Annotated in this window: 93 protein-coding genes and 1 tRNA gene; 43 read left to right on the top strand and 51 right to left on the bottom strand. The window is 63.4% G+C overall.

The window, feature by feature from the left end; all coding sequences use genetic code 11:
- Window positions 1-170: 170 nt before the first annotated feature.
- The 4 genes from guaB (at window position 171) to ACE026_RS17510 (ending at window position 7,824) form a co-directional block, all read left to right on the top strand.
- Complete coding sequence (gene guaB, locus ACE026_RS17495; RefSeq protein ID WP_026069766.1) at window positions 171-1,628, top strand: IMP dehydrogenase; 1,458 nt, start codon at window positions 171-173, stop codon at window positions 1,626-1,628.
- Window positions 1,629-1,739: 111 nt separating this feature from the next.
- Complete coding sequence (gene guaA, locus ACE026_RS17500; protein ID WP_282263967.1) at window positions 1,740-3,305, top strand: glutamine-hydrolyzing GMP synthase; 1,566 nt, start codon at window positions 1,740-1,742, stop codon at window positions 3,303-3,305.
- Between the two features lie 302 nt (window positions 3,306-3,607).
- Window positions 3,608-5,176 carry a Fic family protein gene (locus tag ACE026_RS17505; protein ID WP_486040070.1) on the top strand — a complete coding sequence of 523 codons (1,569 nt, stop codon included), beginning with the start codon at window positions 3,608-3,610 and terminating at the stop codon, window positions 5,174-5,176.
- A 182-nt stretch (window positions 5,177-5,358) separates the two neighbouring features.
- Window positions 5,359-7,824, top strand: coding sequence for a M20/M25/M40 family metallo-hydrolase (locus ACE026_RS17510; protein ID WP_486040071.1), 2,466 nt, complete (start codon window positions 5,359-5,361; stop codon window positions 7,822-7,824).
- Window positions 7,825-7,988: 164 nt separating this feature from the next.
- Here the strand turns inward: ACE026_RS17510 and lpdA are convergent, their stop codons facing one another.
- The 4 genes from lpdA to ACE026_RS17530 are packed head-to-tail and all read right to left on the bottom strand — an operon-like array spanning window position 7,989 to window position 13,044.
- The gene (lpdA, locus tag ACE026_RS17515) at window positions 7,989-9,395 is read right to left on the bottom strand and encodes a dihydrolipoyl dehydrogenase (RefSeq protein ID WP_486040072.1); all 1,407 of its coding nucleotides are present in this window, start codon (window positions 9,393-9,395) and stop codon (window positions 7,989-7,991) included.
- Window positions 9,396-9,398: 3 nt separating this feature from the next.
- A complete protein-coding gene (locus tag ACE026_RS17520; RefSeq protein WP_486040073.1) occupies window positions 9,399-10,742 on the bottom strand; it encodes a dihydrolipoamide acetyltransferase family protein in 1,344 nt (447 codons plus the stop codon).
- Window positions 10,743-10,745: 3 nt separating this feature from the next.
- Entirely contained in the window at window positions 10,746-11,789 is a 1,044-nt protein-coding gene (locus ACE026_RS17525) for an alpha-ketoacid dehydrogenase subunit beta (protein ID WP_070427218.1), read from the bottom strand.
- 4 nt (window positions 11,790-11,793) lie between these two features.
- Entirely contained in the window at window positions 11,794-13,044 is a 1,251-nt protein-coding gene (locus ACE026_RS17530; RefSeq protein WP_486040074.1) for a thiamine pyrophosphate-dependent enzyme, read from the bottom strand.
- A gap of 262 nt (window positions 13,045-13,306) precedes the next feature.
- On the opposite strand from ACE026_RS17530, the gene ACE026_RS17535 reads away from it, so the two are divergent.
- Window positions 13,307-14,218 (top strand): LysR substrate-binding domain-containing protein, encoded by a 912-nt coding sequence (locus tag ACE026_RS17535; protein WP_121036607.1) that lies wholly within the window; start codon window positions 13,307-13,309, stop codon window positions 14,216-14,218.
- Here ACE026_RS17535 and ACE026_RS17540 read toward each other — a convergent pair.
- The 8 genes from ACE026_RS17540 to ACE026_RS17575 all read right to left on the bottom strand — a co-directional run bounded on the left by ACE026_RS17540 (window position 14,188) and on the right by ACE026_RS17575 (window position 26,557).
- Window positions 14,188-15,384, bottom strand: a complete 1,197-nt coding sequence (locus tag ACE026_RS17540) for a YkvI family membrane protein (RefSeq protein ID WP_486040075.1) — start codon at window positions 15,382-15,384, stop codon at window positions 14,188-14,190. The two genes, ACE026_RS17535 and ACE026_RS17540, sit on opposite strands and share 31 nt — an antisense overlap.
- On the bottom strand, window positions 15,381-16,385 hold the full coding sequence (bla, locus tag ACE026_RS17545; protein WP_486040076.1) for a class A beta-lactamase: 1,005 nt from the start codon (window positions 16,383-16,385) through the stop codon (window positions 15,381-15,383). The genes ACE026_RS17540 and bla overlap by 4 nt, the downstream gene beginning before the upstream one ends.
- Window positions 16,382-17,425, bottom strand: a complete 1,044-nt coding sequence (locus tag ACE026_RS17550) for an N-acetyltransferase DgcN family protein (RefSeq protein ID WP_486040077.1) — start codon at window positions 17,423-17,425, stop codon at window positions 16,382-16,384. The genes bla and ACE026_RS17550 overlap by 4 nt, the downstream gene beginning before the upstream one ends.
- 192 nt (window positions 17,426-17,617) lie before the next feature.
- Window positions 17,618-19,825 (bottom strand): TonB-dependent receptor, encoded by a 2,208-nt coding sequence (locus ACE026_RS17555; RefSeq protein WP_486040078.1) that lies wholly within the window; start codon window positions 19,823-19,825, stop codon window positions 17,618-17,620.
- Window positions 19,826-20,302: 477 nt separating this feature from the next.
- Window positions 20,303-21,634, bottom strand: a complete 1,332-nt coding sequence (locus tag ACE026_RS17560; RefSeq protein ID WP_486040079.1) for a peptide MFS transporter — start codon at window positions 21,632-21,634, stop codon at window positions 20,303-20,305.
- A gap of 19 nt (window positions 21,635-21,653) precedes the next feature.
- Entirely contained in the window at window positions 21,654-23,654 is a 2,001-nt protein-coding gene (locus ACE026_RS17565) for a serine hydrolase domain-containing protein (RefSeq protein ID WP_486040080.1), read from the bottom strand.
- On the bottom strand, window positions 23,651-24,649 hold the full coding sequence (locus tag ACE026_RS17570) for a dipeptide epimerase (protein WP_486040082.1): 999 nt from the start codon (window positions 24,647-24,649) through the stop codon (window positions 23,651-23,653). The genes ACE026_RS17565 and ACE026_RS17570 overlap by 4 nt, the downstream gene beginning before the upstream one ends.
- 33 nt (window positions 24,650-24,682) lie before the next feature.
- Window positions 24,683-26,557 carry a serine hydrolase domain-containing protein gene (locus ACE026_RS17575; RefSeq protein WP_486040084.1) on the bottom strand — a complete coding sequence of 625 codons (1,875 nt, stop codon included), beginning with the start codon at window positions 26,555-26,557 and terminating at the stop codon, window positions 24,683-24,685.
- Window positions 26,558-26,946: 389 nt separating this feature from the next.
- Between ACE026_RS17575 and ACE026_RS17580 the strand changes: the two genes are divergently transcribed.
- Window positions 26,947-27,582: a helix-turn-helix domain-containing protein gene (locus tag ACE026_RS17580; protein ID WP_486040086.1), complete on the top strand. Its 636-nt coding sequence runs from the start codon at window positions 26,947-26,949 to the stop codon at window positions 27,580-27,582.
- Between the two features lie 90 nt (window positions 27,583-27,672).
- On the opposite strand, the gene ACE026_RS17585 is transcribed toward ACE026_RS17580, so the two are convergent.
- Window positions 27,673-28,134: an SRPBCC family protein gene (locus tag ACE026_RS17585; protein WP_486040088.1), complete on the bottom strand. Its 462-nt coding sequence runs from the start codon at window positions 28,132-28,134 to the stop codon at window positions 27,673-27,675.
- A 2-nt stretch (window positions 28,135-28,136) separates the two neighbouring features.
- Window positions 28,137-28,451, bottom strand: coding sequence for an ArsR/SmtB family transcription factor (locus ACE026_RS17590; RefSeq protein ID WP_486040090.1), 315 nt, complete (start codon window positions 28,449-28,451; stop codon window positions 28,137-28,139).
- Between the two features lie 13 nt (window positions 28,452-28,464).
- On the opposite strand from ACE026_RS17590, the gene ACE026_RS17595 reads away from it, so the two are divergent.
- Window positions 28,465-28,917: a TetR family transcriptional regulator C-terminal domain-containing protein gene (locus tag ACE026_RS17595; RefSeq protein ID WP_486040411.1), complete on the top strand. Its 453-nt coding sequence runs from the start codon at window positions 28,465-28,467 to the stop codon at window positions 28,915-28,917.
- Window positions 28,918-29,078: 161 nt separating this feature from the next.
- Here ACE026_RS17595 and ACE026_RS17600 read toward each other — a convergent pair whose 3' ends face one another.
- From ACE026_RS17600 to ACE026_RS17615, 4 genes are all read right to left on the bottom strand, one after another.
- The gene (locus ACE026_RS17600) at window positions 29,079-32,198 is read right to left on the bottom strand and encodes a galactose-binding domain-containing protein (RefSeq protein WP_486040092.1); all 3,120 of its coding nucleotides are present in this window, start codon (window positions 32,196-32,198) and stop codon (window positions 29,079-29,081) included.
- Window positions 32,199-32,363: 165 nt separating this feature from the next.
- Window positions 32,364-33,257, bottom strand: a complete 894-nt coding sequence (locus ACE026_RS17605; RefSeq protein WP_486040094.1) for an SDR family NAD(P)-dependent oxidoreductase — start codon at window positions 33,255-33,257, stop codon at window positions 32,364-32,366.
- A 44-nt stretch (window positions 33,258-33,301) separates the two neighbouring features.
- Window positions 33,302-33,832: a hypothetical protein gene (locus tag ACE026_RS17610; RefSeq protein ID WP_486040095.1), complete on the bottom strand. Its 531-nt coding sequence runs from the start codon at window positions 33,830-33,832 to the stop codon at window positions 33,302-33,304.
- A gap of 10 nt (window positions 33,833-33,842) precedes the next feature.
- Entirely contained in the window at window positions 33,843-34,580 is a 738-nt protein-coding gene (locus ACE026_RS17615; protein WP_486040096.1) for an SDR family oxidoreductase, read from the bottom strand.
- A 113-nt stretch (window positions 34,581-34,693) separates the two neighbouring features.
- Between ACE026_RS17615 and ACE026_RS17620 the strand changes: the two genes are divergently transcribed.
- Together ACE026_RS17620 and ACE026_RS17625 are read left to right on the top strand one after the other, a co-directional pair.
- Window positions 34,694-35,599 carry a LysR family transcriptional regulator gene (locus ACE026_RS17620; RefSeq protein ID WP_486040098.1) on the top strand — a complete coding sequence of 302 codons (906 nt, stop codon included), beginning with the start codon at window positions 34,694-34,696 and terminating at the stop codon, window positions 35,597-35,599.
- Window positions 35,600-35,828: 229 nt separating this feature from the next.
- Window positions 35,829-36,026 carry a hypothetical protein gene (locus tag ACE026_RS17625; protein WP_486040100.1) on the top strand — a complete coding sequence of 66 codons (198 nt, stop codon included), beginning with the start codon at window positions 35,829-35,831 and terminating at the stop codon, window positions 36,024-36,026.
- Window positions 36,027-36,035: 9 nt separating this feature from the next.
- Here the strand turns inward: ACE026_RS17625 and ACE026_RS17630 are convergent, their stop codons facing one another.
- Both ACE026_RS17630 and ACE026_RS17635 read right to left on the bottom strand, forming a co-directional pair.
- On the bottom strand, window positions 36,036-37,343 hold the full coding sequence (locus tag ACE026_RS17630) for a type II toxin-antitoxin system HipA family toxin (RefSeq protein WP_486040102.1): 1,308 nt from the start codon (window positions 37,341-37,343) through the stop codon (window positions 36,036-36,038).
- Window positions 37,340-37,690, bottom strand: coding sequence for a helix-turn-helix domain-containing protein (locus tag ACE026_RS17635; RefSeq protein ID WP_486040103.1), 351 nt, complete (start codon window positions 37,688-37,690; stop codon window positions 37,340-37,342). Before ACE026_RS17635 ends, ACE026_RS17630 begins: the two co-directional genes overlap by 4 nt.
- Before the next feature lie 233 nt (window positions 37,691-37,923).
- Between ACE026_RS17635 and ACE026_RS17640 the strand changes: the two genes are divergently transcribed.
- Window positions 37,924-39,090 (top strand): nucleotide sugar dehydrogenase, encoded by a 1,167-nt coding sequence (locus tag ACE026_RS17640; RefSeq protein ID WP_486040105.1) that lies wholly within the window; start codon window positions 37,924-37,926, stop codon window positions 39,088-39,090.
- A gap of 10 nt (window positions 39,091-39,100) precedes the next feature.
- Here ACE026_RS17640 and ACE026_RS17645 read toward each other — a convergent pair whose 3' ends face one another.
- The 7 genes from ACE026_RS17645 to amaB are packed head-to-tail and all read right to left on the bottom strand — an operon-like array spanning window position 39,101 to window position 45,562.
- On the bottom strand, window positions 39,101-39,988 hold the full coding sequence (locus tag ACE026_RS17645; RefSeq protein ID WP_313212681.1) for a DMT family transporter: 888 nt from the start codon (window positions 39,986-39,988) through the stop codon (window positions 39,101-39,103).
- Window positions 39,989-40,020: 32 nt separating this feature from the next.
- Complete coding sequence (gene murB / locus ACE026_RS17650; RefSeq protein ID WP_486040106.1) at window positions 40,021-41,070, bottom strand: UDP-N-acetylmuramate dehydrogenase; 1,050 nt, start codon at window positions 41,068-41,070, stop codon at window positions 40,021-40,023.
- On the bottom strand, window positions 41,067-42,122 hold the full coding sequence (locus ACE026_RS17655) for a quinone-dependent dihydroorotate dehydrogenase (RefSeq protein WP_486040108.1): 1,056 nt from the start codon (window positions 42,120-42,122) through the stop codon (window positions 41,067-41,069). The genes murB and ACE026_RS17655 overlap by 4 nt, the downstream gene beginning before the upstream one ends.
- A gap of 9 nt (window positions 42,123-42,131) precedes the next feature.
- Window positions 42,132-42,902 carry a class I SAM-dependent methyltransferase gene (locus ACE026_RS17660; RefSeq protein WP_486040109.1) on the bottom strand — a complete coding sequence of 257 codons (771 nt, stop codon included), beginning with the start codon at window positions 42,900-42,902 and terminating at the stop codon, window positions 42,132-42,134.
- A 7-nt stretch (window positions 42,903-42,909) separates the two neighbouring features.
- Window positions 42,910-43,194: a DUF4190 domain-containing protein gene (locus tag ACE026_RS17665; protein WP_121036624.1), complete on the bottom strand. Its 285-nt coding sequence runs from the start codon at window positions 43,192-43,194 to the stop codon at window positions 42,910-42,912.
- 50 nt (window positions 43,195-43,244) lie between these two features.
- Window positions 43,245-44,030, bottom strand: a complete 786-nt coding sequence (locus tag ACE026_RS17670) for an SDR family NAD(P)-dependent oxidoreductase (RefSeq protein WP_486040111.1) — start codon at window positions 44,028-44,030, stop codon at window positions 43,245-43,247.
- Entirely contained in the window at window positions 44,030-45,562 is a 1,533-nt protein-coding gene (gene amaB, locus ACE026_RS17675; protein WP_486040112.1) for an L-piperidine-6-carboxylate dehydrogenase, read from the bottom strand. Before amaB ends, ACE026_RS17670 begins: the two co-directional genes overlap by 1 nt.
- 323 nt (window positions 45,563-45,885) lie before the next feature.
- Between amaB and ACE026_RS17680 the strand changes: the two genes are divergently transcribed.
- The 5 genes from ACE026_RS17680 to ACE026_RS17700 all read left to right on the top strand — a co-directional run bounded on the left by ACE026_RS17680 (window position 45,886) and on the right by ACE026_RS17700 (window position 53,015).
- Window positions 45,886-47,358, top strand: coding sequence for an undecaprenyl-phosphate glucose phosphotransferase (locus ACE026_RS17680; RefSeq protein ID WP_486040114.1), 1,473 nt, complete (start codon window positions 45,886-45,888; stop codon window positions 47,356-47,358).
- Window positions 47,359-47,564: 206 nt separating this feature from the next.
- A complete protein-coding gene (locus ACE026_RS17685) occupies window positions 47,565-47,999 on the top strand; it encodes a low molecular weight protein-tyrosine-phosphatase (protein ID WP_486040116.1) in 435 nt (144 codons plus the stop codon).
- A 50-nt stretch (window positions 48,000-48,049) separates the two neighbouring features.
- Complete coding sequence (locus ACE026_RS17690) at window positions 48,050-50,260, top strand: polysaccharide biosynthesis tyrosine autokinase (protein WP_486040118.1); 2,211 nt, start codon at window positions 48,050-48,052, stop codon at window positions 50,258-50,260.
- Window positions 50,261-50,479: 219 nt separating this feature from the next.
- A complete protein-coding gene (locus ACE026_RS17695; RefSeq protein ID WP_486040119.1) occupies window positions 50,480-51,760 on the top strand; it encodes a hypothetical protein in 1,281 nt (426 codons plus the stop codon).
- 286 nt (window positions 51,761-52,046) lie between these two features.
- Window positions 52,047-53,015 carry a hypothetical protein gene (locus ACE026_RS17700; protein ID WP_486040120.1) on the top strand — a complete coding sequence of 323 codons (969 nt, stop codon included), beginning with the start codon at window positions 52,047-52,049 and terminating at the stop codon, window positions 53,013-53,015.
- A gap of 323 nt (window positions 53,016-53,338) precedes the next feature.
- Here the strand turns inward: ACE026_RS17700 and ACE026_RS17705 are convergent, their stop codons facing one another.
- From ACE026_RS17705 to ACE026_RS17745, 9 genes are all read right to left on the bottom strand, one after another.
- Window positions 53,339-54,256, bottom strand: a complete 918-nt coding sequence (locus ACE026_RS17705) for an ATP-grasp fold amidoligase family protein (protein ID WP_486040122.1) — start codon at window positions 54,254-54,256, stop codon at window positions 53,339-53,341.
- A 111-nt stretch (window positions 54,257-54,367) separates the two neighbouring features.
- Window positions 54,368-55,489 carry a DUF1972 domain-containing protein gene (locus ACE026_RS17710; RefSeq protein WP_486040124.1) on the bottom strand — a complete coding sequence of 374 codons (1,122 nt, stop codon included), beginning with the start codon at window positions 55,487-55,489 and terminating at the stop codon, window positions 54,368-54,370.
- Entirely contained in the window at window positions 55,486-56,571 is a 1,086-nt protein-coding gene (locus ACE026_RS17715) for a glycosyltransferase (RefSeq protein WP_486040125.1), read from the bottom strand. Before ACE026_RS17715 ends, ACE026_RS17710 begins: the two co-directional genes overlap by 4 nt.
- Window positions 56,572-56,623: 52 nt before the next feature.
- Window positions 56,624-58,807, bottom strand: coding sequence for a YjbH domain-containing protein (locus tag ACE026_RS17720; RefSeq protein WP_486040127.1), 2,184 nt, complete (start codon window positions 58,805-58,807; stop codon window positions 56,624-56,626).
- Entirely contained in the window at window positions 58,804-59,583 is a 780-nt protein-coding gene (locus ACE026_RS17725; protein WP_486040128.1) for a capsule biosynthesis GfcC family protein, read from the bottom strand. Before ACE026_RS17725 ends, ACE026_RS17720 begins: the two co-directional genes overlap by 4 nt.
- Window positions 59,580-60,218 (bottom strand): YjbF family lipoprotein, encoded by a 639-nt coding sequence (locus ACE026_RS17730; RefSeq protein WP_486040130.1) that lies wholly within the window; start codon window positions 60,216-60,218, stop codon window positions 59,580-59,582. The genes ACE026_RS17725 and ACE026_RS17730 overlap by 4 nt, the downstream gene beginning before the upstream one ends.
- 64 nt (window positions 60,219-60,282) lie before the next feature.
- The gene (locus ACE026_RS17735) at window positions 60,283-61,389 is read right to left on the bottom strand and encodes a polysaccharide biosynthesis/export family protein (RefSeq protein ID WP_486040131.1); all 1,107 of its coding nucleotides are present in this window, start codon (window positions 61,387-61,389) and stop codon (window positions 60,283-60,285) included.
- 91 nt (window positions 61,390-61,480) lie between these two features.
- The gene (locus tag ACE026_RS17740; protein ID WP_486040133.1) at window positions 61,481-61,819 is read right to left on the bottom strand and encodes a hypothetical protein; all 339 of its coding nucleotides are present in this window, start codon (window positions 61,817-61,819) and stop codon (window positions 61,481-61,483) included.
- A gap of 117 nt (window positions 61,820-61,936) precedes the next feature.
- Window positions 61,937-62,539, bottom strand: coding sequence for a phosphatase PAP2 family protein (locus tag ACE026_RS17745; protein ID WP_486040134.1), 603 nt, complete (start codon window positions 62,537-62,539; stop codon window positions 61,937-61,939).
- Between the two features lie 124 nt (window positions 62,540-62,663).
- On the opposite strand from ACE026_RS17745, the gene ACE026_RS17750 reads away from it, so the two are divergent.
- From ACE026_RS17750 to ACE026_RS17760, 3 genes are all read left to right on the top strand, one after another.
- Window positions 62,664-62,740 (top strand) — tRNA-Arg (locus tag ACE026_RS17750).
- Between the two features lie 252 nt (window positions 62,741-62,992).
- Window positions 62,993-64,153, top strand: coding sequence for an AAA family ATPase (locus ACE026_RS17755; RefSeq protein WP_486040135.1), 1,161 nt, complete (start codon window positions 62,993-62,995; stop codon window positions 64,151-64,153).
- On the top strand, window positions 64,107-66,335 hold the full coding sequence (locus ACE026_RS17760; protein ID WP_486040136.1) for a S8 family peptidase: 2,229 nt from the start codon (window positions 64,107-64,109) through the stop codon (window positions 66,333-66,335). Before ACE026_RS17755 ends, ACE026_RS17760 begins: the two co-directional genes overlap by 47 nt.
- A 106-nt stretch (window positions 66,336-66,441) precedes the next feature.
- On the opposite strand, the gene ACE026_RS17765 is transcribed toward ACE026_RS17760, so the two are convergent.
- From ACE026_RS17765 to ACE026_RS17825, 13 genes are read right to left on the bottom strand one after another with little or no spacing between them, the layout of a single operon-like run.
- On the bottom strand, window positions 66,442-67,272 hold the full coding sequence (locus tag ACE026_RS17765; RefSeq protein ID WP_486040137.1) for a tyrosine-type recombinase/integrase: 831 nt from the start codon (window positions 67,270-67,272) through the stop codon (window positions 66,442-66,444).
- A 17-nt stretch (window positions 67,273-67,289) separates the two neighbouring features.
- Window positions 67,290-67,625, bottom strand: coding sequence for a hypothetical protein (locus ACE026_RS17770; RefSeq protein ID WP_462082499.1), 336 nt, complete (start codon window positions 67,623-67,625; stop codon window positions 67,290-67,292).
- Window positions 67,612-67,938 carry a hypothetical protein gene (locus ACE026_RS17775; RefSeq protein ID WP_486040138.1) on the bottom strand — a complete coding sequence of 109 codons (327 nt, stop codon included), beginning with the start codon at window positions 67,936-67,938 and terminating at the stop codon, window positions 67,612-67,614. The genes ACE026_RS17770 and ACE026_RS17775 overlap by 14 nt, the downstream gene beginning before the upstream one ends.
- The gene (locus ACE026_RS17780) at window positions 67,935-68,120 is read right to left on the bottom strand and encodes a hypothetical protein (protein WP_486040139.1); all 186 of its coding nucleotides are present in this window, start codon (window positions 68,118-68,120) and stop codon (window positions 67,935-67,937) included. Before ACE026_RS17780 ends, ACE026_RS17775 begins: the two co-directional genes overlap by 4 nt.
- A complete protein-coding gene (locus ACE026_RS17785; protein WP_486040140.1) occupies window positions 68,117-69,085 on the bottom strand; it encodes a DNA cytosine methyltransferase in 969 nt (322 codons plus the stop codon). The genes ACE026_RS17780 and ACE026_RS17785 overlap by 4 nt, the downstream gene beginning before the upstream one ends.
- Window positions 69,078-69,335, bottom strand: coding sequence for a hypothetical protein (locus ACE026_RS17790; protein ID WP_486040141.1), 258 nt, complete (start codon window positions 69,333-69,335; stop codon window positions 69,078-69,080). The genes ACE026_RS17785 and ACE026_RS17790 overlap by 8 nt, the downstream gene beginning before the upstream one ends.
- Entirely contained in the window at window positions 69,328-69,993 is a 666-nt protein-coding gene (locus ACE026_RS17795) for a hypothetical protein (RefSeq protein ID WP_486040142.1), read from the bottom strand. The genes ACE026_RS17790 and ACE026_RS17795 overlap by 8 nt, the downstream gene beginning before the upstream one ends.
- Entirely contained in the window at window positions 69,990-70,529 is a 540-nt protein-coding gene (locus tag ACE026_RS17800) for a hypothetical protein (RefSeq protein WP_486040144.1), read from the bottom strand. The genes ACE026_RS17795 and ACE026_RS17800 overlap by 4 nt, the downstream gene beginning before the upstream one ends.
- Window positions 70,522-70,704 carry a hypothetical protein gene (locus ACE026_RS17805; RefSeq protein WP_346481277.1) on the bottom strand — a complete coding sequence of 61 codons (183 nt, stop codon included), beginning with the start codon at window positions 70,702-70,704 and terminating at the stop codon, window positions 70,522-70,524. The genes ACE026_RS17800 and ACE026_RS17805 overlap by 8 nt, the downstream gene beginning before the upstream one ends.
- The gene (locus ACE026_RS17810) at window positions 70,692-70,826 is read right to left on the bottom strand and encodes a hypothetical protein (protein WP_465163835.1); all 135 of its coding nucleotides are present in this window, start codon (window positions 70,824-70,826) and stop codon (window positions 70,692-70,694) included. The genes ACE026_RS17805 and ACE026_RS17810 overlap by 13 nt, the downstream gene beginning before the upstream one ends.
- Window positions 70,823-71,011: a hypothetical protein gene (locus ACE026_RS17815; protein WP_354274249.1), complete on the bottom strand. Its 189-nt coding sequence runs from the start codon at window positions 71,009-71,011 to the stop codon at window positions 70,823-70,825. The genes ACE026_RS17810 and ACE026_RS17815 overlap by 4 nt, the downstream gene beginning before the upstream one ends.
- Window positions 71,008-71,343 carry a hypothetical protein gene (locus ACE026_RS17820; protein ID WP_486040145.1) on the bottom strand — a complete coding sequence of 112 codons (336 nt, stop codon included), beginning with the start codon at window positions 71,341-71,343 and terminating at the stop codon, window positions 71,008-71,010. Before ACE026_RS17820 ends, ACE026_RS17815 begins: the two co-directional genes overlap by 4 nt.
- Window positions 71,340-71,537, bottom strand: a complete 198-nt coding sequence (locus ACE026_RS17825; protein WP_486040146.1) for a hypothetical protein — start codon at window positions 71,535-71,537, stop codon at window positions 71,340-71,342. Before ACE026_RS17825 ends, ACE026_RS17820 begins: the two co-directional genes overlap by 4 nt.
- Before the next feature lie 171 nt (window positions 71,538-71,708).
- Between ACE026_RS17825 and ACE026_RS17830 the strand changes: the two genes are divergently transcribed.
- Entirely contained in the window at window positions 71,709-72,134 is a 426-nt protein-coding gene (locus ACE026_RS17830; protein WP_486040147.1) for a hypothetical protein, read from the top strand.
- Window positions 72,135-72,152: 18 nt separating this feature from the next.
- Here the strand turns inward: ACE026_RS17830 and ACE026_RS17835 are convergent, their stop codons facing one another.
- Window positions 72,153-72,836 (bottom strand): S24 family peptidase, encoded by a 684-nt coding sequence (locus tag ACE026_RS17835; RefSeq protein WP_486040148.1) that lies wholly within the window; start codon window positions 72,834-72,836, stop codon window positions 72,153-72,155.
- Window positions 72,837-72,913: 77 nt separating this feature from the next.
- On the opposite strand from ACE026_RS17835, the gene ACE026_RS17840 reads away from it, so the two are divergent.
- From ACE026_RS17840 to ACE026_RS17905, 14 genes are all read left to right on the top strand, one after another.
- Window positions 72,914-73,396, top strand: a complete 483-nt coding sequence (locus ACE026_RS17840; protein WP_486040149.1) for a hypothetical protein — start codon at window positions 72,914-72,916, stop codon at window positions 73,394-73,396.
- A 109-nt stretch (window positions 73,397-73,505) separates the two neighbouring features.
- Window positions 73,506-74,036, top strand: a complete 531-nt coding sequence (locus ACE026_RS17845) for a phage regulatory CII family protein (protein WP_486040150.1) — start codon at window positions 73,506-73,508, stop codon at window positions 74,034-74,036.
- Window positions 74,033-74,344: a winged helix-turn-helix domain-containing protein gene (locus ACE026_RS17850; RefSeq protein WP_486040151.1), complete on the top strand. Its 312-nt coding sequence runs from the start codon at window positions 74,033-74,035 to the stop codon at window positions 74,342-74,344. The genes ACE026_RS17845 and ACE026_RS17850 overlap by 4 nt, the downstream gene beginning before the upstream one ends.
- Before the next feature lie 66 nt (window positions 74,345-74,410).
- On the top strand, window positions 74,411-74,755 hold the full coding sequence (locus ACE026_RS17855) for a hypothetical protein (protein WP_486040152.1): 345 nt from the start codon (window positions 74,411-74,413) through the stop codon (window positions 74,753-74,755).
- 31 nt (window positions 74,756-74,786) lie between these two features.
- Complete coding sequence (locus ACE026_RS17860) at window positions 74,787-75,668, top strand: helix-turn-helix domain-containing protein (protein ID WP_486040153.1); 882 nt, start codon at window positions 74,787-74,789, stop codon at window positions 75,666-75,668.
- Window positions 75,604-76,236 (top strand): hypothetical protein, encoded by a 633-nt coding sequence (locus tag ACE026_RS17865; protein ID WP_486040155.1) that lies wholly within the window; start codon window positions 75,604-75,606, stop codon window positions 76,234-76,236. Before ACE026_RS17860 ends, ACE026_RS17865 begins: the two co-directional genes overlap by 65 nt.
- Window positions 76,236-76,445, top strand: a complete 210-nt coding sequence (locus ACE026_RS17870) for a hypothetical protein (RefSeq protein WP_486040156.1) — start codon at window positions 76,236-76,238, stop codon at window positions 76,443-76,445. The genes ACE026_RS17865 and ACE026_RS17870 overlap by 1 nt, the downstream gene beginning before the upstream one ends.
- Complete coding sequence (locus ACE026_RS17875; protein ID WP_486040157.1) at window positions 76,445-76,813, top strand: Ref family recombination enhancement nuclease; 369 nt, start codon at window positions 76,445-76,447, stop codon at window positions 76,811-76,813. The genes ACE026_RS17870 and ACE026_RS17875 overlap by 1 nt, the downstream gene beginning before the upstream one ends.
- A complete protein-coding gene (locus tag ACE026_RS17880) occupies window positions 76,810-77,280 on the top strand; it encodes a hypothetical protein (RefSeq protein WP_486040158.1) in 471 nt (156 codons plus the stop codon). The genes ACE026_RS17875 and ACE026_RS17880 overlap by 4 nt, the downstream gene beginning before the upstream one ends.
- A 49-nt stretch (window positions 77,281-77,329) precedes the next feature.
- Window positions 77,330-77,533: a hypothetical protein gene (locus ACE026_RS17885; protein ID WP_486040159.1), complete on the top strand. Its 204-nt coding sequence runs from the start codon at window positions 77,330-77,332 to the stop codon at window positions 77,531-77,533.
- Entirely contained in the window at window positions 77,517-78,221 is a 705-nt protein-coding gene (locus ACE026_RS17890) for a hypothetical protein (RefSeq protein ID WP_486040160.1), read from the top strand. Before ACE026_RS17885 ends, ACE026_RS17890 begins: the two co-directional genes overlap by 17 nt.
- A gap of 157 nt (window positions 78,222-78,378) precedes the next feature.
- Complete coding sequence (locus ACE026_RS17895) at window positions 78,379-78,555, top strand: hypothetical protein (RefSeq protein ID WP_486040161.1); 177 nt, start codon at window positions 78,379-78,381, stop codon at window positions 78,553-78,555.
- A 183-nt stretch (window positions 78,556-78,738) separates the two neighbouring features.
- Complete coding sequence (locus tag ACE026_RS17900; RefSeq protein WP_319624126.1) at window positions 78,739-78,945, top strand: hypothetical protein; 207 nt, start codon at window positions 78,739-78,741, stop codon at window positions 78,943-78,945.
- The gene (locus tag ACE026_RS17905) at window positions 78,942-79,481 is read left to right on the top strand and encodes a lysozyme (RefSeq protein ID WP_486040162.1); all 540 of its coding nucleotides are present in this window, start codon (window positions 78,942-78,944) and stop codon (window positions 79,479-79,481) included. Before ACE026_RS17900 ends, ACE026_RS17905 begins: the two co-directional genes overlap by 4 nt.
- A gap of 74 nt (window positions 79,482-79,555) precedes the next feature.
- On the opposite strand, the gene ACE026_RS17910 is transcribed toward ACE026_RS17905, so the two are convergent.
- Window positions 79,556-79,858 carry a hypothetical protein gene (locus ACE026_RS17910; protein WP_486040164.1) on the bottom strand — a complete coding sequence of 101 codons (303 nt, stop codon included), beginning with the start codon at window positions 79,856-79,858 and terminating at the stop codon, window positions 79,556-79,558.
- A 144-nt stretch (window positions 79,859-80,002) separates the two neighbouring features.
- On the opposite strand from ACE026_RS17910, the gene ACE026_RS17915 reads away from it, so the two are divergent.
- The 10 genes from ACE026_RS17915 to ACE026_RS17960 all read left to right on the top strand — a co-directional run bounded on the left by ACE026_RS17915 (window position 80,003) and on the right by ACE026_RS17960 (window position 86,710).
- Window positions 80,003-80,293, top strand: coding sequence for a hypothetical protein (locus tag ACE026_RS17915; RefSeq protein WP_462082524.1), 291 nt, complete (start codon window positions 80,003-80,005; stop codon window positions 80,291-80,293).
- A gap of 53 nt (window positions 80,294-80,346) precedes the next feature.
- The gene (locus ACE026_RS17920; RefSeq protein WP_486040166.1) at window positions 80,347-80,646 is read left to right on the top strand and encodes a DUF1064 domain-containing protein; all 300 of its coding nucleotides are present in this window, start codon (window positions 80,347-80,349) and stop codon (window positions 80,644-80,646) included.
- The gene (locus tag ACE026_RS17925; protein WP_486040168.1) at window positions 80,646-80,861 is read left to right on the top strand and encodes a hypothetical protein; all 216 of its coding nucleotides are present in this window, start codon (window positions 80,646-80,648) and stop codon (window positions 80,859-80,861) included. Before ACE026_RS17920 ends, ACE026_RS17925 begins: the two co-directional genes overlap by 1 nt.
- A gap of 122 nt (window positions 80,862-80,983) precedes the next feature.
- A complete protein-coding gene (locus ACE026_RS17930) occupies window positions 80,984-81,247 on the top strand; it encodes an HNH endonuclease signature motif containing protein (protein WP_261997332.1) in 264 nt (87 codons plus the stop codon).
- A gap of 75 nt (window positions 81,248-81,322) precedes the next feature.
- Window positions 81,323-81,703 (top strand): hypothetical protein, encoded by a 381-nt coding sequence (locus ACE026_RS17935; RefSeq protein ID WP_421680550.1) that lies wholly within the window; start codon window positions 81,323-81,325, stop codon window positions 81,701-81,703.
- A 3-nt stretch (window positions 81,704-81,706) separates the two neighbouring features.
- A complete protein-coding gene (locus tag ACE026_RS17940; RefSeq protein ID WP_421680549.1) occupies window positions 81,707-83,383 on the top strand; it encodes a terminase large subunit in 1,677 nt (558 codons plus the stop codon).
- Window positions 83,383-83,631, top strand: a complete 249-nt coding sequence (locus ACE026_RS17945; protein ID WP_486040171.1) for a hypothetical protein — start codon at window positions 83,383-83,385, stop codon at window positions 83,629-83,631. The genes ACE026_RS17940 and ACE026_RS17945 overlap by 1 nt, the downstream gene beginning before the upstream one ends.
- Entirely contained in the window at window positions 83,631-84,836 is a 1,206-nt protein-coding gene (locus tag ACE026_RS17950) for a phage portal protein (protein ID WP_486040173.1), read from the top strand. The genes ACE026_RS17945 and ACE026_RS17950 overlap by 1 nt, the downstream gene beginning before the upstream one ends.
- 42 nt (window positions 84,837-84,878) lie before the next feature.
- Complete coding sequence (locus ACE026_RS17955; protein ID WP_421680546.1) at window positions 84,879-85,523, top strand: HK97 family phage prohead protease; 645 nt, start codon at window positions 84,879-84,881, stop codon at window positions 85,521-85,523.
- Window positions 85,523-86,710, top strand: coding sequence for a phage major capsid protein (locus ACE026_RS17960; RefSeq protein ID WP_486040175.1), 1,188 nt, complete (start codon window positions 85,523-85,525; stop codon window positions 86,708-86,710). The genes ACE026_RS17955 and ACE026_RS17960 overlap by 1 nt, the downstream gene beginning before the upstream one ends.
- The last annotated feature ends 21 nt before the right edge of the window (window positions 86,711-86,731 follow it).

Consider the following 86,731-nt stretch of genomic DNA (forward strand, 5'->3'; position numbering starts at 1 on the left):
CCCCCCCCCCCCCCCCCCACTACCGCTGGTTGGCTTTGGCGGATTCATCGGTCGCCTGCCACCGTCCTGAACCGGCGTTTGCCCACGCGACACAGCGTCGCATCCGCCCCCTGCCAAAGACGCCCGAATCAGGGTAAAATGTCGCGCTTCCCCACATCTCGGGTATGCCGATGCTGCGCATCCAGGCTGAAGCTCTCACCTACGACGACGTCTCCCTCGTCCCCGCTCATTCCATCATCCTGCCCAAGGATGTCAGTCTGGAAACGCGCCTGACGCGCGACCTGCGGCTGAAGCTTCCGATCCTCTCGGCTGCCATGGATACCGTCACCGAAGCCCGCCTGGCCATCGCCATGGCCCAGCTCGGCGGCATGGGCATCATCCACAAGAATCTGAGCGTCGAGCAGCAGGCTGCCGAAGTCGCCAAGGTCAAGAAGTTCGAGGCCGGCGTCATCCGCGACCCGATCACCGTCGGCCCGGAAACCACCATCCGCGACGTGCTGGCCCTGACCCAGGCGCGCAACATCTCCGGCGTGCCGGTGGTGGACGGCGGCGGCCAGCTGGTCGGCATCGTCACCCACCGTGACATGCGATTTGAGACCGAGCTGGACGATCCGGTCCGCCACATCATGACCAAGAAAGATCGCTTGATCACGGTCAAGGAAGGCGCGGCCTCCGATGAAGTGCTGCAGTTGCTGCACCGCAACCGCATCGAGAAGATCCTGGTCGTCAACGATGATTTCGCCCTGCGCGGCCTGATCACCGTCAAGGACATCCAGAAGAACACCGATTACCCCAACGCCGCCAAGGACACCGCCACCCGCCTGCTGGTCGGCGCGGCCGTCGGCGTCGGTGGTGATACCGACCGCCGGGTCGAGGCGCTGGTCGCCGCCGGGGTGGACGTGCTGGTGGTGGACACCGCGCACGGCCACTCGCAGGGCGTGCTGGACCGCGTCAGCTGGGTCAAGAAGCACTTCCCGCAGGTGCAGGTCGTCGGTGGCAACATCTGCACCGGTGAAGCCGCACTGGCGCTGCTGGACAGCGGCGCGGACGCGGTCAAGGTCGGCATCGGCCCGGGCTCGATCTGCACCACGCGCGTCGTCGCCGGTGTCGGCGTGCCGCAGATCACCGCGATCGACCTCGTCGCCGAGGCGCTGCAGGATCGCATCCCGCTGATCGCGGATGGTGGCATCCGTTACTCCGGCGATATCGGCAAGGCGCTCGCCGCCGGTGCCTCCACCATCATGATCGGTGGCCTGCTGGCCGGTACCGAAGAATCGCCCGGCGAAACCGAGCTGTTCCAGGGCCGCTCCTACAAGAGCTACCGCGGCATGGGCTCGCTGGCCGCGATGGAAAAGGGGTCCAAGGACCGCTACTTCCAGGACGCCTCCAGCGCCGACAAGCTGGTGCCCGAAGGCATCGAAGGCCGCGTGCCGTATCGCGGCCCGGTCGGCGGCATCATCCACCAGCTGATGGGCGGCCTGCGCGCCACCATGGGCTACGTGGGCTGCGGCACCGTCGAAGACATGCGCAGCAAGCCGAAGTTCGTCAAGATCAGCGGCGCCGGCCAACGTGAGAGCCACGTCCACGACGTGCAGATCACCAAAGAGCCGCCGAACTACCGCGCCTGATGCGGCATGAGCAAAGAGGAACGAGGAAGCTGATTCCCGTTCCTCTTTCTCTATAGGCCGCCGGTTTTCGTATTCGTTTCCTGTTTTCTTTCCTGCATTGCCCAGGGCGCCATGACCAACATCCATAACGACAAGATCCTCATTCTCGATTTCGGTGCTCAGTACACCCAGCTGATCGCGCGCCGCATCCGCGAGCTCGGCGTGTACTGCGAAATCTGGGCGTGGGACCACAACCCGGCCGATATCGCCGCGTTCGGCGCCAAGGGCATCATCCTGTCCGGCGGCCCGGAATCGACCACGCTGCCGGGCGCGCCCGCCGCACCGCAGGAAGTGTTCGACAGCGGCCTGCCGATCTTCGGCATCTGCTACGGCATGCAGACCCTGGCCGCCCAGCTCGGTGGTGCCACCGAAGCGGCCGACCAGCGTGAGTTCGGCCATGCCGAAGTCAACGTCGTCGCCCCGGATGCGCTGTTCAAGGGTCTGAGCGACCACGGCGGCGAGCCGAAATTGAATGTCTGGATGAGCCACGGCGACCACGTCTCCGTCGCGCCCCCGGGCTTCACCGTCACCGCCGTGACCGATCGCATCCCGGTGGCCGCGATGGCCAACGAAGAAAAGCGCTGGTACGGCGTGCAGTTCCACCCGGAAGTCACCCACACCCTGCAGGGCCAGGCGCTGCTGCGCCGCTTCGTGGTGGATGTGTGCGGCTGCGAAACCCTGTGGACCGCCGCCAACATCATCGACGACCAGATCGCCCGCGTGCGCGAACTGGTGGGCGATGACGAAGTGATCCTGGGCTTGTCCGGCGGCGTCGATTCGTCTGTCGTGGCCGCGCTGCTGCACAAGGCGATCGGCGACAAGCTGACCTGCGTGTTCGTCGATACCGGCCTGCTGCGCTGGCAGGAAGGCGACCAGGTGATGGCGATGTTCGCCGAGCACATGGGCGTCAAGGTGATCCGCGTGAATGCCGCGGACCGCTATTTCAGCAAGCTCGAAGGCGTCAGCGATCCGGAAGCCAAGCGCAAGATCATCGGCAACCTGTTCGTGGACATCTTCGATGAAGAATCCACCAAGCTGAAGAACGCCAAGTGGCTGGCACAGGGCACCATCTATCCCGACGTGATCGAGTCGGCCGGCAGCAAGACCGGCAAGGCCCATGTGATCAAGAGCCACCACAACGTGGGCGGCCTGCCCGAGCACATGAAGCTGGGCCTGGTCGAGCCACTGCGTGAGCTGTTCAAGGACGAAGTGCGTCGCCTCGGCGTCGAACTCGGCCTGCCGCGCAGCATGGTCTACCGCCACCCGTTCCCGGGCCCGGGCCTGGGCGTGCGCATCCTCGGCGAAGTGAAGCGTGAGTACGCCGAACTGCTGGCCAAGGCCGATGCGATCTTCATCGACGAACTGCGCAAGGCCGATCTGTACGACAAGACCAGCCAGGCGTTTGCGGTGTTCCTGCCGGTGAAGTCGGTGGGCGTGGTCGGTGATGCGCGTGCGTATGAATGGGTGATCGCGCTGCGTGCGGTGGAGACCATCGATTTCATGACGGCGCATTGGGCGCACCTGCCGTATGACTTCCTGGGTACGGTGAGTAACCGGATCATCAATGAGTTGCGGGGGGTTTCAAGGGTTGTCTATGACATCTCGGGGAAGCCGCCGGCGACTATTGAGTGGGAATGAGTTGAAAGAACGAGGGCGCCGAGAGGCGCCCTTGTTGTATGCGGCCGTGCAGAGGAAGCGCGGTAGGAGATCACTCCAGTGTGCTGGCGATCAAGTCTGGCGCACACCTCAGGGTGGAATGCTCGCTTGCGGCCTTGACGGCGGGGACGTCTTGCGGGAAGCTCTTCCCGTATGAGATTTAATCGTTTTTGCGCAAATTACAGCAAATCTAATTGATTTTATTCATCCATAATCGATATTCGACAGGATGCTGCCTTAGGCGCAATGCATTCTGACGGCGGCTTGCACGGGGGATCCTTCACATGACGGACCTGCTCGCAGATCCCATCGGCGCCACCTGGCTGGCCCAGGCCTATGGCGTGCGGCCAATGGGGCGGTTGCCTGTGATGAGCCAGGTGGGGGGGCGGCGGGCAACCCAGGTTACTGATGGGTTCCGCTTGGAAACCTATACGGAGCCCATGCGGCCAGCGCTTGAACCTGCGGCGCACCTGCAGTTCCATCTTCGGCATGAAGTTCCCCATCTTGAATTCCTGGCCCGCCTCTTCGCGCGGACGGGTCCCGGGTTCGTACAGGCGTGGGTCGCCGCCGAGCCCACCGGTCAGTACGCACGCCGTGCCGCATTTCTTTATGAGTGGCTGGTCGGGGAGTCGCTGGCGGTGCCTGAGCGGCTGGGTGGCAACTATGTCGATGTCCTTGACGGTCAGAAAGTTGTCGTAGCAAGCCGCGATCGCGTTACCAAGGTGCAGCGCTGGCGCGTGAACGACAACATGCCGGGCACGCCCGCCTTCTGCCCCATTGTCGTCAAGACTGCCGCTGTGGATGCGGCCGCCGCGTTGAACGTGACCGCCCTGTTCGATGAGCTGACAGATGAATTCGGCGAAGACCTGCTGCTGCGGGCAGCAGTCTGGATGACGTTGCGCGAGAGTAAGGCCAGCTTCGCCATTGAGGGTGAGGGCGACCGGGTGGGGCGAGTGCAGCGTTTCGCCGATGTCATGGCGCGTCGAACGGGGCAAGGCGAGGTGCCTTTGAGTGACGCGGCGCTGGCTGAACTGCAGCGGGAGATCCTTGGTGATCGGACGACAATCACGCATTTCGGGCTGCGCCAGTCGCCCGTGTTTGTCGGCGAAACGGTGCGCTATCAAGAAGTGGTGCATTACATTGCGCCTTCAGCCGACACGATAGGCGCAATGCTCGACGGGCTGCGTACGTTTCTCGACAGGACCGAGGGTCAATCGCCAGTGATGCGCAGTGCGGTGGCCGCGTTCGGGTTCGTGTACATCCACCCACTCGCCGACGGTAATGGCCGCGTGCATCGGTTCCTGGTCAATGATGTTCTCCGTCGCGACGGTGTCATCCCGGACACTGTGATTCTGCCGATCTCGGCGGTCATTACCGACGATGCCGGCGAGCGACGTGGCTATGACCGCGTATTGGACCACGTGTCCAAACCGCTGATGCAGGCGGTCCGCGAGCATGTCACCTTCGAGTCCACGCAAACCCGCTATCCAGATGGCGTGGTGTCAAACATCGCCTTTGATGCAGACGATGAGGCCAAGCCACTGTGGCGCTATCCCGACCTCGGACCGCACGTGATCTTCCTCGCCAATATCCTTCGCCGGACGTTGACCGAGCAGATGCCCGAGCAGTCACGCTATCTGCGTAGTCATGCGCGCGCACGCGCAGCGTTGAAAGAGGTTGTTGAGATGCCCGATCAGCAGGCGGATCGGGTGCTGCGCTCGATCGATCAGAACCGGGGTGAGTTGAGCAACGTACTCGCCAAGGAAATGCCGGTGCTTGCTCAAACGGGGGTGTGGGATGAGATTGTTGCGGTCGTCTCCGAGGCGTTCAAGGAGCCGCATGCGGGCCGTTGAAGATCGGCTGGGGGGCGGGTGCTTGCGCAATGCAGGTCAGTGGGTTCGCTGATCGGAAAACTGTTTGACAGATCGGAAATGCCCTTGTAATCCTGCGTAGGTCATCCTTGCTGGATTCCCGCCGTGCTCGTTATCCCGCTCCTCTGCAGCTTGGCGAATGATCTCAGCCGCAAGGTGCGCGCATGAGCGCGCTCCGGTCATCTCGCGGCGCCGCACGATACACGCTGCCACTGCTGCTCCTCGGCATCGTCATCGCCGCGTGGTCGGCTTGGAGCGCCCAGAAGACCCCGCCCGCACAGCCCGCCAGCATCGCCACCGCCGAGTTCTCGGCCGCACGCGCAATGCAGCACCTGAGCTGGATCGCGGCCGAGCCGCATCCCACCGGCTCAGCGGCCGCGGCAAGGGTTCGCGACCAACTGGTAAACCACCTGCAGCAGGCCGGACTGCAGGTGGCCGTGCACCGCGGGCACGCAGCCGCCGAGTACGGTTCGGGCGACGGACGTGGTGTGCGCGCGGCCAATGTCGAGAACGTGGTCGCGGTACTGCCGGGCCGCGATCGCAGCCTGCCGGCGGTGCTGCTGATGGCGCACTACGACACCGTTCCGCATTCGCCCGGCGCGGCCGACGATGGCCTTGGCGTGGCGGTGATGCTGGAGATCTCCCGTGCGCTGCAGAGCGATGCGCGGCAGCGTGACGTGGTGTTCCTGTTCACCGATGCGGAGGAAGCCGGCCTGCTCGGCGCGCGTGCGTTCTTCGCGTCGCATCCGCTGTCGTCGCGTGTCGGCACGGTCATCAATCTGGAAGCACGCGGCAGCAGTGGCCGTGCGGTGCTGTTCGAAACCGGGCCGGGCAACGCGGCGCTGCTGGGCACGTTCGCCAAACTCGCGCCGCAGCCGCTGGGCAACTCGCTGACCGGTTTCGTCTACCGCTACATGCCCAACGGCACCGACTTCACCGTGCCGGCGCAGAAGGGCATTCCGGGGCTCAATTTCGCGATCATCGGCAGCCAGATCGACTACCACGCCGCGACCGCGAGCGTGGCGAACCTCGACCCGGGCAGCGTGCAGCACATGGGCGCGCAGGTGCTGCCTATGGTGCGCAAGCTGGCGACCTCGGCGACGCTGCCGACCTCCACCCAGGATGCGATCTACAGCGATCTTCCCGGCGGTTGGATGATCAGCGTGCCGACGTGGTCGGGCTGGTGCGTGCTGGCGTTTGGGCTGCTGGTCCTTGTCGTGGTCGCGCGCCGGGCCACGTTCAATCAGGGCGGCTGGCGGGGCATGGTCAGTGGCGTGGCCTGGTGGCCGTTGGCGCTGCTGTCGGTGGCGCTGGCGGTGCGTGTGTCCTACCGGTTGCTGGGCGGCGGCGATGCCACGCTGGTGAACAACCGTGACCTGCTGGCGGCGTTTTCCAAGCTGGCGGCAGGCGAGGGGCTGTTGGCAATCGGCGTGGTGCTGGCGCTGGGCGCATTGACGCGGTGCAGGGCGGCGCGTAAGCAAGCGGCCGTGCTCGCCGTGCTGGCGGGCGCATGCGCCTCGCTGCGGGGTGGGTTCGACGCCCTAGGGTTGGGGTTGGGTGTGGTGGTGGCGCTGCTGGCCTGGACCAGTGCAGGGACCGCTGTGCGCGGGGAAAGCACTCGGCTGGGTGCCTTGCTGGTGGCCTGGATCATCGGCGCGGTCGTGCAGGTGCTCGCGCCGGAGCTGGCACCGTTGCTGCTGTGGCCGCTGCTGGCGGTGGCCGCGGTGGTCTGGCTGCTGCCGGCGCACGCGCCGCTGACCGCGTTGCGTGTCCTTGCCGCGGCAGTCATCACCGGATTCGCCTTGGCCCATGTCTTCCACTTCGCGCTGCAGCTGTTCGAGGCGATCGGCTTCGGTACGCCGGAAGTATTGGCGTTGCCGTTCGCGTGGCTCGCCATGTTGCTGTTGCCGTGGGTGCGCGTGGCCGATGGCGGACGCTGGCTTGCCATCGCCGCGTTCGTCACGCTGTTGTCTGCCGCAGGAGTACTGGCCGCTGCGTCGCTCACCCAGGCGGACCGCACGCGCTATCCCGAACTGTCCCAGGCGCTGTTCGTCGCCGATCCGGACAACCAGCAGTACCACCGCGTCAGTCCATTGTCGCAGCTGTCCGATTGGAGTCGCGGCGCATTGCGGGTAGGGCAGGGTGAGCCTGCCCGTCTGCCGATTCCGGCGTTGGATTGGGCAGGTGTCTGGGCGACGAAGGCCGACGCCATCGCGGTGCCGGAGCGGGTTCGCTTCGAGCCGTCGTTCGATGCCGCCACCGGTCAATCGGTGCTGCGCGTGCTGGCACCCGCAGGCGCGCGCGAACTCCGTGTAGGGCTGAAGAGCGGGGCGGTGGTACGCAATGTGCAGTTGCAGGGGGAAGCGGTGCCACTGTTGGACGAGGCGGACCGCTGGTCGCGTCTGCGCTGGCAGGCACCGGGCCCGGACGGGATCGAATTGCGGTGGCCAGCGGAGGGCGGTCCGGTCGAGGTGCAGGCCGCGGCGGGAATCGATGGCTGGCCGAAGGATGCGGCGCCATTGCCTGCGCGGTCTGCGCACATCGTGCCGTGGTCGACCTCGGACATGACCTGGATTCTTGGCGCGACGCGCGTGAGCCGGGAGGGCGGCGCGCACCAGGGTGGGCGCTGACGCCCGACGGGATGGAGGGCGGGTGGCCCCTCCGTCACGGCCAGCCTCCACTGCTGCCCGTTGCGATCTACCAGAACCGATGCAAACAAACGGCCCGCAATGCGGGCCGTTTGTTTTGTTGCCATCTAAGGTATACGAGCATGGCTCGGACCTACAGACCTGCCTCAGATATGCAACGCATGCCCCAACGCACGCAGCGCCGCTTCCTGCACCGCCTCACCCAGCGTCGGGTGAGGATGGATCGTGCCGGCGATATCTTCCAGCGTGGCGCCCATCTCGATCGACTGCACGAAGGCGATCGACAGTTCCGAGACCTGCACGCCCACGGCCTGCCAGCCGAGGATGCGGTGGGCGCTGCTGCGCGCGACCACGCGCACGAAGCCATCGGTGGATTCCAGCGACATCGCACGGCCATTGGCCGCGAACGGGAACAGCGCGACCTTGGTCTCGATGCCCTGTGCCTTGGCTTCGTCCGGCGACAGCCCGACCACCACGATTTCCGGATCCGTGAAGCACACCGCCGGAATCGCGGCCGGCACGAAGTGGCGCTTCTTGCCGCTGACGATCTCGGCCACCAGTTCGCCCTGCGCCATCGCGCGGTGCGCGAGCATCGGCTCACCGGCGACATCGCCGATCGCCCACACGTTGCGCATCGAGGTCTTGCACTGGTCGTCGATCTTGATCGCCTTGCCGGTCAGATCCAGCTGCAGCGATTCGAGATTGAAGCCGTCGGTCTTCGGACGGCGACCGACCGCGACCAGGATCTGGTCGGCGTCCAGCGCGATTTCGTTCCCGTCCTTGTCACGCACGCGCAGCTGGCCATTGTCGGCCAGGCCCAGCACGCTATGGCCGGTCAGCAGCTTCACGCCGGACTTCTCCAGGTGCGTGGCTACTGGCTTGGTCAGCTCGGCGTCGTAGGCCGGCAGGATGCGTTCCTGGGCCTCGACCACGGTGACTTCGCAGCCCAGCTTGCGGTACACCGTGCCCAGCTCCAGGCCGATGTAACCGCCACCGACGACGATCAGCTGCTTGGGCAGCGAGGTCGGCGAAAGCGCTTCGGTGGAGGAGATGACCTTGCCGCCGAACGGCAGGAACGGCAGTTCCACCGGCACCGAGCCGGTAGCCAGCAGCAGGTGCTCGCAGCTGATGCGCAGCGTGCCGCCGTCTTCGGCGGCACCGGCGATCTCCACGGTCTTGCCGTCGACGATCGTGGCCCAGCCTTTGATCAGCTGCGCGCCGTTCTTCTTCAGCAGCGCACTGACGCCGCCGGTCAGCTTCTTGACGATGCCGGCCTTCCACGCCACGGTCTTGGCCAGGTCCAGCGACGGTGCCTGCACGCTGATGCCCAGCGGCGAGGTGCCCGCCGCATAGGCGGTGACCTTGGCGAATTCCTCGGCGGCATGGATCAGCGCCTTGGACGGAATGCAGCCGATGTTGAGGCAGGTGCCACCCGGATTGACGCCCTCGACCACGATGGTCTTGACGCCGAGCTGGCCGGCGCGGATGCCGGCGATGTAACCGCCGGGGCCGCCGCCGATGATCAGCAACTGGGTTTGAAGGGTATTGGACATCGCTTACTCCACGAACAGCAGGGCCGGGGTTTCCAGGCGGGTACGGATGGCCTGCACGAACTCGGCCGCATCCATGCCATCGACGATGCGATGGTCGAACGAAGACGACAGATTCATCAGCTTGCGCGCCACCACCTGGCCCTCGCGGAACATCGGGCGTTCGATGATGCGGTTCACACCGACGATCGCCACTTCCGGATGGTTGATGATCGGGGTCGACACCACACCACCTACCGCACCGAGGCTGCTGATGGTGATGGTCGAGCCGGATAACTCCTCACGGGTCGCCTTGCCCACGCGCACGGCGTTGGCCAGGCGCGCGATTTCGGTGGCGGTCTGCCACAGGTCCAGCGACTCGGCATGGGCGACCACCGGCACCGACAGGCCGACTTCGCTCTGGGTCGCGATGCCCAGCTGCACACCCTCGTAGCGGGTCACGATGTTGGCCTGGTCATCGAAGCGGGCGTTCATCTGCGGGAAGTCGCGTGCGGCCAGCACCACCGCGCGTGCCAGCAGCGGCAGCAGGGTCAGCTTGCCGCGCTCCTTGGCCCAACGCTCGTTGAGCTTGGCGCGCAGGGCCTCCACTTCCGTGACGTCGATTTCTTCCACATAGGTGATGTGGGGAATGGTCGTCCAGGACTGCTGCATCTTCTGCGCGATCTTGCGACGCAGGCCGATGATCGGCACCTGCTGCTCGCCGGTACGGCGTGCGTAGCTGCTGCCACCGGCACTGCCGCCGACCGGCTGCGCCTTGCCACCGGCGGCGGCGTAGGCATCCAGATCGGCCTGCAGGATGCGACCGCCCGGGCCGGTAGCCGGCACGTAGCGCAGCTCGACACCCAGGTCCCAAGCGCGGCGGCGCACGGCCGGCGAGGCCAGGGGAGCTTCACCGGCGTTGAGCACGCCGTTGGTCACCGCGCCACGCGCGTCCTGCTTGGCGGCGCAGGCGGGTGCGGAGGCAGCGGCGGCCTTGGCGGACGCCGCGGCTGGTGCAGCCTCGGCGGCGGCCGCAGGTACAGCAGCAGGCGCAGCCGCCTTGGGCGCAGCAACCGGTTCGGCCGGCGCGACAGCGGCCGGTGCACTGGCGGCGCTGGCATTGCCGGCGCCTTCCACTTCCAGGCGGATCAGCTCGCTGCCGACGGCCATCATCTGGCCGGGCTTGCCGCCCAGCGAGACCACGGTGCCTGACACGGGCGAGGGGATCTCGACCATGGCCTTGTCGGTCATGACCTCGGCCACGACCTGGTCTTCGGCGACCGGGCCACCGACCTCGACCTTCCAGGTGATCAGTTCGACTTCGGCGATACCTTCACCGATGTCCGGCATCTTGATGACGTGATGTCCCATGGTTCAGTCCTCCAGCACGCGCTGCATTGCATCGATGACCCGGGACGGACCCGGGAAGTAGTCCCATTCCTGCGCGTGCGGATACGGGGTGTCCCAGCCGGTAACGCGTTCCACCGGTGCCTGCAGGTGGTAGAAGCAATGCTCCTGCACCAGCGCGACCAGTTCGGCGCCGAAGCCGCAGGTGCGGGTGGCTTCGTGCAGCACGATGCAGCGGCCGGTCTTCTTGACCGAGTTGACGATGGCGTCCAGGTCCAGCGGCCACAGGCTGCGAAGGTCGATCACTTCGGCATCGATCCCGGCATCTTCAGCGGCGGCCTTGGCCACCCACACGGTGGTGCCGTAGGTGATGATCGTCAGTGCCTTGCCTTCGCGGGCGATGGCGGCCTTGTCCAGCGGCACGTTGTAGTAGCCCTCCGGCACCAGATTGTCCGGGTACTTGGACCACGCGGTGACCGGGCGGTCGTGGTGACCGTCGAACGGGCCGTTGTACAGGCGCTTGGGCTCCAGGAAGATCACCGGATCGTCGTTCTCGATCGAGGCGATCAGCAGGCCCTTGGCGTCGTACGGGTTGGACGGCATGACGGTGCGCAGGCCGGTGGCGTGGGCGAAGATCGCCTCCGGGCTCTGGCTGTGGGTCTGGCCACCGTAGATGCCACCGCCGCACGGGGTGCGGAACACCAGCGAGGAGGTGAAGCTGCCGCCGGAGCGATAGCGCATGCGCGCCGCTTCGGAGACGATCTGGTCGTAGGCCGGGTAGATGTAATCGGCGAACTGGATCTCGGCGACCGGGCGCAGGCCGTAAGCGGCCATGCCGATCGCCGCGCCGGCGATGCCGTTCTCGGAAATCGGCGCATCGAACACGCGCTGCTTGCCGTACTTGGTCTGCAGGCCGTCGGTGCAGCGGAACACGCCGCCGAAGTAGCCCACGTCCTGGCCGAAGACCACCACGTTGTCGTCGCGTTCCAGCATCACGTCCATCGCCGAGCGCAGCGCCTGGATCATGGTCATCGGCGTGCCGCCGGTGTTGTTCTGTTCAATCCCGCTCATGTGTTCAGACTCCCAACTGCTGACGCTGGCGACGGAGGTGTTCGGGCATGTCCTTGTAGACGTCTTCGAACATGAGGGCCGCGCCGGGACGGTTGTCGCTGCCGAGCAACCCATGGGTTTCGGCTTCCTTGAGGGCACGCAGGACCTCGGCATCCAGTTCGGTGCGCAGTTCGTCGTGCTGCTGCTCGCTCCACAGGCCGCGCTTGATCAGGTGCTGCTTCAGGCGGTCGATCGGATCGCCGAGCGGGAAGTGCTGGGCATCATCGGCCGGGCGGTACTTGGAGGGATCATCCGAGGTCGAATGCGGGCCGGCTCGGTAGGTCACCCACTCGATCAGGGTCGGGCCCAGGTTGCTGCGGGCGCGTTCGGCGGCCCAGCGCGAGGCGGCGTACACGGCCAGCAGATCGTTGCCGTCCACACGCAGCGACGGAATGCCGTAGCCCACGCCGCGTGCGGCGAAGGTGGTGTTCTCACCGCCGGCGATGGCCTGGAAGGTGGAGATCGCCCACTGGTTGTTGACCACGTTGAGCACGACCGGTGCGCGGTACACGTGCGCGAAGGTCAGCGCGGCGTGGAAGTCGCCTTCGGCGGTCGCGCCATCACCCACCCATGCGGTGGCGATGCGGGTGTCGCCCTTGATCGCCGAGGCCATCGCCCAGCCCACCGCCTGGATGTACTGGGTGGTCAGGTTGCCGGAGATCGAGAAGAAGCCGTAATCCTTGTACGAATACATGATCGGCAGCTGGCGGCCCTTCAGCGGGTCGGCCGCGTTGGACAGCACCTGGCAGATCATGTCGACCAGCGAGACTTCCTTGGTGACCAGGATGCCCTGCTGGCGGTAGGTCGGGAACTGCATGTCGTCATCGCGCAGCGCCAGGGTCTGGCCGACCGCGATGGCTTCCTCACCCAGGCACTGGATGTAGAAGGAGGTCTTCTTCTGGCGCTGGGCGATCAGCATGCGGGCGTCATAGGCGCGCGTCTTGAGCATGGCGTGCATGGCACGCAGCAGCACCGCGTCGTCGATGTCGGCGGCCCACGGGCCCACGGCGTCGCCGTTGTCATCCAGCACGCGGATCAACTGGCCGGGCAGCGGTGCGGTCTGGCTGGCGCTCACATCCACGGGCGGTTTGTCGACCGCGCCGGCGGGGCTCAGCTTCAGATAGGAAAAGTCGGTGGCCTCGCCGGGACGGGCGCTGGGCTCGGGCACGTGCAAACGCAACGGTTCACGCGTGGCGGGGATCTGGGGTGATGACATGTCAGGGGCCTCGCTGGGCTTGGGTCATGGAGCTACAGGCATACCGCAGGCGGGGGGCAACGGTAATGGCGATGTTGGCGCGCCGACATCCGGTCAGGATCTCGTCGCGAAGCGGGTAAGGGCCAGCGCTTGCAAGGCGGCTGGGGCCATGGCGCATTGCACCCAGTGTGAAGTCTAGAGGCACAGCGGCTTATCGTAAATTTGTTTAATTGCGTATGAGGTATTGTTTATTCAGATATCCTCATTCCGCGGGAGCCCGTGCATGCAAATCCCAGCCAACATGACCCTGCGCCAGCTGCGGTACTTTGCCGAAGCGGCCGAGTTGGGGCAGTTTTCGCAGGCTGCGCGCAAGCTGCACGTTTCCCAGTCGGTCATCACCACCGCGGTTGCCCAGCTGGAAGCATCGCTGGGGCTGAAGCTGTTCGACCGCATGCCGCACGGTGTGGGGCTGACCGCGGAGGGGCACCGCTTCCACCAGCATGTGCGGCACATCCTGGATACGCTGCAGGACGCGCTCAGCGAGCCGATGTTCCTGGCCAACACGCTGCCGGGCCGGGTGAGGATCGGCGCCTCCTACACGGTGCTGGGCTACTTCCTGCCGAGCCTGCTGGCGCGCTTCAAGCGCTCCTACCCGCAGGTGGAAGTGGATCTGGTCGACATGGACCGCGCCGCGATCGAACAGGGCGTCAGCAGCGGTGAGCTCGATTTCGGCCTGTGCATCATTTCCAACATGGCCGAGCCCTACGTGCTGCGGCGCCAGGTGCTGATCCGCTCGCGCCGCCAGCTGTGGCTGGCCGAGTCGCATCCACTGCTGCAACTGCCGGTGATCAGCCCGGCCGACGTGGAGCCGTATCCGTACATCATGCTGATGGTGGACGAAGGGCAGGAGTCGGCGATGCGCTACTGGCGCTCGGTCGGGCGCGAACCCAACGTGGTGTTCCGCACCTCGTCGCTGGAAGCGCTGCGCGGCATGGTCGCCTACGGCTTCGGGGTCAGCATCCTGTCGGACATGGTCTATCGGCCGTGGTCGCTGGAGGGGCGCCGGATCGACGTACGCACCCTCACCGATGCGGTACCGCCGATGGAAGTCGGCCTGGTCTGGCGCCCGGACGAAGACCTGTCCGCGCCGGCACGCGCACTGCATCAGTTCCTGGTCTTCGCCTGTGGCGGATGAGCGCCGATGGCGTCGGCCAGCGCAGCGCGCGGATCGGGCAGCTCGCCCGCCGGCGCAGTGAACGCCTGCCCGCGGCGTGTCCAGATCTGCCACGCCGAGTACGCCAGCAACGGCACCACATACGTGGCCAGGATGGCGTAGGCCAGCAGCCGGTAGCCCTTCGCGATCAGTGCGACCAGGCCGATGCCATCGGCGAGGAACACGGCCATCAGCAGCACCGCGGCGATGATTGCCACGCGCATGCCGCGGCTGGGTGCGGCGCCGGTGCGTTCTTTCCAGTTGACGCTGATGCGGCCGTCCACCGAGGCCATCAGGGTGACGCCGGTTTCGACCAGGGCCACCATGATCATCAGGCGGAACAACAGCTGGAACCACGGCAGGCCGAGCTGGCCGAGCATCAGGTCCGATGGCAGCGGCGCGTCGGCGATGTCCGGCAGGAACGCGATCATGCAGACGTAGAACACGATCGCCGGCAGGATCGCCAACGGGCCGGCCAGGGCGCCTGCGATCACCGCATCGCGCCGGCACAGCAGGTGGCGCACCACCAGCAGGATCGAGACCGCCGCGAACATGTTGTAACCGGCGTAGGTCACGCCGTTGAGCACCCAGTCCTTGCCCAGTTCATGGGTGTTGGAGAGCTGTGCCATGGCGCCGCCGCCGAAACGGTACAGGATCAGGCACGCGGCAATGGCGTAGACCAGATACATGAAGGCCGACATCAACTTGAACATGCGCTCGACGGCGTTGGTGCCGGCCTGCACCACGCCGGTGATGATCGCCACCAGCAGCAGGGTGCCCACGATCCGTGGCCAGCCGAACATGGTCGCGGCCAGTTCGCCGGCGGCGGCGCCGAACACGGCCAGCACCACCACGATCAGTGCCAGGTAGGCCACCTCGAAGGTCCACCAGCCACGGCCGAGCAGATGCCGGAAGAAGGTGCGGTAGTCGTTGGCACGGATCGCCCGTGCCAACAGGAACGTCAGGATGCAGATCACGCTCCAGATCAGCATCGACAACACCATCGCCGCCAGGCCGCCCCAGGGGCCCGATGGCAGGAAAAACTCCGCCAGCTCACGGCCGGTGGCGTAGCCGCCACCGATCACGGCCGACTTGAACGCCAGACCGGGCAACAGATACCGCTGGAACCGGCTGGCGGCGGCGGTCACTTGCGGGCGGCCGTGGGCTGCAGCAGGTAGAAGTCGCGCACGGTGCGGGCGATCTCGGCGATCACACGCTCACGTTCGCTGCGCGGGGCATTGCTGGCTTTGACGAACACGGAAATCGCAAACTGGCTGCCATCGGGCAGGGTGACCACGCCCACATCGTTGACGGTGCCGGCCACGGTGCCGCTCTTGTCGGCCACCTTGGTGCCCGGCGGCAGGCTGCCCCGCAGGCGTGCACTGCAGGTCCGGCAACGTTCCATGATCTGCACCAGCACCTCGGTGCTGGCCGGGCTCAGCGCCTTGCCGGTGAACAGCCTGGTCAACAGGGTCGACATCGCACGCGGCGTGGAGGTGTCGCGCGGATCCTTGTCGAAGGCTTCGTTGCCGGCTTTGGTGCGCTTGACGACCTCGGGATCGAGGGTGAGTTCGGCGACGCGTTCCTTGGTCAGCGGCTCATCGCCGAGGCCGAAGATGTCGCTCAGCAGCTGGCGGGTGTTGCGATCCAGACGCTGGCCTTCGATGCCCTGTGCGCGCAGCCAGGCGGTGACCGCGGCCGGTCCGCCGGCCTGCGCCACCAGCACGTCGGTGGCGGTGTTGTCGCTCTGGGTCAGCATCACTTCCAGCAGGTTGTGCACCGACAGGCTCACACCGTCATGGATGAAGCGATCGGCGATCACTTCCGAATCGACGTAGAACGATTTCGGCACCGGCACCATCGTGGTCAACGCCAGCTCGCCGGCGTCGACCTTGGTCAGGATCACCGCCGCGACCGCGACCTTGAACGTGCTGGCCATCGGGAATGCTTCGTCGGGATTCAGATGGACCTGCTCGCCCTTGCCATCCAGGCGCCACGCCGAGACACCGACCTTGCCGTCGATCAGGGTGGCCAGGCGCGCGACTTCGGTTTCCACCGGGCTGGTCTTGCTGGCGCTGAACGCGGCGAGCGGGCTCAGGCCCAGCAATGCGGCAACGCACAGGCTCAAGGTACGGGATGTCATCTTCATGCGATGCAGGCCTCCAGCAAACGGTTGAATTCCCCATCTTGCCGCATCGGGTCGGCCACCGGCAGACCAAGACGCGCGCTGACTTCGGCACAGGCGGCGGCCGCCGCGGCGTCGGTCATGCCATGGGTGTTGAGACTGACGCCGACGCAGCGGATATCAGGATTGGTACGGCGCCCCAGCTGCACGGTCAATGCGATCACGTCCTCGATGGAGGGCAGCGGATAGTCCGGATACCCCAGCACGTGCTTGCGCCCCGGCTGGTGGCAGACCACGAACACATCGGGCTGGCTGCCGTGCAGCAGACCGAGGCTGACACCGGCGTAGGCGGGGTGGAACAGCGAGCCCTGGCCTTCGATGACATCCCAGTGATCGTCGGCCGCGTTCGGGCTCAGCAGTTCGGCGGCACCGGCCGAGAAATCGGCGACCACCGCGTCCATCGGAATGCCGCTGCCGGCGATCAGGATGCCGGTCTGGCCGCTGGCGCGGAAGTCGGCATCCACGCCGAGCCCACGCAGGCCGCGTGCCAGCGCCAGCGCGGTGTACTTCTTGCCCAGCGCGCAGTCGGTGCCGACGGTCAGCACGCGCTTGCCGGTGCGCTTGCGGCCGTTGCCGACCGGAATGCCGCGCGGCGGTACGCGCACGTTGATCAGTTCGCGCCCGTGGCGTTCGGCCGCCGCAGCCAGTTCCGGAATGTCACCCAGCTTCTGGTGCATGCCGCTGACCAGGTCCAGGCCGTTCTCCAGTGCGTCCACCAGCGCCGGCAGCCACTGCGGCGGAATCACCCCACCGCCGTTGGCCACGCCGATCACCATCGCACGGGCACCAGCGGCGCGCGCCTGCGCCGGGGTCATGCTCGGCAGGCCGGTGGTGATCGGGCAGCCGGGCAGGCTCCACTCGGCCACGCACACTTCCGGCGCCCAGTCGTGCAGGCCGATCGCGGTCTTGGCGAAGCCCGCTTCGGTGGTATCGCCCAGGAACAGCAGGTACGGCTGGGGGAGGGCGGCGAGGGCCTGTACGGCAGCGGTGGGCGTTGCACTCATGAGGGATCCAGTAGTCGGGGGAGAGAAGAGAGGGGAGGCATTCACGACGAGGGGCTCGCAGTTGTTAGACCTGGTTGGATCTGTATAAGTCCTAATCAGAGAATATGCAACCCAATCAGGATAATCCTTTAGTCTCTTCCGCCGGTGGGCCCGGCGACGGCATGCGCGCCGCCGGGCTCGGCGCTACGGCACTCAGTAGCGGTAGTCGATCGACATGCCGATCGTGCGGGGCTGCAGTGGCACGCCGGTCACCGCGACGTAGCGGTTCAGCGCGTCCCGCACGGCGCCGGTGGAGACGTACGCGCGTTCGTCGGTGGCGTTGCGGGCATACAGGCGGACGGTCCAGGTCATGTTGGTCAGCTCGGCATGCAGGTCCAGCGCGTTGTAGCTGTCGATGTCGTACGCGCCGGCCACGCGCTCGCCGGTGACCCGGTAGCCAGCACCGACCCGGCCCTGCCACTGGTCGCTCACATCGAAGTCGTAGTCGATCGTGCTCGACCAGCTCAGGCGCGGTGTCATCGGCATCCGGCTGCCGGACACCAGTCCGCTGGAAGGCGGTACATCCCCGATCTTCGAATCGATGTAGGCCGCATTGAGGCCGATCGTCAGGCGCTCGGCCGGGCGGACCATGAAGCTCAGTTCCGCGCCCTGGCTGCGCGCGCTGCCGGCATTGCCCATCCAGCTCAGGCCGTTCTCGGAGACACGCACCTGGATGTCGTCCCAGTCGATCCGGAACAACGCCAGATCGATCATCGCGCGGCGGTCCCAGAAGTGCGATTTGAAGCCGAGCTCGACGTTGTCCAGCGTGTCGGCCTTGGTCATCGGCACCACGCCGGAGGTCGAGACGTTCGGTCCGCCCGGGCGGTAGCCGGTGGCGTAGCGCGCGTAGATCATCGCGCTGTCGTTGAGGTGCCAGCGCGAGGCCAGCTTCCACGTGGTCACGCTGTCATCGGCGGAGTCGGCCAGATCGATCGGCCGCGGGCCGTACAGCAGGCCGATGCTGTGCTGTTCGAAATCCTGCTGGTTGCGCGCGTGCCGCACACCGGCGGAGACATCGAAGCGTGGGCTGAACTTGTAGGTGACGTCGGCGAAGATCGCCTGCTCGTCATAGGTGCCGGGCAGGCTGGCGGTGCCGGGGTTGAACGGCAGCGGGATGCCGTTGGCATCGTAGGCGCTCACCTGCTGGCGGTTGGTGTTTTTCTCGCCGGTGAAGAAGGTGCCGAGCAACCATTCGAAGCGCTCGTTCTCCTTGGAGTTCAGGCGGAACTCCTGGGTCCACTTGCGCGTGCCGAGGAAGACATCGAACTGCGCCTGGCCGGCCGGGTACGGGGTCAGCAGCGGCCAGGCCACGCCATAGACCAGCGTGGAATCCTGCACTTCGTCCATGCGGGTTTCGGAGAAGCTGGTGGCGGAGACGAAATCGACGTTGCCCAGATCCCAGTCCAGGATCGCCGAGTAGTAGTCGGTTTCCATCCGGTACGGCGTAGCGCGCTGGAGGATGCCTTCGAGCGGGCCGCGGATCGGCTCCAGCGTGGGATAAGTCAGGCCCACCGCACTGGAGTTGTCGGCATCCACGATCTGCGAGAGCGCCTGCACGCGCAGGTTGGCGGTGTCGCTGATGCGCCAGGTCAGCGCCAGGCGGGAGGCCAGCTGGTAGTAGCCATTGCTGTCCTTGGCGTCCTCGCCGGTGAGGTCGGGTTGATCCACATAGCCGGGCGTGCCCTGGCGCGAGAGGCTCGCGCGCAGGCCCAGCTTGCCTTCGATCAGCGGCACGTTGAACGAGGTGCGCACACCGGTGCCCACGTCGCCCGCTTCCTTGGTGGCATTGACGTCCATGCCGGCGCGGAACTCGAAGCCATCCGGATCGGCCGCCTTGGTGATGTACTTGAACAGGCCGCCCATCGAGCTGGCGCCGTACAGCGTGCCCTGCGGGCCGCGCAGCACTTCCACGCTCTGGATGTCATACGGCAGCAGATCCAGTGCATAGGTGGTCGCGCGCTGCTTGTTGCTGCTCGGGCCGATCGGGGTGTCATCGATGTAGGTGCCGATGATCGAGCCGCCGCCGAGGGGCGCGACACCGCGCAGTGCCATCGTGGTCTGGCCCGGTGCGCCGCCGCTGTCCACCTGGAAGCCCGGCACGTAGGCGGCGAAGTCGTTCAGGCGGGTGGCGCCGAACGCCTCGAGACGTTCTTCGCTGATCACGCTGACGCCGGCCGCCACCTCCATCACGTTCTCGGCACGCTTCTGTGCGGTCGCCACCACGCGATCAAGCTCCACCACATCGGGTGTGCTGCGGCTGCCATCGGCGTCGGCATCCTGGGCCATCGCCGCGGTGGCAAGGCCCATGCAGCACAGGGTGACGGTGGAGGCGAGGATCGAACGTTTCATCGGCTTGCGCATGTGGCGGGCTCTCCGGAATCAGGAACGGGGTCAGGCAGGAAAAACGACGGCCGTGCACGGCGGTAACAGCCGTGGAGGGGTGTGGAGGCGCGCGCTGTCGAAGCCGCGCCGGGTTGGCACGTCGGTCAGGGGGGGGGCGTGGGGGAGGAAAGCGGCAGACCACGGGCGTTGGCAGGTGCAAGGCCGTGCTGCTGGCCAGCGGCGCGATGGGCGCGGAGGCTGGGGTCGTGCGGAAACTGATCGGGCATTTCGACATCCCTACAAATCCTATGTAAGGAATATTTAGCCTGATCAGGTATCTGTCAAGCTTAATCAGAAAACATAATCCCATTGCGGATTATTGCGCTGCAGCAATTCAGCGGATGCCGAACTGCGTTGTCGGGTGTTCTGATCTGTCCCGGGGGCGTACGCCGGGAAACGGGTTGCGATCGACCGCGATCGTCGTCGCGGCCGATGGCCATGCTCAACGCTGCGGGCTCAACCCGATGTCACGGCACCGTCGGCCGGGGCGGCATTCTGTGGTGCAGGTGCAGCATTGCCGGCGAGCAACGGCCGGGCACGTCGCTCCAGGCGCAGCAGCAGCATCGCAACAAGCATGCAGGTGCCGGCCATCAACGAGAAGAACACCGCACTGGAAAGCGTTGACCACAGCGTGCCGACCGCGCCGGCCAGCAGGTTGCCGCCAAACGAGGCCAGGAACCAGAACGCGATGATCGTGGCACCAAAGCCAACCGGTGCCAGCCGTGCGAACAGGCCCAGCCCCACCGGCAGGATGAAGAGCTCGCCGAAGGTGAAGATCGCAAAGAACAGGACGGCCCACAGCCAGCCAACCTTGGCCGACGGTTCACCGCCCAGCATCGCCACCAGTGCAAAGGACAGGCCGACCACCGAAGCACCGATCGCCATCTTGGTCAGTGCGGCCGGCTCGCGACCGTTCCGGGCCTGGCGGGTCCAGTGCTGCACCAGCATCGGCGTGATCAGGAACACCAGCAGGGGGTTGAGCGAGAAGAACCAGGTCATCGGCAGGGTGAAATCGGCTGTGAGCACGCGGTCCACGCCGGTATCGAGCCAGATCGCAATGGTGTTGCCGATCTGCTCGTAGGCCAGGCGGAACACCACGATCAAGCCGGCAATCATCGCCATCACCTGCAGCAGCGGGCGGTAGGCCGGCTGCCACAGGGCGGAGAAGGGCAGTGTGGCGCGCTCGCTGCGCGGCGGGTCCGGCGGCAGATGGCGGCGGCCGGTGATGTAGATCACCAGGCCGAGCAGCATGCCGATGCCGGCCGCGGAAAAGCCAACGTGCCAGCCATACACCTCACCCAGCGTGCCGCAGATCAGCGGGGCGAGAAACGCACCGAGGTTGATGCCCACGTAGTACACATTGAACGCCGAGCCACGGCGAGGATCATCGCGCTGGTACAGATCGCCGACCTGGCCGGGCAGGGTCGGCAGGAACAGGCCGTTGCCGAGCACGATCGCCAGCAACGCCGGGTACAGCAGCGCATCGAAGGCCATCAGGAAGTGGCCGAACGCCATGATCGCCCCGCCCAGGATCACCGCACGCCGCTTGCCCAGCCAGCGATCGGCGAGCATGCCGCCGAACACCGGGCTGAGGTAGGCCAGCGCCGTGTACAGGCCATAGACCATCGAGGCCTGTTCCTGCGAGAACAGCAGCTGCTTGGTCATGTAATAGACCAGCAGCGCCCGCATGCCGTAGTAGGAGAACTTCTCCCACATCTCGGTGAGGAACAGGATGGTCAGGCCGGGCGGTTGCCCGAACCAGGCCTTGCGCGGTGCATCGAGGGTCATGGGGCAGGGCGTCCGGGGGTCAGATCTGCAGGCCGGTGCTGATCAGGCGCTGGGTAACGGCGACGAACGCCACCACCAGGCCTGCCAGTGCGACGACCCAGGCACCGTAGCGGCGCACGCGCGGCCAGCTGGCCGGCGCGCGGACGGCCACCCAGACCAGTGCGAGGGCGGCGATAACGCTGAGCCAGGACAACGCCTGCACCAGGATCAACGGCCCGTTGGTGTACGAGGAGATCGCGCCCGGGCCAGCGATCGATTTCACGTACAGCGCCCAGGCCACGACGGTGCCCAGCTGCGTGGTGATCGACAGCGTCTGCAGCCAGCGCAGGCCGCGGCGTTCTGCCGGCGCGCTGACACGGTAGTAGCGGCGCACGAACACGCCCCCGATGCGCAGCACGGCCGACAGCGTCAGCAACCCCAGCGCGACGAACAGCGCCGGGCGCAGCCACGCCGGCGAACGCCAGCCCGGAATCGGTTCAAAGCCGAACACCGAGGCGAACGGGCCACCGGAGAAGTACACCGGCCGGCCGTCCTTGACCTTCACTTCCAACAGGCCGCGGCCGTTTTCCTGCTGCCACAACCACGGCGACACCTCGCGCCAGCGCAGCAGCTGGCCGTTGAGGCCCTTCTGGCCATCGACGGTGATCGTGCCGTCCTCCTGCGGGTGCACACGGATCGGTGCGAACAGCGTCAGCATGCGCAGATACGAACTGTCCGAGCGACGCGTGCTCTGCCAGCTCGTCCCGGCCAGCGCAGCGGCGTGCTCGCGCGCCATCGCAGCATCGACGCCCGGGCCGGCACGTTCGATCGGCAGGGTCGGCAGGAAATTCTCGACGAAGCGCTCCCACACCTGGGCGCGCAGGGCAGAACCGGCCGCATCACGCCCCACGCTGTTGGTGGACACGAAGACGCCGATGTTGCGTTCCGGAATCATCCACAGCCACGAGTAGAAGAACAGCATCGTGCCGCCGTGCGAGCGCGTGTCGTAGCCGCCGGTGTCCGAGGCCATCCAGCCCAGGGCCATGCGCGGCAGATGCGGCAGGATCGCCGGCTGCGGGGTCAGCATCTGTGCGTTGGTCTCGGCGCGCATGATGCGCTGGCCGTCGAGCTCACCATGATTGAGCGTGGCCATCATGAAGCGTGCCATCGCCGAGCCGGAGGCATACAGACCGCCCACGCCCGGCGCGGTGTTCTTCTCGGCCGGGTAGCTTTTGCCCGAGCCCAGCAGATAGCCCTTGGCGGCGTGCGGCAGCAGCTCGGCCGGCAGCTTCTGTTCGAAGCTGGCGTACTGCATGTCCAGCGGCTGCAGGATGTGCTGCCTGGCGTAATCCTCGAAGCGCTGGCCGCTGACCCGCTCGACGATGTACGAGGCGATGCCGGTGGCGTAGTTGGAATACGCCGGCGTGGTGCCCGGTGCGGAGATCTGGTTGGGCACCCATTCCTTGAGGTAGTTGTCGCGGTTGGCCGGATGATCTGGGCCCAGCACGATCAGGTAGCGCATGCGCTCTTCCAGACCGCTGGTGTGGGTCATGATCTGGCGCAGCGTGATCGGCTCACCCTTGGCCGGGACCTTGATGTCCAGGTAGGTGTTGATGTCGGTGTCCAGGTCCAGCTTGCCCTGTTCCACCAGCTGCATCACCGCGGTCCAGACGAACAGCTTGGAGATCGAGCCCGGGCGGAACAGGGTGGTCTTGGGATCCACCGGCGTGCGCTTTTCAACATCGGAGAAGCCAAAGCCGCGCTCGGTGACGACCTTGCCGTTCTCGACCACCGTCACCACGGCGCCGGCGAGATCGCCCTGCGCCATCAGATAGGGCACCAGGCCATCCAGGAACGTATCGACGCGGGCCGCATCCAGGGTGCCGGTGGCAGCCGGTGCGGGCGTGATGGTGTCCGGCGTCTCGGCAGCCATAGGTGCGGCGGGCACCGCGACGGGCGTGGGTGCCTGCGCATGCAGCGGCGAGAACGCGGCGGTGGAGGCCAGCAGCAGGCCGGAGATCAGGGGGCGCCAGAGACTCATGCCTGCACTCCCTTGCCCCACACGGCATCTTCGCAATGCACCAGGCCCTCGTCGTAACGCAGGCCTGGCACGCGGTCGTCGCGCAGGAACAGCGGGCCATCCAGATCCACCACGTCGCAATGCTGGCCCACGATGAAGGCCGGACCCATCGCCCAGCTGCTGCCGATCATGTTGCCGACCATCACCTGCATGCCCAACGAGCGTGCCTTGCCGACCATCGCCAGGCTTTCGGTGAGGCCGCCGGCCTTGTCGAGCTTGATGTTGATGACGTCGAACAGGCCTGCCAGCGCTTCGATCTCGGAAACGTCCTGCACACTCTCGTCGGCGGCGAACGGCAGCGGCCGCGCAAAGCCCTTGAGCTCGGCTTCGCGACCGCGCGGCAGCGGCTGCTCCAGCAGCTTGATGTCGTTCTCCAGCAGCACCGGAATCAGCGCATCGAGCACATCCACGCTGTAGCCCTGGTTGGCGTCCACACCCATCCACACATCCGGGCGCACTTTGCGCACCGCGCGCACGCGCTCGATGTCGATATCCAGGTCACCGCTGAGCTTGAGCTTGAGTGCCTTGGCCGGCGCATAGCGGCCGGTGGCGATCGACTGCATCGTCGCCGGGTCATCGGCGCCGAGCGTCCAGGTGGTCAGCAGCGGCCGGGTCTGCGAGAGCCCGGCCAGTGCCCAGGCATGCTTGCCGGTGCGGCTTGCTTCCAGATCCCATAGCGCGCAGTCCAGCGCGTTGCGCGCACCGCCGCGGGGCAGCAACTGCTGCAGTTCGGCACGGGTGATGCCGGCTTCGATTCGCGCACGCAGCAGTTCCAGCGTGGCCAGCATCTGCTCGGGCGTGTCATTGAAGTAGTACACGCCGCTGGCTTCGCCACGGCCGCGATGGCCGTCCTCTTCCAGTTCCACGCGCAGTACCGGCGCGTTTTCGAACACATAACCGCTGATCCGGAACGGGGCCAGCAACGCAAGCGAGTCGATCTGCAGGGTCAGTTTCACAGGATGTCTCCAGCCCCATGGCGGGGCCATGGGTCAGTAGTTGAGAGCGAAGTCGGCCAGGCCCATCAGGACCAGGGCGTAAGCGAGCACGCAGGCCGACAGCAGCAGCAGCGCGGCCCACAGGCGCGCCAGCCAGCCGCGTCCAGCGCGGACCGTCTGCACCAGGTTCCAGGCCGTTGCGCCGATCCCGCCGATGATCGCGATCACCGTGGCGATGCCCAGCCCGATCACCGCCGGATCCAGACGATCATCCAGGCGCGCGAAATCGGCCGACGCCCAGGCCATCACGGCCATCGCGGCGGCAGGCACCAGCAGCAGGAGCCAGCAGGCGGCGCGGCTCAGGCGATAGGCCAGCACGGTGCTGCGCGGCCAGCCCAGCACGCGGCCATGGCGGCGGCGGACGAACGCGGCGATCGGCCACGCCAGCGCGGCCAGGGCCAACACCGCCACAGCAGCGGTCAGCAACGGCTTGAGCCACAGCGCCGAGCGGTAGCCTTCCGCGGCCAGGAACACGTTGAACGGGGAGGACGAATCCACCGCGAAGCCGACCGGCGTGCCGTCCTTGAGGATGGCGGCCAGGCGCAGTTCGCTGTTGTTCGCCTGCCACAGCCACGGGCCGATCGGCTTGAAGGTGGTCGGCTGCCCGTTGGGCTGCTTCAGGCGCGGCAAGCGCAGGCTGCCATCGTCGAGGGCTTCCAGACGCGTCTGGGTGAGGATGCCGGTACGGCCGATGCCGGTCTCGGCGCGACGCGAATCGAGGTAGCTCGGTGCCGCCAGCTGGCGTGCCTGCGCCTTGGCCAGCACCGCGTCGACGGCCGCCGCCGGGGCCGGGGCATCCGCTGGGAAGTAGCGGTCAGCGAAGTTCTCCAGCAGTTCACGCCGGATCGGGCCGGTGATGCCATTGGCGCCAGCGCTGTTGAGCGAGACGAACAGGCCGACATCGTGATCGCGGAACAGGAACAGCTGCGAGTGGAACGAGTAGGTGTCACCGGCGTGCGACACCACGCGCTGGCCGTTGACATCGATCTCGTAGAAGCCGAGCGCCATGGTGTTCAGCGGCGGCGCGAAGCGGGTCTGCGGTGTCAGCATCAGCTGGCTGGTCGCCGCCTTCAAAATGGCGGTGTCGTGACCGCCGGCGGCACTGAGGTGCGCGATCATGAAGCGCGCCATGTCGCTGCCGGTGGCCGACAGCGCACCGGCAGGCGCGGACGGGGTCACTTCGAACTCACGCGGCTTGCCTGATCCCAAGGCATAGCCCTTGGTGACCAGGGCACGCAGCGCCGGCGGCAACGGCTGGCGGAAGCTGGCGTGCTGCATCTGCAGCGGCACGAAGATGTGCTGCTCGACATACTCGGCGAAGGGCTGGCCTGACACGCGCTCGACGATGTAGCCAGCCAGGCTGGTGCCGTAGTTCGAGTACGCCGGCACGGTGCCCGGCGGGAAGATCTGCGCCGGCACGCGGCGCTTGAGGTACGGCCCCAGTTCGATGCCACCGGCTTCGGCGACCGCCTCGCTGGTCCACATGTACTTGATGTTGGCCTCGAAGCCACCGGTGTGCGTCATCAGCTGGCGCAGCGTGATCGGCAGGCCGCGTTCGGGCACCTTGAAATCCAAGTACTGGTTGATGTCCGCGTCCAGATCCAGTTTGCCGGCTTCCACCAGCTGCATCACCGCGGTCCAGGTCATCAGCTTGGAGACCGAGGCCATCCGGAACAGCGTGCGGTCCGGATCCACCGGCGTCTGCTTGGCCACATCGGAGACGCCGTAGCCGCGGCGGACCAGGATCTTGCCGTCCTTGACCACCGTGACCACCGCACCGGCGATATCGCCCCGCGCGATGGCATACGGCATGAAGCCATCCAGCCAGGTGGTCGCATCATCGGCGGTCAGCCGGGCAACGGAATCCACGCCGGCAGGCGGTGTTGGCGCCTGGGGTGGGGAGGGTGGCCGCTGTGCGTCGGCCTGGAAAGACAGCAACAGCCCACAGCACAAGCCGACAAGCCCTGACAACGCACGCATGTGACGATCCCCTTCAAACCATCTCAATCAGACAACAATATTCCTGATCAGAGAAATGTCAAATGCGCGTGATCGTGGTTGGATCGCGCCAACCGGGATGAATGTGTCGTTTGGACGCCCTGCGCAGGCCGTTCTTCGGGCAATGAGAACGTTTTCAGGGCGCAGAGTAGCGCTTAAGGCGGCGAACGCGACAAGAAAGCATCCTGATCAGGATGGCATTCATCTCTACGTAGTATCGTATCGGCAACTTCACCAGCAATAGCCCAAAGGTCCTGTCGATGAGCCCCAAAAGCCCGACGCTCGGAACCCTGCTGCGCGGTCTGCGCACCCGCCAGGGATGGACGCTCAAGGAAATGAGCGAGCACACCGAAATTCCGCTGTCCACGTTGTCCAAGATCGAGCATGACCGCTTGACCTTGACCTACGACAAGCTTCAGCACCTGTCCCAGCGCTTGAACCTGCGCATGTCCGAGCTGTTCTCCGAGCCGGAGACCGACAGCGCGCCCAAGCCGGTCACCGCGCGGCGCAGCCTCGGCTCGCTCGACAAAGCGCTGCGGGTGCAGACCGACAACTACGATTACTACTACCTGTGCACCGAACTGCGACGCAAGCGGATGATCCCGATCCTCACCAAGGTGCGGGCCAAGACCACCGCCGAGTTCGGTGAGCTGGTCCGCCACCCGGGCGAGGAGTACGTGCACGTGATGGAAGGCCGCATCCAGGTCCACACCGAGTTCTACGATCCGGTGGTATTGGAAACCGGGCAGGGCATCTACATCGACAGCCAGATGGGCCACGCCTACATCGTCGATACCGGCTGCGAGGAAGCGGTACTGCTGGCCGTCTGTGCCAGTGCGGACGAGGATCTGATGGAATCGCTGATCACCCTGCATGAGCAGGAGGGTGGGGTTTGATCATGGCGCGGCGCACGGCGCGCCGTTGCCAGCATAGTTAACGGAACAGGGCGCCTCGGGCGCCCTTTTTCTGTGACGTTCCTGCGCCGCTCAGGGCAGCGGCCTGGCGAATACATCCATTCCTTTGCCGGTTTCAAGCAGCGATTTCAGGCTGGACAGCACCAGCGGCCAGCCGCTCCGGATGCCGCTGTCCATGCTGCTGCCCGGTTCCAGGTCGTCGTGCGTCACGGTGAGCCGCACCATGCCGTCATACGGCACGATATCGAAGGTCACCCTGCTGTACCGCTGCGGGTCGTCCGCCTGCGATGCCGCCGCCCAGGTGATGACCAGGCGCGAGGGCGGGGTGCTTTCAACCACCTCGCCGACCAGCTCGACCTGCCGCGTCTCGTTGGCCCGCACGTGCTGCCAGCGCGAACCGGGCGTCCAGTCCGATACGTTCTCGTGGCCCCAGTAGGTGCGGGCGATCTCCGGCCGGGTGATGGCGTCGAACACTTTCTCGGCGCTGGAGGCGATATAGATCACATGGATGAAGCGTGTGGACGCTGTGGACATGGTCATTCTCCTTCGAGTTCCTTTTTCAGGTCATGCAGCAGGCTGAGCCGTTGGTGCTCGAACTTGCGTACCCACCGCTCGTAAACCTCATGCAAGGGCACGGGGTTGATGAAGTGCAGCTTTTCGCGGCCGCGCCTGACCGTACTGATCAGGTTGGCGTCTTCCAGCAGGCCCAGGTGTTGGGTGACCGATTGCCGCGCCATCTCCAGGTGCGTACACAGCTGCCCCAAAGACTGGCCATTGGTCTCGCAGAGCGCATCCAGCAGTTTTCGCCGGGCCGGATCGCCCAATGCCTTGAACACCTTGTCTGCGTCCATTCCGGTTTCCGTCATTGCTGTCACCACGACCGATAATGTGCAGGTAAATACCTGCATGTCAAGTCGCGCCGAGGCGCGCGAGGGCTTGGCTATTCTGGACCGTCAACTGGCCGATCCTTTGGGTGAACTCAACGCCTACGTGGACTACTGGTCCAGCTGCATCCGTGGCGGTACCTCTTCGTTCTGCATCTGCGCGATGCTCGCCGCGGAGTTGCCCCTGCTGCCGGCGGAGATCGTGGACGAGGTGCGCGGGCACTTCGACGATCTGACCGGCTGGCTGACCATGGTGCTGGAGAAGGGGGCCGCGCACGGGCAATTCCGCCTTCAGAGACCGGCTGCCGACGAGGCGCGCGCTTTCATGGCCTCGGTGCATGGAGCGATGTTGGCCGCGCGGGGCTTCGCTGATCCCGGCACCTTCCAGACCCTGGGTGCATTGTCCATCGCCCGGCTGACCCGCGCAGCCTGACAGCAAAAGGAAGACCGCTTGAATCGGGTCTTCCCTTCGCGTACCGCTCTCGCATCCGATCGCGCAGGCACCGATGGCGCCGGTGGTACTCGGCACGCTGCTGGTGTGGCTGGTGCTGTTCGTCATCGGCTTTGGAGTTCAGTGCTGGCGGATGTCCTCGATCACCACGTCGCCTCCAGCCGACGGAACGGCGCCTCGAGCAGCACGCCCCGTGCGTCGTAGTCAGTGACGTTGTGCCCATCCACCTGCACGGACGCCGGGCGCGTCCGGCTCGGCCACCACACGCGCAGCGCGGTGTCCTTGCGCAGGCCCTTGCCCAGCGTGACCTGTAGCGTGCCATCGCGCTGCCGGGCCTGCAGCGCCAAGGTGCCATAGGCGGTCGGCAGGCGATCCACCGCCAGCCCGTCACCAACCAGCCACGACGGCGGGGTGCCCGGCAGCAGTGACAGCGCGTCATCGTCCTCGCGCATGAGCATCCCCAACAGCGTGCGCCCGTACTCCGCACCGATCCAGGTATGCGGCATGTCGCCCAGGTAGCGCGGGAAGCGCAAGCGCGAATGCACCACCTCGGCCAGCACCTGCCATTCCAGCGGGCGGCGGTCGCGCAGCAGGCCCTGCAGCAGTTCGTCGGCGGCCTCGGGCTGGTCCAGATGCACGTAGCTCAGCACGTTGCGGATTTCATACGGCGTGTAGGCGTACAACGCGCCCGGCTCGCCGCGCTTGCGCACATCCTGCAGATACCGCGCGAACGTGGTGCGCAGTGCGTCCGCCGGCAGCACATCCTGCGCGCCGGTGGGGTCGAGCGCGATCGAGACGCCGGTCGGGTCGCCGTCACCGAGGTCGGCCGAGGAGGGGATGAAGTCGATGCCCTTCCACGCCATCGTGGCGCGGATCGAAGCAGCCAGCGCATCGTGCAGGGCGATGTACTGTTCGCGCGCCCATGCGGCAGTTTCGTGATCGCCGAGCGACTCGGCCAACCACGCGCCGTCATGCCAGCCCTTCAGGCCCCAGTAGTCGTCCCAGTAGCTGTGCGTGGGCGACGGGTAGCCCTCGTGGCTGATCGATGGCGCGAGGATGCCGGCGAAACGCTCGGGCGCGGGCTGGCTGGCCATATAGCCCGGCACCAGCGTGCGCTCGCGCAGTTCCTGCAGGAAGCGCATCGCCGCTTTCACCTTGGGCAGATAGGCGCGCACCGAATCCGGGCCGCCATCCAGCCGTGCCACATCGGCGACCAGGGCGATGTACTGGCCCTGGCTGTCGTATTCGATATCCGAACCGAAGCCGGTGTTGACGCTGCCGTCGTCGTTGAGGATCGGCGAGACCAGGCCGTTGGCGTGCACGCCGTGCTCGCTGTACCAGGCCAGGTAGTCGCGCGCGACCTTGGATTCGCCCATGCGCAGCAGCACCGCCGAGGTGGCCATGCCGTCGCGGATGAAGGAGCGGTTGTAGTTGCGCGGGCCGGGCTGCATCGCCGGGCCGGTCTGGTTGATCAGCATGTAAGCGGCCTGCGCGCGCAGCATGTCCACCAATGAGGGATCAGGCAGGCGCAAGCCGACCTGGCCCAGGCGCGCCTGCCAATCGTCCGATGCACGTTTGGCCAGTGCGTCGTAGGCGGCATCGGGTGCACGCGGAACGCCGGTCAGATCCGGCGCCGGGGCGTCGGGCAGGGCGCCATCCGCGGCCGAGGCGGCGGTCCCGAGCGGGAAGGCGACCACCACCGAGCGGCTGGCACCGGGTGCGAGCTGCACGCGGTAGGCCAGCGCTGCGGAGGCCAGGCCATCGGTATCGCGTGCCTGCGTGGCGGCGGGCAAGGTGCCGTTGGCGATCGCTGCGGTGATCTCGCTGCTGCCGTCCGGGCCGAATGGTGCCGCGCCGGCAGTATCCACCGGCGTCAGCGACTGCAGCAGGGCGCGACCATTGATGCGTACGCGTTGCCCCTCGATGGCGACCTCGCGGATCGGTGAGAGGCCACCGTTCTGCCACGGCGGATTCATCTGCATCGGCCGCACCGCCAGGGTCAGGGTGCCGTCGACGGGCGCACTGCCGGTGTTGCGCAGGCGGTGACGCACGAAGGTGACCGGCTGGCCATCGAGCTCGACGGCGAATGCCTCGCTCTGCAGTTCAAGCTCGGGTTGTGGCGACCACGTCGCCGAGGGCATCGGCTTCCAGCCATCGCGCAGTGCGTGCTGGACCGGTTGGTCGGCAGCGCCTGCGGCCACACCGTCGGCATTGCGCCAGATCGGCTGCACCAGCGGCGCGCCCTTGAAGGCCTCGATGTTGCCGTACTCGTCAAAAATCGATTTCTGCCGGCCGGCATGGATGCCGACCGCAGTCCAGTAGGTCTGCTGCATGTGCAGCGAGGCCGGGAACAACGCGCGCTGCGCGCCACTGGCGGCGATCTGGTAGCGCTTCATCGGCGTCATCACCGCCTTCGGCCCCAGCAGGCGCAGGCGGTCGACCTGTGGCGCGTCGCCCTCCACCGTCAGCCGCAGCGCCGTGGCGGTCACGGCCGCAGTGCCGGCCAGCCAACTCTGCTGGCGTGCACCGGCCTGCGGATCGCGCGCAAGCTCCACCCAGCTACCCTGCGCATCACGTGCCTGCAGCCGTGTGGCGCCATGCGCGCCTGTCCAGTCCACGGCCAGGCCGGTGGTAGCCACGGCACGCGGCAAGGTGATCTCAAGCGTGTGCGTACCGTCCTTGCCACGTGGAATCGTGACCGCGCTGCCGCCTTGCCACAGCGCCGCGGCCTGGGCTGCATCCACCCCGGCCACGCGCGCACTGGTGGTGCTGTCCAACGGCTCCAGTTCGAAGATCGACACGCCCCAGTCCGACGTGCGCTCCGGGCTCGCCAGGCGGAGGTAGCGGGCCTGGCGCGGCGCGAAGTAAAGCGTCTCGATACCGCCGAGCGAATCGCGCATGGTGTAAGCCGGCTGCCACTGCTGGCCGTCCAGCGAGGTCTGCAGGCTGTAGCCCTCGGGATTGGAAACGTCCCAGGTGATCTGCGCGCCGCTGAGCGTGCTCGGCGTGCCCAGATCCACCTGGAACCAGTGCCCGGGGCTGAAGGCGCCGCCGGTCACCGTCTTCGGGTCGCCATCGATCAGGTGGCTGACCGCCATCGCCGGCACCTGCTGCGAGGAACTGCTGGCCTGCCACTGGCTGCGCGGCGGCAGGGTCTGGGCGGCGGCGCCGAAGCTCAGCGCGAGCGCGGAGAAGAGCAGGGTACCGGCCATGACGCGGCGCGGCCGGTGCACAACAGTCGAACGGTCAGCATGCAGCCCCATCAATGCGCTCCTGATCTGAAACGACCCCGACGGCGGGGTGGAGGTCACGCTAGCAGGGGCTGTAACCGTTTACATGACGCGTCGCAATACTGAACAGGCGTGTCGTCCAGGCTGAAACGGCACGGGCACCCGCAGGTGCCCGTGATGGTGCGTCACACAGTCATGTCAGGCGCGCGGCGAGAGCAGGTCGGAAAGGCCGATCGTCCTGTACATCTCGGTGCGCATCCGGTCGGCTACACCATTGACCACTTCGGCACCGTCCTGCGACGGATCCACATGCACGCGGAACGGGCGCTTGCCATGCGGCAGGCCGACCACACGCACGATCTCGCGCGCGACCTGCTCGGGGTCGGCATCGGCCGGCTCCAGGCTGGCCAGGCCCTGCAGTGCCTGCTGGGCAACGCCGGCATACGGACCGTTCTCGTATTCGGCGGCGATGTCGGCATCCTCCGGCGTGCCCGAATGCGCGAAATGATTGGTGCCCTGGGTGAACGCGCCCGGCACCATGATCGTGGTCTCGATGCCCCAGCGCGCCAGTTCGGTTGAGTACGCCACCGCCAACGCATCCATCGCGGCCTTCGCAGCGAAGTAGGGCGCGAGAAATGGCGGTGTGCCCCCGCGCGTGGAGGACGATCCGACCCACAGCAGCAGACCCCTGCCGCGCCCGCGCAGGAAGGGCAGCGCGGCACGATTGACCCGCTGCGTACCGAGTACGTTGACGTCGTACTGCTGCATCAACTGCTCAGGCGTGAACGCCTCGGCCGGTCCAAACACCATGTGCCCGGCGTTGTGGATGATCACATCGAGCGTGCCCGCCTCGGCGAGTACCTGTGCAATGGCAGCGTTGCTGGAAGCCTCGGACTGCACGTCCAGTTCAACGGTGCGCAGGTCGGCGCGCTGCTGCGCGGCCCACGCGGCGATCTCGGCAACGCGTGCGGCATTGCGTCCGCCGATGTCGCGCATCGAGGCGTAGACGGTGTGACCGGCCTGGGCCAGGGCTTTGGCGCTCATCAGGCCGAAGCCGGAGGACGCGCCGGTGACAAGGATGGTGTGCGGCATGGGAATCTCCAGGTTGAAAAGGGGGCGGCAAGGGAGAAGGACAACTAGGGGGTGAGAGGGCGCGTGCTGTCGCGCAGGCGGCGGTAGAGCACGCGACCGGCATCCAGGTGGGGGGTGAAATCGAAGCCCTGGGCCAGCATCGCGTCCATGTCCTGCGCGGGAATCTGCATGACGTAGCTGTGGTCGTTGGCGACCAGTTCGAACGCCTCCGGGCCGAGCGACGCAGCGCTGAACCATTTGCCGGCATCGGCATGTCCGCTGCGCAGTACCTGGCCGCGGTAATGCAGTTCCCAGCCGCCATCCAGCAACACCCAGACGTCATCGCGGCCCTCGGCGGTAGCGTTGCCGAGGATGGGGGCGCCGGCACTCACCTCCCATTCCCGCGAATGGTCGATCACGTGGCGCAGCTGCGCGGTGGTCAACGCGGTGAAGAACGGGGTGTTGCGCAGCAGGTGCAGATAGGTGATGGACGGCTTCATGGCGGGGTGTGGCGAGGGAGTGCGCGCTTCGCACGATGCCGTCATGACGGTCGCGCAGAGCAGGGGCAGCAGCACGGCCAGGTGGCGGGGCGACATCCGGGCGACCTCAGGCCACGCCGCCGTTGGCGCGCAGGGTCTGGCCATTGACCCAGCCGCCGTCCGGCCCGGCGAGGAAGGCAACCACGCCGGCGATATCGTCCGGCTGGCCGAGGCGTTCCAACGGCGGCATCCGCGCGAAGGTGTTGATCTGCTCTTCGGTCTTGCCGTCGAGGAACAGTGCGGTCGCGACCGGGCCCGGGGCCACCGCGTTGACGGTGATCGCGCGGCCGCGCAGCTCCTTGGCGAAGACGTGGGTGAACGCTTCCACCGCGGCCTTGGTGCCGTTGTAGATCGCATAGCCCGGCAGATTCAGGGCCAGCGTGGTGCTGGACAGATTGATGATGCGGCCGCCGTCGTTGAGGCGCGTTGCCGCTTCGCGCAGGGTGTTGAACACGCCCTGGGTGTTGATCGCGAAGTTCTGCAGATACAGCGCGTCGCTGGTCTGCGCCAGCGGGGCGGTCTTGAGGATGCCGGCGTTGTTGACCAGCACATCGATGCGGCCCAGCTGCTGTTCAACCGTGGTGAACATCGCGCCGACCTGATCGGCCTGGGAGACATCGGCCTGGATCGCGATGGCGGACGCACCGTCGCGGGTCAACTCGGCGACGAGCGCATCGGCCTCGGCGGTGTTGGAGGCGTAGTTGAGGGCGACGGCGAAGCCATCGGCGGCCAGGCGCCGGGCGATGGCGGCGCCGATGCCGCGGGAGGCGCCGGTGATCAGGGCGACGCGGGAGGGGGTGGACATGGCGGGGTTTCCTTCAGTGGTGGGCACGGAAGGAAGGATGGATCATTCGGCGGCAGGGATAATCCTGCTAAAGTTGCGATCACAATTCCAGTTGCATCAACAATCGATCAATCATGGACCGCTTCCAGGAAATGCAGGTCTTCGTCCGGATCGCCGAACGCCAGAGCTTCACCCTGGCGGCCGAGGATCTGCAGATTCCGCGCGCCACGGTGACCAACCTGATCAAGCGGCTGGAGCAGCGCATCGGGGTGCGGCTGCTGGAACGCACCACCCGCCAGGTGCGCATGACCCATGACGGCGAGGCTTACTACCATCGCTGCGTGCGGTTGCTGACCGATCTGGAAGAAACCGAAAGCGCCTTCCGTGATGCCCCGCCCAAGGGGCTGCTGCGGGTCAATCTGCAGGGCACGCTGGCCCGGCACGTGGTGATGCCGGCCATGGGCGACTTTCTTGCACGCTATCCCGGCATCACCCTGCACGTGGGCGAGGACGACCGCTTGGTGGATCTGGTCCGCGAGGGCGTGGACTGCGTGCTGCGCGCGGGCGTTCTGCAGGACTCGTCGTTGATCGGCCGGCAGGTCGCGCTGCTGGAGCAGGTCACTGTCGCCAGCCCTGCGTATCTGGCGCGCGAGGGTATGCCGACCCGCCTGGACGATCTCGCGCAGCACTACGCGGTCGATTACGGCCCCGGCGGCGCGCACTCGGCAGGCCTGGATTTCCTGCTTGATGGCGACGTGGTGGAGCGGCAGCTGCAGTCGCGCATCTCGGTGACGGGCGCTGACCTGTATACCGGCGCGGCGCTCTCGGGGCTGGGCTTGATCCAGGTGCCGCGCTATCGCATTGCGCAGGCGCTTGCCGAGGATCAGCTGCGCATCGTGCTCGCGGATCACCCGCCACCGCCGATGCCGGTGTCCGTGCTGTATCCGCAGAACCGGCAACTGTCCGCGCGCGTGCGCGTGTTCGCGCAGTGGCTGGCCGCGTTGTTCGAACGCGCTGCGGGCACCGCAGCATCCCCCTGACAGCGGATCGTCATGCCACCGCCGCCGCGATCTGTTCGCGCAGCCAGCATCGGTCGAAGGAGGCGACAACGCCCTGTCACCCGTTATCGCTTTCGTGATGCACTGCGCTGGGCGGTACGGGACCGGTCTGCGATAGCGCTCTCGCGCGGGCATCGGTGGGCGTTGGGGGCGCGAGCAGCCGCCGGGGTTCGCGGAGGGCTACGGGCCGGTCACGGTGGATCCGCTGCGGGTGGCCTACTACCGTCACTGGCGGATCCTGCAGGACCTGCAGGACCTGCAGGAGTTCCATGATCTGCTGCTCGAGCCCGGCGCCACCGCCCGCCCACCTGCACAGCGGCGGCAGGCCCTGCGCTACATGGCCGAGCAGTTCGCGCCCGGCAACGTGGCCGATTGTGCGACCCGTGCGTGGCAGGCCGCGCAGGGCTGAGGCTGCAACTCACCGAATGTCCGTACGCAGGCTGCCGCGGATCTGATCGCGCCAGATCTCGGCAACGCCGGCCTCGTCGGCAAAGTGCGGCCAGCGCAGCACGCTTTGCCGGACCTGCTCAATGATGTCCCGGGCACGGCGGGCATTGATCGAGGCCGTCGCGGCACAGGCGGCCAGGTCGGCCACGTCGAACCCCTCGCGCTTGGCGTTGATCGACATCTGGTGCCGGGCCGTCCAGTCGCCGTCCGGGTTGTACGCCCAGGTGATGTCGAACGCAGGGGACAGCGACCATTGGCCCTGCCGGTCCATCAGGTAGGCGATGTTCTTGACGTGGTCGTCCTGGTTGCGTGCGATCACGTTGAACACCATCCGCCGGAACTGTTCCTCCAGCTGCGCCATGGGCAGGCGCAACTGACGCATGACCAGCAAGGCCTGCTCATAGGAGTAGGCAGTGGGATCATTGAAGTCGAAGTGGGCCATCGCCGCCAACGACTGCATGTGGCGCTTGCCCCCTGCATCGGTGCGGTCGAAGCGCTGGGTCATGAAGTGGCGGCGGCCGCCTTCCTCGAGCAGTCGGCACTCGCTGATCTGGATGCCTGCATCACGCGCCATCAGTGCGTAGGCGTACTCGACCACGCCGTAGCCCTTGGGGTCCGCCAGTTCCTTGTCGCGGTTGTTCTGCACGCCATCGAACTTGAGCAGCCAGTAGCTGAAGCCTGGCGCCGCCGCGGCCTGGCCCGATCGGACTTCGCCGGTGCCTTCGTTCCAGGCAATCACAGCCTTGGCCCGTGCGCCACCGGCCGAGGTACCCACGCGCAGAATGTCGCGCAGCGCATCCGCACGGTCTTCATCGCCGAACGAGGCGCGCAGGTTGTCGCGGTTGCTCAGGACCTCGGTGGCCAATGCAACCAGGGCATCGATCTGGATCTTGTGTGCCGTGCGGACGCGCGGCCCGTGCACAGGCGAGAACTCCAACGCCCCCATGCCGCGCGTGCCGGTGTAGCAGAGCCGCTCCACCGCATTGAAGCTGTCCGGGGTGCGGCCCTGGGTGGCCAGCCACGCGTTGATCAGGGTATTGCCGTACTTGTCCGGCAGGGCGTCGGCGAGCAGGCCGGGCAGGCCATGGAAGCCGGCTGGGTTGAGGGAGGGGAAACCGTAGATCCGATCCGCCGCGAGCGGCATGGTCAGTGGGGCGACCTCGATGCTGGACCGTGCGAAGGCCGGGTCGTAGGCAAATTGTGCGATCCGCTCGCCGTCGGCCAGCGTCACCGCACCGATCCGGCTGCCCCACAGGCGCACCTCGGCCGTGGTGCTCATTGCTCATCGCCCCAGGTCCACGGCTTGGCAGGTGCTGGCTCTGTCACTCCCGGTCGCGCGCGCTGGCGCGGGTGGCCGCGGCGCTTCAGCAGATCGATCGGATTGGGGCCGTCGCTGGGCAGCATCACGTCCAGCGCATCCAGCCTGCCGAGGGCGCGCAGGCATCGGATCAGGTTGGCCAGCTGGGCGGGCGTGCCGTCTTCCAGCCGTTGCACGGTGCGTTTGGAGACGCCCGCGGCATCGGCCAGCTGCTCCTGGGTGATGCCCTGGGAAAGCCGCACGCGGGCCAGACGTTGCCCCAGCTCAGCCAGGACAGCCTCGTCCGTCATCAGATGTGTAATCGTCATAAGGTGACCCTCCTGACGCTTTGTATCTCATTATTGCGTTAAAGCGTCAAGTTTGGCGGTTTACGGCATTTACGTATGATTCGATCAACGCGACAGATATGACGCGTTATGTCGTCCTATCTGGTTAAAGTGCCAAAAATGACGCGTAACGGGATACGTTCGTGGCGCTTGCTCCGCGGCGTTTGCTAAAATTCGCCGTTCGACTCTGGACGATGTACGCAGAAGGATCCTGAATGAAGATTGCGGTTGCCGGTACCGGCTATGTGGGCCTTTCCAACGCGGTGCTGCTCGCGCAGCATCACGAGGTGGTGGCGCTGGATATCGATCCGGCCAAGGTGGCGATGATCAATGCCCGCCAGTCGCCCATCGAAGATGCCGAGATCGAGGATTTCCTTGCCCATCGCGCGCTGAACCTCACCGCCACGCTGGATCCTGCGCAGGCCTATGAAGGCGCGGACTTCGTCATCGTCGCCACGCCGACGGATTACGACCCTACCTCGAACTACTTCAACACCGGCTCGGTCGAGGCAGTGATCGCCGATGTGGTGCGGATCCGTCCCTCGGCCGTCATCGTGATCAAGTCGACCGTGCCGGTCGGCTGCACGGCCGCGTTGCGGGCCAAGTTCAACACCGACAACATTCTGTTCTCGCCGGAGTTCCTCCGCGAAGGCCGCGCGCTGCATGACAACCTGCACCCCAGCCGGATCATCGTCGGCGAGCGTTCGGAGCGCGCGGCGGTGTTTGCCGAGCTGCTGAAAGAAGGTGCGATCAAAAAGGACGTGCCGGTGCTGTTCACCGACGCGACCGAGGCCGAGGCGATCAAGCTGTTCTCCAACACCTACCTGGCAATGCGGGTGGCGTACTTCAACGAACTGGATACCTACGCCAGTTCGCACGGGCTGGATACGCGCCAGATGATCGAAGGTGTCAGCCTGGATCCGCGCATCGGCGGCCATTACAACAACCCGTCCTTCGGCTACGGCGGTTACTGCCTGCCCAAGGACACCAAGCAATTGCTGGCCAACTACAGCAAGGTCCCGCAGAACCTGATCCACGCCATCGTCGAGTCCAACCGCACGCGCAAGGATTTCATCGCCGATGACATCGTGGCGCGCAACCCGAAGGTGGTGGGCATCTACCGGCTGGTGATGAAGGCCGGCTCGGACAACTTCCGCGCCTCGGCGGTGCAGGGCGTGATGAAGCGGATCAAGGCGAAGGGCATCGAGGTCATCGTGTACGAGCCGGTGCTGACCGAGCCGACCTTCTACCGCTCCCGCGTGGTCAATGATTTCGCCGCGTTCCTGGCCGAGGCGGACATCATCGTCGCCAACCGGCTGACGCCGGAGCTGGAGGGCGTGGCCCACAAGGTCTACACCCGCGATCTGTTCGGCTCGGATTGATGCCCGGGGTCTATTCCCCCGGCTTGGCGGCCGCTGTGACTGCCTGTGATTTCGCCCGCCGTGCCAGCACCGCTTCGCGGTGGGCGATGTAGGCATTGGCGCCGAGGATGATGCCGGCGCCGATCACGGTCCAGCGGTCCAGCGCCTCATTGAACAGCAGCCAGCCCAGCAGGCTCACCAGCGGCAGCTGCATGAAGCTGATCGGGGTCAGTGCGGAGACCTCGCCCAGGCGCAGGGCGCGCGTCCACAGCAGCTGGCCCAGCGTGCCGAGCACACCGGTCGCGACCAGCCAGACCCACGCCAGGCCGGTCGGCCAGACCCACACGAACAGCGCCGGCACCAGCGACAGCGGCACCCAGAACACATAGGTGTAGAACACCACGGTATCGGCGCTGTCCACGCGGGTGAGCTGCTTGATCTGGATCGCCACCAGCGAGCTCAGCACCGCGGCGCCCACCGCCACCAAGGTGCCGGGGGTAAAGCTGGTCGAGCCCGGGCGCACGATGATCAGCACGCCGATGAAGCCGATGATCACCGCCGCCCAGCGGCGCATGCGCACCGTTTCGCCCAGCCACAGCACGGCAGCGATGGTCACGAACAGCGGTGTGGAGTAGGAGAGCGAGATCGCCTGGGAGATCGGCAGGTGCCCGATCGCCCAGAACGCGCACAGCATCGAGGCCAGCCCGATCGCACTGCGCAGGAAGTAGCGCGGCAGCTGCTGCGTCTTCAGCGGTGCGCTGCCGGGACGGATCAGCATCGGCAGCAGCGCCAGCAGGCCGAAGGCATTGCGGAAGAACGCCACTTCCTGGGTCGGCACGTAGCGGGTGGCGTAGCGGATCGCAATCGCCATCAGGCCGAAGGCCAAGGTACTGCCGAGCATCAGCAGGGCGGCCCGCAACGGCGTGGCCACCGGTAACGCGGGGGCGGGGTTCACCACTGTGCGCCGATCAGCCTGGGCTCCGGTTCAATCGGCACGCCGAACTTCTCCAGGACCGAGGCGGAGATCCGGCGCGCCAGCGCGAGCAGTTCTTCGCCGGTGGCCTGGCCGTGGTTGACCAGCACCAGTGCATGGCTCGGGGCCACGCCGGCATCGCCATCGCGGTAGCCCTTCCAGCCGCAGCTTTCGATCATCCAGGCGGCAGAGATCTTGCGGCGGCTGTCGTCGTCGGCCGGGAACACCGGCAGCTCGGGGAAGTGCTGCAGCAGCACCTCCACCTGTTCCAGCGGCAGGATCGGATTCTTGAAGAAGCTGCCCGCATTGCCGAGCACGTCCGGATCGGGCAGCTTACGGCGGCGGATGTTGATCACGGCGTTGGCCACATCGGCGGCCACGGGCAGCTCCACCCCCATCGCCTCCATTTCCTCGGCGATCCCGGCATAGCCCAGGCGCAGGCCATGCAGCAGCGGCAGCCGCAGTTCGATCGCGGTGATCAGGTAACGGTCCGGGTCGTGCTTGAAGATGCTGTCGCGGTAGGCGAACTGGCAGCCTTCGGTATCGAAGCGCACCCAGTCGTTTTCGTGCCGGTCCCAGGCATCCACGGCCTGGATGAACTCGCCGACCTGCGCGCCATAGGCACCGATGTTCTGGATCGGTGAGGCGCCGGCGGTGCCCGGGATCAAAGCCAGGTTTTCCAGCCCGGACAGCCCGTTCTGCAGCGACCACATCACCAGACCATGCCAGTTCACGCCGGCACCGGCGCGCACGATGGTGTGGTCGGCGCGGTGCTCCAGAATCTCGATACCGCGGTTGGCGAACACCAGCACGGTGCCTTCCACGTTGTCGGCGATCAGCACATTGCTGCCGCTGCCCAGCACCAGCAGCGGCTGCTCGGCGACGCGCGGGAGGGCAAGTACCTCCGGCAGCACGGAAGGATCGAACACCTCCAGCAGCTGCGCGGCGGTGGCGTCGACATGGAACGTGTTGAGCGCCTTCAGCGAGGCGTTTTCAGTGATGGCCCAGGCAGTCATGGCGTCGTTCACAGCGGTGCCACCGCGCCGCGGCTGGGCGCCTCTCTGCGGCGACGGATCGCCTCCACGCAGTCATGCACCAGTTCGGGGCCACGGAAGATCAGGCCGCTGTAGCACTGCACCAGTGCGGCGCCGGCCGCCATCTTGGCCACCGCATCCGCACCGGATTGAATACCGCCCACGCCAATGAGCGGCATCGACTCGGGCAGGCGCGCGCGCAGGCGGCGCAGCACCAGGGTGGACTGGCCCAGCAGCGGCGCACCGGACAGGCCGCCGGCCTCGTTCGCACGCGGGTCACCGGCCACGGCACTGCGGTCGATGGTGGTATTGGTGGCGATCACGCCGTCCACCTTGAGCTCACCGAGCACGCGCGCGGCGGCGTCGATATCGCGGTCGCTCAGATCCGGGGCGACCTTGACCAGCATCGGTACGCGCTTGCCGTGCTTGGCGGCCAGGCTTTCCTGGCTCTCGCGCAGCTGCGAAATCAGCTGGCGCAGCGCGGTCTCTTCCTGCAGCTCGCGCAGGCCGGCGGTGTTCGGCGAGGAGATGTTGACGGTGATGTAGTCGGCCAGCGGATACACCTTCTGCAGGCAGTGCTGGTAATCGTCGAACGCCTGCTCGTTGGGGGTGTCCTTGTTCTTGCCGATGTTGATGCCGAGCAGCCCGGTGCGGCGCTTGGCGCGTTCGACATTGCGCACCAGCGCATCCACGCCCAGGTTGTTGAAGCCCATGCGGTTGATGATGGCCTGATGGTCCGGCAGCCGGAACAGGCGCGGCTTCGGGTTGCCCGCCTGCGGGCGCGGGGTGATCGTGCCGATCTCCACGAAGCCGAAGCCCAGAGCCAGCAGCGCATCGATGTGCTCGCCGTTCTTGTCCAGGCCGGCGGCCAGGCCCACCGGATTCGGGAAACTCAATCCGAACGCGTTGGTCGGCAACGGGTCGATGCGGCGGCCCATCAGCGGCGTGGTGCCGGTGCGATAGGCCAGGTCCAGCGCACTCAGGCCAAGGCCGTGGGCGCGTTCTGCATCAAGGGCGAACAGGAAGGGGCGGGCAAACGAGTACATGGCGTTCAATCAGTCCAGCGTGCCGACAAAGGCACGGGTTTGGTATTCAAAAGCGATCTGGCCGTCCACCGCATGGGCGTCGAACAGCTGTTGCAGTGCCTCCAGCATCGGCGCGTGGCGCGGGTGACCGGCCTGCGGGGCATACGAGGAGGAGAGCAGGCGGCCACGCAGGCCATCCAGGTCCATGCGCTGCACGTTGGGCAGACGGGCCATGCCACGCAGGCCTTCGCCGAACCACGCGCGCATGGTGTCATCGTCCTGGTAGCGCTCGGCCACTTCCACATAGTCGGTGCCGAACTCCTGCAGCAGCTGCTCATAGCCGATCAGGAACGGCGAGGCATCGAGCAGGCGCGAGTTCCAGAACACCAGCGCCATGCCTTCGGGCTGCAGGATGCGCGCCCATTCGCGGCGCACCGCAGCGGTATCGAACCAGTGGAAGGCCTGCGCGGCGGCGACCAGGCCCACGCTGTTGTCGGCCAGGCCGGTGGCTTCGGCGGTGCCGTCGGCGACCTTCAGGCGCAGATAGTCCGGCGCCAGCAGCTGCTCGGCCGCCTCGCGCATCGCCGCGTTCGGCTCCACCGCGATGACGGGGTGGCCAGCGGCCAGGAACAGCCGGGTGGAAATGCCGGTGCCGGCGCCGATATCGGCGACCAGGGTTTCGGTGGGTACACCGATGTCCTGGTGCAGCCAATCCAGCAATGCCGGGGGATAGTCGGGACGGTAGCGGACGTAGTCGGCCACCCGACTGCTGAAGCGTTCGGTCGAATCCGAGCGGCTCATGTGCACCTCACGATTGGGTAGCGGCAAACCAGGCCAGTCCGCCGAAGAACAACAGCACCACCACCAGGGCAAGCAGGCTGCCGATCACGATGATCCAGCCCAGGATCAGGCCGGCCAGCGCCATGCCGTCGCCTTCCAGCTCCAGCGGGCGGCGACGGATCTCGGCGCGGGCCAGGTGGCCGGTGATGATCGCCGCGATGCTGCCGATGAAGGGCAGGGCGGTCCAGCCGAGGATGCCCATGATCAGGCTGACCACGGCCATGGCGCTGGTTTGTCGGGGCGGAAGGCTCATGCAGGTCCTGGTCGCGGTGGGGTGGTTCGATGATAGGGCCAGCGGCGGGTTTATCCCATCAGGACCTGGCCACCATCCACATTCAAGGTGTGCCCGGTGATCCAGCCCGCCAGCGGCGAGCACAGGAACAGCGCGGCGTTGGCGATGGCTGCCGGCTCGCCGAAGCGGCCGAACGGGATCTTCGCCAGGGTATTTCGATACAGCTCGGGGTCCTGTTCGCGGCGGCGTGCCCACAAGCCATCCTCGAACTCGATCGAGCCGGGGGCGATGGCATTGACGCGGATCCGCTGCGGCGCCAGGGCCAGCGCCTGCGAGGTGGTGTAGTGCATCAGCGCGGCCTTGGCGGCCGCATACGGCGCGCCACCCGGGCGCGGCTGCTGGGCAGCGATCGAGGCCAGATTGAGAATGCAGGCATCACTGGACTGTTGCAGCCAGGGCAGGGCCAGCCGCGAGGCCCGCACCGCGGCCATCAGGTCGACGTTCAAGCTGGCTTCCCAGCCCGCCTCATCGTCGGCCATGCCGTAGCCGGTCGCGTTGTTGACCAGGACATCAATGCCACCCAAGGCCTGAGCGGCATCGGCCAGCCAGCGGTCGATGTCGTCCAGCTGGGCGAGGTCGGCCGTGGCCGTGTGCACGGCCAAGCCGAGCGCCCCGGCATCCGCACGCAGCGCGGCCAGACCGGCCTCACCGCGTGCGCAGACCGAGACGCGGGCGCCTGCCGAAGCAAACGCCAGCGCCATCGCGCGCCCGATGCCCTTGCTGCCACCGGCAATCAGCACCCTGCGCCCGGTGAAATCGAGGCGCGGGCCGGCCGGCAGGTAGGGCGCGGGATCCATCACAGGTCGAACTTGATGCCCTGGGCCAGCGGCAGCGAATCGGAATAGTTGATGGTGTTGGTCTGGCGGCGCATGTAGACCTTCCAGGCATCCGAGCCGGACTCACGGCCACCGCCGGTATCCTTCTCGCCGCCGAACGCACCACCGATCTCCGCACCCGAGGTGCCGATGTTGATGTTGGCGATGCCACAGTCCGAACCCGCGGCCGAGAGGAAACGCTCGGCGGTCTTCAGATTGGTGGTGAAGATCGAGGACGACAGGCCCTGCGGCACGCCGTTCTGCATGTCGATCGCTTCGTCCAGCGTGCTGTACTTCATCACGTACAGGATCGGGGCGAAGGTCTCGTGCTGGACGACCTCGTCGCTGTTCTTCAGGCCGGTCACGATGGCCGGCAGCACGAAGTTGCCGGCGCGGTCGATGCGGGTGCCACCGGTCTGCACGGTGCCGCCGCTGGCCTTGGCCTTCTCGATCGAGGCCAGGAACTGCTGCACGGCGCCGTCGCTGTTGAGCGGGCCCATCAGGTTGGCCGGGTCGGTCGGATCGCCGATCTTGCCTTCCACCTGCTTGTACGCCTTGATCAGCGTGGCCAGCACGTCGTCATGGATGGATTCGTGCACGATCAACCGGCGCGTGGTGGTGCAGCGCTGGCCGGCGGTACCGACGGCGCCGAACACGATGCCCGGGATCGCCAGCTTCAGATCAGCGGTTTCATCCAGGATGATGGCGTTGTTGCCGCCCAGTTCCAGCAGGCAGCGGCCCAGGCGATGCGCAACCTTCTCGGCGACCTGGCGGCCGACCTGGGTCGAACCGGTGAAGCTGATCAACGGCACGCGCTTGTCGGCCACCATCTTCTGCGACAGCTCGGTGCCGGCATCGTTGATCAGGAAGAACAGGTCCGGGAACCCGCCCTCGCGCAGCGCTTCATTGCAGATGCGCATGGACGCGATCGCGGTCAGCGGCGTCTTGTTGGACGGCTTCCACAGGCAGATATCGCCGCAGATCGTGGCCAGGAACGAGTTCCATGCCCACACCGCGACCGGGAAGTTGAACGCACTGATGATGCCGACCAGGCCGAGCGGCTGGTACTGCTCATACATGCGGTGGCCGGGGCGCTCGGAATGCATCGTGTAGCCATAGAGCATGCGGCTCTGGCCCACGGCGAAATCGGCGATGTCGATCATCTCCTGAACTTCGCCATCGCCCTCGGGCTTGCTCTTGCCCATTTCCAGCGCGACCAGGGAGCCCAGGGCATCCTTGTTGGCGCGCAGGGCTTCGCCACACAGGCGCACGGCTTCGCCACGGCGCGGGGCCGGGGTGGTGCGCCAGACCTTGAAGGCTTCCTGGGCACGGGCGACGATGGTTTCGTAGTCGGCGTCGGTGGTCGCGTAGACCTTGGCGATGGCTTCGCCGGTGGTCGGGTTCACCGGGGTGATCACACCGGCATCGGTGGCCGAGGACCACTCGCCGTTGCCAAGGTAGGTGCCAGCGTTGGTCGCGTCGAGGCCGAGGGCCTTGAGCAGGTCAGAGGACATGCAAACTCCTGTTGCGTTGCGTTTGTAAGGCGCTGGCCGCTGGCAGGGTGGGGGGCGGCAAGCTGAACCCGGAATGGTAGCAGAGGCCACGATCGGGCCTGCCGGGACTTTGACGCGCAAGAGGCAAGGGCGACATGCACACCTATCTCATTGATTTGACTGATCGAGTGAACAGGTTCAGTTTGTTGCACGGTCATCTTTGTGAGATTTCTGTAAGATTGCCGGCGGTTTAGTGACCATACATTTGCTCAGAAGTCTTGTGGAACGACGGGGAGGTCGGTTGCGCAGGCGGGAACGGGAGACCGTTCCAGCGGGCATCCCTGATGGAGACGTTGCTTTTGCTACATGGATCCGTAGAACAGTTGCCCGCGCGGCGTGGACGCCAGCGTGTGACTGCCGAGGCGCGGGCTGCACTGGATGTGTGGTTGCGTGTGGGAGATCTGCTGCTGGTGCCAAGTGCCGCGGCGTTGACCCATATCGCCACCTACGGCTGGCTTCCACCCACGCAGCCGCAACGCGTGGTGTTCGGGGCTGTGCTGCTGTGCACGCTGGTCTGTTTCGGCTTGGCACCGGTTTACCGCGACTGGCGTAACCGCGGGCTATTGGCCGATCTGTGGACACTGCTCCTGGGCTGGACGGGTGTGTTCGCCCTGTTCTCCATGTACTCGGTGCTGATCGATATGGCCGATACGGTGCCAGCTTCATGGCTGGTCGGCTGGTACTCGTCGGGCCTGATTGCCATGAGTGCGACCCGTATCGGCATCCGCTTGCGCCTGCACCAATTGCGGGCGCGGGGGCTGGATCGTCAGCGTGTCCTTCTGGTCGGCCTGCGTGCGCCGGCTTTGAAAGTACATCGCCTGCTGCGCAGTCGCCCAGAGATCGGCAAAGAGGTGATCGGCTACTTCGCAGGTCCGGATGACATTGCGTTGCGCAGAGAGGGAGCCGATGCGCCGCGGCGTCTAGGTGATCTGGATGGGCTTGAGGCCTATCTCGACGCCCACCGTGGTCAGATCGAGCAGATCTGGGTATCGCTTCCGCTGGGTGGCCGTGCGCGGTTGAAAGACGTGCTCCGGTTGCTGGAGCGCTATCCCGTGCAGGTGCGACTCGTGCCGGATACCACTGGCTTGGGGGCGCTTAATCCAGGCGTGCATCAGGTCGGCAGCGTGCCGATGATCGGTGTGCGCCAGGGTGTGGTGGAGCCGCGGTTCCTCATCATCAAACGCGTCGAGGACTTTCTCGTCGCTGGCATTGCCGTCGTCCTGTTGTCGCCGCTGTTGGCCATCCTGGCCCTTGGGGTCAAGCTGAGCTCGCCCGGGCCGATACTGTTCCGGCAGCGGCGCCACGGGCTGGATGGCAAGGAATTCTGGATGCTCAAGTTCCGCTCGATGCGCGTGCATGCCGAGGCGCCGGACAAAGTGACGCAGGCTACTCGCAACGATCCGCGTGTGACCCGCTTTGGTGCCTTCCTGCGTCGCAGCAGCCTTGATGAACTGCCGCAGTTCTTCAATGTGCTGGGTGGAAGCATGTCGGTAGTTGGGCCGAGACCGCATGCGGTCCAGCACAACAATCAATACGAGCGGCTCATTGAGCGCTACATGCATCGTCACTACGTCAAGCCGGGCATCACCGGCTGGGCCCAGGTCCACGGGCTGCGTGGGGAGACGCCCCAGTTGCGCCAGATGAAAAAGCGCGTGCAGTACGACATCGACTACATCCGGCGGTGGAGTCCGTTGCTGGATGTGCGGATCATTGCGCTGACGGTCTTGAAGGTGTTGGGGCAGAGGACTGCGTATTAAGCTGCGCGCACCTCGCTCGAGTTGGAGTCTTGACGATGAGTGACATGCGTCTCATTTTGATGCTTGGTCGTTGTTTCTGAAAGACTTTTTTGGGGATCGCGAAAGCAATCGGTAAAGCCGATCGGTTATTCTGTCAGATTGGATGCGAGGCCCCGAAAATCATTCGGTAGAGCCCGCAACGTCGGATGCAACAGGGTTGACTCTTAGTGTTCAAGAATATTTTGTTCGTCTGTATCGGCAACATCTGTCGTAGTCCTTCCGCGGAAGTCATGATGCGCCACGCGCTGGCCGGCCGGGGTATCGAGGTCAGTTCGGCTGGCCTGGGCGCTCTGGTCAATCACGAAATCGATGCGACGGCACAGGAATTGCTTGTCGAGCGGGGGTTGGACGGTGGCGCACATCGTGCTCGCCAGGTCACACCGCAGCTCCTCTCCGCTGCCGATCTGGTCCTGGTCATGGAGAGGAAGCACCTGAAGCGCATCCACGAAACAACGCCTCATGCGTCAGGGAAAACCTTTCTTTTAGGAAAATGGCAGGACGACAAAGAAATACCTGATCCTTACCGGCAGCAGCGGCCAGCGTTTGAGCATGTGTATAAGCTGATGTCAGACGGCGTCGAAAGCTGGAAGCGCTACATCTAACGCAATCGGTCTTTTCTCTACTTCCTCTAATTCTTTAGTTTGTAACATCTATGATTACTGATTCAGCTGGTGCAGTTCAGGATGACGGCGATGAGATCGATCTTCGTCAATTGTTGGGGACTCTTATTGACCATAAATGGTGGATAGGTGGGTTCACAGTGGCCTGCCTGATATTGAGTGGTGCCTACAGTTTTCTCTCAACGCCAATCTACCAAGCGGACGCGATTGTTCAGGTGGAGGCGAAAATGCCGTCCATCCCCGGTCTGACCGACATCAGTCAATCTTTGGGGCTTGGAGCAGGATCCGGTGAGGCCAGCACGGAAATTGCGTTGATCCGCTCACGAGCGGTCATCGGCGCTGCGGTCGAAAAAATGAAGCTGGATGTGGAGATAGAGCCGAATTACTTTCCGCTCTTTGGTCACTATCTGGCGCGACGCTTCGATGCGACTGCCTCTGACGAATTGGCTAGCCCCCTGTTGGGAATGAGCCGGTTTGCTTGGGGTGGTGAGAAGCTCGATATCTTCCAGCTCGAAGTGCCTCGAGCACTGGTGGACAAGGATTTGACTCTGGTTGCGCTGAGTGGCGGTAGCTTTGAACTTCTCGATCCGGACGGCGATCGCCTTGCAAATGGGAAGGTTGGCGAGGCCGTCGGCAGTGGTTTAGTTCAAATCCAGGTGTCCCAACTCGTCGCAAATGACGGCACGCGCTTTAATTTGGTAAAGCGCAGGTCCTTGGCAGTGATCAATGACCTGCAGGGCGAAGTGAACATCAGTGAATTGGGCAAAGACTCTGGAATCCTCAAGCTTTCTTATCAGAATAGTATTCCATCAAGAGCTCAAGAGTTCCTTCAAAGTGTGGCTCAGGCGTACGTCAGGCAGAATGTGGAGCGTAACTCTGCGGAGGCCTCGGCACAGCTTCTGTTCGTACGAGAGCAGTTGCCCGGTATTAAGCTTCAAGTCGACGAAGCGCAGAAAGCACTCAGCGCATATCAGACCAGCGCCAACTCGGTTGACCTCACCTTGCAGACGAAAGGGTTGCTGGATCAGGGTGTTGCCGTCGAAACTAGCATTCAGCAATTGCGCCTCCAGCAAGCCGAAATGGATCGTCGCTTCACAAAAGATCACCCGGCCTACCAAGCACTTTTGAAGCAGATTGGAGATCTGGAGTCTAGGAAGAGTGGCTTCCAGGGCCAGGTTAAACAATTGCCGGCAGCTCAGCAGGAATTGCTGAGACTTACGCGTGATATGCAAGTTACCAATGAAATGTACACCGTCATGTTGAACCAGGCGCAACAGCTAGAAGTGGCGCGCGCAGGTACTGTGGGCAATGTAAGAATTGTAGACGCGTCGGAAGCAGATGAGACTACCCCGGTCCGTCCAAGAAAGGCCATGATTATTCTCATCAGCACTATTGCGGCATGCTTCCTCGGGATAGGTCTCGTTCTCTTGCGTCAGATGCTCAGCAGGGGTATCGAAGATCCGGCCGAGATTGAGGAGCTAGGCCTTCCGGTCTATGCGTCCATTCCTGTCAGTGCCGGTCAGCAATCGGACTCCGTCCGCGGTCGATTCCGTGGAGACGGGAAGATGCACCTGCTCGCGGTCAAAGAGCCCGCTGACTTGGCAGTTGAAGCAGTTCGCAGCCTGAGAACCAGCCTTCATTTTGCAAGGCTTGAAGCAAAGAATAATGTTGTGCTGATCTCAGGATCCAGTCCAAACGCGGGCAAGACTTTCGTCTCATCAAATCTTGCAGCCGTCATTGCGCAGGCAGGTCAGCGTGTGCTGGTCATTGACGCGGATATGCGAAAAGGAACGCTTCACAAGGCACTCGGCGTTGAGCAGACTCCCGGGCTCTCTGACTTCCTCGTTGGTCAGGCCTCTATTAAAGATGTAATTCGAGTAATGCCTGGCATCGAAAACCTTAGCTTCATCGCGCGTGGTGCTGTACCTCCGAACCCGTCCGAACTTTTAATGCACGAGACCTTTACCAAGTTGCTTAAAGCCTCATCTGATGATTTCGACATCGTTATCGTCGATACTCCGCCGATTCTTGCGGTCACTGATGCCGCGATCATCGCTCATCATGCAGGCACAAGCCTGCTGGTTGCCAGATTCGGCCTGAATCAGAAGAAGGAAATTGCCCTTGCGAAGCGAAGGTTCGAGCAGAATGGGGTGAAGTTGAGAGGGGCGATTTTCAACGCAGTAGAAAGGAAGTCTATGGGATACTACAGTTACGGATACTACGATTATCGTTCCGACAGCTAATTGCGAAGCCTCTGTAGGGCTCAATTTGAGCCCTTGCGCTGAACGCTTGTAGTCATTCAATTTGGATTTCTAGGACGCTGTCCATGCGCGGGCTCGGATTTATGGCGAGCCCGCAGGCGGGCGCGAGTGCCAGAGCTGTCGATTGACTGTATAACTCGGCTCGCGGAATCATCTATTTGACTATTCGGAATCCATGTGAAGGTCAGTGCAATCGCTGTAATGTACGCCATGTTCGTGGTGGCGAAACTATCATTTCTCTTTACCCAGAACCAAAATTCGGGGACGCCCGCCGACGAGGTCTTGGTTGCCCTTCTGTTGCCTTTAGCAGCTATCTGTCTCGGAAGATACTGGAAGAGCGTAAAGCTCGGATTGGCATGTTTTATCGCCTATGAGCTTCTCTCATTGATTGGTATATTAGTCTCGCCACATGGTGGTGTTAGTCAACCTATCGCCGGAGTTGTTGACTCGTTGCTGGACGCCAAAATCATTGTGATCTTTCTTGCTTTCTATTCGATTCTCAGGCGTGCGCGCGATCCAAAAATGGCTTTGCGTCAAGTCTCGTTTATTCTAATCGGCTTGGCGTTAATCAACGTACCCTTCTTGCTCCTTGACCTGTTCTCATCTGGTGTTGGATTCAGAGGGCAGCAGCTCGTTGCTCGAAGTGGATTCTGGCAGCCCAGCGGGCTCTACTTCGATCATGTTGAAAGCTCCTGGGTGGCACTACTGGCATTCTTTGGCTCAGCGTACTTGAGTCTCGAGCGGCAAAGCTTACGCTACATTGCCCTCACGGTACTGCTGTTCGCGATCGTTGTAATTCACTTCTCCATTAAAGAAACGCTCGTCTGCGCTGCGGCTGTTGTTACATATGCTCTGTTTAGCAAACGCCGTTCCCATGTCGTCATTACGTTCTCCGTTCTGCCGCTGTTCATGGCTGCGCTCTTCGCGCTGACACCCATCGGCAACATGGTTGGAGCTCAATTTGGGCGGTACACAAGTGCGGAAAGTTCAGACTATGCCCGGATTGCTCTGAGTACCACATCTGTGAAAATTGCTGTAGATCAGTTCCCATTCGGGTCTGGGAGCGGAACATTCGCAAGTGCTCCGTCGTACCGATTCGGATACAGTGACGTCTACCGGGCATATGGCATAGATGGGCTGAATGGAATTTCTGAGGACAACCCCAACTATGTCACTGATGTGTTTTGGCCGAAGCTTCTGGGTCAGGCTGGTATGTTTGGATTGCTCGCATATGCTCTATTTCTCTGGTCTGCTTATCTTCCGGCGCTAAAATCCCATCTTTCGCGCAGGGGTCCAGATGCCACTGTTGCTTTGTTTGTCTTTTCGGCTGGCCTCGTCATATCCCTGGCTTCAACGCCTTTCAATCATGAGACATTCATGATTCCCTTGGCGTTCTTTATGGCGTATGGAAAGGCCATGTACGATAGGCGCACTGCGCCTATACAACGTGCTGAGTTTGTTGATAGTGGGCAGCAGCCTTAGAATGAGTCCATTAATTAGTGCGGATACGCGTCGTGTTCTAGCTTTAATCGCCCAGCGAGCGTCGGGCCAGTTGGCAGTCTTCGTTAGCAGCTTGTATGTCGTAAAGCTGGTGCAACCCGAAACATACGCAACCTTAGGTCTCTATGCGTCACTGTGCTCGTTGCTTTCGATTGCTATGGCACTTCGGCTTGACAATCGCGCGCTTGTCTGTCGGACTGAAGAAGGGCGGGAGCGCTACATTGGCCTCGCGTACCTGTGTAGTACCGGATTATTTCTGGTCGGTACCATGATTGTCCTGGTAGCTTCGCTGGTAATCCAAGTTCCGCTTTGGTTGATGATGTTGCCTGCCGGCGTGTTTCTGAACTCTCTGGTTCTAGCCGTCATTCCGTCGCAACATTCCTCCTATTCGGACCTTTCTCGCGTAGGAAGGATGACGCAGATCGTTTCAGTCAGTACAGCGCTGCTCCAGATCGTCGGGGCAGCGCTTTCTCCCACTGCGGTTGCATTGGTCGGATCTCGCATCGTATCTGCCGGATTGGGTGCATCGACCATGTATGGATCTGTGCTGCGGGGCTACCGCTCCGCTCGGTCACTGTCTTGGAGGGTCGCGCGAAGAATGCTGCTTGCGTCTCGAAGGGAGATCTTCTTCGGGATGCCAGCCTCCGTGATTAGCGTCATCGAATTGCAAGCGGCTGTCTATGTATTCTCCCTCTACAAGCTCCACCACTCTGTGGGGCTCTATTGGCTCTCGTTCAATCTACTGTTTGTCCCATATCTTGTCGTCTCAAGCAGTCTGCGCCCAGTGATGTTGAAGGCAATCGCGAAAAGGCGCGGCAGGACTGATATGCCCAGTTTCATGGTCAAGCTACTTTGTGCCTTTAGCATCGGAGGGGCATTCGCGGTAGCGGCAATGGTTGCGGCCAGCTGGGTGGTTGTTGACATGTTGATTGGCGGCGAATGGAGTGGAGCTTCCAGCTTCTCGCTGTTGCTGGGCATCTCATTGCTTCCCATGATTGCGAAAACACCATTCGTCATTGGGTCGCCTGCGCTCGGGCTGCAGCGTTTGAATCTATTGTTCGGTGTTTTTCAGGTCGGATTGAGAGTGGCATCTTTATCTGCTTCATTAAGCTCTGGCATGGGTCCAATTCATGCGCTCGGAATAATGGTCGCACTAAGCTTTGCAGTTGATGCGGTATACATATGCCTAGCTCTTCGATCTACTCAATTAGAGACCACTAGCACCTCTCGCGTTTAGCGAGAGGTTGATGGCATGGACAGTACTCCGCTGCGAGGTGACTGCGGTCACGCTCCAGTGAAACTGCTTCCAGGCAAGGCTGTTGTTAGATCCTCTGCATTCAGCGGGTGCTTTGGATTCGCTGCGGGATCGGTTAAGCTGCTCTAGTCCCACTGTTCAGACTTCGCGCGGAAGAAGAGCGTGTTTATGCCAGTTGTAACTAGGGCTGGCACGGTGGGCATGCCGAATACCCAGTGAGTTACTCTGTGAGCGAGGGAGGGGGCAACGGAGTAGCTGAGTTCTAAATCAGAGTATTCGGCTCTATTGCCAAGCGTAGTACGCGGCTATCGTGGGGAAGGGGCGTTAAGCTCCCAGATTTCGCCGAGGTTCCGGTCCCATTCGGAGGGATAGAAGTGAGCCAGGCCACACTCTGGGGTGAAAGTGAGCTCGCCGAAGTAGAGTTTTCCTCGGAGCTCATAGAAGTCGACCCTTGCCATGCTGAACTGGGCGCCTAAGCGTCGCGCAAATCGGACCATCAGCTCGAGATTCTCAGGCGCAGCCGGGGGTGACGCGGGACGCTTGATCTTGTAATCGAATTTTGCAAATTCCCAAGATTCCGTCATCATGGCGCGACGATGGGTCGAGAATCTATCAATGTCGCACTGAATGAATATTGGCTTTTCCAGAGAGGAGCCAAATGTGTAAATTTTGTAATCACGAGGCGCGCTTCCTGAATCATCAAGAAATGCCTCGCAGATAATGAATGGTTTTATGAGGCCATAGTGCCATTCCCTAGTCTTCTCATAATAATTCTGTCGAAGATGTCTAGAAAGATGCCTAATTGCCGCCTTGCGATCAAACGTGCTTTTATCGTGACATATTATTGTGCTTGCAGAGTCGTGATTACATTTGAGCACGAACTTATCTGGGAGGGCCTCGAAGTCGATGTCTTTAGGTGAGTTGTAAACGCCCAGTAACTCAATCAGATACTCAGGTCCGATCGTTTGTTGAATGAAGTGCCTGACTGCCAGTTTGTCTGAGAGTTCAGCATAGACTGGATCTCTATCGTGAAGCATGCGCCAAACCACTTTCTCGTTGAAAGTTTGGGGGCGTTCCAAGTCAGGGGTAAAGCCGAATTTTTTCTTGAATGCTCGCCTGATAAAGAGCTCGTCTGAGAAGAGGCGGAACTCCAAGGCCGATTTCATTGCCCAGATTTCCTGAGCAAAGGGTATTCCTTTGATAATATGCTTAATTGATTTCATCTATGTGTATCCTTCGCTAGCCAGCTAGCCAGCTAGTCAGCTAGTCAGCTAGCCAGCTAGCCAGTTGTGCCATCGTTGCGCTATTACAGAATGCCGATATCCATAAATACACTAGCCATCTTGCGCATATTCGAGTAGTAGTGATTCATATCTCTGGAGGACGCTAGGCCAAGTGAGATCTGCTAGGAACCTCTTGCGGCCAGCCGCGCCCAAGTTCTCTCGCAGTTCTGAGGAATCAATGAGCTTGGTCATCTGTTCATCAAGAATCACTTCGTTCTCGAAGTAAAGCGCCGCATCTTGGGCGACCCAGGCATTAAACCTATTCGCATGGGCGACAATCGGGTTACCTGCGCCGAGTGCCTCCACCAACGATGGGTTTGTTCCACCTACTTGGTGCCCATGAATATACGCAAGGCAGTTCCTTCGAAGGCAGCTGACAACCCCTTGATCGTAGATTGCACCGAGAAAGATCACCGCGCCCCCCGCCGAATCGATTACGCGTTGGTGGTAATGGTGGCTAGCGTCGTAATTGCCAAGCACGACCAGCTTGCAGCCTCTCTCCCTCATCGAGAAAGCTTTGACGATTTCAAGTAGGGAGTTTTCGGGCTCTGGGCGAGCAATTACGGTCATGTACCCATTCTTCCAAAGTCCAAATTCCTTCAGAATTAAGGAGTCCGCCGTCTGGTCCACATATTTTTGATCGTCTGCGCCATAGGGAATCATTTCGATCCTTGTTGGATCGCCGCGGAACCCTGAGCTCAGGTGGCGTTTAATCTCTGGGTGGTCTGCGATTAGTTTGGTACCCAACCAGCAACCGGCACGCTCATTCAACCAGAACCAAGCTTTGGCCATCGGCCCCCATTTCGCACGCGACCACTCTATTCCATCCATATTAATGATGTTTGGAATCCCTTTGCCGCGTAGTACAGCCGTGAAAACGGCAGTATTGTAGCCTAGCGTTAGGCAGGCATGTTTTTGTCGCGCCGCGTGCATAGTGGACTTCCAGTCGAACAAGATCGTTCCCAATGCGCCTTGTTGGGTCACGGGAATGTGTACTCGCTGGATGCCGCGCCATTCGTCGTCCCAAGCAGGGCCCTTGCCGTCCTCCTGGCAGTAAACTATGACCTTCCATCCTCGTTCGCACAGGTATAGTGCCAACTTCTCGGCAAATGTCTCAAACCCGCCATGGGCAGCGGGGATTCCGCGAATACCCAGAATACGTAGCGTGTTCATTTAGTGGTCGCCTCCCATGATTCTGTGGGCGCCGTTCCGGTGGTGACATCCCAGTAGATGCGCTCAAGCTTTGCTGCCACCTCCGGTCGAGTCAGCCCCGTCTTGAGAAATGATTGCCGGATGCTCTCTTGAGCGAGTCGCGGTTCTATTGATTTGATCAATGCTGCAGCGAGAACATCAGTGTTTGCACTTTTTACGACGCTGGCGCCCGTCACGTCCGCGCACATCTGCGCCACGTTTCCTACGTCCCGGCTAACAACAGGAGTGCCGCATGCCAGTGCTTCCTTGACGGAATTGGGCGAGCCTTCGTAGTCTGAGGTCAGTAGGTGTGCAGATGAGGCGGAAAAAGTTAGTGGTACTTGGCTCCGCTCAATGCCCACCATCACTAGTTCCTGGATCTTCAAATCTGGCCGCATTGATTGAGCTAGAGCTATGGTGGAAGCGAAGAGGTCGTAGCGCTTTTGGTCTCTTAGCTTATTCTTCGAGCTGACAAAAAGAACGTAGTTGCTCTTGGCATCAAGTCCAAGCAACGACTTGGACTCATGCGGATCTGCGGGGCAGAAGAAATCCGTGTCTACACCATTCGGGAGATTGACGGCTTTCGTACAACCCTTAAGAGGGCCGGGTATGGGGCTCTTGAAGATCACCTTGGACGAGATGGCCACAGCGACGCTACAGAGTAGTCTGCGCCCTAATGCCGTTGGAAAATCCTTGACTTCTCGAGTCCAGTCATTCAGGAAGGAGAGTACTACCGGTTTGCGCCTCCAATATCCGGAGAGCGCAACCACCAAAGCGGAGTAAACGTGGTGGCAGTGAATGACGTCCACGTTTTTCGCAGCCTTCCTGACCCGTCCAACTGCGGACAAATAGGTGCTCTTCCCGTCTTCCCGGCCGTTGATGAAAAGGATAGACGACCTGATCCTGGCTTGATCCAATGATTCGATCTGCTCTTTAACGAAGACACCGTACTCCGGCACTGCTGGATATGGATATGCATTCGTAACGTGGAGAACGTGTATAGGCGCGCTGTCAGAGTCCGTCAGTGTCGCGGATGGGTAATGGTCTTCCTTGGGTTTACACATTTGGTTTTCCGTAAGCTGGTGAATCTGATGCTTGTCATGGAGCTATTCGAAATCAGTCTCGAATCTTGGAGAGATTGTCGTAGAAAAACTCTGAATCCCTTTCAGATGTCATCTGATATAGTCCGTTTGCGCGAGCCAGCCTCGCCCCGCCATCGCGGTAGAGAGGGTTCCACAAGAAGTTGGCTCTCGCTCGCGTGGATCTCGGCAACATAAAGTCGAAAGGCACTGAAACATAGATTCCCTTGTCAAAGCTCCCTTCTCCGAAGTCGGCAGCTGAGGCATCAGTTTTTGTTGCATATGCGCCCATGGTTACGCCGTTATCAAAGAGTCGCGACACTCCAAGGGTCGCACCCCAGTCACCGGCGAGGTAACGTCCGGCGCTGATCGCTGTCAATACGCGGTGGTCATCTCCCCAGGTGTAGTAGAAGCTCGCGTGGCCGGTGCTAACGCTGTAGTTTCGGAAGCTGAATCGTTGATCGAAATCGCGCTGTTTGACCCAGTTGAGTTCGGCGCCAATGGACCACCTCTCTCCGATAGGCCTGTACAGGATTTCCGCACCTGCGCCGCCGTACATGGACTCCAACAGGCCTGCGTAGGCCATGCCGTATAGATCGTTCCCGAGGCGTTGAGTTCCGGTGATCTGCAGGTTCGGAATGGTGAAGTCTGTCGTAGTTAGGTATTGGCGCAGGTCAGTCCGTACTCGCGGAAGCTTGCTCGGGGCATCGTATCGGAACTTGTCGTAATTGTTGTAAGCGTTATAGCTTGCTGTGCCTCCGACCCAGAGGTTTCGTTTGATATGGAAGCTGGCATCGTACGTGCCCGCAACTTGGTAAAGGATGAAGCCATCCGGGCCACCCACGGTCTGCCGGTATCCTAGGTTAAAGGCACCGTTCAAGCGTTTGATCGGCGCAGAATAGAGAAGTTCGCCCGTCGTTGGTATCGGGCGAGTGAACTCGGTATGTCTCGCAAGTGCTTCTATGTTGGATCCGTTGTCTATGTACTTCAACAACGCGCTACTGTGCACGCTTGCTGATGCAATCGGCACGCCCAATCGAGTATTCTCAACTGTCACCCACTGAATATCATCGGGCAGATCACGCGCAACGATGCGAGCGGCTCTACCCAATCCTTGCGCAGGATAGAGGAAGCGCCGTTGTTCACCGCGGATAATGACCTCATGATTTTTACTTGCAATCTCCGATACTCTAATCCCAGCGTTGGTTTCCAATGTGCTTGATAGCGCCGCCCAGTCAATATCTCTCAGCGCTCGTGCAGGTGCATCATTAGCGAAGGAATTGCCGATTGTGTGTGGATGAGCGAGTGCTTGATATGAAAGTGGTAGCTCAATGGGATCAGGATCAAAGCTCTTTCTGACAGGGGCGGCCTTAAGAAGATTTCCATGTAGCGTGATTGCGAACATAGCGGTATTACCGCGTTCCCATCCAAGATGCAGCTGTACATTGGAGTTCGCGGCATAAGAAATGCCGACATTCACTGGGCTCTTCTGAGATTGATTGTTCTTCTGGGGCTCGCTTTTATAATCGTTGCCGTCATACTCGATTTTGACCACTAAAGGTTCCCAAGGAGTCTGGTAACTCACTCCTCCGAACAAGCCAATAGGCCCCCTCAAACTAGCGTTCGAGTTAAGATTTCCAGCGTTGACCACGCTCTGGGACGGCGAAGGTCGTTGTTCAAACTTTTCATCTATAAGACGTAGGGGGTTGCTGAAGTCACCTCGATTTCCGATATAACCCGTCGCCAGTCCTAGGCTCGTGTCGAATGCCCCGAAGTTCTTGTTGGCGACTATATACTCGCTCGAGAACAGGCCAGTGCCGCCGATGTCGCGTGCGCCAACGGAAATCTCGGGTATCCAGCGTGACTCGTCGATAAGCCGGATCTTGAGATCGATAGACTTATCTTTGTAGTTCAAATTGCCACTGAAGTCCGGTGATCCATAGCGGCGATTGGCTACAGAAATGTATCGGAATGATCCTTCGAGCCAGGGTAGCGGCTGGAGGGAGATGGTGTACCTGCTGTAGGGGGAGGTATGGCTTGCAGTGAAGCTCAGTTCGCCTTCATCGGCCATACGAGCAGTCGGCGTTTGTAGTAGGCCTATCCCGCCCCAATCGCTTGTGGTTGGAGTTGGGGCACTCTGGGCATACAGGATGGAACTAACACTCAAGCTTAACAATGCGAGGCTGAGGCGGGCTGGCTGTGAACTTACAAAGCGTGTCACTTCGATGCTCCGGGTGCATCCAGCACCTGGGTAGCGAGGAAGCGCGCCACGTCCTCGTTGAAATCTGGATTTATGTCCCGCATTAATCTGGCGTTGAGCGGAACAAAAATGATGGCACCTGGAGCAACGGTTGATTCGGGGCTGCGGTTCCAAAGGGCGATGCCTAGCTTCTCGACGGCTCCATCAGGCTGAACAACGAACAGATCATCTTTGCTGGCAGCGCCCAATGCTGCGCAACGGCGCGCATAGGCGTTCGGCTCCTCGAGGGGAATATACGGTAGCGAGCAGGGCTCCTTAACCGCGCCAAGTACGTCCACTGTGTTGGGCCTCGTCGGGTAATATAGCGTGTCTCCATCGGCCACCAGCTGATTGCTGCTGAGATCAATCTCAAGCGAGCGCGGGTCTAGTGACTGGCGGACGCGCCCGGTTACTGGCATGGCCGAAAGTTCTTTCGCAATAGTTGTTGCAGCTGCAACTGCGCTTGGATCGGGATTAAAACGAGTTTCAAGCACGTCAAGATCGAAGAGCAGGCCCGTCTTGAGACGGGTCTGCGGGATGAGTTCGCTACGCCTGAGCAAGGCGGCGCCTAACACGTAGCTATGCTCGTCTGGCGCGCCTGCAAGCGCTGCATCAGATAGGCGGGTGCCGCTCACCACCGCAAGCGTGCCCGGAGTGCGGACACTGCCCATCACTTCGACGGTGATTAACGGCGCGGCGTAGGCAGAGGCAGAAACGGCAACGCCCCAGGCAAGGGCGGCCAATCGCAAGGTGGTCAACGGTTCAGATCCGGCGAATAAGGTTTGAGCTGAATTATTTCCAGGCTGGCGTCGGGCGCGATGGCCTGCACGCTCTTCCAGATGAAACCATTGGACGGGTCGACCCAGTAGTGATTATCGCGATTCCAGCCCTGTCCCTTCAGTCGCTCACGCACATGCAACAAAGCATGGGTTTTGCCCAAAATCTCGATGTCTTCCGTGCCGATACTCTCCAGTGTTCCACTAATGGTCATGCCAAAGCGATAGCCAGGCATGATGTCGTACTGGCGCTGGACGGTGGTCTGAGTCTGGATCCGGTGAAGGTCATGGAAGGGGTTATTACCTTCGATGCGCATGCTCCGTAGCTCCGGCACTCCGCCGTGCGTTGCTACGAGCAAGCCATCCTCAAGGAACACAATGCTTCTGTCGCTGCTATACCAAGCTTGGCGACGCCCGTCGATGTTGCCTAGGATTAGGACCGCGCCACCAAGGGAGCTGGTGACCTTGATCTGGGGATAGCGGTTCGCTGCAACATCGGCCGGTGCTGGCTGAACGTCAGGCTTGCCTCGCATGGCCATCTGTACAGTCTTAATACTGGTGCGTCCCACCACGCCGCAGCCTGATAGCAAGATCGCTACCGTGATGAGTGCGGCCAAGCCACGCAATACTTGGGTCCGTTGCTGCGCAACGAGAGCGGTCCTGCTCGTCATTGGCCTGCCGTCAGTTATCGAGATCGTTACGCGCGCTTGCGGCGTTGCTGATGATCGAGGTGAAGGGCAGCAGCTGATTCACGAAGCGACTCCAGCGAGTTACGCCGGCAGCGCCGACGAAGACTACGTCGCCGGGAAGGAGCTCAAACTGACTGGCGACGGCGAATGCAGCAGGCGACTTAGCTTCCAGTTGGAACACCGTAGAAGGTGCGCTCTGCAGGTCGCTGGAGCCACGGATCACGTACACCGCATTTCCGTTTGAGGTCGATTGCTGAAGACCGCGCGCCCGCCCCAGCGCTTGGCTGAGCGAAATATCGCTCGTCTTGAAGCTCATTGCGCCAGGCTGATTCACCTCGCCCACAACAAATATTTCCTTGCGATCCAAGTACGGAACGTAAAGGTGATCATTTGCCTTGAGGAACACGTTCGTGGCACCGCCGCCCTGTCGACCGAGGCGATCAAGGTCGATCGTGTAGGTCTGGCCGTCTCGCGTTAGGCGTACCCCCGACAAATCCGCTTGCGTTGGATCTAGCCCAGATTGACTGATAGCGTCTCCGAAGGTCAGCGGAGTCACGGTCAAGGGCACGGTGGCGGCTTGACGCGACGCGCCGGTGACCCATACGCGCTGGCTGGCGTAAGTGAGCATCGAGACGTCAACCTGCGGGGCCTCGATGTAGCGCGCCAACTTCGAGGTAATTTCATCACGAAGCTCGCCCGGCGTCCTCCCGGCGGCGGCAATCTTGCCGATATAGGGATAAAACAGCGTGCCATCGGACTGGACGAGTCGACCAGCGAGATTTCCTTGCTGCTGTGGCCCGGCAGGTACTGTCAACTCGGGATGGTCCCAGACAGTGATGTAGAGGATATCGCCAGCACCGATCTGATAAGGGCCTGGCTGATAGCTTGTGAGGGCGACTGGCAACGTTGGTACGTCGCGCGAGGCGCGGTCCATTGCGATAAGCTTGGGTGTGATCTGGATTAGCTCAATCTGGTCGTTGCCGACCGGCTGATCATCCCGGGCCATGGCGCCGGAGCGCAGGTGTTGTCCCGGTGCCCAGACACAGCCGGACAGGGTAAATGCGAACGCCAGAGTGGCGCCGAGACGCTTGCAGTCCATCGATAATTCTTCCCAGCCCTGTCGGGCAAAACAAAACCCCCGCCGGACCTGCGCCCGGCGAGGGCGTGATGACTTACTTCCCGCTATCGGATCAGTTGGTTCCGGTGGTTCCGGTGGTGCCGGTGGTGCCGGTGGTGCCGGTACCGCCGCCATTGTCTCCACCGCCACCGCTGCTATTTCCAGCATCGTCCTTACTGCTGTCTGAGCCAACAGCGTAAGCGACAGAAGCTACTGCGATGCCCGCGCCAATGGCCGCGACAGTAGTGATGGTGCCAGTGGCGGCACCCGTTGCAGCGCCGGTACCCGCGACTTCTGCGCTGGTAGCAGCGGTGGTGCCTTCAGCACCAGCAGCCTGCTCAACCTGGGCTTCCTGAGCCAGTGCCATCGGGGAGAGAGCCACGAGGGCAAGAGCAGCAAAGATCTTCTTCATAACGGGGTTTCCTACTCCGTGAGGTAAATTTTCGCCGTTATCTTCGCGTTGAAGGCTATTCAGTGTCAAGCCAGTTTCACCTTGGGAGGCGGGATTCGCGCGCCGAATATTTGACGGCTATCGCACAAAGTGATGTCGGTTGAAGACCTGTTCGCGGCCAGAGAGTTCTGTCGCTATGCGCATCACCAGGTCGTGCGTGCGAACGGTGGGCATCAGCAATGGTATTGCCGCGCCTATCGCCAGCGAGAATGCAAGGATGGGTAGCGGCGTGCGCCACTCCCGGCGGCCCGCCGACAGCGCGAAGGCCGTCGCTGCTGTGCCCAGCAGCCATCCGCTGACCACTTCGGATACCGAGTGGGCGTTGAGGGGCAGGCGCGAGTACGCAACCGCCGCGGCAAGGAGCGAGCCGAGCAGCGCCAAGAGCAGTGGGATTCTGAGCCTCCCATGCGTAGCGAGATACAGGGCGACCGGATACACCGCCGCCGTCATGGTCGCGTGGCCACTGAATCCAGTGAAATTCAGCCGGGCCCAGCCAATGCCCCAACCCAGGAACCCCAGCTTGGACGCCAGGGTCAGTCCGCCGGCAACAGCAAGGCCGGCCGCCCAGCGAATGCGAAGGGTGCGGCTCTCTGTGGGGCCGAAGAGGATCAGCACCAGGCTCAGTGGCAACAGCCAGCGGCTGTCACCGAGTTGGGAGAGGGTGACCCACAGAGGATGCATCCATGTCACTCGTCGCAGGGGACGGAGGAGCATAGGGCACTTGCCGCTGCCGGGGATGAGTGGCGAGCAACCGGCCGGACGTGGATGAGGCCCCTCGTTTGCCTGTATCCTTTACGCCCTCCGTGGCCCCGTAGCTCAGCTGGATAGAGCGTCCCCCTCCTAAGGGGAAGGTCGCCCGTTCGAATCGGGCCGGGGTCACCAAAAATCAACACGTTACGTCTACGAGGCTGACCGCTAGTTGCCATAGAACGGTCCTCTTCGGGCGCCATTTGGCACAATTGGCACACCGATTGTCCCTCTCCGTTTGGGTCGAGGTCAAAAGGTTGCGGCCCTGCGTTCGCGGCTCACCTGGTGATACGGTGGCGTGCTAAGGTCGACGGAAGCGAAATTCCATTTTCCGTATGCAAAAGCTCATTTTGCGGTAGCATTCGGCCGTCAACCGGAGGTAAACCCGTGAATTACGTTTCCGAGGTCTTGAAGATCCTCGATGGTGCGCTACGGCGTAGCTCTGAACAAGCTGAGCGGTACGGGGGTCTGTTGGCTGCCAAGCTGGAAGAGGACGGCGACCGCGGTGCGGCAAAACTCATTCGCGAGCGGCTAGCGAAGGTTCCAAAGCAGGGCGTCGGAACGCAGCTCTCCAATCGGTTACCCCAAGATCAGGAAACAAAGGGGCAATTAGTGGACGAAGAACGCCCAACTGAGGTGTTGGCCGTTTTTAGCGAAGCTGTGGGAAGGGCTCTCGATGAATTTGTTGAATCAGTCGCGCGCTTCGACGAGTTGCGCGCGGCAGGCGTAGAGCTGCCTTCTCGCCTTCTAATGTATGGCCCCCCTGGTTGCGGCAAGTCTCTGGCTGCGCGCCTCGTGGCTTCAAAGCTATCCCTCCCATTGCTCACGGTACGATGTGATGCACTCGTGTCGTCGCTGCTTGGACAGACTGGGCGTAACCTGAGAGAAGTTTTCGAGTACGCGAGTGGCCAACCATGCGTGCTTTTTCTAGACGAGTTCGATGCACTGGCCAAATCACGTTCTCATACAGGTGAGGTCGGAGAGCTTCAACGAGTTGTGATTGCACTGCTTCAGAATTTGGATTCATTGACAGATGAGACCGTAGTGCTTGCTGCCACAAACCACCACGAGCTGCTTGATGCCGCCGTTTGGCGCAGGTTTAGTCTCTTGCTGCCGATGGCGCAGCCCGAGGAACAAGAACGGCTGCAGCTTTGGGCGATACACCTACGCAGGGCGGGGCTCCAAACCAACGATTTGGCGATACTTGCAGAGCTTTCAGCGGGCATGAGTGGCGCGGCCATTAAGACAGCAGCCCACGATGTCGTGCGCGATTGTGTCCTGAGAGGAGAAACAGGTGTATCGTTGCCGCGAGCGCTCGTCCGTCTGGCACGAATTAAGTGGCTGTCCGAGGGGGCGGGGGTCAAGCGACCGGAGGCCGAAATTCGAGAACTTCGTGAATGGGCGCCGAAGGTTTTTACATGGAAGGCCATTGAATCCACTTTTGGGATCAGTGGGCGAAGAGTAAAGCACCTGCTAGGGGATCAGGATGATAGACCAAGGAATGCCGGTGGTGCGCGTCCCATACACGCGCGTGGACAACCTCAATAAGCCGGGAGGCGGTGGAGCGAAACGGCCGTTGGTGGATGTTACGCCCGCGCTACGCCAGGCGCTGAGTCAAGAATTAACGGATGTGCTAGATAGGCTGCCAGCAGCCGTTCTCACTCAGGGCCGCCCCGGCGCGTTGGTGGTCGGTCTCCGAGAGACCGCTTGGGCAAAGTCGAACAGACCAAACGCCTTTCTACAATCAATTGGTCTGCAGGTCGGGGCAGTCGAAAGTGTGGGGGAGCTTGTCGTCCCCGTCCTTCCTGACCAGATCGAAGACCTACGTCAGCGAATTCTATCTGGTCAAAGCGCGGCAGACATCTTCTACATTTCGGCCATCGAGCGTTTTCGCGTCTGGTCCGATGATTATGTCTTCTCTGATCCCGACTGGGATCCGGTGCAGACGGATGGCGTGCCGATTGGCCGTCGTTTGCGGATCGAACTTTTCCCTTGGGCACAACTTCCGCCGGAAATGGTGGAACTAGGTAGCCTAGAAGCGCCGGCGCACAGCCTTACCAATCGTGTATTTTATCTCGAACCAGACGGGTTTGAAGATTTGTCTGCTCTCGCCGCATTGCCGGAGATTCGCCACCTCCAGTTGGCGCCGCAGTACTCGACACCTCAAGACATTCTCCCGCAAGGTTTCCTACGGCTCAACGAACAACTTCCGGAGCAGCTAACGTCTTCGTCCCCCTCGGGGCCGTTAGTAGGCGTAATCGACTCCGGGATTAGTGATGGTCTGCTTACTGCACACGTCGCCGCGCGGACGCCCTATGAGATTCCGCCGGACACCGATTTGGTCCACGGCACGTTTGTCGGTGGTCTAATCGTTGGTGCACATGCATTGAACGGTGCTGATGACCGGTTTCCTGCGGAGTCGTGTCGCTTAGTGGACATTGCGGCCTTGCCAAATGCGCCTGTCGATGAAAACGTGCTGCTTTCACGCATCGAGGATGCCGTGGCGCGACACCCGACTGTTCGCGTTTGGAACTGTTCCTTTGCCGCGAACACTCCAAACAACCCAGCACAGTTCGGACCATTCGCGGCTGCTCTTGATCAACTTAGCGATGAACGCGATGTCCTGTTCGTCATTGCAGCTGGGAATTACGGAGGCGTGCCTGCGCGAAATTGGCCTGCAGTTCCGTCGCATTTCCCGAGCGATCGCCTAGCTATGCCTGGTGAAGCAGTCCGCGCCCTTACGGTGGGCGCTGTGGTCCCACACGCATGTCATGTTCAAGCGGAGGAGCCCGCGCCCTACTCAAGGCGCGGCCCCGGCCCCGTGTATCACGTAAAGCCTGACGTCGTGCATTATGGCGGAGGCGTAGACAGTGTTGGAGGGATTGTTGGTGGCGTTCGCTCAGTGTTGCCTGGCGACGTATACGCCGAAGGCATTGGGACCAGTTTTTCTACTCCAATTGTTTCGTCGATAGCCGCGAACACCTGGCAGGCGATTGCGGATGCGGGAATGGATGCCAATGCATCGTTGGTAAAGACCGTTGTCATACATGCCGCTGCATTGAACAGCGGGGAAAGGACGCACGAAGAACGCAAATACTACGGACATGGTCTGCCTGCAGGAAGCTTGTCTACGCTGTTCTGTCGACCTGATACTTTCACCCTTCTCTTTGAGGCGGAGCTGTTGCAGGGTGTGGATTGGGCGAAGGATGAGTTCCCCATCCCCGACTGTTTGCGAACAGCGGATGGAAAGTTTCGCGGAGAAATTGTAATCACGATGTGCTATCCGTCGCCGCTCGACTTTCAGTTCGGTGAAGAATACGTGCAACATGAGGTGGAACTATCTTTTGGAACTTTCGTTTTGGAAGAGGGGTCCGACCCTCCCACCAGAAAGCAGCACGGGAAAGTCCCACCCGATCGACCGGCCGGGCTGGGAACCCGCGAGAAGGCCCGATTGGAGGAGGGTTTGAAGTACTCAACGACTAAAGTTTTCCGAAAGCGTTTCCCCAGAGGCTGCGAGGGGGATCAATGGAGGCTTAAGCTCTCATTGACTCGTAGGCTAGAGGTGGCCGAAAGCGTCGTTCAGAAGGTCTATGTTGCAGTTTCCCTGCGGGCCTTGGATCCTGACTTGCCTGTATATGCCGATGGTATTAGGGCAATCCCGCAATCTTGGCAGGTTTCCAACCTCGTTCCTGCCGCGCGCTCTCGCACACGCGTCCAATCTCGAACTTAGCCCGACGGTGACGCCATCGGCATGCATAATGGCAATGGCGTCACTCGAATTCTGCGGCGACCGGACACGTCGGCAGTTTTCAAAATGGAAAGTTGTGTCCGGTGGCTTAGAACCTGAGTTGTCGAACTGCTGTCTCGTCACCATCCGGCGTGAGGTGCGCGTAGTACTTCTCAGTAGTCCCGTAGTCGGCGTGTCCGGCCAAGACCTGCACTCGACGCAGCGGGACACCGCCCATGACCATGTGAGCGCAGAAAGTGTGCCTCAGTCTATGGAGGTGGCCACCTATGTGCGCGGCGGCGGCATCCTTTGCGAACCAGTCCGAGACGGTGTCCTTGTGCACCGTGACGATCGGGTCCGGTAGATGGCGCAATGCCCAACGCGCATAACGGTTGAGCGGGACCTCTCTCCACTTGCCGGATTTCGTCCGGCCTTCGCCGCTCTCGTCCGGGTCGCTCTCCACCAAGAGGCGGCCGGCCACGACCGAGCTTTTCTCCAGGCCGATTATCTCACCCCGGCGAAGGCCGGTGTGAGCCAGGAACAACCACAGTGGCGCACGCGCTGGGTTGGCCCTGTACAGCCTACGCATCGCTGCTCGGTCATAGAACTTGACTGCTACGCTCCGCACGCCGCGAGGCGCCTTCACTGAAGCCAGCGGGTTCACGTCAAGCTCTTTCCATTCGACGCCGCGGTTGAACGCCGCCTTGAGCCGCCGAATCTCCTTCCCCACGGTTTCCTTCGCTGCCTTGTCGTCCAGGAGGCGCGAGCGCTTGGACTGCTCTACCTCGACCGCGCGGATGCTGTCGATCGGCCGATGACCGAACAGTTTGATGAAGCGCTTCACTTCGCTTCGGGCTTTCGTGATGGTGGTGGGGTGCTCGGCTTCGTACCAGTCCAGATACCACTCCAGGTAGTCGCGGACCTTGGGCAGTCGCGCCAAGATCCGGACCCCGTGCGTCAGCTCGGCTTCTTTCGCGGCACGAATTCTCTCCGCCTCACGGGCATCAGGTTGCCCAATGGACCGGCGAAAGCGCTCACCGCCTTCCGCCCAGTCGAGGTAGGCCTTTGTGCCACGCCAGTAGAGTCGAACCTTTGCCATTCCTCTGCACCTTCGATCGCGGCATAGAGCGCCGCCTTTTCGTACAACTGCTTTCCCATGAAGCGCCGGGGTTTGAGTCCGTAGCTGAGGGCGTTCTTGCGAAACTGGCTGTTGGAGACGCCGCAGTAGTGCGCGGCTTCCTCGACCGTCAGCCAGTCCTTGCCTGATAGGTCGAGCTTTTCAGCGGCGCCCATGGCCACCTCCTGTTGCTGCTCGCCGGGGCGGTGCTGGCGGCGCCAGGCCAAAGTCCAACTGAACAACGTTGTCTGCCCCGGGCGCGTCGATCGTGGGCATGACCTTCCGGGCGCTGCGGGCAGGGCGGTTGATGCGCCGCCACTGGTCGAACGCGCCGCTCGCCTCAGGGTGGCGCTGGGTCGCCCGGCACCGGCACTCAACGAAGTGGCCGCCGCCGGCGGAGATGCTGCGCAGGTCCTGGATGTGGCGCGCGCTGTGACCGGCGGCGCAGGCCGGCAGCGGCTCGGGGCGGCTGATGTGTCGCTGGGTCATGCGAACAGCTCCGGTTGGATGGGAAGTGCCGCCGGCGCCGGGCGGGGAAGGGTGGCGGCGCGGCGGCGGGCGGACTGGGCCATGCGAAACATGCACCAGAAGCCGTGGCCCAGCTGCCGCCGGGCACGCGCCTCGCCTATCAGCACGCGCGCTGTGTTCTTGGCCTGGCCGGCCGTCTTCATGCGGCCGCCTTCAGCGCGAGGATGACTTCTCGTTCAACGGTCGGGCAGACCGCATTCCCCAGCATGTGCATGGCATCGCGCTTGTTGTTCGGCAGCTTGTAGTTGGGCCGGAAGCTCATGGCAGCTCTGGCTTCCTCCACCATGACCATTCGCATGCGGTTCCCGTCGATCACCGCCCATCGGTCGCGAGTGGTGATCGTGCCAATCGGGCGCGAAAGGCTACGGCCGGTCAGGCCAGAGCCATTGCCGAAGTAGGGAGCAATGAACTGATCGCCGAACGCCGCGCGCCCGGCCTTGATGCGGGCCAAGGTGGCAGCCGAGCGGCCCGGCTGCTCGATGAGGGACCATTTGCCGGCGTTGAAGTCGATGAAAGAGCTTGCCGGCACGAGGTCGCGGCGCGGAAAGCGTAGCTCCAGGGGGTGCTTGCTCTTCGTCAGGATGACAAACACCCGCTTCCGGTGTTGCGGTACGCCGAAGTCAGCCGCATCCAGCAGGTGCGGACTGACTGCGTAACCAAGAGCCACCAGTGCGGCGCACCAAGCGGGAAACAACTTCCATTTCAGGAACTCTGGCACGTTCTCGATCACGGCGGCCTCCGGGAGCCAGCGCTCCACGGCGGCGATCACCGCCCATGCGGTGGACCTGGTGGCGTCGTGATGCGGCCTTTCCTTCCCGCGGGCGTGGGTGTGCCCCTGGCACGCGGGCGAGGCCAATAGCAGGTCGAAGTGTGGCAGAAGCGAGAAATCCATCTGCTGGAGGTCTTGGCAAAAGTGCTTGGTCTTTGGGTGGTTGGCGGCGTGGATGGCGATTGCGGTCGGCGAGTGATTCGCTGCGGCCACCACCTCGCACCCGGCCTGCTCGGCCCCGTCGGTTGCGCCGCCGCCGCCGCAGAAGAAGTCCACGGCTTTCACCAGTGCAGACTGCTGCGGCACGGGGAAGCTGAAGGAGCGGGAGCCATCAGCCATGGGAGCAGTCCTTGTGTTCCGTATCGGGGCGAAGCCTGGTGCGCAGGTCACGCGGCGGCTTGACGGTGGCCAGGGTGGTGGGGATGGCAGCGCAGAGGCCGAGCCGCAGAAGCTGGGCAATCGCCTGCAACTCGCCTTCGTAGCTCTCCAGGTCCTCCCTGGCGCGCACGTTCTCGGCCTCGCAGGGGAAGCCCCTCTCGTCGAGGCACAGTGCCAGCAGTTCGCGCGCCTGCTGTTCGATATCAGCCATTGCCCACCCCCGGCGCTGCATCGCGCTGGTCGTCGATCAAGCCGCGCAGTTCCGTCGCGCACTGGTAGTAGGGGCCGCTGAAAGCGTCGCCAATCTCGTCGTCGCCGTAGCTCTCGAACTTCTCCGCGAGCGCGCGCAACTGCCCCAGGTCGATCCCCTGCGCGGGCGGGGCGACGGGTTCGGGTCGCAGCGCCATCGGCCGCACGAACCACGCATATGGACCATCTTCGGTGTCGCCCTTCCATGCTAGGCGCCACCCGCCCTCGGGCGCTTCCGGGTTCCAGGCGCGCATTTCCTGCCAGTACAGCTCATCGCCATCTTCCATAGCCGCTTCGGTGAAGTCACCGGCAACGATGTGGAAATCGAAGCCCTGGGCATGGACCAGCTTGTCGAGCGCATCCTCGCGCTCATCAGGCCAGAGGGGGATATCCGGATGGGTGACGTCGCCATACTCCGAAGGCGTCGGCATGCGGGCAGGCAGGTACAGGCCGCGCCACGGGTCCTCAGGGTCCACAGCCCGCGCCGGCAGCAGCGGGATCGTGTAGCAGCTCGCGCCATGCTCTTCGATGGTGGCTTTCTCGCGTGCTGTGATGGCGCGGTCGCCGCCGTCCCACCACATGGGCGCTGTCACCGGGCTGTTGTTCTTGTCGGTCGTCATGGCTGGCTTCCCTTCTCGTGGTCTCTGATACGGTCGATGAGGTAGGTGGTTTCTTTTCGCCATTTGGCGCGGTCGAATGGGTTGAGGTACTTGGTCAAGTACAGGAGCTTTTCGAGCGGCTCGATCAGCCAGGTGATGCGGAAGGGCATGGCGGAGCGGTGGTCGCGGAGCGGGGCGTGCGGCCGGCAGTCCGGCCCTGCGAGCCACTCGGTTTCGTCGCAGTCCAGGCACCTGCCGTCACCGTTACTTCCGGGCGGCCAGCGGTGCTGCTGCTTTCCGACCGGCGGGTGCAGGTAGAGCGCGCGGATCACCAGGTTGCGGCGGCGCGGGTGCGTCACGTCGCCCGGCTCGGCCTCTTCCCATGGGTCGTTGCTGCCGCGGCGCCGGCACTCGTAGCGGACCGGCTTCTGCATTCCGTACAGCTGCTCCATGAGGGCCTTTGCCCAAGCGGCTGCGACCTCCGCCGGCACCGGCTCGCCGGCGGCGCCTGCGCGTCGCATGGCGCGGACTGTGGCGGCTACGGTCGGATCAGCCATCGCGGCCGCGCCTCCACGCGTCGGGCACCTGGGTGGCGCAGAGCAGGGCGCCCATGAGCAGGTAGACGCCGGTGTCTTCGATGCCGGCCCAGGCCATGGCGAAGGCGACCGCCAGGAGCAGGGCGCCCAGCAGCACCAGCCCGCCGGCGCGCCAGTGGCGGATCAGCCCGCGCATCGGATCTGCTCCATCAGGGCGGCGAAGTGCTCGTCGTGGCGGCGCTGCAGCCAAGCGGTGGCCACCAGTGCGCCGGCGACGAAGCCGACGATCAGGCCGAAGGCGAAGTCGATCCCGCTCATGCTGCATCGCCTCCCGGCGCAGGACGGGCGGCGAGGGCGCGCGCTGCCATGCGGTTCTGGACGTCCTTCGAATACCCGGCGCGGACCAGCTGGCCGACGGCGGCGCGGGAATCCCAGCCGCATGCGATGGCCTGCCGGCGGACGGACTGGGCGCGGTAGAACTGCTCGGAGGTCGTGACGCTCATTCGGCACCGCCTTTGACGCGAACGCTCGGCTTGCCGGCGACTTCCACAGATGGATAGAAAACGCGGTACTTGCCCGTTTTCAGGTTCTTCGTTCTGACACTGATCGAAGCCCATGGCTTGCCGTTGCAGGTCATGTGCAAGTCGACGGTGGTGCGAACGATCAGTGCTTCCCGTTCGACAGGGGGATGGCCACAGCGTTGCGATCGAACGATGCAGAGCGCGCCCGGCGGATATGCATCCCAGCCAGCGTCAAACGCCCCCATTGCGGCGTCTTCGAGCACCGAGAGGCTGGTATCCAGCGCCAGGCGATGATCGCGGTACTGGCGGCTCATGCCGCGGCCTCGCCGCTGACGGCCTGGCGCAGCTCGGCTGCCGCGCGCTGCAGATTTGCGGCGGCGATGTCGGCTTCCTCGGCGGTGAAGTAGACGCGGCCGGCGGCACCGACGTGCATCGCGACCTTGTTGGAGATGGGCTGCGCTTCGAACCGGACAGGCCCGGTCGAGCTGCTGAGGGTGAGGGTGGCCATGAAGTCTCCGTGCCCCGGCCCGGATGGGCTGTTAGTGGGACGACGCGGCCAGATTACCAAACAGTAATTTAATGTCAATACCGAAAGGTAATTGCTCTGGTAAAGACTTCAGTCGCCCAAGATTGGCGCGCTGGTTCGGCTAAACTCGACCATCACAAGAGGGCGATCTGCATGACCGCAAAGATGATCCTCGCTGCCACGCTGGCGGCAGCTCTACTCACCGGTTGCTCCACGGCCCCGGTGGCTCCGAACCAAGCACGGTCAGTGCCGGCTGCTCGCGTGTACCTTCCAGCCTACCTCGAGGCCACGAAAGAGCGGTCAGCTACGATCTACATCGCACGAGACAAAGGGCTCTATGGTTCCGGGTGCTCGCACGACATCTACATCAACAGCGACAAGGTTCTAGCACTCCGGCAGTCAGAATCTGCACAGCTTCACGTGACTCCCGGGGCTCATTTCCTGAAGCTAGATACCGGCGGCGGACTGTGCGGCAACATCTCCACTTCTCAAAACGTGACGCTGGGTGCCGGAGAGCGCCAGGAGTACCGGATTTTACTGCCGGCCGACGGCAGCCTGAGGCTCACGCGCGAGCAGTGAGCCAAGCCGGCGCGGCGGTTACGCGACGCGCTCGAGGTGCTGAATCAGATACACCCGGCCGCCGATGATCGCATCGTCGGTGAGCCGAAAAGGCGGGTAGAGCACCTGATCTGCACTCCGGGCCCAGATCCCGTCAGGCTGGGCTTGGAGGGCTTTAATCTGCTGGCCGAACCCCGTATTGATCAGGTAGAGGCCGTCTCCGACGAATTCCCTGCAGCCGGTATCCACTAAGACCATCTCGCCTGGCCGAATCTTTGGCGACATCGAGTCGCCTACGCCGGTGACGAGCTTCAGCCGCCCGGGCGGCGGAATGAAACCAACAACCGACCGTAAGTAGGCGGGTGCAAAGTCCATTGCGCGGATGACTTCGGGGAAGTCCTCGTTCATGCGTCCTACTGTTCCCATTTGCGCCTCCGCGTCGATCTGTTCGACGCGAACGTACTCGGTCGTCATCGCAGGTACTGCGACGACCGGTGCGGGTGCCTGGTCTGCTGACAAGAACCCTTCTGGCATGCCGGCCCTCTGCTCAATAGAGGCAGCGCGCTTTTCGCCGAACGACTTGTCCTTGAGCAGCAGCGACAGCTCTCCTTGATTGATTCCCGTAGCGGCCACGAAAGCCGCTTGGCTGCCCGCATGCTTTTCTTCGATCCATTGGCGCAGGCGGCGACGGCGAGTGGCGACGGCGGGGGTGTCGGTCTTCATTCCCGCAGTTTCAGTTACTGAAGGGTAATTTACCAAACGGTATTGACTTGAATTTACCATATGGTAATTTGGCCCGCATGGACACTCTTCGCAGTTACCTCTCGACCCTCAGCCCCATCGAACAGGCCGACTACGCGCGGCGTTCCGGGACCTCTATTGGCTACCTCCGCAAAGCCTTGAGCATTGGCCAGCGCTTTGACGGTGCGCTGGTCCGCATGCTGCATCTGGAGAGCGGCGGCCAAGTCTCCCTTACTGACCTGCGGGCCGACATCTGGCCGGCCGGCGAGGGGGATGCGCTTCGCGTGCAGATAAGCGCCCTGGTGGGCAGCCGTTTGAGCAAACGCGCGCTGCGTGCCCGGCTGGGCCTGAGCAGTGACGCCCATCTGGCCAAAGTCCTGAAGCTGCCGGTCGAGCAGGTCGCCGCTTGGCCGGAAGAGCAGGGCGTTCCAGCCCTCCCGCAGGTCCTGCAGCTGCTCGGCGCGCGCGGGCCGGCGACAGTCGACACCGCGCCGGACGACCCGGACGCAGACCGCATCGATCTCGACGTCCACGCCGCCTAACCGGCCGTCCCTGGCCATCGTCCTTGAAGTGAATTCATCCATGGCGCTGATCGTGCGCCAGCCGGGCTCGGCCCGAAACCTTGAAACACCCGTCTTCCCAAGGTGAACCATGACCTGCCGTACTTCCTCGATTAACTGGCTCGACTGCCTCTACAACGCTGTGCGCAAGACGCCGGGCGGTGTGATCGAGGCTGCCAAATGGCTGACCGACCGCCGCGGCAAGTCCATGCACCCAGAGACGTTGCGTTCGAAGCTCAACGGCACCGAGGGTGAGTCGGTGACGATCGAGATTGCTGAGCTGCTGACCGAGTGGATGCAGGAGAAGGCCGGCGGCAGCGAGTACGCCTTGGAGTGGATGCAGGCGCTTGCCGGCCAGTTCGGCATGGCCGTTGACCTGGTCCCGCCGGCACCGGAAGGCGGCTGGCCCGACGAGATCGCCGCGGTGCAGCTCAAGCTGCTGGAAATCACCACGCGGGTCGGGCGCCTCACCGGGACCGCAGTCGATGCAATCGGTGACCGCCAGATCGACAGCGACGAGGCTGCCCTGATGGTGAGCGAGGCTCGCGCGCTGCGGACCATGGCGCACCGCTTGGAGCGCAACGTTGCGCGCGCCGCCGCCAAGGGGAGGGCAACCCGATGAGCCATCTGTCCCGTTCAACCGATATCAGCACCAGCCACGAGGCCGGGAGTCACGTGGCTGCCAGCGGCATCCAGCGTGACCAGCAGTCCAAGGCTGCCGCCGCCGTGAAGCAGCACCCCGGGCTGACCAGCATGAAGCTGGCCGACGTGACCGGCTTGGACTGCTACATGCTCGCGCGCCGCCTGCCAGAGCTGCTGAAGACCAAGCAGGTATGGCGCGGCCCGGCCATGCCGTGCCCGGTCAGCGGCCGAAGCGCGTGCACCTGGTGGCCTGTTGCCCCGGGCGAGAACTTGGCGTTGGGGCTGTGACCATGGCAGCTCTCTTTGCCTTCGAAGTACGATCGTCGGACCCTGTCAGCGCCTTGGAGAGAAGCCGTGTCGAGCGATCAGTCCCTAATCATTTTGCGAGAGCTGGCTCGTTCGGGCTGCAAGTTCCTGTACAGCGTCGCCACCCCGATGGGTGGAACCGAAGTGCTCGCGACAGCCGAGCAGGCTGCAGCAATCGCTGCCGGCAGCCTTCACCCATCGGCGCTGCTCGGGCTGAGCGCCACCGAGTACTTGGAGTGGATGGAGCTCGGCGGGCACGTGCAGTGCAGCAGCAACACATCGACGGGGCGCCGCTGCAGGAATCATGTGACCGGCACCGCCATGTCCGATCCCGCGCGCTGGAAGACGCTGCGCGAGACACAGCCGTACTGTCACCTGCACGGCGGCGAGTAGATCTCCCCCGGGTAGCCAACGGAGGTGGCCTGTGAGCGCGCGGGTCACCGGTATGGTGTTCGACCGCTACCCCAACGGGGGAGGCGAGATGCTGCTCGCGTTGGCCTTGGCGGATCACGCGCACGACGACGGCACGCACATCTTTCCGTCGATCGCTCGATTGGCTGCGAAGACACGCCAGTCGGAGCGCTCGGTCCAGTACCAGCTGCGTCGGATGGAAGCGTCTGGGTGGTTGCTCCTGGTTAACGCCGGGATCGGCGGTCGCCAGGGAGGGTATGGAGAGGGCGGTCGCACTCGTCAGTACCGAATCAACCCTGATTGGATGAAGGGTGCAGAAATTGCACCCTTCGCAAAGGGTGCAAAAAAGGACGTCGAAGGGTGCAAAACGGCGTCGGAAAGGGTGCAAAAAGCGTCCTCAAAGGGTGCAACAGCTATTGCACCCGAACCAAGAGCAACCAAAAGCAACCAAGAGCAACCCTCACTGCGCGAGAGCGGCGGGGAGCTCGGCGATGCGCCGCTGACCGTACGTGAGATCGACGCGGAGCTGTCTGGCTTCGGCGCGCTGCCCGCTGGAGTCGACGCGGAGGTGCTTGCCAGATTCACCCGCCATCGCCGTGCCTGCCGCCGCCCGTTGTCCGTCCAAGGCTGGCTGCAGGTCCGCAATGAGTTGCTCTCCATGGCCGCCGCTGGCCACGACATCAACGAATCCCTGAAGCAGACCATGGCCGCTGGCCTGTCGTTGCCTGTTATCCCCATCGCCAAAGCTGCCAACGGAGCGACCTATGCGACCCCTCACCACGGTTCTGCCGATCACGTCACCCAGCTCCGCGAGCAGTACGAACGAGAGCATGGCGGTGGTGGCCACCTTGGCAGCGCAGGAATCATCGACGCTGAATTCGCCGTCGTCGGCTGACCCGGACGCGCGCGCTGTGGCAGCACTCTGGACCCTATGGGAGCGGATGGCGGCGATGTTTCCGGGCAAGTGGGCCAGGGCGAACGGCGCGGCACCGGTGGCGCAGACCGGCGCACTGACGACGGCGGGCGAGGTGTGGATGCAGAGCATCACGGGGCTCAGCCCCAAGAAGCTGGGAGCCGGGTTGTCGGCCTGCATGCGCGACGCCCTGGACTGGCCGCCGAACCCGCCGCGCTTTCGCGCCATGTGCTTCGACGTGCCGGCCTTGGCTCAGGTCCAGCAGGAGGTCCGGCCGGACCGTACGCAATCCGGCTTCACGGTGCTGGTCCGCTCGCTGCTGGACCTGCACGTCTACGCCAGCGCCGAGGACGGCTACCAGCAGGCGCGGATGCTGCAGGACGCATACGAGCGCGCCGTGCGGCACGTCGTGGAAGGCAAGCCGGTGCCTGAGCCGGCCCTGGCGCTGCCGCCGGTGCAGCCCGGCGTGGTGGCGGTGCGCGATCGGTCGGCCGCAGCGGAGGCGATGGCGCGCGCTGCGGCCGAGCTGGGGTTCGGGAGCGCTGCCTGATGCGCTCGGACAACAACCAGCTGGACATCTTCATCCACGACCCCCGCATAACCGCGGCTCAGGAGGCCCCCTTATGGCGTGCAGCCGCTGCGCAGGCGCTGGTGGATTTTCAGTTCAGCTCAGTGGTGCGTAAAGACCGCCACGACTACTACCTGGCGAAAGCGGTCGAGCTGGAAGAAGTCGCCGCCCAGTCAAGGGCCGTCGCCTGATGTGGTCCAAGGCACCGCCGCCGACCGCCGCGGAGAGCGCGCGCATCGAGGCAGCCAAGGTGGGACCGTGCATGGCCTGCCTTGTGCTGGCCGCCATGCGCCTGCTGTCGGGCTACCAGGTGGTCTACGGCTGCGACTACAACCACGCCAAGAGCGGGAACAAGCGCCGCGGGCATGCCTTCGGGTACGCCCTGTGCGTGTGGCACCACCGCCGCCATCCGATGCAGGACAAGACCTTCGCCGAGATGCGGGAGACGTGGGGCCCGAGCCTGATGGACGGCTCGCGGACCTTCCACGAGACGTATGGCAGCGACGACGAATTGATTGAACAACAGACCTACATCATCGAGCTGAGGGCAGCTGCGTGAGTGAGAGCAAGAAGACATGCGCCGATCAGGTTCGCGCGGCGTTCGAGCAGACCCCGGCGGAGGGGCTGAGCTATGCGGGGCTGTACGAGAAGTTGGCAGCCAATGGCATGGACACGGACAAAGCCAAGGACGGGATCAACAGCACGCTGCGCTACCTGGTCGCGCGGGGCTACCTGCTCAGGACCGGCGAGCGTGAAGACGCGAGGTTCTGCAGGAGCGGTACGGCGATGACGCGGCCCCGGCTGACCGAATCGCAAAGGGCGGAGCGCACCAAGGCAAAGAACCGCCGTCGGGTGGAGAGGGCAAGGGCTGCGCGCGGTGCGACGGTCGGGCTGCGGGCCGCAATGATCCCCAAGCCTGTCCGAGCGGCTCCAACGGCCAAGCCGGTCTTCGAGACGTTCGAGCAGTGGCAGGCGAGGGGCGGGAAAGCCGAGCGCCTGGCTGCAGCTTGGGAACGGCCGGGGTAGATGGGAGGGCGTCGCGATCAGTGCGACGCACTGGGAAGAAGCTGGACGGATGGACCTGACCCGCTACGACGACAAGGCGCTGGCGCTGCTGACCAGCATCCAGCAAGACATAGCCGCGATGCGATGGACGAGGGCGTGGACCGCCCCAGCCGTACGCCGCGAGGCACAGCAGGCACTGCGCCGGGCACGCGCGCTGCGCCGTGAAATCAATCGACGAGAGCACAAGGGGAAAGTCCATGGGGAACAAACGTGAGCTGCTGGCGCGGCTTGGGCCGTCCACCGTCAAATTCGATACGGGCCGGGGCGGAATTGCTGACCTCACCAATCAGGACATCGCCGGGGCGCTGGGCATGGTTCCCGGCGGTCTGGGCCGAGAGCTACTGGAAGCGCTGTGGTGGCCGGAAAGTGGCATGCGCCGGATCCAGCAGCTGCGCCAGGCAGTCATCGCGCTGGTGGCGCCGGAGTACATCCGCCAGCAACAGGCCCTGAGCGTCGCCCGAACCGAGTTCGGCATCGCCAAGGCAAGCATGGGCTGGGCAGGTGGCGCCGTGACCAATACCCAGCGGGTAGAGCACCGGAGGGCGGAGGCGAAGTTGGAGGCCGTGCGCGCGCTGTGCTGGCCGAACAACACGATGGAACAGCTGGGGAGCTTAGCTGCGGCCGTGATCGGCGAAATGGCGAGCGCCGGTTGCTGCGATGCCTGCGATGGCCGGCGGGTGCAACCTTCAGCGGATGGCACCGGTGCGGTGCAGTGTGACGGCTGCGGAGGATCTGGCGTTGCACCGCTCAGCGGCAGGAAGCGCGCGATAGCCATCGGCGCTGATCAATCGGCGTACCGACGGTTCTGGCAGCCGGTCTATGAGTGGATGCTGGAGCGCATGCGCGACGCGGAGTCGGAAGCCGCCGAAGCGTTCAGCCGGGCGCTCTCGCGCGCTGCATAGTGAGGACTTGATAGGTCATCGGAAACAGAGGCATTCTTTCCACCATCCGGACGCAAGCCCCGGCCAATGCCGGGGCTTCCCTCCCCAAGCTTCAAGTTGATGTTCAAGTCGGCCCTGAGAGATACTCGGACCTCTCATTAGCGCGGAAGGGAAACCGATGTCTTTTACGAATGACCAGAAGGTTGCAGCAATTGAGGCAGCCTCCAATATCGTTGTGGCGTTGATCAACAAGACCAGTGCGTTCAATACCCACAGTGGTGCTGGCGAGCAAGGTGATGCTGCAGCGTCCGCGTTTAAAGCTGTCTATCAGCAGATCAAAGACAGCGCGGGCTGACCGTTCTACGCATCTCTAGCGTTTTAGCTTATTGAATCGAAGCCCCCGGCGATTGCCTGGGGCTTTTTCTTTGCCCGCTTTCCAGACCGGATTAACCCTCGCGCCAAGCCGGCAGCGGGGCGGGCACCTATTGACCAAACCGGGAGGGGCGATATGCCGAACCGGACAATCCACGGGGCAACCATGCGGGACGAAATCATCAGCACCGCGGCCAGTGCTGCGGCAAAGGTCACGCCGCCGGTCGCGGTGGCCGGGGCCGTCGCCGGCGGCGTCAACCTCGACCGCCTGGTCGTGATCCTGACCGTCGTCTACCTGGTCGGCCAGATCACCTATCTGGTTTGGCGCTGGGTCCGCGAGTGGCGGCAGGCTGCCAAGGCGACCAAGGCATGAGCCGGTCCGGTGGCGCACCAGGTCGGTCGCTCGTGGCGCTTCTGGTCCTGAGCGCTGCCGGCTTGGTCGCGATCGTATCCAGGGAGGGCTATACCGATACGGCCATCATCCCCACCAAGAACGACCGCCCCACGGTCGGCTTCGGATCGACCTTCCACGCCGATGGGACGCCGGTGCGGCTCGGTGATCGAATCACCCCGGATCGCGCCCTGCACACCGCTCAGGCGCACATCGCCGGCGAGGAAAAGCGATTCCGTGCCTCGCTCCCTGGCGTCTACCTCACGCAGGGTGAGTACGACCTCTATCTGGACTTCACTTACCAGTACGGGACAGGCAACTGGCAGACATCGTCCATGCGGCGCCAGCTTCTGGCGGGCAACTACCGTGCCGCCTGTGACGCCTTGCTGCTGTGGAAGCGTGCCGGTGGCTACGACTGCTCGACGCTGATCAACGGCAAGCCCAACAAGGTGTGTTGGGGCGTGTGGGATCGGCAGCTGGAGCGGCATGCCAAGTGCGTTGCCGAGCTTGCCCCATGAGCCGGGGCCACTTGGTCGCTGGGCTGCTGATCGCATGGGTCGTGTGCTGTGGGCTGTCGTTCGCTGCAGGCTGGTCATGGCGCGGCGATCGCGCGGCTCTCAGTACCGCCACGGCCGAGGTGGCCGACGGTCGGGAAGCCTTGGCCGGAGAGCAGGTGGCGCGGTCGGTCGATCACGAACAGGTAGCAGGCGTCCAGCAGGCGGGAGATACCGCCGACGAGCGAGAGGAAAAGATCAATGCTGACTATCAAGAGCGCATCGCGGCTGCTGTTGCTGGCCGCGATGGTGAGCTTGGCCGGCTGCGGGGCCACTGGGCCAGTTGCGAAACCAGCCGCCTGGCCGATGGTGCCGCCGCTGCCGCAGCGGCTGCAGAACAAGACCGACTACGCCGGCTCGGTGCGGCTGGAATTGTACGGGCCTGCGAACTCGCCCAGTCCGAGCGAGACGAAACCGTAGACCGATACCGGGCCGTCGAGACGGCCATCAACGGCACCAAGCGCCACTGATCCTTGGAGATCACTATGTCCCGAACCATCAAAGTACTCGGCGTCACCCTGTGGCCGACTCTCTCCCAGCGGCTTGCACAGCGCCTGCGCGCCCTCGAGGTGGAAGGTGAGGCCGTGCGCAGCGAGCTCGCCGCGGTCAAAGCGCACGGCGAGGATGTCGATTCCGCTGCCGGCTCGCAGATCAGTTCGCTCACCAGCCAGCTGGCCGCGATCAATGGGGTTCTGATTGAAGTGCAGGACCGCCTGCCTCCGCTGCCCAAGAGCAAGAAGGCCAAAGCCCAGGTCCGCCGCCGCAGCCCGCGCTGATGGCGGGGCAGGGCAAGGCCATGTTGGCGCTTGGCCGGCTCAAGGTCGGCCAGATGAACAAGACCGAGGCCGCCTACGCGGAGCGGTTACGCCAGCTAGAGGCCGCCGGTGAGATCCAGTGGCACAAGTTCGAGGGCATCAAGCTGCGCCTGGCTGACGGCATGTTCTACACGCCTGACTTTGCGGTGCTGGCCGCTGATGGCGTGATGGAGCTGCACGAGGTCAAGGGATTCTGGATGGACGATGCGAGGGTCAAGATCAGGATGGCTGCCGCGCTGTACCCGATGCGCTTCATTGCGGTCCGGGTGAAGCCCAAGCGGGATGGAGGCGGCTGGGCCGTTGAGGAGTTCTGATGGACGAGCGCATAGACCGTCTGCTGTCGCTGGCCGAGCAGCTGCTCGCCACGATCGCCGAGCAAGGTCGGCAGAACTCACTGCAGGCTGAGCAGATCGGACTGCTCACGCAGTCGGTCGTGCTGCTGCTGGGCGAAGAAGTGGGCGTGCCGGTGCCGGAGGGTGACGCCGCGGCAGAGCCGCAGCGCACCGACATGGACGGGAACCCGTACTGATGCCGACCAGGCCCGCGCAGCACCGGCCGACCGGCTGGAAGCCCTACAAGGAAGACGCTCGGCAGGTGAGGCGGCGACAGGCCCGCCGGGCGTTGCCGACCAATTCGGCCGCATGGCGAAAGATGCGGGCCGCCCACCTGGCGCGTGAGCCGCTGTGCCGACACTGCGCTGCATTGGGCAGGGTCAAGGCAGCAACGGATGTAGACCACATCGACGGCGACGACGCCAACAACGACCCGGGCAACCACCAGTCCCTCTGCAGGCCCTGCCACAGCGCGAAGACCGCGCGCGAGAACGGCGGATTCGGGCGGCCGGCGTGGAACCCCAACGGCCGTGACGCGTTCCACGGCGGAGGTCGCCAAGGGAGGGGGGAGGGTGAAAGTTGAGGCTGAACGCCTCGCGATACGCGCCCCCTCTTTTGGTCGCATTTCCACAGAATTTGAATTTCGAGGTTGGCCCCGATGGCGAGGCACAAGCAGCCGGCCGAGCTGGCCAAGCTCAAAGGGGCCGAGAAAAAGAACCCCCAGCGCTACAAGAAGGTCGCTCCGACCACGGGCAAGGCACTCGGCAAGCCGCCGGCACATCTGCCTGACGATGTGATCGACGTCTGGAAGGAACTGGACAAGTGCTCGCTGCCAGGGGTGCTCACCAGTGCCGACCGGTTCGTGATGGAGGTGGCCGCGTCGCTACTCGCTGAGTTCCGCGCCAACCGCGCCGACTTCAAGGCGGCCAAGTACTCGCACCTGATCGGCTGCCTGGCGCGGCTCGGCCTCACGCCGGCGGATCGCCAGAAGCTCGGGACCGAGAAGCCCCAGGGGGGCAATCCATTCGACGAGTTCTGATGCATGACCCCGAGCGAATCAGCCAAGGCCTACGCACGCAGCGTGGTGGCCGGGAAGATTCCGGCCGGACGGTACATCATCCTGGCTTGCCAGCGGTTCTTGGATGACCTGAAGCGCACCGGCCCTGACTGGCCGTACAAGTACGACGCGGCCAAGGCCGATCGCGCGGTCAAGTTCCAAGAGCTGATGCCCCACACCAAGGGTAAGTGGGCGGCAAAGAAGCAGCTCCTGGTGTATGAGCCCTGGCAGCACTTCATTGAGTGCAACCTCTTCGGCTGGGTCCGCAAGTCCACCGGCATGCGCCGGTTCCGCGAGTCCTACGAAGAGATCCCCCGAAAGAACGGCAAGTCGCTGCGCCTTGCGGCACGAGGCCTCTACCTGTTTGCCGCCGACGGCGAGGCCGGTGCGGAGATCTACTCGGGCGCCACCAGCGAGAAGCAGGCCTTCGAGGTGTACCGGCCGGCTTGGCAGATGGTCCAGAAGATGCCCGCACTGCGCGCGCGCTTCGGCATTGAACAGTCCGGCAACCCGAAGAACCCCGGCTCCATGTTTGTCATGGAGGACATGTCGAAGTTTGAACCGATGATCGGCAAGCCGGGTGACGGGTCCAGCCCGCACGCGGCGCTGGTGGACGAATACCACGAGCACGACACCGACCACATGGTCGATGCGATGCAGACTGGCATGGGTGCACGCGAGCAGCCCTTGCTGGGGATCATCACCACCGCCGGGACCAACCTGGGCGGGCCGTGTTACGAGAAGCGGCGCGATGTGATCCGAATCTTGGAAGGCGAGGTCACCGACGAAACCATCTTCGGGATGATCTTCGGCATCGACGAGGGCGACCGGTGGGACGATCCGGCGAGCCTGCGCAAGGCCAACCCCAATTACGGCGTTTCGGTCTTCGAAGAGTTCCTGTTGGCGCAGCTGGAGCAGGCAAAACGGTCGGCCAGCAAGCAGAGCGCCTTCCGCACCAAGCACTTGAACGACTGGGTGGGCGCCAAGCTCGCGTGGATGAACATGCTGGCGTGGCAGCGGCAATCGCGATCTTTTGACTTGGACGATTTTGCGGGGTGCCGCTGCTGGGTGGGCGTCGACCTGGCCTCAAAGCTGGACGTAGCCGCAGTGGTATTGCTGTTCGAGAAGGACGGCGGTTACCACGTGGTGCCGAGGTTCTATGTGCCGGAATCGGCCGTGGAAGAGAGCGAGCGATATCAGCTCTTCGTCCTTCAGGGACTGATGGTATCCACCCCTGGAAACATGACCGACTACGCCTTCATCGAGGAAGAGCTGAGGGAGCTGGCGGCGCGCGGCATCGAGATACAGGACATCGCGTTCGATCCTACGCAGGCGGCCTACCTGATGACGCGGCTGGGTCAGGAAGGCTTGCCTGTGGTCGAAATGGCACAGTCGGTCCGGAACCTGTCCGAACCGATGAAAGAGGTCGAGGCACTGATCATCTCTCGGCGCCTGTGGCACGACGGCAATGCGGCAATGACTTGGATGATGGGCAACGTGGTTGCCAGGGTGGACGCAAAGGATCACGTCTATCCGCGCAAGGAATCGAACGACAACAAGATCGACGGCGCCGTGGCGCTGATCATGGCGATGGGCCGCGCGATGCTTAACGAGGCCCCGGCCGCCTCACCCTATGAAAGCCGGGGCCTTAGGAGCCTGTAATGAACTTCCAAACCCTGAAAGCATGGCTCGCGGCACGCCTTGGTCGCGCGCCACTGCAGTTCCACAAGCACCCCTCAGATGGTGCCATTCGTGTGCGTAGGGGCGACCTAGTGGTGGTACGGACTACGTCGCCGCTGACGGCCAAGCGCGAGCAGGATATGCACAAGCAATTCGCTCGCACCTTTCCGGGTGCCCGAATTTTGGTCGTTGATGCGCAGACCGATTTTGATGTCTACGGGGCCGACTGATGGGCATCCTCGGCACGAAATCGGCCATCCCTGTGGCGATAGACTCGTCCGACAAGCTCGCGCAGCTGCTTGGCGGCGGCGTCTCCGCAGCCGGCGTGGCGGTCTCAGCGCGACGCGCGATGCAGTTCTCCCCATTTGCCTCATGCGTGAGAGTGATCGCGGAGAGCATTGGCATGCTTCCGGTGGGCCTCTACAAGAAGAAGGGCAAGGCGCGCGATAAGGACATAGAGAACCGACTTCACACGCTACTGAGCATTGCACCAAACGATTTTCAGACGGCGGTGGAGTTTTGGACGCAGACGGGCGCATGTCTGGCCTCCCGCGGCAACTTCTACGCCTGGAAAAACGTGGTGCGGGGTGAACTGCGGGAATTGCTTCCCCTTCACCCTGACTCGGTCACCCCGAAGCTCAGGTCTGACTGGTCCCTTGTCTATGAGGTCGCCTTCCCAGACGGCCGGCGAGCGGTTCTGGCGCAGGAAGAGGTCTTTCACGTCCGTGTGTTCAGCTTGGACGGTGTGCGCGGGCTGGACCCGATCAGCTACATGCGGGAGACGTTGGGCGAGGGGATCGCTGGCGCTCAGATGGGCAGCTCCGGCTACAAGAACGGATCCAAGCTCTCCGGCGTGCTGTCGACGGACGGCACGCTGTCCGACGAAGCATATGAACGGATCCGTGACTCTTGGCAGGGAACCTACGGCGGCGCGGAGAACGCATTCAAGGTAGCCATCCTTGAGGCCGGATTGAAGTTCTCGCCGGTTTCCATGACCAACGAGCAGGCTCAGTACATCGATGCGAGGAAGCTCAACCGCAGCGAGATGGCTGGTCTCTTCCGTGTTCCGCCTCACAAGATCGGCGATTTGGAGCACGCCACCTTCTCCAACATCGAGCATCAGGCGCAGGAGTTCGTGACAGATTGCCTGATGCCGTACCTGGTGGCGATCGAGGCGCGTGTTCGGGTTTCGCTGCTGCCGCGCGCGCAGTGGGCGTCGGGCTTCCTGAAGTTCAACGTGAACGCTCTCCTGCGGGGAGACATGGCTGCGCGAGCGGCTTACTACCACTCGCTGATGCAGGACGGTGCGATTTCACCCAACGAGATCCGCGACCTAGAGGACTGGAACCCTCGCGAGGGCGGGGACATCTTCCTGACCCCGATGAACATGCTGATCAACGGCCAAGCCCCTCCCAAACCCAAATCCAACACCTGAACGAAGCCCGCGAAAGCGGGCTTTCTCGTTTCTGGAGACCACATGGAACTGAAACACCTCACCGTCCCGTTTGAGATCAAGGCGGCCGGCGATGACGGCACGTTCTCCGGCTATGCCTCCGTCTTTGGCGTCAAGGATTCCTACGACGAAGTGGTGGCGCCTGGTGCGTTTGCACTGTCGATCGCTGAGTGGAATCAGCGCGGAAAAATGCCGCCCGTGCTATGGCAACACCGCAGCGGCGAGCCCATTGGGGTACACACCAAGCTCCAAGAAGACTCCGTCGGACTCTATATAGAGGGAAAGCTGCCCGTTGCCGACGTGGTTCGCGCAAGGGAAGCCCACGCCCTGATGAAGATTGGCGCTGTAACGGGCATCTCGATCGGTTTCGTCACCCGCGAAGATAGCTTCGACAGGGTTTCCGGTATCCGCACCCTCAAGCGTGTCGACCTCTGGGAAAACTCAATCGTCACTTTCCCGGCCAATGCCGCCGCGCAGGTGACGTCCGTCAAACAGCTCCAGGAGCTGAAGACCGTCCGCGACTGCGAGTCCTACCTACGCGAGGTATGCGGGATGTCGCAATCCGAAGCGAAGACGTTCCTGTCTCGCGTAAACGCCACGACTCAACGGGATGTTGAGGGGGCAAAAGCAGTTGCAAATCTGGCCAACATCCTACGAGGAAAAATGTAATGGATCTCGAACTGAAAAATGCAATTGATGGCTTGGGCACGGCCTTCGAAGAATTCAAGAAAACCAACGACGAGCGCCTCGCGAAACTGGCAAAGGGCGAGTCGGTGGCTGACGTTGAGCAGAAGCTCTCCAAGATCGAGAACGCGCTCGAGCGCGTCGAAGAGCTCAAGAATCGCCTGGACGACGTCGAAACCAAGGGCAATCGCATTGCCGGGCAGCCCAGCAAGGAGGAAGCCGAGTACAAGGAGGGCTTCGCCAAGTTCATGCGCAAGGGCGACGCCGGCGGCATCGAGTCCAAGGCCGTGAACACCGGCAACGACGCCGACGGCGGCTTCGCTGTCCCGGAAGAGTTGGATCGGAACATCATCCAGATCCTGCGCAAGTCCAACCCCATGCGCTCGGTGTGCAACGTGATTACCGTCGGTACGCCGGACTACAAGAAACTTGCGAACCTGGGTGGCGCTGGCTCCGGTTGGGTCGGCGAGACAGACCCGCGTCCGGAGACCGGTACTCCGAAGCTGGCCCCAGTCGCAGCGTTCATGGGCGAAATCTACGCCAACCCGGCAGCCACCCAGACCTCGCTCGATGACGCCTTCTTCGACGTAGAAGCATGGCTGGCAAGTGAGGTCACGATCGTCTTCGACGAGAAGGAAAATGCTGCTTATACCGCCGGCAACGGCGAGAACAAGCCGAAGGGCTTCCTGGCCTACGCCAACGCTGGCACCCCTGACGGGACGCGGCCTTTTGGCACCGTTGGTTTCGTGGCATCCGGCATCGACGGCAGCTTCAACGGCGACTCGCTGATTGATCTGATCTATGCCACCAAGCAGGGCTACCGTCAGAACGGCCGCTTCATGTTGTCCAACCTGGTACTTCGCGAAGCCCGCAAGCTGAAGGACAACGAGGGCAACTACCTGTGGCAGCCAGGCCTGCAGGAAGGCGAACCCTCCAAGCTGCTGGGCTACGGGGCCATCGAGAACGAGGACATGCCGGAGCTGGCGGCCGATTCCCTTTCGCTGGCCTTCGGCGACTGGAAGCGTTTCTACACGGTCGTGGACCGCATCGGCACCCGCGTGCTGCGCGATCCGTACACCAACAAGCCGTACGTGCAGTTCTATACCACCAAGCGCGTCGGTGGCTTCGTGGAGAATAGCGAGGCCGTCAAGCTGCTGAGGCTGTCGGCCTGACGTTAATCAGGGCGGGGGGGG

The organism is Stenotrophomonas sp. AGC87, assembly GCF_057333975.1.

Excerpts from the sequence above, each read along its gene's own strand:
- ACE026_RS17900 (WP_319624126.1), top strand. The coding sequence starts at position 78,739 with ATGCGGGACGAAATCATCAGCACCGCGGCCAGTGCTGCGGCAAAGGTC.
- ACE026_RS17780 (WP_486040139.1), bottom strand. The coding sequence starts at position 68,120 with ATGAAGACGGCCGGCCAGGCCAAGAACACAGCGCGCGTGCTGATAGGC.
- ACE026_RS17940 (WP_421680549.1), top strand. The coding sequence starts at position 81,707 with ATGACCCCGAGCGAATCAGCCAAGGCCTACGCACGCAGCGTGGTGGCC.
- ACE026_RS17785 (WP_486040140.1), bottom strand. The coding sequence starts at position 69,085 with ATGGCTGATGGCTCCCGCTCCTTCAGCTTCCCCGTGCCGCAGCAGTCT.
- ACE026_RS17935 (WP_421680550.1), top strand. The coding sequence starts at position 81,323 with ATGGCGAGGCACAAGCAGCCGGCCGAGCTGGCCAAGCTCAAAGGGGCC.
- ACE026_RS17610 (WP_486040095.1), bottom strand. The coding sequence starts at position 33,832 with ATGTCGCCCCGCCACCTGGCCGTGCTGCTGCCCCTGCTCTGCGCGACC.
- ACE026_RS17560 (WP_486040079.1), bottom strand. The coding sequence starts at position 21,634 with ATGACCCTCGATGCACCGCGCAAGGCCTGGTTCGGGCAACCGCCCGGC.
- guaA (WP_282263967.1), top strand. The coding sequence starts at position 1,740 with ATGACCAACATCCATAACGACAAGATCCTCATTCTCGATTTCGGTGCT.
- ACE026_RS17905 (WP_486040162.1), top strand. The coding sequence starts at position 78,942 with ATGAGCCGGTCCGGTGGCGCACCAGGTCGGTCGCTCGTGGCGCTTCTG.
- ACE026_RS17950 (WP_486040173.1), top strand. The coding sequence starts at position 83,631 with ATGGGCATCCTCGGCACGAAATCGGCCATCCCTGTGGCGATAGACTCG.
- ACE026_RS17790 (WP_486040141.1), bottom strand. The coding sequence starts at position 69,335 with ATGGCTGATATCGAACAGCAGGCGCGCGAACTGCTGGCACTGTGCCTC.
- ACE026_RS17550 (WP_486040077.1), bottom strand. The coding sequence starts at position 17,425 with ATGAGTGCAACGCCCACCGCTGCCGTACAGGCCCTCGCCGCCCTCCCC.
- ACE026_RS17735 (WP_486040131.1), bottom strand. The coding sequence starts at position 61,389 with ATGGACTGCAAGCGTCTCGGCGCCACTCTGGCGTTCGCATTTACCCTG.
- ACE026_RS17615 (WP_486040096.1), bottom strand. The coding sequence starts at position 34,580 with ATGTCCACCCCCTCCCGCGTCGCCCTGATCACCGGCGCCTCCCGCGGC.
- ACE026_RS17875 (WP_486040157.1), top strand. The coding sequence starts at position 76,445 with ATGTGGTCCAAGGCACCGCCGCCGACCGCCGCGGAGAGCGCGCGCATC.
- ACE026_RS17530 (WP_486040074.1), bottom strand. The coding sequence starts at position 13,044 with ATGTCATCACCCCAGATCCCCGCCACGCGTGAACCGTTGCGTTTGCAC.
- ACE026_RS17870 (WP_486040156.1), top strand. The coding sequence starts at position 76,236 with ATGCGCTCGGACAACAACCAGCTGGACATCTTCATCCACGACCCCCGC.
- guaB (WP_026069766.1), top strand. The coding sequence starts at position 171 with ATGCTGCGCATCCAGGCTGAAGCTCTCACCTACGACGACGTCTCCCTC.
- ACE026_RS17565 (WP_486040080.1), bottom strand. The coding sequence starts at position 23,654 with ATGAGTCTCTGGCGCCCCCTGATCTCCGGCCTGCTGCTGGCCTCCACC.
- ACE026_RS17920 (WP_486040166.1), top strand. The coding sequence starts at position 80,347 with ATGAACAAGACCGAGGCCGCCTACGCGGAGCGGTTACGCCAGCTAGAG.
- ACE026_RS17600 (WP_486040092.1), bottom strand. The coding sequence starts at position 32,198 with ATGGGGCTGCATGCTGACCGTTCGACTGTTGTGCACCGGCCGCGCCGC.
- ACE026_RS17510 (WP_486040071.1), top strand. The coding sequence starts at position 5,359 with ATGAGCGCGCTCCGGTCATCTCGCGGCGCCGCACGATACACGCTGCCA.
- ACE026_RS17660 (WP_486040109.1), bottom strand. The coding sequence starts at position 42,902 with ATGAGCCGCTCGGATTCGACCGAACGCTTCAGCAGTCGGGTGGCCGAC.
- ACE026_RS17885 (WP_486040159.1), top strand. The coding sequence starts at position 77,330 with ATGGACCTGACCCGCTACGACGACAAGGCGCTGGCGCTGCTGACCAGC.
- ACE026_RS17815 (WP_354274249.1), bottom strand. The coding sequence starts at position 71,011 with ATGAGCGTCACGACCTCCGAGCAGTTCTACCGCGCCCAGTCCGTCCGC.
- ACE026_RS17665 (WP_121036624.1), bottom strand. The coding sequence starts at position 43,194 with ATGAGCCTTCCGCCCCGACAAACCAGCGCCATGGCCGTGGTCAGCCTG.
- ACE026_RS17800 (WP_486040144.1), bottom strand. The coding sequence starts at position 70,529 with ATGGCTGATCCGACCGTAGCCGCCACAGTCCGCGCCATGCGACGCGCA.
- ACE026_RS17620 (WP_486040098.1), top strand. The coding sequence starts at position 34,694 with ATGGACCGCTTCCAGGAAATGCAGGTCTTCGTCCGGATCGCCGAACGC.
- ACE026_RS17520 (WP_486040073.1), bottom strand. The coding sequence starts at position 10,742 with ATGGGACATCACGTCATCAAGATGCCGGACATCGGTGAAGGTATCGCC.
- lpdA (WP_486040072.1), bottom strand. The coding sequence starts at position 9,395 with ATGTCCAATACCCTTCAAACCCAGTTGCTGATCATCGGCGGCGGCCCC.
- ACE026_RS17715 (WP_486040125.1), bottom strand. The coding sequence starts at position 56,571 with ATGTGTAAACCCAAGGAAGACCATTACCCATCCGCGACACTGACGGAC.
- amaB (WP_486040112.1), bottom strand. The coding sequence starts at position 45,562 with ATGTCCTCTGACCTGCTCAAGGCCCTCGGCCTCGACGCGACCAACGCT.
- ACE026_RS17555 (WP_486040078.1), bottom strand. The coding sequence starts at position 19,825 with ATGCGCAAGCCGATGAAACGTTCGATCCTCGCCTCCACCGTCACCCTG.
- ACE026_RS17945 (WP_486040171.1), top strand. The coding sequence starts at position 83,383 with ATGAACTTCCAAACCCTGAAAGCATGGCTCGCGGCACGCCTTGGTCGC.
- ACE026_RS17845 (WP_486040150.1), top strand. The coding sequence starts at position 73,506 with ATGACCTGCCGTACTTCCTCGATTAACTGGCTCGACTGCCTCTACAAC.
- ACE026_RS17805 (WP_346481277.1), bottom strand. The coding sequence starts at position 70,704 with ATGCGCGGGCTGATCCGCCACTGGCGCGCCGGCGGGCTGGTGCTGCTG.
- ACE026_RS17890 (WP_486040160.1), top strand. The coding sequence starts at position 77,517 with ATGGGGAACAAACGTGAGCTGCTGGCGCGGCTTGGGCCGTCCACCGTC.
- ACE026_RS17535 (WP_121036607.1), top strand. The coding sequence starts at position 13,307 with ATGCAAATCCCAGCCAACATGACCCTGCGCCAGCTGCGGTACTTTGCC.
- ACE026_RS17840 (WP_486040149.1), top strand. The coding sequence starts at position 72,914 with ATGGACACTCTTCGCAGTTACCTCTCGACCCTCAGCCCCATCGAACAG.
- ACE026_RS17670 (WP_486040111.1), bottom strand. The coding sequence starts at position 44,030 with ATGGATCCCGCGCCCTACCTGCCGGCCGGCCCGCGCCTCGATTTCACC.
- ACE026_RS17590 (WP_486040090.1), bottom strand. The coding sequence starts at position 28,451 with ATGGACGCAGACAAGGTGTTCAAGGCATTGGGCGATCCGGCCCGGCGA.
- ACE026_RS17810 (WP_465163835.1), bottom strand. The coding sequence starts at position 70,826 with ATGAGCGGGATCGACTTCGCCTTCGGCCTGATCGTCGGCTTCGTCGCC.
- ACE026_RS17505 (WP_486040070.1), top strand. The coding sequence starts at position 3,608 with ATGACGGACCTGCTCGCAGATCCCATCGGCGCCACCTGGCTGGCCCAG.
- ACE026_RS17925 (WP_486040168.1), top strand. The coding sequence starts at position 80,646 with ATGGACGAGCGCATAGACCGTCTGCTGTCGCTGGCCGAGCAGCTGCTC.
- ACE026_RS17710 (WP_486040124.1), bottom strand. The coding sequence starts at position 55,489 with ATGAACACGCTACGTATTCTGGGTATTCGCGGAATCCCCGCTGCCCAT.
- bla (WP_486040076.1), bottom strand. The coding sequence starts at position 16,385 with ATGAAGATGACATCCCGTACCTTGAGCCTGTGCGTTGCCGCATTGCTG.
- ACE026_RS17585 (WP_486040088.1), bottom strand. The coding sequence starts at position 28,134 with ATGTCCACAGCGTCCACACGCTTCATCCATGTGATCTATATCGCCTCC.
- ACE026_RS17955 (WP_421680546.1), top strand. The coding sequence starts at position 84,879 with ATGGAACTGAAACACCTCACCGTCCCGTTTGAGATCAAGGCGGCCGGC.
- ACE026_RS17705 (WP_486040122.1), bottom strand. The coding sequence starts at position 54,256 with ATGAAATCAATTAAGCATATTATCAAAGGAATACCCTTTGCTCAGGAA.
- ACE026_RS17795 (WP_486040142.1), bottom strand. The coding sequence starts at position 69,993 with ATGACGACCGACAAGAACAACAGCCCGGTGACAGCGCCCATGTGGTGG.
- ACE026_RS17835 (WP_486040148.1), bottom strand. The coding sequence starts at position 72,836 with ATGAAGACCGACACCCCCGCCGTCGCCACTCGCCGTCGCCGCCTGCGC.
- ACE026_RS17655 (WP_486040108.1), bottom strand. The coding sequence starts at position 42,122 with ATGTACTCGTTTGCCCGCCCCTTCCTGTTCGCCCTTGATGCAGAACGC.
- ACE026_RS17680 (WP_486040114.1), top strand. The coding sequence starts at position 45,886 with ATGGAGACGTTGCTTTTGCTACATGGATCCGTAGAACAGTTGCCCGCG.
- ACE026_RS17865 (WP_486040155.1), top strand. The coding sequence starts at position 75,604 with ATGGCGGTGGTGGCCACCTTGGCAGCGCAGGAATCATCGACGCTGAAT.
- ACE026_RS17630 (WP_486040102.1), bottom strand. The coding sequence starts at position 37,343 with ATGAGCACCACGGCCGAGGTGCGCCTGTGGGGCAGCCGGATCGGTGCG.
- ACE026_RS17605 (WP_486040094.1), bottom strand. The coding sequence starts at position 33,257 with ATGCCGCACACCATCCTTGTCACCGGCGCGTCCTCCGGCTTCGGCCTG.
- ACE026_RS17915 (WP_462082524.1), top strand. The coding sequence starts at position 80,003 with ATGTCCCGAACCATCAAAGTACTCGGCGTCACCCTGTGGCCGACTCTC.
- ACE026_RS17825 (WP_486040146.1), bottom strand. The coding sequence starts at position 71,537 with ATGGCCACCCTCACCCTCAGCAGCTCGACCGGGCCTGTCCGGTTCGAA.
- ACE026_RS17850 (WP_486040151.1), top strand. The coding sequence starts at position 74,033 with ATGAGCCATCTGTCCCGTTCAACCGATATCAGCACCAGCCACGAGGCC.
- ACE026_RS17820 (WP_486040145.1), bottom strand. The coding sequence starts at position 71,343 with ATGAGCCGCCAGTACCGCGATCATCGCCTGGCGCTGGATACCAGCCTC.
- ACE026_RS17740 (WP_486040133.1), bottom strand. The coding sequence starts at position 61,819 with ATGAAGAAGATCTTTGCTGCTCTTGCCCTCGTGGCTCTCTCCCCGATG.
- ACE026_RS17770 (WP_462082499.1), bottom strand. The coding sequence starts at position 67,625 with ATGGGCGCCGCTGAAAAGCTCGACCTATCAGGCAAGGACTGGCTGACG.
- ACE026_RS17745 (WP_486040134.1), bottom strand. The coding sequence starts at position 62,539 with ATGCATCCTCTGTGGGTCACCCTCTCCCAACTCGGTGACAGCCGCTGG.
- ACE026_RS17895 (WP_486040161.1), top strand. The coding sequence starts at position 78,379 with ATGTCTTTTACGAATGACCAGAAGGTTGCAGCAATTGAGGCAGCCTCC.
- ACE026_RS17700 (WP_486040120.1), top strand. The coding sequence starts at position 52,047 with ATGATTGTCCTGGTAGCTTCGCTGGTAATCCAAGTTCCGCTTTGGTTG.
- ACE026_RS17830 (WP_486040147.1), top strand. The coding sequence starts at position 71,709 with ATGACCGCAAAGATGATCCTCGCTGCCACGCTGGCGGCAGCTCTACTC.
- ACE026_RS17960 (WP_486040175.1), top strand. The coding sequence starts at position 85,523 with ATGGATCTCGAACTGAAAAATGCAATTGATGGCTTGGGCACGGCCTTC.
- ACE026_RS17580 (WP_486040086.1), top strand. The coding sequence starts at position 26,947 with ATGAGCCCCAAAAGCCCGACGCTCGGAACCCTGCTGCGCGGTCTGCGC.
- ACE026_RS17775 (WP_486040138.1), bottom strand. The coding sequence starts at position 67,938 with ATGACCCAGCGACACATCAGCCGCCCCGAGCCGCTGCCGGCCTGCGCC.
- ACE026_RS17525 (WP_070427218.1), bottom strand. The coding sequence starts at position 11,789 with ATGAGCGGGATTGAACAGAACAACACCGGCGGCACGCCGATGACCATG.
- ACE026_RS17640 (WP_486040105.1), top strand. The coding sequence starts at position 37,924 with ATGAAGATTGCGGTTGCCGGTACCGGCTATGTGGGCCTTTCCAACGCG.
- ACE026_RS17930 (WP_261997332.1), top strand. The coding sequence starts at position 80,984 with ATGCGGGCCGCCCACCTGGCGCGTGAGCCGCTGTGCCGACACTGCGCT.
- ACE026_RS17690 (WP_486040118.1), top strand. The coding sequence starts at position 48,050 with ATGATTACTGATTCAGCTGGTGCAGTTCAGGATGACGGCGATGAGATC.
- ACE026_RS17760 (WP_486040136.1), top strand. The coding sequence starts at position 64,107 with ATGCCGGTGGTGCGCGTCCCATACACGCGCGTGGACAACCTCAATAAG.
- ACE026_RS17695 (WP_486040119.1), top strand. The coding sequence starts at position 50,480 with ATGTACGCCATGTTCGTGGTGGCGAAACTATCATTTCTCTTTACCCAG.
- ACE026_RS17635 (WP_486040103.1), bottom strand. The coding sequence starts at position 37,690 with ATGACGATTACACATCTGATGACGGACGAGGCTGTCCTGGCTGAGCTG.